At 41.2% G+C, this 115343-nt stretch carries 93 protein-coding genes, 1 tRNA gene and 6 pseudogenes (1 of these 100 cut by a window edge); 45 read left to right on the top strand and 55 right to left on the bottom strand.

Annotated features, from left to right (window positions below):
- On the top strand, nucleotides 1–395 hold the 3' portion of the coding sequence (locus D1367_RS14075; RefSeq protein ID WP_118167005.1) for a tocopherol cyclase family protein. 703 nt of this gene lie to the left of the window's left edge; 395 of the gene's 1098 nt are visible here — the last part of the coding sequence; its start codon lies beyond the left edge, outside the window; it ends in the stop codon at nucleotides 393–395.
- Nucleotides 396–428: 33 nt separating this feature from the next.
- Nucleotides 429–502: transfer RNA gene (locus D1367_RS14070), tRNA-Arg, on the top strand.
- A 52-nt stretch (nucleotides 503–554) separates the two neighbouring features.
- Here the strand turns inward: D1367_RS14070 and D1367_RS14065 are convergent.
- The 3 genes from D1367_RS14065 to D1367_RS14055 form a co-directional block, all read right to left on the bottom strand.
- A complete protein-coding gene (locus tag D1367_RS14065) occupies nucleotides 555–923 on the bottom strand; it encodes a clan AA aspartic protease (RefSeq protein WP_118167004.1) in 369 nt (122 codons plus the stop codon).
- Nucleotides 920–1192 carry a hypothetical protein gene (locus tag D1367_RS14060; protein ID WP_118167003.1) on the bottom strand — a complete coding sequence of 91 codons (273 nt, stop codon included), beginning with the start codon at nucleotides 1190–1192 and terminating at the stop codon, nucleotides 920–922. The genes D1367_RS14065 and D1367_RS14060 overlap by 4 nt, the downstream gene beginning before the upstream one ends.
- 127 nt (nucleotides 1193–1319) lie before the next feature.
- The gene (locus D1367_RS14055; RefSeq protein ID WP_244945006.1) at nucleotides 1320–1979 is read right to left on the bottom strand and encodes a Uma2 family endonuclease; all 660 of its coding nucleotides are present in this window, start codon (nucleotides 1977–1979) and stop codon (nucleotides 1320–1322) included.
- A 364-nt stretch (nucleotides 1980–2343) separates the two neighbouring features.
- Between D1367_RS14055 and D1367_RS14050 the strand changes: the two genes are divergently transcribed.
- Nucleotides 2344–2955 carry a hypothetical protein gene (locus tag D1367_RS14050; protein ID WP_118167001.1) on the top strand — a complete coding sequence of 204 codons (612 nt, stop codon included), beginning with the start codon at nucleotides 2344–2346 and terminating at the stop codon, nucleotides 2953–2955.
- 1 nt (nucleotide 2956) lies between these two features.
- The gene (locus D1367_RS14045) at nucleotides 2957–3979 is read left to right on the top strand and encodes a DUF262 domain-containing protein (protein WP_118167000.1); all 1023 of its coding nucleotides are present in this window, start codon (nucleotides 2957–2959) and stop codon (nucleotides 3977–3979) included.
- 108 nt (nucleotides 3980–4087) lie between these two features.
- Here D1367_RS14045 and D1367_RS14040 read toward each other — a convergent pair whose 3' ends face one another.
- The 3 genes from D1367_RS14040 to D1367_RS30840 all read right to left on the bottom strand — a co-directional run bounded on the left by D1367_RS14040 (nucleotide 4088) and on the right by D1367_RS30840 (nucleotide 11081).
- A complete protein-coding gene (locus D1367_RS14040) occupies nucleotides 4088–9343 on the bottom strand; it encodes a WD40 domain-containing protein (protein WP_118166999.1) in 5256 nt (1751 codons plus the stop codon).
- Nucleotides 9313–10650 carry a P-loop NTPase fold protein gene (locus D1367_RS14035; RefSeq protein WP_118166998.1) on the bottom strand — a complete coding sequence of 446 codons (1338 nt, stop codon included), beginning with the start codon at nucleotides 10648–10650 and terminating at the stop codon, nucleotides 9313–9315. The genes D1367_RS14040 and D1367_RS14035 overlap by 31 nt, the downstream gene beginning before the upstream one ends.
- Nucleotides 10651–10838: 188 nt before the next feature.
- Nucleotides 10839–11081 (bottom strand): hypothetical protein, encoded by a 243-nt coding sequence (locus tag D1367_RS30840; RefSeq protein ID WP_181985180.1) that lies wholly within the window; start codon nucleotides 11079–11081, stop codon nucleotides 10839–10841.
- Between the two features lie 1104 nt (nucleotides 11082–12185).
- On the opposite strand from D1367_RS30840, the gene D1367_RS31785 reads away from it, so the two are divergent.
- On the top strand, nucleotides 12186–12323 hold the full coding sequence (locus D1367_RS31785; protein ID WP_220451036.1) for a hypothetical protein: 138 nt from the start codon (nucleotides 12186–12188) through the stop codon (nucleotides 12321–12323).
- A 93-nt stretch (nucleotides 12324–12416) separates the two neighbouring features.
- Here the strand turns inward: D1367_RS31785 and D1367_RS14030 are convergent, their stop codons facing one another.
- Both D1367_RS14030 and D1367_RS14025 read right to left on the bottom strand, forming a co-directional pair.
- Nucleotides 12417–13274, bottom strand: coding sequence for an SDR family NAD(P)-dependent oxidoreductase (locus tag D1367_RS14030; protein ID WP_118166997.1), 858 nt, complete (start codon nucleotides 13272–13274; stop codon nucleotides 12417–12419).
- Nucleotides 13275–13495: 221 nt separating this feature from the next.
- Entirely contained in the window at nucleotides 13496–13726 is a 231-nt protein-coding gene (locus D1367_RS14025; RefSeq protein ID WP_118166996.1) for a hypothetical protein, read from the bottom strand.
- Nucleotides 13727–14138: 412 nt separating this feature from the next.
- On the opposite strand from D1367_RS14025, the gene tatC reads away from it, so the two are divergent.
- Nucleotides 14139–14933: a twin-arginine translocase subunit TatC gene (gene tatC / locus D1367_RS14020; RefSeq protein ID WP_118166995.1), complete on the top strand. Its 795-nt coding sequence runs from the start codon at nucleotides 14139–14141 to the stop codon at nucleotides 14931–14933.
- 53 nt (nucleotides 14934–14986) lie between these two features.
- Here tatC and D1367_RS14015 read toward each other — a convergent pair whose 3' ends face one another.
- Both D1367_RS14015 and D1367_RS14010 read right to left on the bottom strand, forming a co-directional pair.
- The gene (locus D1367_RS14015) at nucleotides 14987–15775 is read right to left on the bottom strand and encodes a DUF4058 family protein (RefSeq protein ID WP_118166994.1); all 789 of its coding nucleotides are present in this window, start codon (nucleotides 15773–15775) and stop codon (nucleotides 14987–14989) included.
- Nucleotides 15776–15835: 60 nt separating this feature from the next.
- On the bottom strand, nucleotides 15836–16144 hold the full coding sequence (locus D1367_RS14010; RefSeq protein ID WP_118166993.1) for a DUF3067 family protein: 309 nt from the start codon (nucleotides 16142–16144) through the stop codon (nucleotides 15836–15838).
- Nucleotides 16145–16372: 228 nt separating this feature from the next.
- On the opposite strand from D1367_RS14010, the gene petC reads away from it, so the two are divergent.
- From petC to D1367_RS13990, 5 genes are all read left to right on the top strand, one after another.
- Nucleotides 16373–16912, top strand: coding sequence for a cytochrome b6-f complex iron-sulfur subunit (gene petC / locus D1367_RS14005; protein WP_118166992.1), 540 nt, complete (start codon nucleotides 16373–16375; stop codon nucleotides 16910–16912).
- A 113-nt stretch (nucleotides 16913–17025) separates the two neighbouring features.
- Nucleotides 17026–18027, top strand: a complete 1002-nt coding sequence (gene petA / locus D1367_RS14000) for a cytochrome f (protein ID WP_118166991.1) — start codon at nucleotides 17026–17028, stop codon at nucleotides 18025–18027.
- 212 nt (nucleotides 18028–18239) lie between these two features.
- Complete coding sequence (locus D1367_RS32795; protein ID WP_267255676.1) at nucleotides 18240–18362, top strand: hypothetical protein; 123 nt, start codon at nucleotides 18240–18242, stop codon at nucleotides 18360–18362.
- A gap of 46 nt (nucleotides 18363–18408) precedes the next feature.
- Nucleotides 18409–19095, top strand: a complete 687-nt coding sequence (locus D1367_RS13995; RefSeq protein ID WP_118166990.1) for an SAM-dependent methyltransferase — start codon at nucleotides 18409–18411, stop codon at nucleotides 19093–19095.
- A gap of 203 nt (nucleotides 19096–19298) precedes the next feature.
- The gene (locus D1367_RS13990; RefSeq protein WP_118166989.1) at nucleotides 19299–20006 is read left to right on the top strand and encodes a Uma2 family endonuclease; all 708 of its coding nucleotides are present in this window, start codon (nucleotides 19299–19301) and stop codon (nucleotides 20004–20006) included.
- 82 nt (nucleotides 20007–20088) lie between these two features.
- Here D1367_RS13990 and D1367_RS13985 read toward each other — a convergent pair whose 3' ends face one another.
- From D1367_RS13985 to dnaJ, 9 genes and pseudogenes are all read right to left on the bottom strand, one after another.
- A complete protein-coding gene (locus tag D1367_RS13985) occupies nucleotides 20089–20286 on the bottom strand; it encodes a DUF6887 family protein (protein ID WP_109011583.1) in 198 nt (65 codons plus the stop codon).
- Entirely contained in the window at nucleotides 20270–20413 is a 144-nt protein-coding gene (locus D1367_RS30835; protein WP_181985179.1) for a DUF6888 family protein, read from the bottom strand. Before D1367_RS30835 ends, D1367_RS13985 begins: the two co-directional genes overlap by 17 nt.
- Nucleotides 20414–20530: 117 nt before the next feature.
- Nucleotides 20531–22120, bottom strand: coding sequence for a glycoside hydrolase family 57 protein (locus D1367_RS13980; protein ID WP_118166988.1), 1590 nt, complete (start codon nucleotides 22118–22120; stop codon nucleotides 20531–20533).
- Nucleotides 22121–22279: 159 nt separating this feature from the next.
- Nucleotides 22280–22498, bottom strand: coding sequence for a hypothetical protein (locus tag D1367_RS30145; protein WP_147337368.1), 219 nt, complete (start codon nucleotides 22496–22498; stop codon nucleotides 22280–22282).
- Nucleotides 22479–23048, bottom strand: a complete 570-nt coding sequence (locus D1367_RS13975) for a Uma2 family endonuclease (RefSeq protein ID WP_118166987.1) — start codon at nucleotides 23046–23048, stop codon at nucleotides 22479–22481. The genes D1367_RS30145 and D1367_RS13975 overlap by 20 nt, the downstream gene beginning before the upstream one ends.
- A gap of 47 nt (nucleotides 23049–23095) precedes the next feature.
- Nucleotides 23096–23485: pseudogene (locus tag D1367_RS13970) on the bottom strand (Uma2 family endonuclease); the annotation flags it as partial.
- 114 nt (nucleotides 23486–23599) lie between these two features.
- On the bottom strand, nucleotides 23600–24739 hold the full coding sequence (gene rsgA, locus D1367_RS13965; protein WP_118166986.1) for a small ribosomal subunit biogenesis GTPase RsgA: 1140 nt from the start codon (nucleotides 24737–24739) through the stop codon (nucleotides 23600–23602).
- Complete coding sequence (locus D1367_RS13960) at nucleotides 24736–24993, bottom strand: sulfurtransferase TusA family protein (RefSeq protein WP_100900138.1); 258 nt, start codon at nucleotides 24991–24993, stop codon at nucleotides 24736–24738. Before D1367_RS13960 ends, rsgA begins: the two co-directional genes overlap by 4 nt.
- Nucleotides 24993–26120 (bottom strand): molecular chaperone DnaJ, encoded by a 1128-nt coding sequence (gene dnaJ, locus D1367_RS13955; protein WP_118166985.1) that lies wholly within the window; start codon nucleotides 26118–26120, stop codon nucleotides 24993–24995. Before dnaJ ends, D1367_RS13960 begins: the two co-directional genes overlap by 1 nt.
- A 215-nt stretch (nucleotides 26121–26335) precedes the next feature.
- Between dnaJ and D1367_RS30140 the strand changes: the two genes are divergently transcribed.
- Nucleotides 26336–26602 (top strand): hypothetical protein, encoded by a 267-nt coding sequence (locus D1367_RS30140; RefSeq protein WP_147337367.1) that lies wholly within the window; start codon nucleotides 26336–26338, stop codon nucleotides 26600–26602.
- A gap of 322 nt (nucleotides 26603–26924) precedes the next feature.
- Here the strand turns inward: D1367_RS30140 and dnaK are convergent, their stop codons facing one another.
- Together dnaK and grpE are read right to left on the bottom strand one after the other, a co-directional pair.
- Nucleotides 26925–28883, bottom strand: coding sequence for a molecular chaperone DnaK (dnaK, locus tag D1367_RS13950; protein ID WP_118166984.1), 1959 nt, complete (start codon nucleotides 28881–28883; stop codon nucleotides 26925–26927).
- 229 nt (nucleotides 28884–29112) lie between these two features.
- Entirely contained in the window at nucleotides 29113–29862 is a 750-nt protein-coding gene (gene grpE, locus D1367_RS13945; protein WP_118166983.1) for a nucleotide exchange factor GrpE, read from the bottom strand.
- 368 nt (nucleotides 29863–30230) lie between these two features.
- On the opposite strand from grpE, the gene D1367_RS13940 reads away from it, so the two are divergent.
- The 4 genes from D1367_RS13940 (at nucleotide 30231) to D1367_RS13925 (ending at nucleotide 35572) form a co-directional block, all read left to right on the top strand.
- Nucleotides 30231–32234, top strand: coding sequence for a GspE/PulE family protein (locus D1367_RS13940; RefSeq protein ID WP_118166982.1), 2004 nt, complete (start codon nucleotides 30231–30233; stop codon nucleotides 32232–32234).
- A 128-nt stretch (nucleotides 32235–32362) separates the two neighbouring features.
- On the top strand, nucleotides 32363–33490 hold the full coding sequence (locus D1367_RS13935; protein WP_118166981.1) for a type IV pilus twitching motility protein PilT: 1128 nt from the start codon (nucleotides 32363–32365) through the stop codon (nucleotides 33488–33490).
- 115 nt (nucleotides 33491–33605) lie between these two features.
- Nucleotides 33606–34829 carry a type II secretion system F family protein gene (locus D1367_RS13930; protein ID WP_118166980.1) on the top strand — a complete coding sequence of 408 codons (1224 nt, stop codon included), beginning with the start codon at nucleotides 33606–33608 and terminating at the stop codon, nucleotides 34827–34829.
- Between the two features lie 182 nt (nucleotides 34830–35011).
- Nucleotides 35012–35572 carry a hypothetical protein gene (locus tag D1367_RS13925; protein ID WP_118166979.1) on the top strand — a complete coding sequence of 187 codons (561 nt, stop codon included), beginning with the start codon at nucleotides 35012–35014 and terminating at the stop codon, nucleotides 35570–35572.
- A 235-nt stretch (nucleotides 35573–35807) separates the two neighbouring features.
- Here D1367_RS13925 and bioU read toward each other — a convergent pair whose 3' ends face one another.
- On the bottom strand, nucleotides 35808–36830 hold the full coding sequence (gene bioU, locus D1367_RS13920) for a (S)-8-amino-7-oxononanoate synthase BioU (protein ID WP_118166978.1): 1023 nt from the start codon (nucleotides 36828–36830) through the stop codon (nucleotides 35808–35810).
- 524 nt (nucleotides 36831–37354) lie between these two features.
- On the opposite strand from bioU, the gene D1367_RS13915 reads away from it, so the two are divergent.
- The 7 genes from D1367_RS13915 to D1367_RS13885 all read left to right on the top strand — a co-directional run bounded on the left by D1367_RS13915 (nucleotide 37355) and on the right by D1367_RS13885 (nucleotide 40373).
- Nucleotides 37355–37615, top strand: coding sequence for an AbrB/MazE/SpoVT family DNA-binding domain-containing protein (locus D1367_RS13915; RefSeq protein WP_118166977.1), 261 nt, complete (start codon nucleotides 37355–37357; stop codon nucleotides 37613–37615).
- On the top strand, nucleotides 37609–37932 hold the full coding sequence (locus D1367_RS13910) for a type II toxin-antitoxin system PemK/MazF family toxin (protein ID WP_244945005.1): 324 nt from the start codon (nucleotides 37609–37611) through the stop codon (nucleotides 37930–37932). Before D1367_RS13915 ends, D1367_RS13910 begins: the two co-directional genes overlap by 7 nt.
- 230 nt (nucleotides 37933–38162) lie before the next feature.
- A complete protein-coding gene (locus D1367_RS13905; protein ID WP_118166975.1) occupies nucleotides 38163–38387 on the top strand; it encodes a DUF433 domain-containing protein in 225 nt (74 codons plus the stop codon).
- Nucleotides 38371–38697 carry a DUF5615 family PIN-like protein gene (locus D1367_RS13900; protein WP_118166974.1) on the top strand — a complete coding sequence of 109 codons (327 nt, stop codon included), beginning with the start codon at nucleotides 38371–38373 and terminating at the stop codon, nucleotides 38695–38697. The genes D1367_RS13905 and D1367_RS13900 overlap by 17 nt, the downstream gene beginning before the upstream one ends.
- Before the next feature lie 579 nt (nucleotides 38698–39276).
- Complete coding sequence (locus tag D1367_RS13895) at nucleotides 39277–39486, top strand: DUF2997 domain-containing protein (RefSeq protein ID WP_012406943.1); 210 nt, start codon at nucleotides 39277–39279, stop codon at nucleotides 39484–39486.
- A 39-nt stretch (nucleotides 39487–39525) separates the two neighbouring features.
- Nucleotides 39526–39912, top strand: a complete 387-nt coding sequence (locus D1367_RS13890) for a DUF1257 domain-containing protein (protein WP_118166973.1) — start codon at nucleotides 39526–39528, stop codon at nucleotides 39910–39912.
- The gene (locus D1367_RS13885) at nucleotides 39912–40373 is read left to right on the top strand and encodes a ferredoxin (RefSeq protein ID WP_118166972.1); all 462 of its coding nucleotides are present in this window, start codon (nucleotides 39912–39914) and stop codon (nucleotides 40371–40373) included. The genes D1367_RS13890 and D1367_RS13885 overlap by 1 nt, the downstream gene beginning before the upstream one ends.
- A 351-nt stretch (nucleotides 40374–40724) precedes the next feature.
- Here D1367_RS13885 and D1367_RS13880 read toward each other — a convergent pair whose 3' ends face one another.
- From D1367_RS13880 to D1367_RS13860, 5 genes and pseudogenes are all read right to left on the bottom strand, one after another.
- Entirely contained in the window at nucleotides 40725–41009 is a 285-nt protein-coding gene (locus D1367_RS13880) for a YiaA/YiaB family inner membrane protein (RefSeq protein ID WP_094328132.1), read from the bottom strand.
- Nucleotides 41010–41858: 849 nt separating this feature from the next.
- A complete protein-coding gene (locus D1367_RS13875) occupies nucleotides 41859–43448 on the bottom strand; it encodes a DUF4335 domain-containing protein (protein WP_118166971.1) in 1590 nt (529 codons plus the stop codon).
- Nucleotides 43449–43687: 239 nt separating this feature from the next.
- On the bottom strand, nucleotides 43688–44293 hold the full coding sequence (locus D1367_RS13870) for a DUF3038 domain-containing protein (RefSeq protein ID WP_118166970.1): 606 nt from the start codon (nucleotides 44291–44293) through the stop codon (nucleotides 43688–43690).
- 991 nt (nucleotides 44294–45284) lie between these two features.
- Nucleotides 45285–45938 (bottom strand): Uma2 family endonuclease, encoded by a 654-nt coding sequence (locus D1367_RS13865; RefSeq protein WP_118166969.1) that lies wholly within the window; start codon nucleotides 45936–45938, stop codon nucleotides 45285–45287.
- Nucleotides 45939–46630: 692 nt separating this feature from the next.
- Nucleotides 46631–49070: pseudogene (locus tag D1367_RS13860) on the bottom strand (endonuclease MutS2).
- A gap of 522 nt (nucleotides 49071–49592) precedes the next feature.
- Between D1367_RS13860 and D1367_RS13855 the strand changes: the two are divergent.
- A complete protein-coding gene (locus D1367_RS13855) occupies nucleotides 49593–50195 on the top strand; it encodes an OB-fold-containig protein (RefSeq protein ID WP_244945004.1) in 603 nt (200 codons plus the stop codon).
- A 20-nt stretch (nucleotides 50196–50215) separates the two neighbouring features.
- Nucleotides 50216–52165 carry a flotillin family protein gene (locus tag D1367_RS13850; protein WP_118166967.1) on the top strand — a complete coding sequence of 650 codons (1950 nt, stop codon included), beginning with the start codon at nucleotides 50216–50218 and terminating at the stop codon, nucleotides 52163–52165.
- Here D1367_RS13850 and D1367_RS13845 read toward each other — a convergent pair.
- The 3 genes from D1367_RS13845 to D1367_RS13835 all read right to left on the bottom strand — a co-directional run bounded on the left by D1367_RS13845 (nucleotide 52162) and on the right by D1367_RS13835 (nucleotide 54507).
- The gene (locus D1367_RS13845) at nucleotides 52162–52458 is read right to left on the bottom strand and encodes a DUF2288 domain-containing protein (RefSeq protein ID WP_118166966.1); all 297 of its coding nucleotides are present in this window, start codon (nucleotides 52456–52458) and stop codon (nucleotides 52162–52164) included. The two genes, D1367_RS13850 and D1367_RS13845, sit on opposite strands and share 4 nt — an antisense overlap.
- A 215-nt stretch (nucleotides 52459–52673) precedes the next feature.
- Entirely contained in the window at nucleotides 52674–53711 is a 1038-nt protein-coding gene (locus D1367_RS13840) for an AI-2E family transporter (protein ID WP_118166965.1), read from the bottom strand.
- Between the two features lie 157 nt (nucleotides 53712–53868).
- Nucleotides 53869–54507: a lysophospholipid acyltransferase family protein gene (locus D1367_RS13835; RefSeq protein ID WP_118166964.1), complete on the bottom strand. Its 639-nt coding sequence runs from the start codon at nucleotides 54505–54507 to the stop codon at nucleotides 53869–53871.
- Nucleotides 54508–54641: 134 nt separating this feature from the next.
- Between D1367_RS13835 and D1367_RS13830 the strand changes: the two genes are divergently transcribed.
- The 6 genes and pseudogenes from D1367_RS13830 to D1367_RS30830 all read left to right on the top strand — a co-directional run bounded on the left by D1367_RS13830 (nucleotide 54642) and on the right by D1367_RS30830 (nucleotide 74503).
- Entirely contained in the window at nucleotides 54642–60056 is a 5415-nt protein-coding gene (locus D1367_RS13830) for a trifunctional serine/threonine-protein kinase/ATP-binding protein/sensor histidine kinase (RefSeq protein ID WP_118166963.1), read from the top strand.
- A pseudogene (locus D1367_RS33330) lies at nucleotides 60047–60545 on the top strand (sensor histidine kinase); the annotation flags it as partial. The gene D1367_RS13830 and the pseudogene D1367_RS33330, both read left to right, overlap by 10 nt.
- Before the next feature lie 73 nt (nucleotides 60546–60618).
- Nucleotides 60619–66066 carry an ATP-binding sensor histidine kinase gene (locus D1367_RS13820; protein ID WP_118166962.1) on the top strand — a complete coding sequence of 1816 codons (5448 nt, stop codon included), beginning with the start codon at nucleotides 60619–60621 and terminating at the stop codon, nucleotides 66064–66066.
- Nucleotides 66067–66141: 75 nt separating this feature from the next.
- Nucleotides 66142–71961 carry an AAA family ATPase gene (locus D1367_RS13815; RefSeq protein WP_118166961.1) on the top strand — a complete coding sequence of 1940 codons (5820 nt, stop codon included), beginning with the start codon at nucleotides 66142–66144 and terminating at the stop codon, nucleotides 71959–71961.
- Nucleotides 71962–71986: 25 nt separating this feature from the next.
- Nucleotides 71987–74320: a sensor histidine kinase gene (locus D1367_RS13810; RefSeq protein WP_228674890.1), complete on the top strand. Its 2334-nt coding sequence runs from the start codon at nucleotides 71987–71989 to the stop codon at nucleotides 74318–74320.
- 45 nt (nucleotides 74321–74365) lie between these two features.
- Complete coding sequence (locus D1367_RS30830; protein ID WP_181985178.1) at nucleotides 74366–74503, top strand: hypothetical protein; 138 nt, start codon at nucleotides 74366–74368, stop codon at nucleotides 74501–74503.
- 4 nt (nucleotides 74504–74507) lie between these two features.
- On the opposite strand, the gene fabD is transcribed toward D1367_RS30830, so the two are convergent.
- From fabD to D1367_RS13790, 4 genes are all read right to left on the bottom strand, one after another.
- Nucleotides 74508–75389 carry an ACP S-malonyltransferase gene (gene fabD, locus D1367_RS13805; RefSeq protein ID WP_118166960.1) on the bottom strand — a complete coding sequence of 294 codons (882 nt, stop codon included), beginning with the start codon at nucleotides 75387–75389 and terminating at the stop codon, nucleotides 74508–74510.
- Nucleotides 75390–75708: 319 nt separating this feature from the next.
- Nucleotides 75709–76701 (bottom strand): beta-ketoacyl-ACP synthase 3, encoded by a 993-nt coding sequence (locus D1367_RS13800; RefSeq protein ID WP_118166959.1) that lies wholly within the window; start codon nucleotides 76699–76701, stop codon nucleotides 75709–75711.
- 163 nt (nucleotides 76702–76864) lie between these two features.
- Nucleotides 76865–77887 (bottom strand): phosphate acyltransferase PlsX, encoded by a 1023-nt coding sequence (gene plsX / locus D1367_RS13795; RefSeq protein ID WP_118166958.1) that lies wholly within the window; start codon nucleotides 77885–77887, stop codon nucleotides 76865–76867.
- 384 nt (nucleotides 77888–78271) lie between these two features.
- Nucleotides 78272–79747, bottom strand: coding sequence for a leucyl aminopeptidase (locus D1367_RS13790; protein ID WP_118166957.1), 1476 nt, complete (start codon nucleotides 79745–79747; stop codon nucleotides 78272–78274).
- A 51-nt stretch (nucleotides 79748–79798) separates the two neighbouring features.
- On the opposite strand from D1367_RS13790, the gene D1367_RS30825 reads away from it, so the two are divergent.
- The 3 genes and pseudogenes from D1367_RS30825 to D1367_RS13775 all read left to right on the top strand — a co-directional run bounded on the left by D1367_RS30825 (nucleotide 79799) and on the right by D1367_RS13775 (nucleotide 80550).
- Entirely contained in the window at nucleotides 79799–79987 is a 189-nt protein-coding gene (locus D1367_RS30825; RefSeq protein ID WP_152590095.1) for a hypothetical protein, read from the top strand.
- A 153-nt stretch (nucleotides 79988–80140) separates the two neighbouring features.
- A pseudogene (locus D1367_RS13780) lies at nucleotides 80141–80359 on the top strand (type II toxin-antitoxin system RelE/ParE family toxin); the annotation flags it as partial.
- Between the two features lie 5 nt (nucleotides 80360–80364).
- Nucleotides 80365–80550, top strand: a complete 186-nt coding sequence (locus tag D1367_RS13775) for a hypothetical protein (RefSeq protein ID WP_118166954.1) — start codon at nucleotides 80365–80367, stop codon at nucleotides 80548–80550.
- Nucleotides 80551–80688: 138 nt separating this feature from the next.
- On the opposite strand, the pseudogene D1367_RS13770 reads toward D1367_RS13775, so the two are convergent.
- From D1367_RS13770 to D1367_RS13750, 5 genes and pseudogenes are all read right to left on the bottom strand, one after another.
- Nucleotides 80689–81856 (bottom strand): annotated as a pseudogene (locus tag D1367_RS13770) (EcsC family protein).
- Between the two features lie 95 nt (nucleotides 81857–81951).
- Entirely contained in the window at nucleotides 81952–82329 is a 378-nt protein-coding gene (locus D1367_RS13765; protein WP_118166953.1) for a type II toxin-antitoxin system PemK/MazF family toxin, read from the bottom strand.
- Nucleotides 82316–82564, bottom strand: coding sequence for a hypothetical protein (locus tag D1367_RS13760; protein ID WP_118166952.1), 249 nt, complete (start codon nucleotides 82562–82564; stop codon nucleotides 82316–82318). The genes D1367_RS13765 and D1367_RS13760 overlap by 14 nt, the downstream gene beginning before the upstream one ends.
- The gene (locus tag D1367_RS13755) at nucleotides 82527–82823 is read right to left on the bottom strand and encodes a type II toxin-antitoxin system PemK/MazF family toxin (RefSeq protein WP_118166951.1); all 297 of its coding nucleotides are present in this window, start codon (nucleotides 82821–82823) and stop codon (nucleotides 82527–82529) included. Before D1367_RS13755 ends, D1367_RS13760 begins: the two co-directional genes overlap by 38 nt.
- Nucleotides 82820–83056 (bottom strand): hypothetical protein, encoded by a 237-nt coding sequence (locus D1367_RS13750; protein WP_118166950.1) that lies wholly within the window; start codon nucleotides 83054–83056, stop codon nucleotides 82820–82822. The genes D1367_RS13755 and D1367_RS13750 overlap by 4 nt, the downstream gene beginning before the upstream one ends.
- 540 nt (nucleotides 83057–83596) lie before the next feature.
- On the opposite strand from D1367_RS13750, the gene D1367_RS13745 reads away from it, so the two are divergent.
- A complete protein-coding gene (locus D1367_RS13745) occupies nucleotides 83597–85489 on the top strand; it encodes a PhnD/SsuA/transferrin family substrate-binding protein (RefSeq protein WP_118166949.1) in 1893 nt (630 codons plus the stop codon).
- Nucleotides 85490–85587: 98 nt separating this feature from the next.
- Here the strand turns inward: D1367_RS13745 and D1367_RS13740 are convergent, their stop codons facing one another.
- Both D1367_RS13740 and D1367_RS13730 read right to left on the bottom strand, forming a co-directional pair.
- Complete coding sequence (locus D1367_RS13740) at nucleotides 85588–86415, bottom strand: alpha/beta fold hydrolase (RefSeq protein WP_118166948.1); 828 nt, start codon at nucleotides 86413–86415, stop codon at nucleotides 85588–85590.
- Between the two features lie 256 nt (nucleotides 86416–86671).
- Nucleotides 86672–87397 carry a lysophospholipid acyltransferase family protein gene (locus tag D1367_RS13730; protein WP_118166946.1) on the bottom strand — a complete coding sequence of 242 codons (726 nt, stop codon included), beginning with the start codon at nucleotides 87395–87397 and terminating at the stop codon, nucleotides 86672–86674.
- Nucleotides 87398–87765: 368 nt separating this feature from the next.
- Between D1367_RS13730 and metG the strand changes: the two genes are divergently transcribed.
- From metG to menH, 5 genes are all read left to right on the top strand, one after another.
- Nucleotides 87766–89370, top strand: coding sequence for a methionine--tRNA ligase (metG, locus tag D1367_RS13725; RefSeq protein WP_118166945.1), 1605 nt, complete (start codon nucleotides 87766–87768; stop codon nucleotides 89368–89370).
- 166 nt (nucleotides 89371–89536) lie between these two features.
- Nucleotides 89537–90166: a LabA-like NYN domain-containing protein gene (locus D1367_RS13720; protein ID WP_100900104.1), complete on the top strand. Its 630-nt coding sequence runs from the start codon at nucleotides 89537–89539 to the stop codon at nucleotides 90164–90166.
- The gene (gene lptC, locus D1367_RS13715) at nucleotides 90166–91377 is read left to right on the top strand and encodes an LPS export ABC transporter periplasmic protein LptC (protein WP_181985177.1); all 1212 of its coding nucleotides are present in this window, start codon (nucleotides 90166–90168) and stop codon (nucleotides 91375–91377) included. The genes D1367_RS13720 and lptC overlap by 1 nt, the downstream gene beginning before the upstream one ends.
- A gap of 194 nt (nucleotides 91378–91571) precedes the next feature.
- Complete coding sequence (locus D1367_RS13710; protein ID WP_118166944.1) at nucleotides 91572–91973, top strand: metal-sensing transcriptional repressor; 402 nt, start codon at nucleotides 91572–91574, stop codon at nucleotides 91971–91973.
- Between the two features lie 543 nt (nucleotides 91974–92516).
- The gene (gene menH, locus D1367_RS13705) at nucleotides 92517–93335 is read left to right on the top strand and encodes a 2-succinyl-6-hydroxy-2,4-cyclohexadiene-1-carboxylate synthase (protein WP_118166943.1); all 819 of its coding nucleotides are present in this window, start codon (nucleotides 92517–92519) and stop codon (nucleotides 93333–93335) included.
- A 14-nt stretch (nucleotides 93336–93349) separates the two neighbouring features.
- Here the strand turns inward: menH and D1367_RS13700 are convergent, their stop codons facing one another.
- Nucleotides 93350–94009 (bottom strand): glycoside hydrolase family 24 protein, encoded by a 660-nt coding sequence (locus tag D1367_RS13700; protein WP_118166942.1) that lies wholly within the window; start codon nucleotides 94007–94009, stop codon nucleotides 93350–93352.
- Between the two features lie 418 nt (nucleotides 94010–94427).
- On the opposite strand from D1367_RS13700, the gene D1367_RS13695 reads away from it, so the two are divergent.
- Nucleotides 94428–94892 (top strand): DUF29 domain-containing protein, encoded by a 465-nt coding sequence (locus D1367_RS13695; RefSeq protein WP_118166941.1) that lies wholly within the window; start codon nucleotides 94428–94430, stop codon nucleotides 94890–94892.
- Between the two features lie 384 nt (nucleotides 94893–95276).
- Here the strand turns inward: D1367_RS13695 and tnpA are convergent, their stop codons facing one another.
- Complete coding sequence (tnpA, locus tag D1367_RS13690; protein ID WP_118166940.1) at nucleotides 95277–95678, bottom strand: IS200/IS605 family transposase; 402 nt, start codon at nucleotides 95676–95678, stop codon at nucleotides 95277–95279.
- 47 nt (nucleotides 95679–95725) lie between these two features.
- On the opposite strand from tnpA, the gene D1367_RS13685 reads away from it, so the two are divergent.
- Nucleotides 95726–97054 carry an RNA-guided endonuclease InsQ/TnpB family protein gene (locus D1367_RS13685; protein ID WP_228674891.1) on the top strand — a complete coding sequence of 443 codons (1329 nt, stop codon included), beginning with the start codon at nucleotides 95726–95728 and terminating at the stop codon, nucleotides 97052–97054.
- A gap of 326 nt (nucleotides 97055–97380) precedes the next feature.
- On the opposite strand, the gene D1367_RS13675 is transcribed toward D1367_RS13685, so the two are convergent.
- On the bottom strand, nucleotides 97381–98040 hold the full coding sequence (locus tag D1367_RS13675; RefSeq protein ID WP_118166938.1) for an NAD(P)H-binding protein: 660 nt from the start codon (nucleotides 98038–98040) through the stop codon (nucleotides 97381–97383).
- A gap of 178 nt (nucleotides 98041–98218) precedes the next feature.
- Between D1367_RS13675 and D1367_RS13670 the strand changes: the two genes are divergently transcribed.
- The gene (locus tag D1367_RS13670; RefSeq protein WP_118166937.1) at nucleotides 98219–98893 is read left to right on the top strand and encodes a DUF1997 domain-containing protein; all 675 of its coding nucleotides are present in this window, start codon (nucleotides 98219–98221) and stop codon (nucleotides 98891–98893) included.
- Nucleotides 98894–99005: 112 nt separating this feature from the next.
- Here D1367_RS13670 and D1367_RS13665 read toward each other — a convergent pair whose 3' ends face one another.
- The gene (locus D1367_RS13665) at nucleotides 99006–99476 is read right to left on the bottom strand and encodes a DUF4079 domain-containing protein (protein WP_118166936.1); all 471 of its coding nucleotides are present in this window, start codon (nucleotides 99474–99476) and stop codon (nucleotides 99006–99008) included.
- A gap of 267 nt (nucleotides 99477–99743) precedes the next feature.
- Between D1367_RS13665 and D1367_RS13660 the strand changes: the two genes are divergently transcribed.
- Both D1367_RS13660 and D1367_RS13655 read left to right on the top strand, forming a co-directional pair.
- Nucleotides 99744–101027 carry an ankyrin repeat domain-containing protein gene (locus tag D1367_RS13660; protein WP_118166935.1) on the top strand — a complete coding sequence of 428 codons (1284 nt, stop codon included), beginning with the start codon at nucleotides 99744–99746 and terminating at the stop codon, nucleotides 101025–101027.
- A 675-nt stretch (nucleotides 101028–101702) separates the two neighbouring features.
- Nucleotides 101703–102209, top strand: a complete 507-nt coding sequence (locus D1367_RS13655) for an iron-containing redox enzyme family protein (protein WP_244945003.1) — start codon at nucleotides 101703–101705, stop codon at nucleotides 102207–102209.
- A 42-nt stretch (nucleotides 102210–102251) separates the two neighbouring features.
- Here D1367_RS13655 and D1367_RS13650 read toward each other — a convergent pair whose 3' ends face one another.
- From D1367_RS13650 to D1367_RS13595, 10 genes and pseudogenes are all read right to left on the bottom strand, one after another.
- Nucleotides 102252–103643, bottom strand: coding sequence for a PP2C family protein-serine/threonine phosphatase (locus tag D1367_RS13650; protein ID WP_118166933.1), 1392 nt, complete (start codon nucleotides 103641–103643; stop codon nucleotides 102252–102254).
- A 1187-nt stretch (nucleotides 103644–104830) separates the two neighbouring features.
- A complete protein-coding gene (ftsY, locus tag D1367_RS13645; protein WP_118166932.1) occupies nucleotides 104831–106492 on the bottom strand; it encodes a signal recognition particle-docking protein FtsY in 1662 nt (553 codons plus the stop codon).
- 207 nt (nucleotides 106493–106699) lie between these two features.
- The gene (nusB, locus tag D1367_RS13640; RefSeq protein ID WP_118166931.1) at nucleotides 106700–107341 is read right to left on the bottom strand and encodes a transcription antitermination factor NusB; all 642 of its coding nucleotides are present in this window, start codon (nucleotides 107339–107341) and stop codon (nucleotides 106700–106702) included.
- A 203-nt stretch (nucleotides 107342–107544) separates the two neighbouring features.
- Nucleotides 107545–108309, bottom strand: coding sequence for a DUF502 domain-containing protein (locus D1367_RS13635; protein ID WP_118166930.1), 765 nt, complete (start codon nucleotides 108307–108309; stop codon nucleotides 107545–107547).
- Between the two features lie 493 nt (nucleotides 108310–108802).
- Nucleotides 108803–109699 (bottom strand): glycosyltransferase family 2 protein, encoded by an 897-nt coding sequence (locus tag D1367_RS13630; protein ID WP_118166929.1) that lies wholly within the window; start codon nucleotides 109697–109699, stop codon nucleotides 108803–108805.
- A 114-nt stretch (nucleotides 109700–109813) separates the two neighbouring features.
- Entirely contained in the window at nucleotides 109814–110656 is an 843-nt protein-coding gene (gene hpsJ-B, locus D1367_RS13625) for a hormogonium polysaccharide biosynthesis protein HpsJ (protein WP_118166928.1), read from the bottom strand.
- Nucleotides 110657–111087: 431 nt separating this feature from the next.
- Nucleotides 111088–112229: pseudogene (locus D1367_RS33325) on the bottom strand (ISH3 family transposase).
- A gap of 605 nt (nucleotides 112230–112834) precedes the next feature.
- The gene (locus tag D1367_RS13605; protein WP_118166925.1) at nucleotides 112835–113482 is read right to left on the bottom strand and encodes a TIGR04282 family arsenosugar biosynthesis glycosyltransferase; all 648 of its coding nucleotides are present in this window, start codon (nucleotides 113480–113482) and stop codon (nucleotides 112835–112837) included.
- Nucleotides 113483–113542: 60 nt separating this feature from the next.
- On the bottom strand, nucleotides 113543–114073 hold the full coding sequence (locus tag D1367_RS13600) for a type II secretion system protein (protein WP_118166924.1): 531 nt from the start codon (nucleotides 114071–114073) through the stop codon (nucleotides 113543–113545).
- Between the two features lie 17 nt (nucleotides 114074–114090).
- The gene (locus D1367_RS13595) at nucleotides 114091–115143 is read right to left on the bottom strand and encodes a prepilin-type N-terminal cleavage/methylation domain-containing protein (RefSeq protein WP_118166923.1); all 1053 of its coding nucleotides are present in this window, start codon (nucleotides 115141–115143) and stop codon (nucleotides 114091–114093) included.
- Nucleotides 115144–115343 lie beyond the last annotated feature (200 nt).

The following is a 115343-nucleotide window of genomic DNA, read 5'->3' as shown; positions in this document are numbered from 1 at the left end:
TAACTGCTGGCGGTGGACGGCGGGGTGTATTGTGGTGGATGGAATCTGTAGCGATGATTGGGTTGCACTATCAAGGCAAGTTTTATGAATTTGTTCCCTGGAATTCACAAGTAGATTGGGAAATTCAGCCTTGGGGTAGATGGCAAATGAAAGCTACCAACTCTAATTATGAAATTGAATTGACAGGAACTACAGATTTACCTGGTACACCTCTGCGTGCGCCCACAGAGGATGGTTTAAGATACTGTTGCAAAGACACCATGCAAGGAAAGTTAAATTTAGAGTTACGAGAAGTAAGTGAGAGAAAATCTAAAATAATCCTAAAAGCAGAAAGTTTTCTTTGTGGTTTAGAAGTCGGCGGCGGCAGTTGGGATAATTTTTGGCAGTCTCGGTAAAAGTACTGCTATAATTATATATGCTTCAGAGTTGGGGTTGTAGCTCAGTTGGATAGAGCGGACGCCTCCTAAGCGTCAGGTCGTGCGTTCGAGCCGCACCAGTCCCGTAAGCAAAGAAATCCCTAAGACCTTGACTAATAGCAGGTCATAGGGATTTTTTTACATAATATCATCTACCAGCACTGTCCCTCCCTCACAAAAATCGATGCTGAGATGATAATCTTGCAGGAGTGCTGTGCCAATTAGGGGACGACGACCCATCGCTAAAACTGGGATGATGCGTTCTGCGCGATTCCACAAGATAGTGGCTTGATGAACATTGGTTATGATCCGAGAATTGTCCGCAAGATTCGCTTTGATTGGCGCAACGTAAGGTAAATCCAGGTCTGTGACTACCGTAGATGGCAAGGTTAAAAACCCTTCAAATCCTGTATCGACAACACATTCAATTTCTACTTCTGCACGCCCCAAACGACAAATAGTGATACTTATAGTTGCCTGAAGCCCAACAACTGTCCCATGTATCACAGTGCTGTCCTAACCAATGTACCACCGACTGCATAAACAGCATCATAGCCAATTCGCTCTGTCCAAATGATTGCGTTTGGCTGTTTGGTTTGCAGCCGATGACAAGCCACAATTAAATCGTCATCTATTTCGTAATCACCTGTAGTGATATTGATTGCAATGATTTTGCCGATATTTTCTGCTGTTTCGACTTGGGTACGGATACTCTGCTGGTAAAGTTTTTCGCCACGTTGAGCAATTTCTTCGCGGCTGAGGTTGGGATAATCCATAGAAGCAACCTTTTCTGTATCCGATTTCTGATTCCATCTTAAAACAAAATCGATCGCTCCTCCAATTTTAAGAGCGATCGGGCATCAAATGTGGCAAGAAGACGACTAGAAGAAATTTCTTCGCTAATCAGCGACTCATTGCAAAAATCTGTTCAGCTGTTAAGGGAATGTTCAAAAACAATCTAGAATCAATTCGATCCTGTCCTCGAAATACCTTTGGGGGTAAATACTCTCCATCTTCAAGTTGGTAGATTGTAATGGTTGGCTGCTTGGGAGAGCCAATGAACCGAATGCCACCAAAAGCAGCATAGTCTACAATGATGTACTCGAAAACGCCCAAGTCCTCATATTCAGCAAGTTTTGTCAGATAGTCGTCCTTCCAGTTGTTGCTAACGACTTCAATGATTCCGGGTGGTGGAATATATGCAGCAGCAGAACTAGAGCTAGTTTTCATTCTCTGCCATTCAACTCTTGCAAATATGACAATATCTGCTTTCCGGCTTTTTTCTTTTTCTCCTGGTGCTGTTTTGAGCCGAACCTGCTTGGACTGACGCGACACATAAGGCAGGTCATTTTCTTGGCAGTGATTTTCTAAGTAGGCACACAGTCGCTCGATCAAATCCTCATGATTTGCATTTGGTTCTGATAATGGCACGGGAATCCCATCCAATAGCTCAAACTCTCTGCCTGAACCATCGTCCCAGGCAAGAAACTCTTCAAAAGTCAGTGGTTGTGTGACGGTTGCATACATCGCCCTCGCTCCCTTGCTGACGGATACTTCACTCAATGCTACCAAGATGTACAGCTTTGTGTATGAGTCCTGGCTGATTTTCCTGCCGTAATTTTGAAACAACAGCTTGAGGTAGGGTAACAAAAGGCGATGTCTACGACGGGTTACGCCTACGCAATTGGTGAGTGTAGTGTGATCGCCTTTTTGTGAAAATACCTATTTTAATTATCCGATTGTATTCTGTGACTATTAACAGTTTGTAACTTCTGTTGTCTTTTGTTCGGACTAACAAAGCTAAAAAATCAAATCACCATTTATTCAAGTATATACACTTATTGACTTAGTAATTTTTAGCATTTAATATATGTATTTTTAGCTATAAAAACTTGGCTCAAGTTATGTTAATTAAATAAAATACTCTATGTGGCAGACTTTAATAATTGACCAAAGCCATATTAATCAAAAGATTGATATATTCCAAGCAGCATTACGTGATTACTCTCTAACAGAAAAATTAATTGTTCAAAAATATATAATACATGGTACACCTTATGTTTTTAAAGATGATGAAGGTAAATATTTTGACCTCAAACATGAAATCGCTACTTATTTTGAAGAAAGACCAGAATGTGTACTGATGGTTGGTTCAGCTAAATTAGGATTTAGTATAGCTCCAAGTAAATTATGGAATTTGTTCTCTGAAGAATCAGATATAGATATAGCTATTATATCTAGAGAAATTTTTGAAAAATTTTGGTCAGAGTTATATGATTTCGACATAAGTTTAGTATCTAGAACTGATAGAGAAGAACAAAGGTATAAAAAGTTTTTAAAATATTTTTTTAAAGGGTGGCTAAGACCAGATTTATTTCCATTTAAATATTCTCGTACAAATGAGTGGTTTGAGTATTTTAAATCAATCTCTTATAAATATACACCCCAAAAAATAGCAGGGGGTATTTATTATAATTCCGCTCTATTTGAAAAATATCATATGCAGAATATCAAAAAACTGAGACAGGAGGAAGTTTAAAATGAGCAAAAATGGTATTGCAACTAATAAAAAAGTTTTAGATTTATTCAACATGATGAAAACTGGTACTTTAATACTTGCTCCATCTTTTCAAAGAAAGCTTGTATGGAATGATGCACATAAAGAAAAATTTATAGAAACAATTTTATTAAAACTTCCTTTCCCTGAAATATATCTAGCTGATGGTGAAATCGATCTTGATATTCAAACATCAAAAACACTTGTCGTAGATGGTCAACAAAGATTAAGTACAATCTACCAATATGTCACAGCATCACCAGAATTCACTATCAAAAATATCAGTAAGTTTGAAAAATTGTCTACACAAGAAAAAACAGATTTTTTTGATTATACAGTTGTCGTTAGAGATTTAGGAAGAATTCCTGAAAGTGAAATTAGAGAAGTTTTTAAGAGAATAAACTCTGTACAATACGCACTAAATGCAATTGAAATTAGCAATTCATTATACGAAGGAGAGTTCATCACAACTGCTAAAGATATTCTAGAAAATAATGCTCTTTTTACTAGTTTAGAGGTCTTTAGTGAAGGTGAATTTTCTCGTATGAAAGACCTGGAATATGTATTGCTAATTATGTCAACAATAGAAGAAGGTGGTTATTTTACTAGTGATAAAGAGGTAAAGACCTATGTAGAAAAATATAATAATGAATATCCAAATAAAGAGTTGATGTCTAATAATTTTAACGAAGCATCTAAATTAATTATTGAGTCTAATCTCCCTCCAGATAGTTTGTGGATAAAGAAGTCTAGTTTGTTTACTTTAATGGTTGAATTAATAAAAATTAAAAACAAGTATGGTTATTTACCTCAAGAGCAAACTTTAGCTCATGCTTTAAAATCTTTAGAAGAAGAACTACATATAAATAAGAAAGAAGATGTATCTAAAAATATGTTTGCTCAATATTATTATTATACACATCAAGGTACTGCTAGTAGAAAAGGACGTAATGTTCGCGGTCAACTTATAAGTAAAATTTTAGAAGAAAGTATGAATGTGAATTAGCGAATGTTGTAAAGTTCGTTTTTATATAGTAGACATTAAATTGAACTAGTAAACACATTAGTAGAACAAGGCAAAAGTAAAAAGTAAATTTGATAAATAAATACGCTATTATCTACTAGAACACAAGGCGCGATCGCTCTTCATTACCTTCTGATTAGTCTGCAAATAATCATGTAGCAAATTGCAACCCCGTGCCAGCAATTTCTCAAGTTGGATATCTGCCAAGTTCTGGAAAATCACTGTACCATTACCACTACCCGCAGCCAGAGTCTTGCCGTCATTACTAAAACTGACGCTGGTTAACTCTTGCTTATCGCCTTTCAAAGCAATCAGCAACGTCCCTTCTCGGTTCCAAATTCTCACTTTGTCATCACTGCTAGCTGCCAAAGTTTTACCATCGGGGCTAAAACTCACACTGATGAAACTATCACCATCGCCTATAAGATTATTTAGCAGATGACCGTCCCGGCTCCAAATCTTCACCGTGTTATCAATACTAGCTGAAGCGATAAGCCCTTTGGGCATGGCTCCGCTCACCGCTTGACTATCAGGTGTCCAAGCAACCCCATTTACCCGGCGACTATGACCAGTTAAGTTGTATAGCAATTTACCATCTAAATTCCAAATTTTTACTGTTTTGTCATCGCTGGCTGAAGCTAGCAACTTACCATCAGGACTAAAACTTACCCAATTCACCGCATCTTGATGTCCTTGCAAGGTGTTAAGTAGTTTACCGTCTCGACTCCAAAGCTTTACTGTTTTATCTTTACTAGCTGAGGCAATTACTTGACCATTCGGCGACCAAGCTACACCCAAAACGGTATCATTATGACCCGGCAAGGTCTTGAGCAGTTTACCGTCACGACTCCAAAGCTTCACCGTTTTATCTTTACTAGCCGAAGCAATTACTTGACCATCGCGGCTGAAACTAACGCCCCAAACTTCACCTTTATGCCCCGTGAATATACGTATTAGTTTCCCGTCTGGACTGAAAAGTTTTACGGTTTTGTCTCGGCTTGCTGCTGCTAAGGTGCGATCGCCTGGGCTAAAACTGATGCTAGTTATCCAGTCATCATTATCGGCTTTGGGCTTTTGCAATAATACACCGTCCCAATGCCAAAGTTTAATGGTTTTGTCTCGACTTGCAGAAGCCAAGGTGCGATCGTCTGGGCTGAAACTGACGCTATTCACCCAATTATTATGTCCCTTCAGGGTTGCCAGCAACACACCTTCAGAACTCCAAAGTTTGATTGTCTCATCAGTACTTGCAGAAGCGATAAGCCCGTAGGGCATGGCTTTGCTTACCGCTTTCCCATCACGGCTAAAAGTAACGCTGGTAACTCCAGAACTATGCCCCGATAAGGTTCGCAGTAGCTTACCCTCTAAATTCCACAGTTTGATTGTTTGGTCTAAACTAGCAGAAGCGATCGCTTTACCATCGAGCGACCAAGCTACACTCAAGACTGCATCATCATGTCCCTGGAAGGTTTTGAGCAGCTTACCGTCCCGATTCCACAATTTTACCGTCTTGTCAGCACTCCCGGAAGCAATGGTTTGTCCATCAGGCGACCAAGCAACGCTTAAAACTGCACCATTATGTCCCTGCAAAGTTTTGAGCAGTTTACCATCCCGATTCCACAGTTTCACCGTCTTGTCGCTACTCGCCGAAGCAATAATTTGACCATCGGGGCTAAAATTGGCACTATTCACCACACTTTGATGCCCTAATAGAGTAGCAAGCAGTTGACCCTCTCGACTCCAAAGTTTTACCGTCTTATCTTGACTGGCGGAAGCAACGATTTGACTATCTGGGCTGAAACTGACGCTATTAACTACATCTTCATGCCCCGATAACGTTTTAACTAAGCTACCATCGGGATGCCAAAGTTTGATTGTAGTATCCGCACTGGCTGAGGCAATTAAAGAGCGATCGAGGCTAAATGTAACACTATTTACCCCAGATATATGCCCGTCAAAACGGTTATATTCTTTTAACCCTGAAACAGCTTGATATAGTGCCGTCTGTACTTGCTCTTTGGTATTGGAATCTACCCAGACTGTTTGTTGTAATTTTCTCCCGGCTTTTAAACCTTCTTTTAAAGCATCAATACCTTTTTGGGATGCAAATAAGGCTTCACTAGATGCGCTGAGGGTTTTAATTTCGCTATCTACTGCTGTGACGATGGAAACACTTAATCCTAATATGGCAAGAAAAGAAGCAGTAAGGGCAATTTTCAACGAACGATTTAATTGAGCTTCACTGAGCCTTTGTTTCTTTTGACTTTCTGCGAGTTTAGCTGTTAATTCTTTTTCTTTAAGTTCAGCTCGTAATTGCTCAATTTCTAACTGACTCAATTCTTCGCGTTTGTGTAATTCTCGTAATTCTGTTAATAAATCCAAACCCTGTTGGGGATAAGGATCTACTAATTGCGATCGCTGCTCATTTTGGCTAAGTTCGCTCTTAAGTCGTTCAATCTCAGCTTGACTCTGTTCTACTTTGTAGCGCAACTGGTTAAGTTGTACCTGTAAGCTCGATTCTTGTTGTTGCAAATAGCGAATCAAGTCTACTAAATAATCGTGAATCAGTTGATAGCGTTCTGGTACATCAGGAAATAGTACCACTAAACCGGAGCTTACTAAAATTTCTAATACTAACTCTAATTTATTTGCATCTTCTAATTCTGATAGCTGCGCCGCTAATTCAGCACGAGTTTTAAAAGGTCGGTTGTTACTTTCATCTGTTAATAAGTATAAGACGAGTAACGCGGCTCGTTCATTTTCTGGGCCGCAGTCTTTAATCAGTTCCTTAAGATATCGCTCGATGAGTTTATTCGGTCTATATGGCTGATATTCTTCTAAGGTAGTAATTCGCTCATCTTGAATCTGCGCTCCCACAACTTGTAATTCAATGGGGCGGACTTCTCCAAATCCTGTGGATAAATCTTCGATTAAGGCATCAATTAAAGCAGGTTCTAAATTAAACTGCGATCGCTCTGTTAATTTTCGGATAATTGCTTTAGCATATTCTGGCGAAAAATTATTTAACTGATAACGAATATGCTTGTCAAGAATATTATTATTAATCGCTTCTAGTGCTGAAACATTTTTAAAGTCTAATAAACGATGTAAATAATCTTCTCGTAAAGAAAGAATAACTTTAACAAAGGGTATATTCAGACAGTCGCTAATAAATTTATCAAACTCTTGCTTTTGATTGCGATCGCTATAACCAAAGAAAAATTCTTCAAACTGGTCAAAAATTAAAACTGTGATCAGATGGTTATCAGCATTTTGTTTTAGTTGTTGTAAAATTCTGAGGATAGCAATAGGTGTAGCAGAGTAAGGCAATTCCGATTCAAGGGCTGTTTCTGCCATGATGTCAGTATATATCGCAAGGGATGCGTCATTAGACATCGCCTCAGTTAAAGATTTCCCTAATTCCCGTGCCCAATCTGTGTAAACTTGCAGCACCACAGGTACAGCTATTTGATCGCCAATAGCTCGATTTTGCAGGGCTGGAACTAACCCCGCAGTTACAATAGAACTCTTACCCACCCCTGATTGACCGTGAATCACCGTCAATTTTCGATCAGCGCGGCTAATTCTGCCAATTAAGTTATTAATATCACGCTCACGGCCAGAAGCTCCAATTTCTAAAGCAACGCTGCTACTCCCAGAAGGTGACATCAATGCTGGGTTTGTCGCCTGTCTTTGGGGTTGCAAGCGTCCGGCACCAATAAAAGCCCGAAAACCATACTGTTGCTCAACAGAACGCCGTTTCTGGCGAATGTAATAAGCTTCCAGATATCGCCCTTCTTCAAAATAGAGCGATCGCAGTGTCCGCAATAAGCGAATATAACGATGGGCATCGTATTGATGGGCACTGCTTTCTAAGGCTGCTGGTAGTTCTTTTGTCGCCTTGTCTAAGTATTCACGAGCTACTTCTAACTCACCTAAATTTCGCTGCGCTTTCGCTAAAACTAAATAGTAAATTTGCCCCAACAGTAACGGAAATAAGCGGTTATAAGGGTCATTGTGCTTTTGCGCCTCGCCTAATTTCAGCAGTGATACGTGTGCTAATATACTCGCCTGTACCCACCGCGATTGCTGCACAGCCACTTGCGCTAGAAAACCGTAGTCACAAGCTAATTGGATTTGACTACCATAAGTTTGATGCAACTCCAGAGACTTTTGAGCAACCGTCTGCAATTCTTGCCACTCTTGCAGATATTGCAAAACTTCAGCGAGTTGACTAATAAATTCAGCAACTATATCTGGACGCCCACCCACCTGTAAGATAGTCAAGCACTGCTGAAAATAAAATTTAGCTGTATACCAATGACGGCGGTTTTCTGTTTGATTTTGCTCTGCTAAACGGCAATAACATAGCCCAATATAAAACAGCAAAACTCCCTGTCTCAGAAGTAGTGGAGATGGGCGATTAGGAGGCTTAGGCGAAGAAAATACACCCTCATCTCCCCCATCTTCACCAGTATTTTTATTCAATTTTGAATTTTGAATACTTCGGCTACGCTCAGTACAAGTTTTGAATTTTGAATTGATTTCTTCCTCATCCCCTTCCTTCGCCAACTGCTGCCAAACTTGCAAGCTTTGCTGAAAATGGTTTAAAGCTGGATGAATGCGATCGCTAATATAATCATCTAGACCAAAAACAAATTCTAAACTAGCGTGTAATTCTGACTCTAAGGTGATACCACGATTGTGCAACTCTCTAATGGCAAAGTGGAGTTCATAGCTATGTTCCCAAACTTGCTCCACAGTGAAATAATTCTTGGCAACTTGAGGAGGTTGATGTTGTGCAGAATCGCTTGGTAACACCGTCGCAAATAAAGAGTCAGTTTGCTGTTGCAAAAATTGCAGCAATGATTCAGTTGTCATCTCAAACCGAATCGGTGTCGCCGCCCAACTAGCAAAATCTGGCGCTAAACGCACAACCTTTTGCAATACTTCCTCGTTCATCCACACAATCATCGGAAATGGGTGGCGTTTGCGAAATTCATCACGAATATGATTGATAGAGCTAAGTAAATCATCAAGTCCATCTACCGACTCTAAACCCAAAATCATCAACGCCGAGGGCGGATTTTCTTCGGTTAACAGTTGTAAATGAATACTTGTGTAAAGGCTTCTAGCATTATGCGACAGAACTACCTTTTGAATTCGGTGTACTCCTGAAGAGATTTCTTCGAGTTGTTGCAGCATTCGCTCTTGCAAAACTCGATAATTGCAGCACACCAAAACCAGGGAGAATTGACCGTTAGAAAGGGTAATTGCTCTCCCCAAACTTCGCAAAGCACGCTCGTTAGCTGCTCTTATATCTGCTTGTAGGTGTCGTTCAACCATGATTTAAATTTTTCCGTCTCTGCTAAAACTGGGTTGACGGCAAACCAAACTCCCTGATGATCGCGGTATTCAAATACAAATAAACTTCGCAATAAAGCGTGGTATTGTATATCACCTCTAACTCTCTGCTGTTGCACCACCTGAAAGATTAATTCCCACTCATGAGGATCGATGGCGTTGGCTCGGTAATCGCGTTGTCTTTGAATTACCAATTCGACACAATCCCGCTCAAAGGGTGGATCTTGTTCTCGCAGACAATCAAACAGTAACCCTAGTAAGTCGCGTACATGACCACCACTAATCAGGCACAATCGATCTAAGGTTTCCCGACTATCAAACACCTCTGTAATTAAGCCTAACCGATCGCTAGGTAAAATGTCTGGAAAAGCTCTAGCTAGCACCATTTGCTGCATCATTGCTAGCCCTTGGGTGAAAATTTCCCCAGAGCGCAAACGTACAGGTATCATCGGTAACATTTTTGGGGCGACTCCTCCCCCTAAACGATGCTGAAGTTCGGCGCTATCGTTGGAAAAAGTCAGGGCTAAGGGAATAGTGTAAACTACATGACAATTTAGTTTGCGTAACTGTTCACCCCGCTCAATAAATAAGTATTCTGGTAGCGATCGCCCCGATGGTAAAGGTCGAATTGCGACTCTATCCAAGTTATCAACAATCACTACTAGTCCTTTTTTACCCCTGGTTTTCAGTTCCTTAGTGGCACGTTCTAGCAATTCTTGATTAATTGACTGTAAAATATTTGCTGTTCGTGGTTCTAGATAATCTCTTAACCGCCGCCGCAATTGAGGACTTTCTTTAGTTTTAGCTGTAATTTTGGCAATCCCCACAGATAATTCTGCTTCTACCCCAAGGTCAATTGGCGTTTGCAAAAAATCCACAATTTCACCAAACAACTTGGTAAAGTAGGTAGGTTTGAGCCTAATTTTCATTGCTTCTAGGCTTTCACTCACTTGGCCTGCGATCGCCAACAAAATATCAGTCACATCCACATCTGCCATTTCTAAGACATGGGTAGACTCAAAATAAACTACATGAAATTGCTGCACTTCTAATTCAGCTTTGAGGCGCAACAACTCCGTTGATTTGCCACAACCGAGATGTCCTGTAAATAGTTGACAGGTTGGAACATCCGGCGATATTCTAGCGATCGTGCGCTGCAAAGCCTCAATGATTTTACCACCCCGCACCGCAGCAAAATCGATATAGTACCTGCGATCGCTGGCGTTTCCTATGATTAGAGGTCTGCTCGGATTGCAAGCCTGATAAAATCTTTCTAAATCTAGGAGCATAACTAATCAAGTTCACTCAAGAATGGGGATGACAAAATTTACTGGATAAATATATTGATTTTAGGGAATTTATGCCTTATTTTCATCCAACTACTAACTAAACTAGCAGCATTCAGAATAATTGTTCATATACATGTTAGATGTAGCACATGGTAACGCTGATATTTTAGGGAACTCCAAAAAATAAATTATTCCGCTTCAGGTCGTTGACTGTTGACTGTTGACTGTTGACTGTTGACTGTTGACTGTTGACTGTTGACTGTTGACTGTTGACTGTTGACTGTTGACTGTTGACTGTTGACTGTTGACTGTTGACTGTTGACTGTTAACTGTTGACTGAAAACTCGTGAACAGTAGCAATGGAATATTTTTTTAGTTGGAAGTCCCTTAGTTAAAGTAAGCAGAAATACTACTATAAGTACAAATAGCAAAAGTTCCTAATATTAAATAAGCTACTCTTATGAATATTAAAAATATCCAACATAAAAAAAGGTACTGTTAAGTACAGTTTTGTAGCTCTCTTGAACCCGTCATCAGCTTGAGTGATTAAAGAGCTTTTATCACTTTGGCGAGAGAATAATCTACAATCCATGCAAAATAGGACTTTTAGCAAAAGCGTTGGTTAATTACAACTTCAATTTAGAGTTAATTAGCAAAACCTGCATTACTTCTTGTAAATTTTATTGTTCGTTAATAACTTTAATTTCTATTGTCTATTTCAAAAATAAAATTCTTTTTTAGAGCATCGCCAGCTAGGGCTATTTCGTTTTAGACATAAACCGCCCAGAACTAAAGTTCCTGGCTCATAGCCTAAGTCGTCTAAAGACGACTAAAAGCCTTTATGAAGAAGGGGAAGGGGGAAAGGTAAAAACCTCGCCCGAAGTCAAGCGAAAATTTTCCAAATTTTATGGGGAAGGTAAAAACCTCGCCCCTTGTCGGCGACCTGTTCATCCCTTTTCCCTTTACCCTTTAACCTTTTCCCTTTTATTAGTCGTCTTTAGACGACTTGGGCTATTAGCCTCAGAATTTATTCTGAGGCGGGCTAGATGAGAATGAAATAGCCCTACATCGCCAGCTTTCCGCTCAATGATATACCAAAATGAATGCGTGAATTACTTAAATGAGTAAGCAAAAGCTGCTTTTGAGTAAGCAAAAGCTTATTTTGCTTGCGGAAAACACCAAAATGAGTAAGCAAACTGGGGTTTGAATAAGTAAAAGCTTATTTTGCTTGCGGAAAACACCAAAATGAGTAAGCAAACTGGGGTTTGAATAAGTAAAAGCTTATTTTGCTTGCGGAAAACACCAAAATGAGTAAGCAAACTGGGGTTTGAGTAAGTAAAAGCTGCTTTTGAGAAAGTAAAAGCTCATTTTGAGTAAGTTGAATGGCATTTTTACTTAGTTCAATATGAATTTTAGTCTAGGCGATACCTTTCCTACGGAACGCTACGCGAACGGTGAGCTTCTCTACGAGACGCTTTGCGTAGCTTGCTTAGGGACTTCCAAGTAAAAAAATATTCCATTGCTATTGTTCACTGTTGACCGTTGACGGTTCACGAGTTTTCAGTCAACAGTCAACAGTCAACAGTCAACGACTTGAATGTGGAATAATTTATTTTTTGGAGTTCCCTAACGCACTTTTCAGTTTTATTACGGTAGGCTTTGCACAAAACTAGCTTATTCTGGATCTGGAGGGATCTAAAAAATTAGGAGGCTAGACGAGTAGTTTTAAAACACGCCCTAGCCCTAAAATATTGACGATCGCTAATCTACAATCCCATTGAATATAAAATTATCTGGTCATGTAACTTATCAGGCAAAATATGCTTTAACAGCGCTCCGATTTTGGCATCTTGTCCAACAAGATAGCGCGTCTTAGGTTGTTTTGCAGTCAGCGCATGGACAACAGCCTGAGCGACAATATCGGCAGAAATTCCCTTAGATGCGATAATCTGCATTTTCTTGCGGACAATATTCATCGCCTGTCCGTAGAGATTGTGTGCCGTTTGCGGTAGCTCCTGCTGTGCGATTTGAGATTGACTTAGAGACTTTTCCCAGATTGGAGTAGCGATGGAACCAGGTTCGATAATTGAAACCGAGATTCCCCAAGGGCTTAACTCCATCCGCATCACATCAGTGAGTGCAACGAGCGCAAATTTGGAAGCATTGTAAGCTCCCAGGAATGGCGTAGGGCTTCTACCAGCAATGGAACCCATATTGACAATTCGGCCCCGATTTTGGCGTAATAGACCAAGAAATGCTTGTGTGACTGCTAATTGCCCGGTGACATTAACCTGCATCTGGTGTTGAAATTCTGCGATCGCTAATAATTCCAACGGGCCTGGGATAGCAACTCCGGCATTATTCACTAAACCTAAAATCCCCGCACCACCGACTGCATTTGTTACCTGAGCAACCGCAGATGCGATCGATTCAGCGTCAGTAACATCTAAAAAAATCGGAATCAGCCTTTGTGACCCTTTCTGTTTAAGTGTTTGAGCATCAATATCTTGACGCACGCCAGCAAAAACAGAGAAGCCCAACTGGTCTAAAAGCAAAGCACACGCCTGACCAATTCCTGTTGATGCTCCTGTAACCACTACTGTACGTTGATTTCCTGCAACCATTAACTCTCTCCGTATTATGATGAAATTACTGAAATTACGTTAGCGAACGCGAGTGCGTCTCCAAGAGTTGCGGTAGCAAGTCTTCTCCCTTTGCGCAGCGTCTCCAAGAGTTGGGGAGACGCTAATGGCGTTAGCGAGTCAGACGCTCCTGCGTCGCTAACGCTTCGCTATCGAGCGTCATTACGAATTACGAATTACGAATTACGAATTACGCATTAGTATCAATCTCTGCAAGTACCAGCGCGAAGACAATCTTCGGTTTGGTCATCTCTAGCCGATATTTGCCACGGGAATTTGTCTAACTGAGAATTTGTGTTGTAAACAACTAGAGCAGTTATTATGGGAAGCTGGTTTTCGACAATTGACACGTCACTACTATAAGTATTGCCTAGTTGAGCATTGTATAAATAAACAGGTAATGCCAACAGTCCAATGCAAATTGTCCGATTCATAAAACCTCAGCTAAAAATTTCCGCTTAAGCTATGTATAGATACCACCTTGATGAACCGGATTTTCAAAACTGAGTATTATATCTTCATGTTGTGTCAATTTACTCAGCGCTACTAGCCGCAGAGACGTAATTTCTAAATTATCGGTTCCACTCTTTTTTTAGGTTAAACATTGCCTACAAGATGGCTTACTACTAATTTATGCAGATGCAACCCGAAAAAACAGGACAAAAAACCTACAGCACTCAAAAACATATCTTGCTAGCTGCATTCCCCAGATAAAATAATGAAGAGTGCTGAGTCACCGAAATGGTCGATGACCGACAAAAAAAAGATACAAGCCCATAAATAAATTTAGGGGATTGTTAATTTTTAATTTTGAATGAGTGAATTTTGAATTCGGAGCGAAGCGACGTGACGCCTTCACAAGACGTAGATACTGTAAACGTTCTCAACATCGACCCAGAAGAATATGGCAACTCAGACACAAATCCTCTTGATGAGTTGCCAGGTGAAGTTGAAATGTCCCTTTTCGACCACCTAGAAGAGTTGCGGCAGCGCATTTTCTATTCTCTGATTGCCGTAGCGGTGGGTATTATTGGCTGTTTTTTTGCCGTTAAACCCATTGTCCAATTACTTGAAGTTCCCGCACAAGGAGTAAAATTTCTCCAACTTGCACCCGGAGAATATTTCTTTGTCTCCGTTAAAGTTGCAGCCTACACTGGCTTCGTACTTACTAGTCCTTTCATTCTTTACCAGATTATCCAGTTTGTGCTTCCAGGACTGACTCGCCGCGAACGCCGTTTATTGGGGCCTGTGGTTTTGGGTTCGAGTGTACTGTTTGCTGCTGGGTTAGTATTTGCCTATTTACTCCTTATCCCCGCAGCGTTGAAATTTTTCATCAGCTACGGAGCAGATGTAGTTGAACAACTTTGGTCAATTGATAAATATTTTGAATTTGTGCTGCTACTGTTATTCAGCACTGGTTTAGCATTTCAAATTCCGATCATCCAACTGCTGCTCGGTAATTTGAACATTGTCTCCTCTCAACGCATGGTTTCTGGTTGGCGTTACGTAATTATGGGAGCAGTCGTTTTAGGAGCCGTGCTTACACCTTCTACTGACCCCCTGACTCAAAGTCTTTTAGCGGGAGCAGTTTTAGGGCTTTATTTCGGTGGTGTTGGACTGGTTAAACTTACAGGTAAATAACATAGGGAATAGATGACAGGTGACAGGGAATAGGTAAAATTATTAACTAATTACTAATTATTCCTTAACCCTTGTTCGCGTAAGAGGGTATCAGACCATAAAATATCTTCTGGTTTTAGGGGTGGTACTGGTTCTTTATTATAATCAATTGCTAAGTAATATCTGGCACGATTGTATATACCATGCAATAAAGATTGCAAATCTACAATCGGTTCTGTATCTTCTGACTGTAACGGTAATGGAAATACGGGAATCGTTTCTCTGACGCTAAATCCGTATAATTTAGCTTGAGGACGTTTTTCACTTCTGCTAACAATAATTTGATAATCTGTTACAGGCACTTCCCCTAAAATTGACATGGCTTTTCCACTTCTGAGTAAATCAATTTCGACTAAGTGAGAAAGACTAGCTAAAACTTGTTTGCGTTTCAGTTCATAGGCTTTTCTCCCTTCGCCTGGGCGTTTATTTTTAGGAGATAAAACTTCGATAGAAGCTACCACAAAACCTGTAGAAACTTCTCGAATTTCTAAGTAATTTTCCGTAATATGTTCAGGTAACGGTATCATCACCGTGATGCCTTCTGACGTTTCTGTTTGGGTACTAGTTGATGAGTATTGCTGCGGTGATTTGTGTTGAGAAAAAATAGAAACATCAGGTATACCAACTAATACAGAATCTGAGTCATCACTTAAATAAGTACGTTGTTCAATTGCAACTCGATACTGTGGGGGAATATTTTCTTCAATAGTATCTGCTATAGCTGTAATTAATCGATGATGTAATTCTGACCAAAAGACAGGATTTTCTAAATAAGGATTCATTCCGGGAAATGGAGAATTCATAGTTTTACTATCCTGAAATGAGGGATTAGGATGATTGTAAATTAAGGAAGAAAAACTTGATTATAATATCCATTCCGAAGAACGTTCACCCAAATCTAAAGGAATGCTAACAGCTTTGCCGAGGCGGGGGCGATCGCGTGTTTGGTTAATATATGTTTGTACCTGCATTGACCCACCCAAGGCATGAAGATAATTAGCAATGGTGTCAAGATGCTCTTGGTACTCCGCCTCGCTCAATGGAAAAGAAGCTTGCTCCAGATATTTCCACATGACTTGCAAAAATATCTTTCCCTGTGCCCGCCGCAACTGGACATCATAAGAATATCCCCACTTATCAAGCAACATCTGACGTAATTCCTGTCCTGTCATAGCTTTTCTCAATCAGATTTTACATTTAGTTATGATGTTAAGTTCCGTGACTCCAGTATGATAAGGATATAAAGAAATGTAATGCTAACAGAAAAGATGCTTTTTATATCTTGGAACAAAGAAGTATGGCATCGTTGTGAGCGCTAGCATTTCGACTTAGACAAGAGTTCCTCAAGTACAGTACTTTTGTCAAAATGCTTAACAAAATACACAAAGAGCGCGGAGATTATGGCTCAATTTTCTGAATCAGCAGACGTGCCCGATATGGGGCGTCGTCAGTTCATGAATCTGCTCACTTTTGGGACTGTCACTGGAGTGGCTCTGGGTGCATTGTATCCCGTTGTCAACTACTTTATTCCACCCGCAACAGGTGGTGCTGGTGGCGGTGTAACGGCAAAAGACGAGCTAGGTAACGATGTTAGCGTCGCTAAATTTCTCGAAAACCGGAATGCAGGCGATCGCAACCTAGTCCAAGGGCTAAAGGGAGATCCTACCTATATTGTGGTAGACAGCAAAGAAGCGATCAAAGATTATGGCATTAACGCCATTTGCACCCACTTAGGTTGTGTCGTCCCCTGGAACATTGCAGAGAACAAGTTTAAGTGTCCTTGTCATGGTTCTCAGTATGACGAAACTGGTAAGGTTGTTCGGGGCCCAGCACCGTTGTCTTTACCTTTAGCCCATACCAATGTAAAAGACGACAAAATCGTTTTGACCCCTTGGACTGAAACCGACTTCCGCACCGGCGATGCAGCTTGGTGGGCTTAATAATTTTGTCCTTAGTCCTTAGTTATTCGTCCTTTGTTCAGGGCTTAATGACTAATGACTAATGACTAATGACCAATGACTAATGACTAATTCAATCGTTGCCCTTATTAGAGATGAGAAATGTTTTCTTAAAAGCGAGGTTAACTCGCAGCGCTAGAGCGATCGTCAAAACATTGCTCATTGCGATCGCTACTGTGACATTTTACTTCACCAGCGATCTAGCCCTTCCCCAGTCAGCTGCCGCCTATCCCTTTTGGGCACAGCAAACCTATCCCGAAACCCCCCGCGAACCAACCGGGCGGATTGTTTGTGCCAACTGTCACCTAGCAGCCAAGCCCTCAGAAGTGGAAGTTCCCCAATCGGTGCTACCTGACACTGTATTCAAAGCTGTGGTGAAAATTCCCTACGATCTTAGCGCCCAGCAAGTTGGTGCTGATGGTTCTAAGGTTGGCTTGAACGTCGGTGCTGTACTGATGCTACCTGAAGGCTTTAAGATTGCTCCTGAAGATCGTCTTTCTGAAGAACTTAAAGAAGAAGTTGGCGACACTCCCTTCCAATCCTACAGCGAAGACAAAGAAAACGTTATCATCGTCGGCCCCTTACCAGGTGAACAGTATCAGGAAATCGTCTTCCCAGTTCTTTCTCCCAACCCCGCAACCGACAAAAACATCCACTTCGGTAAATATTCAGTTCACTTAGGTGCTAACCGAGGACGCGGACAAGTTTATCCAACTGGCGAAAAGAGCAACAACACTGTTTACAACGCTTCCGCTACTGGCACAATTACCAAGATTGCCAAAGAGGAAGATGGAGACGGTAACGTTAAATATCTAGTAAACATCCAACCTGAATCTGGTGATGTTGTCGTTGATACGATTCCTTTAGGGCCAGACCTACTTGTTTCCGAAGGGCAAGCAGTTAAGGCTGGTGATGCTTTGACCAGCAACCCCAATGTCGGTGGATTCGGTCAAGCAGATGGAGAAATCGTACTTCAAGACGCCTCTAGAGTCCAATGGATGATTGCGTTCATCGCTCTTGTAATGTTGGCTCAAGTTATGCTCGTTCTGAAGAAAAAGCAGGTTGAGAAAGTCCAAGCTGCTGAAATGAATTTCTAAATTCTTTGCTAAATCATTATTTGTAGGACAGGCATCTTGCCTGTCTTTTTTTATGTTAGTTACACGAAACCTAGAAATTTGAGACTTAACTGCTAGTAGACTTTAATCATAAATGCTTTAAAATCACAGTATATGTATTTAGTCAAAAATATTTATATTAGCTTATGGAAGTCGCTAATGTTTATGAAGCTAATGAATATGAAGGCATTATCATGAGCCTTTTTCTTGACTTGCTGATGAAGGATGCTATGCAGAAGTCTTCTAAACTTGTTCCTTATACCCAAGAAATGAGCGATGAAATGGATGATTTACTAGCTGATGTAGTTATAGATTAATGTGTGCATTTACTTGTAATGGTTTGGCAATTTACGTTAATTATCTATGAAGTTAAATGAGGTTGTTCCGTGGGGCAGAACTCTTGAAGAGTATAAGCTGATGTTTGCCTTGTCAGATGCAGACCTGAACATGACAATTCTTGGATGTGGTGATGGACCTGCAAACTTCAATGCTGAAATGACAGAACTCGGACATTCAGTTGTGTCTATTGATCCTGTCTATCAGTTTTCTGCTGAACAAATCAAACAACGAGTTTTAGAAACTTACGAGCTAGTCATCAAGCAGGTTAAACAAAATTCAAACCGCTACATTTGGAAGAACTTTCGTGATGCAGATGAACTTGGTTATGCTCGTCTAGCAGCGATGGAGAAATTTTTGTTGGACTATGAAACTGGTAAAATAGCAGGGCGCTACTTACCGCTATCTCTACCAAATCTAGAACTAGCTAACAATCAATTTGGGTTATGTGTGTGTTCCCATTTGCTCTTTCTTTACTCTGAGCAGCTATCACTCGATTTTCACATCGCATCTATTCATGAACTCCTGAGAATCTCTCCAGAGGTGAGGATTTTTCCCTTGTTGAAACTTGATGGTGAATTATCACCCTATATCGAGTCAGTGATCCAAACGTTTTCCAGTCAGGGATTTGATGTAAAGGTTGAGCCTGTTGCTTACGAATTTCAAAAAGGGGGCAACCAGATGTTGAAGATTATGACCAGGGTTAATCAATGATTCTCGCCGAGTGCTTTCTAACCACGAAAGTGTAGAAATTCCGGCTAATATTTCTCATCAGATGCTCAATGAAAGCGATGTCTACGGCTGGCTACGCCTACGCAATCTGGAATTTCTCGTGATTTGCTAACCTCTCAGTCATAGCGATCGCATTTTGAGCGATAGTATTGAATCTAGCCCTAGTTGAGTTGAGGGATTCGCCCATGACAGTCTCAATAGAGTACATCCCCGTTACTACGATTGAGTACCCAGATGAGGATGGTAAGCCGATGGCCGAAGGTGATTTACAGCGCAAGTGTCTTGTATACGCTACCACTGTGCTGGAAATTTATTTTCAAAATCACCCAGATGTATACGTCGCTGGTAATCTATTTATTTACTACGAAAAAGGTTATCCAGAATCGGTTGTCGCCCCAGATGTATTTGTGGTGTTTGGAGTGGAAAACCGTGACAGACGTTCTTACAAAACCTGGGAAGAAAATAATCAAACCCCAAATTTTGTTCTAGAAATTACCTCAAAAAGCACCCGCAGCAAAGACCAAGGTGCAAAAAAAGGAATTTACGCCTTTTTGGGAGTGCGTGAATATTTCCAATATGACCCCACAGGCGATTATCTCAATCCCCAACTCCAGGGTTTACACTTGGTCGATGGGAATTATTTCCCAGTAGCAGCCAATACCCTACCAGATGGTACAGTGTCCCTACCCAGTGAAGTTTTGGGGCTAGAGTTACGGCTGGAAGCAGGAAAACTGCGTTTTTACAATCCCGCTACGAGTCAAACACTCCTAACTCATGAAGAGGAAGCAGTTGCACGACAAGCCGCAGAAGAGGCTCGACAGCAAACAGAGCAAAAAGCGCAAAGATTAGCTGCTAAACTTCGAGAATTAAATATCGATCCAGATAGCCTTTAGCTAAATCTGGCAGTGTTAATAAAATAATAGGGTGAGTATGATTTACCCACCCTAATTATGCTTACTAAATTAGACAATAATCTCAAAGTTCTCCATTAATCTTACGCCTAATGATTTCCATCTGGGCTTGCATATCAGCTTCTGTCACAGGCATGGGATACTTTGGAGAATTAGGATCGCGTTTGCTCATTAAAAAACGTAGAGCTTCAATATCTTCACGGTTTTCTACGACATAAGCTCTCAACTCTGTAAAACTCATTTGCTCATAATTCGGGTTCATTGACAAACTCCCATTCGCCATTGCGATAAACAATGATTTGCAGTTCATCCGCAGATAAAATATAAATTTCTCCGATTTTGTCGTCAAATCGAAATAAACGGATGTCTTTGTAAAGATTTGACAGCATTTGACAAACCCTTACACAGGCTAAGGCTTGCTCTGTTGTTGGTAAAATAAACGCTCCTCACTACTAATATAGGGTGAGCAATGCCCACCCTACTGCTGTTGATTATTTTTTGTGAAACTATAGGGGACGGTAAACGCGATAGTTGATTTCAGGGAAAATATTATCCATTAACTCGACTTTTTCCAGCCAACCACTGTCAACTTTGCCGACTTTAACATCTTCGTAGAGCTTATTGAACCGCATCAGGTGCGATCGCGTCCGTCTAATTGCATAGGGTACCATTGTTCCCGTCCGCATAATAAATGCCCAGTCAGAAGATTGTGCTAATAATAATTCCCGCGCCGCTTGGTTAAGCGCTTTCCACTGCAATTCATCCTCTGGTTCCAAATGCGAGATTTCAATCATCCGTTCAGCAGCTTTGTGCAAATGCGGATAAACCCACGCGTTCGTTTCATTCAACCAATATTCGTGGAAACCTTTGAAACCCCAACTTGACTGCGAAGGACGACAGACTTGCTGAGTTGGCTGATCTCGCAAATAGTCTGCTAAATGGGTCATTTGATATGTTTTTTGGTCATACCACGACTTACGGAATAGGTAATCGATGAACCAGGGGCCTTCATACCACCAATGTCCAAATAACTCTGCGTCATAAGGCGAAACGATAATTGGCGGACGCTGCATTATACCATAGAGATGCTCAGATTGCTGCTCTCGGTTATACATAAAGTTAGCAGCGTGTTCTGCGGCCTTTTCCCTAGCCCAATAAGGATCGTAAAGTGCCTTATCTGAAAGTCCTAAGCCACGCCCCGTAATTTTGTGATACTTAATACCCGTATTCTTTCTCTGACCATTGGGCATGATGTAGGGCTTGATGTACTCATATTCTGCTTCCCAGCCCAAATCTTTGTAAAATTCTCGATATTCCGCCGCCCCAGGATAGCCCACTTCAGAAGACCATACCTGTTGGGAAGATTCATGATCTCGCCCAAAGACCGCAACACCAGTTTCTGTATAAATTGGCGCATAAGTGCCAAAGCGCGGACGGGGACGGGCGTAAAGAATGCCATGCCCATCAGTAAGAAAGTAGCGTAACCCAGCATCGGCTAGCATCCGATCTAGACCTTCATAGTAGGCGCATTCCGGCAACCAAATGCCTCTGGGTGCTTTTCCAAAGGTTTGCTCATAATGTTCGCAGGCTACCTGAATTTGTGCCCAGACCGCTTCTGGATACATTTTCATCAACGGCAAATAGCCATGAGTAGCGCCGCAAGTAATGATTTCCAGGTTGTTACTGTCTTGGAACTGCTTAAAAGCTGTCACCAAGTCACCTTGATTGCGTTCCCATAGCTGACGCGCTTCTTTAAACTCAGTAATGTAATGTTCGGCTAAATAACGAAGATGCCCGTTATTGACATTATGTTCTGCTTCTAGTTCTATAAGTTCTTCTAGTTGGGTCAAGTGCGCGTCATAGCGTTCTTGCAGCAGAGGATCACGAAGCATCGACACTAGAGGTGGTGTCATACTCATCGTGATTTTAAAGTCGATACCGTCTCGCTTTAAGCCTTCAAATACTTTCAATAATGGAATGTAGGTTTCTGTGATGGCTTCATAGAGCCATTCTTCCTCCAGCACGTAGTCACTTTCCGGGTGACGAACGAAGGGCAGATGTGCGTGAAGTACAAGCGCGACGTAGCCGATAGCCATAGTGATTTTGGGGTGATACTTGTAAGTTGAAGGTCGAGAGGTTTGGCTGAAATTAACAATATTTTAAGACTTTATGGGGATCGGAAGAATAGTTTTCAATTGAGTTAAATATAATGTGTAAAGGCACAACAATGTTATGCCCCCACCCCGTGTTGTTAACTAGTTGTAAAACCTCTGCTTGTTTGCATATTGTATGAGCCTGTAGTTCAGAGAAGGCGGTGTAGGCTCCGTTACCGTGTGAGTGGCTTTAACATTACATCCCACAAAGTGCGCTTGGGAGCAAGCCTCCTGGGTAAATTTCTCAGCTTTGCCAGCGAGAACTGCAACACTGGGTTCGTATTGACGAGCGATCGCCACATTATATAAAAAAACGCTCAACTCGAACGCCGAAACCTGGTAACAGTGGTGATGTGATTTCGTCATCAGCCAGCAAGGTTGCGATCAGTTTTAATTGGGCAGATTCTCTGCGATAAACTTCTAGCTGCTGTAATTGCCAATTTGCAATCCAATATTCTTGGACTCCTGTGGATGAGTATAGTTTCAGCTTGGCTTCTCGATCTCGACGTTCGTTAGTTATCCCAGGAGAAAGCACTTCCACAATCAGTTCTGGCGCTCCTCTTAAATGTCCTTCGTCATCTAGCAATTGTGCTAAACGCTCACGACTAATCCAAACTACATCAGGTATGACATTATCGGCATCTGTAAAAATTATGCCGGGAGTTTGACGGGTTTCCCCTAGCCCACTAGAGCGATCCCAAATTTGTAATTCTAAGGATATATTACCCGCAGTTCCTTGATGTCTCCAATGAGGCGCTCTAGTCACAAAGAGTTCTCCGTCAATAATTTCATAGCGCTTCCATTCATCAGTTGTGAATAATTCTAAGTCTGAGGTTGTCCAACGGACTTGATCGGGTATTGTTTGGTTCATAGCATTATTTTCCCATGCCTAGTTTAGAGATAAAATTCTATTTTTCAGAATATTTGTTTTTTCAAACCTTTATCAACCGAGGCAGTGGAAGCAGATAACATCTCAATAATCACATTGGGGTATTTGCCGTCTTCTTGCCACACAACCCAGCTTTTGCGGTCTTTTTTTTCTGTATTTAAAACCAGAAAGAAATCAGGCCCTCGAAATTCTTCTGACTTTTTCTGATTAGGACTGAAATAAATCGTCAGGTTACCGATAGCATAAAAATCCTGACGATCGCGCCACCACCATTTAATCAGGCGGATGAGTAAATCTATTTGTTCGCGGTGTAAATCAGATTCCAAAGGGGGTTCATCACTATAGATGTCGCCTGGTGGGAAAATTATACTCTCATTGACATCTTTTACACTAGCGGTGGCAGCAAGCGGCTGAGACATACAAGATACTTTTTCTATTTATATCCATGCTACCGTGACCAACCTTTGCATAGAAGCGCGTAGCGCAGCCCGCACTTCGGCCGCGCTCAGTGACCATCGTAGACATCGCACTGCTTATTCCTCATCCCGATATAATTCCTGTAAGTCCTGTAACTGAGTCTTCCGGGAAATTCGGCGATATTTTTTACTTTCTAACTTGGGTTCGTATTGACTCTGCCCTTTGCCTTTGCTTTTGCTTTTTAACTTCATCGTAGATTCAGGATCAGCTTGTTGGTGCAGCTGAGTTTGACGAGCGATCGCATCGGACAAAAATTCTAAATAATGTTCATATCGTTCCCAGTCTCCCCGCACCACACACTCAGGCTCGTCTCGATGCAGACAATCACTAAACCGACAGCTAGCAACTGCTAACCGCTTTCTTGCTTCTGGGAAATAATGGATTAATTCTTCTGGGTTACAATCCATATCAGGCTGATTAAAGCCGGGAGTATCAGCAAGCAAACCACCGCTAGGCAACTCAAATAATTCTATATGGCGAGTGGTATGACGGCCACGAGCCAGTTTGCCAGAAACCTCTCCCACTCGCAGCTCAAGAGAGTCAATCAGCGAATTAATCAGGCTGGATTTACCCACGCCGGAAGGCCCAGCAATTACAGTAATTTTATTACTCAAATATCTGGCTGCTTGGTCGGTATTTATACCATCTTTGACGCTGATAAATATTGGTTCATAGCCCCAACCAAGTAGGCGATCGCTAACTTGCTGCTGTTCTTGCGGTGAAATTAAATCACTTTTATTCAAACATAAAAGCACATCCAAGCCAGTAGACTCAGCCTTAATTAGAAACCGACTTAGTTGATAAGGTTCCAAAGGCGGATCAGCAACGGCAAATACCAATAGGATTTGGTTGACATTGGCGATCGCTGGACGATCTAATTCACTTTGGCGGGGTAAAACATCAGCGATCGCACCCCGCCCCCCAGCCCAATCGGGTTCTTCTACCACAACGCGATCGCCTACCATCACCTGTTGCCCGATTTTCTTCAGGCGTGTTCGGCGAGTACAGAGGAGGAGGAGGGGATGAGGAAGATGAGGAAGATTTTGCTCCCCCATCTCCCTTATCTCCCTTATCTCCCTCATCTCCCCATCCTCTTCATCCAGCTGTACTCGGTAAAAATTAGCTTGTACAGCTACCACCGTACCCAATAACTGACCCAATAACTGTCCAGTTGCGGCAAAATTTTCCCCTGTCATTGGCTAGCAACTGGACGACGTACTAACAGAGAAAAATAACTAGTGCAGTTTGTAATTTGTTCCACCTGATAACCTGCCATTGTCAGACTATCGGGAACCTGCTCAATCGGCTCACCTGGGTCTAGCCAGACTTCTAGTAAACCTCCCAATGGCATTTTCTCCAGACGTAGTTTTGTCCGCACAAAATTAATTGGGCAAGGAGTGCCGCGTAAATCAAGTTGAGCATCAGGAGTTAAAAGAGAAGAGGGCTTCATTACTTAAATAAATTTCCCAAGAATCCTTCTAGACCGCCTTTACCAGTGCGATCTCCCTTAATTTTAGCCAGCTTCTCCAACAATTCCCTCTCCTCAGGGGTGACCTTGGTGGGAATATCAATTAATACTGTCAGCATGTGATCCCCTCGACTAACGGGATTACCCAAACGGGGTACGCCACGATTTTCCAACTTCATCACCGTATTCGGCTGGGTTCCAGCTGGAATAATCAGTTCTACAGGCCCATCTACCGTATCTACCTCTAACCGACAACCTAAAATCGCTTGCAGATAGCTAAGTTTGATTTCCGAGAGAATATTAATGCCATCCCGTTGGAATTCCTCGTCCTCATTTACGAACAAGTAAACGTACAAATCCCCAGGAGGGCCACTGCGCTGACCGGCATCTCCTTCACTAGAAATCCGCAAGCGTGTGCCATTATCCACCCCTGCGGGAATGGTAATTTTGAGTTTCTTTGTGACTTGATTTGCGCCTTTACCATCACAGGCATCACACTTATCTTCAATTACCATCCCTGTCCCATTACAGGTGGGACAAGTCGAAACTTGGGTGAAACTGCCAAAAGGTGTTCTGGTAACACGGCGGACTTGACCAGATCCGCTACAAGTAGAACAAGTCCGGGGGCGGGTTCCAGGTTTAGCACCAGAACCGCTACAGACTTCACAATTTTCTAGATGGGAAATGCGAATTTCTTTTTCTCCGCCAAATACCGCTTCCCGAAAGTCTAACTTCAGGTCTAACCGTAGGTCATCACCCCTAGCAGGCCCACTGCGCCGTCTTTGTTGCGTGGGATTACCCATACCGCCAGCAAAGCCACTAAAAATGCTTTCAAAGATATCGGCAAAACCACCCATATCGCCGACATCTTGGAAACCTGAGCCAGCACCTGACACACCCTCTGGGCCAAAGCGATCGTAACGAGCGCGGGTTTCTGGCTCTGAGAGTACCTCATAAGCGCGGTTAATTTCTTTAAAGCGATCCTCCGCCCCCGGCTCTTTGTTCACATCTGGGTGATACTTCCGGGCTAAACGGCGATAGGCTTGTTTGATTTCTTCTTTGTCGGTGTCACGAGAGACACCCAGGATTTCATAATAGTCGCGGGCCATATAACAAAGGTAAAAGTTAGAAGTAAGAAAGCAGAAGGTGAACCTGCGCGGTCTTGGGGGTTTCCCCCATCAGCGACTGGTGAACCCGAAGGGCAGTAGAACGTCACGGTCACTTGCTACCCTACGGAAAAGTGTTTTGCCTACAGATGAAGCAGCAACACAGTATTTTTTAGAGAGCGGCTTGCCGGAGGTCAGGCAGAAGATAAAATTAATTTTTGTTAATAACTGATTTTACCCTTTACCCTTTACAAAAATCACCGACAAATCTTGAGCAACAGGTGCTTTCCTCGTGGGAGACGACAAAAGCGATAGAAGTTAGCAGCAGGGGAAGCCTATGCTCAGACTTCTCACTGCCGAGTCGGCTGTCTCTTTTACAATTGTGCTACGTAGGAGAGGAAAACCCCGCCCATCAACCAGAGGGGCTACCCGCACCATTAGGTGTGGAAAACCACCCTTATGCAATGGAAGTGCATCTGAACTGACACTGCCTAGCCCAGAGTGATTTGCTTCTACAATCTAGCAAACTGCTGGGGTCTTGTGAAACTTCGCTAAATTTATAATCTAAATATATAGATATATTAAAGGGACTTCCAAGTAAAAAAATATTCCATTGCTATTGTTCACTGTTGACCGTTGACGGTTCACGAGTTTTCAATAAAAATCTGCAACTTAGGGGGTGGGAAAGAGGCAGGGGAGCAAGGGGCAGGGGGCAAGGGAGAGAATAAAGAATTACCTTTTTATTACTCTTTCCCTCCCCTCTGCTCCCAGCTAAGAGTCCCTCTGCCTCTTGCCAATGCCCAACCCCTAATCTATCGCCTCATAATCAACCTGGGCAGTACTTTCTTCGTCAAAATCAAAGTTGAATTGTGGTATTAGTGTGCCATTCATTGGTGAGTCTACTTCTGGGGTAGCGAGATTAGTTGAGGTTTCCTCAATCTCATCACTTTGGCTGTTAGCTCGATTGTAAACATCAGCACCAATTGCAAACAAGGTTTGTTGGAAGTCGTCTAAGCGCTGCTTAAATTCCACAGTGGAGATGCTGGAGTCAATCATTGCAGCTTGGAGTTGTGAAACTTTTTCACTGGCCAAGGTTTTCATCTGGTCGCCGATAAAATTGCTATTATCCTTGATGGTGGATTCGTAACTGAACAACAGATTATCTGCTTGGTTTTTGAGTTCAACCAGTTCTTTACGTCTTCTATCTTCGTCGGAAAACAGTTCGGCCTCTTGGCGCATCCGTTCGACTTCGTTGGTACTCAAACCACCTGTATTGGTAATCCTGATACTTTGTTCTCTACCTGTACCTTTGTCTTGGGCAGAAACCTTCAGGATGCCGTTGACATCGATTTCAAAGGATACTTCAATTTGCGGCACACCACGGGGCGATGGGGGAATTCCTGTTAGCAGAAACTTGCCGAGACTCTTGTTATCTCGTGACATTGCCCGTTCACCTTGGAGGATGTGAATTTCTACTGAGGTTTGCCCATCAACTGCTGTGGAAAAAATTTGTGACTTACTAGTGGGAATTGTGGTGTTACGTTCAATAATTTTGGTGAACACTTCACCCAAGGTTTCAATTCCCAAGGACAGAGGAGTGACATCCAATAGTAAGAGATTATCAACTTCACCACCCAACACCCCTGCTTGGATAGCTGCTCCTAATGCTACGGCTTCGTCAGGGTTGATAGAGCGATCGGGAGCTTTGCCATCGAAAAACTTAATTAGCGCGTTTTGGACTGCGGGAATACGGGTAGAACCACCTACCAAGATAATCCGATCTATGGCTTGTGGTTTGAGATCCGCATCTTTGAGCGCTTGGATCATTGGTTCGATAGTACCTTCAATTAAATTAAGTCCCAGTTCTTCAAATTTAGAGCGGCTGAGTTCCATCTCCAGATGCTTTGGCCCGGTGTCATCAGCTGTGATAAAGGGCAAGTTGATGGAGGTATTTGTCATGCTGGAGAGTTCAATTTTTGCTTTTTCCGCTGCTTCCCGCAGGCGTTGCAGTGCCATCTTATCTTGGGCAAGGTCGATTTTCTCTTGTTGCTGAAAGCGTTCCATCATCCAAAGCACGATCGCATTATCAAAGTCGTCTCCCCCCAAGTGGTTGTTACCACAAGTCGCCTTAACTTCAAAAACGCCATCCCCAAGTTGCAGAATCGATACGTCAAAGGTACCGCCTCCCAAGTCAAATACTAAAATTAGCTGCTCTTGGTCTTGCTTGTCCAATCCAAAAGCTAAAGCCGCAGCTGTTGGTTCATTGATGATTCGCAGGACTTCTAGTCCTGCAATTGTGCCAGCATCTTTAGTTGCTTGTCTTTGGGTATCTGTAAAATATGCCGGTACCGTGATCACTGCCTGAGTGACTTCCTCACCCAAGAAGTTTTCTGCATCCTGCTTGAGCTTTTGCAGGATCATGGCGGATAGTTCTTGTGGCGTGTAATTTTTTGAGCGAATTTGGACATCAACCGTATCGTCTCGACCCTTGACACAGTTGTAGGGGACGCGATCGCGTTCTGTTTCAGTGTCTTCCCAACGCCGCCCGATAAATCGTTTAATACTGTAAATTGTGTTTTCGGCATTGGTTACGGCTTGGCGCTTTGCCAATTGACCAATCAAGCGATCGCCACTCTTCCCAAATCCCACAATACTTGGAGTAGTTCGTCCACCTTCAGAATTGGAGATCACCAGTGGTTGACCGCCCTCCAAAACTGCGACGCAACTGTTAGTAGTGCCTAAGTCGATCCCAATAACTTTTCCCATAACTATCAGTATTTTTACCGAGTTTTTTCTGCTGTAATATGTCGCGGACTAAATTTTTTTGCTCCGAACCAAGGCTAGCGGATAACGTCTGTGAAACCCTTATTACTGGTAGCAAAAGAGAAGTTGAAACACAGAGAGTTATCCAAAGCCTTGCTCAAATTTTAGGTACGCGATGCTCGTCTTTGCTAGAACCCAGGCACTTTCGGTCAGCGAGGCGAGCGACTACAGCTTAACTGAAGGCTTGACTCGACTGATCTTCTGGTGCAGCAGGGGTATCTTCTTTGGGAGCAGCTACTTTGACCATTGCATGGCGTAGCACGCGATCGCCCAAGTAATATCCGCGCACTAACTCTTCTAACACTGTTCCTTCAGGATGTTCATCCGTAGGTTCGCGCATTACTGCTTCATGCAGGTTCGGATCAAATTCTTGACCTTCAGGACGCATTGGTGATACACCCAAGCGTTTTAGGCTATCTACTAATTGTTTGTAAACGCCTTGATAACTTTTGTGCATGGTCATTTCGCCATCAGATTGCGGTTTGAGGTGCGATCGGGCCCGCTCAAAATTATCGACTACTGGCAGCAATTCCAAAATCGTGTTCCGCTTCATCAGCGTCTCTAACTCTTCTTTTTCTTTGCTAGTACGTTTCCGGTAATTCTCAAAATCAGCGGCAATCCGCATATATTGAGTACTACGCTCTTCTAATTGCGTTTTGAGAGACTCGATTTGTTGAGTCAGTTCTGCCAAAGCTGCTGTTTCCACTCCAGTTTTCTCACTTGCAGCGACGCTATTTTCTGGATTGAGATTAGCCGTATCCCCCGATACATTAGTTTGGGCTGTCACTTGCTCTGTCACCTCGCTACCAGGTTCATTGAAATTAATTTGGGCTGGGGAGTCACTCTTCATTGCTTGCTTTACCTCTGTTGGTTCACCCAATTGCTGGCTTGTATTGTTTATCTGTTTATTTTCATCCATCATTGTCTACTCATTCCAGATGCTTTTTATGGCAGTGGATCTCCACAGCTTGCAACCGTCGTCATTTACGGCTTGCCACTGAGGCTGATTTTGTTGCCGACAAGTTTCTGAAAATGATGTAACCGTCCTTTTATTGTGACAAATGGTGAACACCTTAGCGCAGACGCCACTAAGGCGGGAACCCGAACGAGTAATTTGCAATAGTAGCGCTGAATGTGACTCGCCCCTCATCTTATTTGAAAATATCTTTAATTTTTAATTTTTAATTCGCAGCAAAGCGACGCGACTCAAGACTTTTTTGCTAAATGAGAATTCTATCTCGCAGTAGGGGAATACTTTAAGCAGAGGTTTCCCTACTCATTTGCTCATTTATGAACTCGTCACCACAACGGCGCAGTACCGCTCTAACTACCAGAACAGAGTTTTCGCCCTTTGGCAACAAGCTAGTGCAATCTGGCTATGTCAATACCGAACAGATGAGGCAGGCACTAATTGAAAGCCGCAAATCTGGCAGACCCTTAACGGAAGTACTAGAGGCAATCACTGGGCAACAACTATCACCTGAGTTGCTCAGGCAATACAAAAAACAGCAGCTATTTGAACTAAAAATACTATACGGTGTTGAATTCCTTGATCCGGAAGTCAACTCCTTTGGCAACACGGAGATGGCGAACCTGATTGAAACCCTCATCCCGGTGGATATTTGCCGTCGCCATCGTTTAGTACCACTATCGAAACACGAAGACCAAACCCCGCCCTCAGTTTTAGTGGCGATGGTGGCTCCAGATAATCTAGAGGCTTCTGATGACCTAAATCGCATCTTGCGCCCCCAAGGCTTGGCCTTGCAGCGCATGGTGATTACCCAGGAAGACTACCAACAGCTAATCAACCAATATTTGGATGAAATGGCTGTTAAGCAAAAGCACCTGGAACGAGAAAACTCTACAGATATTAGTCAGGATTTAGAAAATCTCGGAAATCTCGATATTGAGGATGCTCCTGAAGAAATGGAGGCTGATCTAGGAGCAGCCATGAAGGGTGCAGAGGATGCCCCAGTTATCAACCTAGTCAACAGAATCCTGGCTAAAGCCTTGCATGAGGGCGTTTCTGACATTCATATCGAACCGCAAGAAGAAAACTTACGCATTCGTTTTCGGAAAGATGGCGTACTGCGTGAAGCTTTCCCCTCAATGCCGAAAAAAATCATTCCGGCGGTGACAGCTCGATTTAAAATCATCTCCAATCTCGACATTGCCGAACGTCGTCTACCACAAGATGGACGCATCCGGCGGCTGTTTGAGGGACGTAAGGTGGATTTTCGTGTGAATACCTTGCCCAGTCGCTACGGGGAAAAGGTGGTGCTGCGGATTTTGGATAACTCCTCTACCCAACTGGGATTAGATAAGTTAATTACCGATCCAGAGACTTTGAATATTGTCAAGGATATGGTCAGCCGTCCCTTTGGTCTAATTTTGGTAACTGGGCCAACTGGTTCTGGAAAAACAACTTCGCTGTATTCTGCATTATCAGAAAAGAATGATCCCGGAATTAATATTAGTACTGTGGAAGACCCCATTGAGTACAGTCTTCCAGGGATTACTCAAGTACAGGTGATTCGAGAAAAAGGGCTGGATTTTGCTACCGCTTTGCGGGCTTTCTTGCGGCAAGATCCAGATGTGCTGCTGGTGGGTGAAACGCGGGATAAGGAAACGGCAAAAACAGCAATTGAAGCTGCGTTAACTGGTCACTTGGTATTAACTACCTTACATACCAATGATGCCCCAGGTGCGATCGCTCGTTTGGGAGAAATGGGGATTGAGCCTTTCATGGTTTCTAGTTCCCTAATTGGCGTTTTAGCTCAACGTTTGGTGCGGCGTGTATGTTCTGAATGTCGGATTGCCTACACTCCCACAACGGAGGAATTGGCTCGTTATGGTCTATCAGCTTCCTCGGATGTCGCAGTTAGCTTCTATAAGGCTAACACCTTGACATTAGATGCGATCGCAGAAGCTAAAACCAAAAATCAGCTTTGCTCAAAATGTAATGGGGTCGGCTACAAAGGGCGTTGTGGTGTTTATGAAGTCATGCGAGTCACCGAAAACCTGCAAACTCTCATCAACGAAGATGCACCCACAGAACGCATCAAGGAAGTGGCAATAGAAGAGGGCATGAAAACCTTGCTGGCTTACAGTTTGGACTTAGTGCGCGAAGGTTCCACCACTTTAGAAGAAGTAGAACGAGTCACGTTTACTGATACCGGTTTGGAAGCCGAGTTAAAAGCCAAACGCAAGACTGGTCTTACCTGCCGGACTTGCGAGGCCACATTGAAACCAGAATGGCTCGATTGTCCCTACTGTATGACATCTCGGTTTTAAGGCTAGTCATTGATCATTAGTCATTAGTCATTGGTCATTAGTCATTAGTCGATGCTTAATAACTTTAAACAAATGACAAATGACAACTGACAAAGGACAAATAATAAACATTAAAAGGAAGCAGAACTATGGAAATGATGATTGAAGACCTGATGGAGCAGTTGATTGAATTGGGTGGCTCGGATATGCATTTATCCGCAGGTTTGCCTCCCTACTTCCGCATCAGTGGCAAACTCACCCCCATCGGTGAGCATGTATTGACAGCCGATCAATGTCAAAGGCTGATTTTTAGTATGCTCAACAACACCCAGCGTAAAACCTTAGAGCAGAACTGGGAATTGGATTGTTCTTATGGTGTTAAGGGTTTGGCTCGCTTCCGGGTCAATGTCTATAAAGAACGTGGTTCTTATGCTGCTTGCTTACGGGCATTAAGTTCTAAGATTCCTAACTTTGAAAAATTAGGTTTGCCAGATATCGTGCGGGAAATGACAGATAAGCCCAGAGGGCTAATTCTGGTGACAGGCCCTACAGGTTCGGGTAAGACAACTACCCTAGCGGCAATGATTGACTTGATTAACCGCACCAAGGCAGAACATATTTTAACAGTGGAAGATCCAATTGAATTTGTCTACGAACCAATTAAAAGCTTGGTTCACCAACGACAACTGGGTGAAGATACTAAGAGTTTTGCTAATGCTTTGAAAGCAGCTTTGCGGGAAGATCCAGATATTGTTCTGGTGGGGGAAATGCGCGATTTAGAAACGATTTCTTTGGCGATTTCGGCAGCAGAAACAGGACACTTGGTATTTGGTACTCTCCACACTAGTTCTGCTGCACAGACAGTTGACCGGATTATCGACGTTTTCCCCCATGAAAGACAAACTCAAGTGCGGGTGCAGTTATCTAACTCATTAGTAGCGGTATTTAGCCAAACTTTGGTATCCAAGAAAAACCCTAAACCCGGTGAATATGGTCGGGTGATGGCTCAAGAAATTCTGATTGTCACTCCTGCTATTTCCAACTTAATTCGAGAAGGCAAAACATCTCAAATTTACTCGGCTATTCAAACTGGCGGCAAATTGGGAATGCAAACTCTGGAGAAGGTTTTAGCCGATTTTTACAAGGCCGGAACGATTTCCTTTGAAGCGGCAATGTCTAAGACTTCTAAGCCAGATGAAATCCAACGTCTCATCGGTACTTCTGTACCACCGCAGGCAGCAGGTGGGAAATCTGGTGCGGCTGCCAAAGCACATTAAAGGAACTGGGGGGAAAGGGAGATGAGGGAGATGAGGAAGTTGCAGTAAGTCTTTCCCTTGTGCCCAATGCCCAATTCCCAATGCCCAATAAATAACAACTATTTTGAATTGATTTATGCCAACCTACGTTGCCCGTGTTCGAGATTCTCAAGGAAAATCCCGAACAGAAAAAATTACTGCCGAATCCTTGGTGCAAGCTCGTACTAATCTTAGAGATCAAGGTTTTGTAGTCCAAGAACTCAAACAATTTCAAGGATTTCAGCCAGATGTTGCCTTCAAAAATTTCCAGAATTCCTTAGTTAAGGTTTCTGTGAAAGACAAAGCCGTTTTTTCGCGTCAATTTGCCGTATTGATGAATGCGGGAGTTGCGATCGTTAGAAGCCTGGGCGTACTTTCTGAACAATGTAGTAATACTAAACTGAAACAAGCCCTTGTGGAAATTAGTACCGATGTTCAAAGCGGAATGAATCTTTCAGAGGCAATGCGTAAGCATCCTGACTGTTTTGATGGACTATACGTGAGTATGATTCAAGCTGGCGAAGTTGGTGGTGTTCTAGACGAAGTATTAAATCGTTTAGCTAGGTTGTTAGAAGATGTTGCCCGGTTACAAAACCAAATTAAATCAGCATTGTCTTATCCAACTGTTGTGGGTTTTATCGCAGTTGCTATCTTTCTCGGTATGACTATTTTTCTAATTCCGATTTTTGCCAAGATTTTTGAAGAAATTGGAATCACATTACCACCTTTAACGCAATTCTTGATGGATACTAGTAAATTTTTGAGAAGTCCGGGCGCTTTCGTCCTTCTCGGTGGTCTTATCGGACTTAAATTTGCTTTTACACAATACGGTAAAACTCCTGTCGGTCGCTTAACAATTGATCGTTTTTCTCTCAAGATGCCTTTGTTTGGTGACTTAATTCAAAAATCTGCGGTTGCCCGGTTTAGCCGAACTTTTGGTTCTTTGACTCGTTCAGGTGTACCAATTTTAACTTGCTTGGAAATTGTCCGAGATACATCAGGAAACGTAGTGATTGCCAATGCGATAGACGCAGCCCGTATAGAGATTCAACAAGGAGGTATGATTAGCATTGCTTTACAAAAAGATAGCGTTTTTCCAGCTATGGCAATTCAGATGATTAGTATTGGAGAAGAAACTGGAGAATTAGATGGAATGTTGATGAAGGTTGCCGATTTCTATGAAGATGAAGTTGAGCAAGCAGTAAAAGCAATGACTAGTATTTTGGAACCAGTTATGATTGTATTTGTAGGGGGGATGGTTGGAACCATTTTGCTAGCAATGTATTTACCCATGTTTAAGGTATTTGAAAAGATGGGATAAAGGATTAAAAGTTAGGAGTTAGGAGTTAGGAGTTAGGAGTTAGGAATTAAAAATTTTAACTCCTAACTTTTAACTCTTAAATGATTAATTTTATTCTTAACAGACGCAATTAATCGCGTCTCTACTCCTCACTTGTACAGACGCGATTAATCGCGTCTCTACTCCTCACTATTTAATAAACTATGACTGTGCAAAAATCTCACTATGAAGCAAGTTTGGCAGAGTACAGCAATCATTTAGCTGCGATCGCCTTACTAAAGCAATATCGGCCATACTTGGAGATGATTCCTAGCCTCCGCCGTCCAGATGAAAGTGTCATCACTATCCCCTTGCCAATTGTCCGTCTTCGCAATACTGCTACAACAGCCCCGCAAACGATTTGCTTACCTTGTGATGTGGCAATTTTGATGTGCGATCCTGAGTGGAAAATCAAAACTGGAGCAGAAATTCTAATATTTATTCATCGTGCTGATGAAGACTTTTCTGATTTGTTAGGACGTTGGCGACAAACTCAAGTTTGGCTAGACAATGATTATGAGTGGTTGATGCCTCTGCGTCACAGTCATATTTTGAGTGAAGGAGCTAATACTATATATCCTCTATTTGTCGTTTTTAGTGAGACTTTAGAACGCATCCAACGAGGACTTATAGGGGCGGAACTTCCATTTATTATACAAACACCAGATTTACTACTTGAGGAGAATTCTAGAGGTATTTTCTCTCCAGAACTTCCATCAGCTTAGAAAAGTTAGGAATTAATAGTGAGGACTTTAGAGTTTAAAATCGCAAGTTCGGAGGCTCTAAATATGCTCCAAATTTGCGATTTTATATTTTTAATACCAACTCAATTAATGATTGCAACACATCCTTGGGTAAAGACGCGATGAATCGCGTCTCTACAAATGGTCTATTTGTCGCATTCTTTTTTCAAATTGGTATAACTCCTAATTCCTGTAGAGAGGCGATTAATCGCGTCTATTACCTAACAAACTGCGGCATAATTTCGGCAGCAGTGAATATTCCATAAATGCCGCGTTGGTGCAATTGTCTACCAGCTTTGAGATAGCCAAAGGCAGGGCCGCAGACATTGGCTGCCATGCTGGTTTCATCTCCCAGAGTAAAGGTATGGGTGGAAATCTTTCCTTCAAAGGTGCGCCCTGTTACCTTAACGTTGGTGCTGAGGGGCTTTTTAGGATTGCGAGTATCTACTACACCACCAACAGTAACGCGATCGCGCCCCACTATTCCCGCTACCTCTAGCATCACATCATCAGCGTGTTCCATATTCGTCAAGGTAAGCACGCCATTAGTTTTATCTAGTAGTGCTTCTACTTCTGCGTCTGTCATCGCCCTGGCAGTTTCCACTGTGTAACCAGGGATATGACCAATATCTTCTCGAACAGTGGCGCGGTAAGCTTCCCAGTTAGCAATTCCCACCCCGAAGGTAATTTCGACTTGATGAATTTCCGCGTAGCTTTGGGCAGCTAATGCGGCGGCGGCGGTTAACAATCCGGGTGTAGCACCACAGCCTGTCATGTAGGTAATCCCGGCTGCAAGCAGTTCTTCTTTCATCGCTAGTAGTTGTTCTACAGCAGTGGTGCGCTTAATCGCATCCACTAGCACCCCACGCCAACCAGATTTAATAAACTCTTTGGCAACAGAGGGGATAAAATCATTTGGGAGGTTGGGTAAAGCCAGAAAATACCCATCCACAGGTTGAGCTATTTCGATTACATCCTGAATACTTTGATTTGTTAACGTACCAACTGGCTCTAAATGACCTACCGAACCTTGGGACTGGTAGGTTGCAATGCATTGTTGAGTATTTAAACCTTCAGCAGCGTAAGCGTAACCTTTTTGATCTGCTGCGGCGACTAAAATCATTTCCTGTTTAGCAGCAAGTAGCTTGGCGGCGGCTTGTCCGAGTCCGCCGAAACCTAGTACTCCTATGCGTATCGCTGGCGAAATATTTAGAGAATTTTTGACTTTTTCGGAATTCATAGTCAATTGGTTAAGTTGAATCAAAAGCCTTTAGCATTCGCCATTTCAGCTTCCGGCTTGTAACTGGTGGCTGATGGCTGATAGCTCAAAGCTATAGAGGTTAATTATGATTCATTATCCTGGGTTCTTTAGCTGACTGATGTTTTTTTTTCTGTAAGCTACTTGTACAGGATCAAAAATTAATTTTCATCAACAAGCTGTAAAACCCTATTTAGGGACTTCCAAGTAAAAAAATATTCCATTGCTATTGTTCACTGTTGACCGTTGACCGTTGACGGTTCACGAGTTTTCAGTCAACAGTCAACAGTCAACGACTTGAATGTGGAATAATTTATTTTTTGGAGTTCCCTTAAACCATCAGCAACATAAGCGTAGCCTTTTTGATCTTCTGCTGCGACTAACTTGAAAACGCTTACATTAACCGCCGTAGGCATCGCATTAAAAATTATTGAAAAATTGAGCGCTTGTTGACAAAATCCTTCTTAGTAATCACAATGTAATTACAATTAAGGAAAATTATCCTTATGGGAACAGCAATTAGAACCCGTATTGTTAAAATCGGGAACTCTCAAGGTATCCGCATTCCTAAACTTCTACTGGAACAAAGTGGTATTGGTGAAGAGGTGGAAATTGAAATTCAAGATTGTCACCTAATTATCCGTGCTGCCTCTCAATCGCGTAAGGGGTGGGAGGAAGCATTTGCAACAATGGCGAAGCAACACGACGATGCACTGCTCGATGATGCCGTAACTACAGAGTGGGAGCATCGAGAGTGGGAGTGGTAGTGAATCGATTTGATGTGTTTTTGGTTAATCTCGACCCGACGATGGGTAGTGAGATTCAAAAGACAAGACCCTGTGTAGTAATTTCACCAGATGAGATGAACAAATATATTACCACGGTCATTGTTGCTCCGATGACAACTAAGGGACAGTCTTATCCGACTCGTGTTGCTTGTCAGTTTCAGGGCAATGATGGGCAAATTGTTCTGGATCAAATTCGTACAGTTGATAAAACTCGACTAGTCAAAAAGCTAGGTCAGATTGACTCTGATGAACAAAAAGCAGTTTTAGATACCTTGGCTGAAATGTTTGCTGAATAGTCTAGCTAACATTCGCATACACCGGATGGTTATGAGATTCTAAGCGCAATAGTTAGTTCTCTCAAGCAAAGTTTCTGTGATGAGCGCGATCGCCTATTGTAGTACCCACGATGGTTTAATAAATATAGAGTAGAGTGCAATATCTACAATGATGATCTGCCTACGCTTACAGTAGTAATTCCGAGTTAGGATTATAGCGAAATATTGACAAATAAATGTCTAGAGTTGTTATGGTACCAACATCGCGTATTGTTCATAGTGACCCCGATATATTAGGGGGAACTACTGTCTTTGTTGGAACTCGCGTACCAATTAAGACCTTGCTTGATTATTTAGAAGCAGGTGATTCGTTAAATGAGTTTTTAGATCATTTTCCCAGTGTTAGCCGTGAGCAAGCGATCGCAGCACTGGAATTAGCAAAAGAAATGCTGACTGCTTATGCGAATTCTGCTTGATGAATGTGTTCCCCGTCCTCTCAAACGTGAACTCAAAGATTACGAAATACGCACAGTTGTCGAGATGGGATGGTCAGGGAAAAAGAATGGTGAACTTTTACAACTGATGAAACAACAAAGTTTCACCATTCTACTTACTACAGATCAGAATTTGCGATACCAGCAAAACTTAGAACAAGCAGGAGTTGCGGTTATTGTGCTAATTGCATCCAAAAATCGTCTTCCTGATTTAATGCCGCTTATACCAGAAGCACGAAAAGTTCTAAATGCCATCGTTCCAGGTGAGGTCATGGAAATAAGACTTTTCTAAATTGGCTACGCCTAAGCATATTTCACCTAATGTTGCTTTGCTCCAATAAAACCCAAAATTTGCTGATATTTAAAGGTTAAAGGTTTTTTATACTATGGCGATCGCACTTTAAAAATTCGTTTACACCCTATCCCAGGTCAATTTACTTCTGCCTATTCTCCACAATATTGCTGTAGGCTGACACCGCGCTACATACAATCTACCTGGAAAACCTTAAGAGAATAAGGTAAATCTAATGGTAATGATAAAGTTTTTCAAGAAAATTTATATTTTTGTAAATAGTTTTGGTGGCTATATTACCTCTAATGCTTATATTTAGGACTTTTGCAGCTTACTTGGCGAGCTTCAGTAGTTACCTTGACTAATCGATGAGGTTAAGAGAGACTAACTAAAGACTGATGTGACTACTTATAAAATTAATAATTTTTGTAAAGATTCTGAGATATATATATTGAGAGATGGAACATTATTTAACAAATGGTAAGTTTGTATCTAAGTAAAAATGTTCCTACGGCTATATTTGTAGCCTTCTGCTAAGGCAGTAGAATTTAAGCGTACTTATCGTGGTTGGCCAAGAGCATGGAGACATTAGAGTTCATAATCTATCCAGACGGTCGGGTACAAGAAAAAGTCACTGGCATTGTGGGTGCTTCTTGCGCTGAGGTTACAGCAGCAATAGAGGCCCAGCTGGGGCAAGTACTTAATCATGAGCCAACCTCAGAATATTTCGCCGCCAAGGTGCAGCAATCTAATGTGGCGAATACACACACCACTTACAGCGATTGGTAAGTTTTCACAGTAGTTTAGTGTTATTAATTCACAACCACCATGTCACACTTTAGCCAAATTAAGACTCAAATCCGTAACCTTGATTCTTTGAAAGATGCTCTGACTGAATTGGGCATAGACTGGAAACCCGGGCCACGGGAAGTGCGTGGCTATCGCGGTCAAACCCATCCTGCGGAAGTTAGTATTGAGCAGGAAAATGGCTATGACATCGGTTTTAGATGGAATGGCAAAGAATATGAATTGGTGGCTGACTTGCAATATTGGCAGCAAAACCAGTCTGTGGACGGATTCTTACGCCAGGTAACCCAGCGCTATGCTTATCAAACAGTTGTGAAAGAAACCGCTCGTGTTGGTTTTCAAGTCTCTGAACAACAAAAAAATGAAGATGGTTCAATTCGCCTGGTAGTACAGCGCTGGAGTGCGTAATGGCTGATTTTCTGCCGTCGCCGGAAGAACAAGAAGACAATCGTTCGGGTTTGGAACCAGAATTAGGGGGTTTTTTACGGGATGACCCAGAACGTTCTGGTTTAGAACCGGAATTAGGTGGTTTGCTGCGCCAAAATGGTGTTTATGTTGACGAAATTACCTGTATTGGTTGCAAGCATTGCGCTCATGTTGCACGTAACACCTTTTACATTGAACCAGATTACGGGCGATCGCGCGTGGTTCGGCAAGATGGGGATGCTGAGGAAATTATTCAAGAAGCAATTGACACTTGTCCAGTTGATTGCATTCATTGGGTTGATTACACTGAACTGACAAAATTAGAACAAGAACGCAAATATCAGGTAATTCCTGTAGTCGGTTATCCGGTGGAACATGCAGTTGCTGCTAGCGAACGTCGGCGTAAAAAGCAAAAGTTAAAAACCAAAAAATCCCGTTATTAAGATAAAAACGTTAAATCAATATAATAAAGGACTGGTATATCCAGTCCTTTTGCTTTTCGTCATACCATTTTGAATTTTAGATACTTCGACTTACCTCGGCTTCTCTGCGAGACGCTACGCGAACGCTCGGCACAAGTCGCTCAGTACAAGTTTTAGATTTTGGATTGGAAACCGCTTACTATATTAGGACTAGCCCTTTCAAGGTGACTGGTAAAATCTCTTTTTTTCTCTCTGTGTTCTCTGCGTCTCTGCGGTTCAAAAGTAATTTTTGATATTCCTAAAAGTGATTTTTGTTTAAGTCCCATTAATCCAAAATTGGCAATCCAAAATCCAAAATTGTTATGGCTGCCTTCATTTAAAATTTAGAGGATCGTGTTGTGAAAGCAATTTTTCTACTTTTGCCTCGTCTAACCTAGCGGTTAATCTTCTATTTTCATGCAAGTCTCTAGTAGTTTTAGCCAAAGTAAAAGTTGAGCCAACAGAGAAAGCCATACCCATACCCATAAAGCCTTTCACCCAGCCATTTACAGGTAAGTTTACAATGCCGAAGGTGGTCATAGAAATAGAAATCACAAAAGCTGCCCAAGTTTGAATAACCCAAGCTGGACTGTCTTTTTGAGTACCAATTGTTTGCATATTTCTTACCTTTAATATGAGTTATTTATACCAATTCGTAATTAAGAAAAGTCAGATTTCATCTGGGTTTCCAGACTTGTATCTATAGTTTTATTTTGGAGAATTGGTGTTAACAGTAATTGTATTGAGTAGTGGGTTTACTGGTATCAATAGTAAGACCAGTTTGGTAACTGGACTCTAGAAAGTAAGCTCAAGAGCAACTTAATTAAGTAGAAACTGGCACAAGGTTTGTACCAGTTTTACAAGTGGCATTAAACTTAAATCTTGCAGCATTCTCGATAAACCAAGTAGTACAGGAGGCGCGGAAATAAACATACTACTTCAAATGGCGCAAGAAGCTCGGAATACAATTATGCGTGACTTTTGACTTTTCCCTTGTGGTACTAGCCCGCCTCAGACTTAAGTCTGAGGCTAATAGCCAAAGTCCACTCAAGTGGACTGAAACCTTTTACTAGTAGTCTAAAGACTACTTTAGCTATAAGCCAATACGGTTCAGTTAAGGAGAATTGTAGGTTGGGTTGAGGAACGAAACCCAACATTTACAGTGGTTTGTTGGGTAACACTAAAGTTCAACTCAACCTACGCAGTTTATGGTTTTTGACGCTAACTGAACCGTATTGAGCTATAAGCCAATACGGTTCAGTTAAGGATTTTTGGTACTAATTTTAGACCTGTAGAGACGCGAAATTTCGCGTCTTTACCAAGGTTTTTGGGCTTAACTGAACTGTATTGAGCTATAAGCAAGAGTAAATCAAACTAGATTAAGTAATATAAAAAACTCCACGCCACTTGCGGGATGGAGTTTTTAGTCATTAGTCATTAGTACCAATGACTAACAGATTAATTTACTTATTCATCTGGAAAAGTCTGTACCTTGCCATCAGGAGTAAGAACAACTCGAATTTTGACATTTTGTCCGCGTTTATTGGCGGAAACAAAAGGTTTTCCAACTTCAGGCATTCCAGCGCTATCAACAAAGTCTCTTGCTGACTTATTGAGAGGAATAATTCGTTCAATTGTGCCGTCAACACTGACAATCAAACTGTACTCTAATGTTTGTCCTAGTCCAGTAGGTGGTTGCCAACGCTTTGTTAAGTATTCTCTAGCTTCTGCTACTTGAGGTGTATCAAATAATGTCCCTGTAGCCACTTGTGTAGATTTGGGGCTTTGGCGTTCGTTCCCTAATTGATCGATAAAGGGATTATTATCCGCAGTTCTAGAGGAGGAAAGTTGTGAAGCAGGTTTCTCTCCTGGAGAAGGTGGCTGTAGGGAATTGATTCTTTCCTCTAACTGTTGTGAGGTTAGTGGGGAGGGTTGAGTAGGAGTATTGCCACTATTGGGTATAGTCCCAAGAGACGGGGGGACGACTGGTGAGATATTAGTTGGTAAGCTGCTTGTGTTAGAAGATAGCCTGGGTGGCAAATCCCGCAGCTTCGGGAGAGTAGTAGGTTGGGTACTTGACCCTGTAGGGTTCTGTGCAAGATTTGGTAATATGGCAATTTCCTGACCTGGGATTTTGCTAGATGATGCGATCGCTCCATTCGTAGAAAGGGTTGAAGTCTTGCCCTGAGGTATTGTCAGTGCATTTGGTGGCGGTGTAGAAAAACTAGAACTAGGGGCTGTTAGAGGTGCTTGGGGTAAAGTGGATGTGGAAAGTGGAGGGGTGGAACCTAGCAAATTATCTGATGGAGCGGTTAGGCCAGGTTGAGGCGTGGGAAAGTTTAGTGAGGGTGAAGTTTCTAAAGCAGTCTTTAGGGCTGCTGGATCTGCTGTTTTGGCTGTCTGCTGCTGCTTTTCCCTAAGGTTGTTAGCATATTGCCAAGTAACTGGTAATAAACCTACACCTAATACTAATACTGCGGCAACAGGTGCCCAAGCAGGGAACCTCAGAGTCGAAGGGCTGTTGAGAGTTGGGAGTGCCATGACATCAGTTGAATATTCATCTAAAGCACTGGCCAAATCGAATAGTTGCAGCAGACTGAGTTTAATTACGGGGCCCGATGAGTGGTTGGCGAGAGAACCGAGAAATAAGTTGTGAGTTAAATGGCTGCTTGGTTCTAAGCGGATATTTGCCCCAGGAATCTGGGTAGTAAAGGAATTTAATGTTTTTGTAGAGGACTTTAATTCCGGCTCACCTAATACTGTGCTTGACTCCTGGGTATCCGAGAAGCTAACGCAAAAGTTTTCTGGAGACTGTTGGAGGAATTGCTGTACATAGCTTGTGACTGCATCACATAAAGCTTCGAGTTGATCGCGATCGCCCCGAATTGGAACTCTGTTTTCTTCTGGTAGCCGGGGATCATCAAAACGAAGCTCAAAGCTTAGGTGTTTGAGGACAGTTTTCCCCATCCAACGCGATAGAGGTGAGCTTTGCGCGAATATTTCTAGCGTGCAAGTCGGCGGTGTGTAGCAACGAATGACAGAATTTGATAGAGGCATGGCAGGAACTGCGAAGAAGACTATTTGGGATTTTGCAAAAAAGTTAAGCTAGTTGCTTGCAAAGAAAAGTTGGAAAGGCGGATTCCTCCACTCAGAACTTTGTCAGGTTCCTTCTGTTATGCAAAGAGGAAGCAGTGCTGATAGTGCATCGCCCAAGAAGCTCACGACCATCAAAACGGAATCCTTATCTAGCAAACTTTCATGAGCGAATTTTGGTTGAGGAATTTCAAATCTAAAATTTAAAATTTTGTTGAACGGTCTAAAAGTGCTAGCCAAAGACGGCGATGCCCACCAGGAGCACTGTAAAAAAGTAACTCTACAAGCAGTTTTAAGGCCAGGTTGGTAAGTAAATCCGTTGAGATTTGCTCGTCCTCTTCCATCCGCTCTTGGTAAGTGTTGCAAAAAGCATCAATATAATCTCCAAGTAAAGCAGCCTGGTGAGGTTCCCGGTTATTTTCTGCCATTTGTTCTAACAGACCGACAGCGCGGCGAATCAATTCCTGGTGCTGTTTGGCTAGGTAGCAGATGATCAGAACAAGCGATCGCGCTTCTTCGATATCTAGCTTTTTTCGCCCTCCTTGACCTTTGCGTAGGGGATTTGATTGGCGCAGTCGCCATAAAGCTACGCGGTCTGGCACTCTTGACTCTAAATTCAGATCAGTTGCCGCCGAAAGCATAGCCTCTGAACCAATGCCAGTTAAGGTTTCTAGCGCCAGCAGCACCAAGTCTAATTGGGTTTTGATATTGTCCCATTGAACTGTGTTTGGGGCTGGAAGCTTGATTAAATCCTCCCACTGGGAATTCGGAGTGGCTGAGTTGGCGGCCGAGTGCATAACTTTTAGCATAGGTGATCAAGCTGATAGAGGATGTTGCTGTTACCCATTTTGAAACCAGACTCTTAAGAATCAAGCTTGGTTTCCCATAGGTATGAGCCAGAGACTTCAGGTAGATTTTTTATGTGGTAAGCAGCAGGTATCTTTGTCCTACTCTAGATGAAAATTTATTTTCGACAAAGTAGAAAAGTATCAATTCTAGTTAAGGTTTACCTGACTTTCGCTGTAAGTTCCGTACAAGAGTATAAATAAACAATGTTTTGAATGCTAACCGCTAATTATCGCTAAGTAATTATGTAGAATACCTCCTAATTTATTTGCGGTTTTAAATTTTGAAATTTTTTGATGTTTATTACTTGGTCTTTATGTATACATAATTACTATACAAATTTTTTGTCTGTTTAATAAAGGCGCTTCTTGTTGCTTTTCATGATCCCACCCCAGTTTCGCTTGTGTGTAGCCTGTTATTTCAGGACAGGTTAGGCAACATCAGGACGATTGATGTCTCTATCCAATTGATGACAAACTTAAAAATTTGATAAAGTCAGCATTTGAAGATGTTGGGCGATTTATTTATTCCAACTTAGTTGGTACTATAGCTCTAACCGCGAACCACGCACATATCAGAACTCATTTATCAACTTGATGGGCAGAGGTAATAGTTTAGACATTTACCAAAACCCATTATTCAGTATGGGTTACAGATAATTTACTGGTAAGAATAGTAACGCAATATAACAAAATGGATTTACCGCACCCTCTACTTCTGTTCCCGAACATCAGGGCGCGGGTGGAATTTTACTGGCTATAGGTGTAGCTTTCATATTGAACAAAAAGCAATTATAGGACTTACGCAAGAGTTACGGAATAACGAACCACAGAGGCGCAGAGTACACGGAGAAGTCAGAGTTTGAGAGATATTTTGCGTAAGTCCTAAATTAATTAAACTTCATCTATACCACTATCCACAACCTTTTGGAGTAGCTAATTCTAACAATTTGAACTAAATCGGGCTACTCATTTTCTGCCTTATCCACGCACGAAATCCTTTCATTGTCGTATTTCTGCCATTGGTTTTACTTAGTACCAAATATTCGGGAATTACTTGCTGAATTGGTAAATTAGGGAAAATAGAACTGGTATTTGATTCTAGATATTTACCATTGAACAGCACGTTTATTTCCAGTTTTCTTCCATTCCATCGCCACAGTTCCGGTACTCTCAAATCTTGATAATTATTGAAACGAGTGCGGGAGGTAATATCAATTTCAATAGCCAAATCTGGAGGCGGGTCAGTTTCTAAATTGATCCTATCTTTGCCCCTAACTCTAGCTTCATTTTGGATATAAAAACAATCATCGGGTTCTACCCCAGCATCCATACTTTCCTTATCAAAAGTTGTAGAACCTAAACTCCAAAATTCCAAATCGAGTTCTTCTAATAAAACTTTTACCAAGTCCCCAATAATAACTTTAGCTACTTCATGCTCTGGTAATGGAGCCATTATTTCCAGCATCCCTTGACTGTAACCTATCCGAGAACTGCGATTGTCTCCTAATTCTGCTAAAATGCGTTTGTATGCCGACCATGAGACATTTTTAATCAACAACTGATGACCGGCTCTAACAATTAGTTGATTGAGTTCAAGTAATACCATTTTGGATTTTGAATTTTAGATTTTGGATTGGAAATCGCTTGGTGTATCTGGGTTTTCTCTGTCCATTTGTGGTAATCATTTTTAAAATTGGCATAACATATAGCCAGGGCTATTTCATTCTCATCTAGCCCGCCTCAGAATAAATTCTGAGAGGATGTTTGAAAAGGGTCGGCTTGAGCCTCAAGTGCGACTCAGGGGTGGGATCTCAAATCCCAAAACTCCTATTCTCTCGTAGCAGTTTCTCGGTAGCCAGGGTAGTGAAACACACGCTGAAGGACTTTTCAAACATCCTCTGAGGCTAATAGCAAAAGTCGTCTAAAGACGACTAACAAAGGCTTTTAGTCGTCTTTAGACGACTTGGGCTTAAAGCCAAAGAACTTTAGTTCTGGGCGGTTTATGTCTAGAACGAAATAGCCCTGACATATAGCAATCCGATTTGATTTCTGAACTTCTTTATGTAGGTAAGGAGTAGGGAATCAGACTTTTCGAGTTGTAACGAGTTTTTTCAAAAATCAAATAGGAGTCCTATAAGTAGTCGGACAAAAATATTTACAGTCATTGCGAGCGTTCGCGTTAGCGTCTCGAAGAGAAGCGAAGCAATCCCAGCCCTTGCGATTGCTTCATTCCGCTTCGCTCCATTCGCAATGACATTGTGTAATTAATTCTGTCTGACTACTTACCATTCCTGCTCTTTATTTTATGTGAGCAACGGTAACACCGGTGCCGCCATCTGCTTGTTCTGCTGGTTCGTAATTGTTAACTCTGGGATGCTGTTGCAAAAAGGCGTGGACTCCTTGTCGCAGTTTGCCAGTACCATACCCGTGAATAATCCAAACTGGGCCTGTAGCTTCCGAGATGGCTTTATCTAAAATGTATTCGGCATCAGCTACCCGTTTACCACGCAAATCGATGGTATTTTGGGAAGTCCGAATTTCTGGGACAGTTTGCGGTGGCGGGGTTACTGCTGCTGGGGCTGGTTTGGGTTTGACGATCGCTTCGGGTTTTTGACCATCTAGAGATTCTACGTCTTGCAACTTCACGTTCATCTTCATTAGCCCAAACCGAACGCTTAACTCGCCATCTTCATCAGGGGCGGTGATCACATCTGCTATCTGTCCCAATTTGGGAATGCGGACGCGAATCGCCTACTTTGGGCATAAATCCAGCTTTTGGTTTTGCTGGCGTTGCTGGCTGATAAAGTTGGCCAATTTGATTCAAAGCATTGGTTGCTTGCTGCGCCTCTTGGGCTGTAGGCGTACCTTTCTGCAAGCGGCGAATTACTTGGGCAATTTCACCTTTTGCTTGAGCGATCGCTTGTTGGACTGCTATTTCCTGTGAAGCCCGCAAACTGCTTTCTCTCTCTTCCAAACTTGCGGCTTTTGCGGATACTTCTTTGTATAAACGTTCCGCTTGCTGTAACAAACTTTGGGCTTCGGCTGCTTTGGTTTCTTGACGGCGGCGTTGCGCTTCTAAGCCAGCAATTACCTGGTTAACTTCATCTGTGGCCTCTCCCACTTGAGTTTTTGCCTGTTGTACCACTTCTGGGTTCAATCCTAAGCGGAGGGCAATAGTTAAGGCGTTAGAACGTCCGGGGATGCCCCACAGCAGACGGTAAGTAGGCGAGAGAGTACTTTCGTCAAATTCTACAGAGGCATTTTCAAAGCGATCGTCTTCGTATTTCAGGGCTTTCAGTTCCCCGAAGTGAGTAGTGGCGATCGTTAGTTGGGCATGGTTGGCTAAATATTGCAACAAGGCGATCGCTAAGGCGCTACCTTCAACTGGATCGGTTCCTGCGCCGACTTCATCGAGTAAAACGAGTGATTGGGGATTGGCCATTAGGGATTGGGGATTAGGAACTTCCTGTTCCTCAGTCCCCAGTCCCAAGTCCCCAGTACCTAATGCTTCTAAAATCCGACTAATGCGGCGGATATGTCCAGAGAATGTAGATAAACTTTGCTGTAAAGATTGTTCATCGCCAATATCTGCCAACACTTTATCAAACCAAGGTATTTCTACTGGTTCGCGGGCGGGGACAAATAAACCCACTTTGGCCATTAATGCTGCTAACCCTAGAGTTTTTAAGGTTACAGTTTTACCGCCAGTATTTGGCCCGGTAATTGTCACTACCCGAATTTGCGGACTTATCAGTAAATCTACAGGTACTACTGGTTGCCCTTGTTCGTGCTGTTGCTGCCACACTAACAGAGGATGTCGCAAATTCCGCAAGGTAATGATTTCTCTGTCTTCACGCTGGATAAATCGCGGAGGATTTGCTCCTAGCCAGTAACTATACCGCGATCTAGCCGTTGCCAAATCTAAAGTGGTAGCGATCGCTAACAATCTCTCTAAATCTGGTTTGACTGCGGCTACAAGTTCTGTCAAAGCACGGCGAACGGCTTCTTCTTCTGCTTGCTCTCTTCTAATTATCTGCCGCAGTTGGTTGCCCAAAGGCACTACTGAATTCGGTTCCACGTATAGGGTGGCACCGCTAGTAGAGGTATCGTGGACAATACCGGGGATGGCATCTTTTTGGGGTGCTTTTACGGGAATGACAAAGCGATCGCCCCGTTGCGTAATTAGCTGTTCTTGAACTGCTCCAGATTTTGCTTGTAAGATATTTTGCAGCTTTTGAGTAATTTGGCTGCGTACTCGCCGTAAATCTGTGCGAATTTCTCCCAGTTTTTGACTCGCGCGGTCAGTTACCTGGGCCCGTTCATCAATACATCGGTGAATTTCTTGCTCTAGTTCTGGATAAGTCCGCAAATCGGCAACCAAATCAGTCAATATCGGCAAATCTTCCTGGTTGTCAATGACACGGCGCAAATTTCTAGCACCAGAGAGGGTAGTAGCGATCGCTAACAGTTCATCCCCTGCCAAAACTCCACTACGTTCTGCCCGTTCTAAGGAATCACCAATATCTTGAATTCCCTCAAATGACAGTCCCGTGGTCAGGCGAGTTTCCAGTTGGTAGACTTCTTTGGTTTGCTCTAACAACTGTTCGCTTTGGATCTGAGAATCAGGTATTTTCAGATGACGCGCAGCTGTCGCCCCCAGCTTAGTTGCCGCAAAGGTGGCAAGGTGCTGGCAGAGGCGGTGCCATTCTAATAGTTCTAAGGTTTCAGATTGGATCAAGGTTTCAACATCTAATCTGAAATTATCGTAACAATTCTAGCTCCTAGATGGCTAAATCTTAAAGGAGAAAGTTTTGCTTTAGTCAATAGTCGAGAGGTATATTCGCCCTCTGTTACCTCCACATCTTGTAAAATTGTGTATTTTATGCTATATGTAATGCGGTCTTAGTCTAAAATTAAACATTTTTGTTAACTTCATATAACTATGTAATGCGGCTATATTGTAAAAAAATATAATTTTTTCGGTAATCAAATAATTTTTGATTTACTTAATTTCGTGAATCATTAATTAATAATTATATTTTATTTGAAATAAAAATTATAGATATTCTTATAAACAAATACTCATAGGATAAAATATGTATTTTTTTGTATTAAAAATTGTAGTATTAGCATAGATTTAAATAGACTTAGATGCTATAAAATTACCAGCACATATAATTTACGAAATATTATGTTGTTCAGCCCAGTCAACTTGCCCTATTGGATATTTATAGGAATGGGAGTCTTTCTATTCTTATTTATGATAATTTCTGGCGGGGGAGGAGAAGATATTGATACAGACGTTGATGCCGACGTTGATGCAGATACCAATAACGAATTGAGTTTTGGACAATTCCTGGGATGGGCAGGTATTGGTAAAGCTCCACTTATATTGTTACTGGCAACAGATTTAAGTCTCTGGGGCGTTTTTGGCTGGATGTTGAATGTTTGGTTTGGTAGCATTATTAATAGTAAAGTTAACAGTTTATTCGGGGTTACAATATTATTTTCTTCGATGATAATCAGCTTATTGATGGGAGGATTAATAGCGCAGCCGATTGGCAAAATTTTTGCTGAGTTTGGTGAAGATGCAAGTAGCGATCGCTTGATAGGTTGCGTTGGTATTGTTACGTCTGCTTACATTCCTATCGGCAATCAAGGCAGAATTGGACAAGTAGATGTACTAGATACAAAGCGCAATCTATTAACAGTTAGTGCTGTGATACCAGACTGGGCAACTATTGCTCCACAACGAGGAGAAAAAGTTTTAGTCATTGAACATAAAGCACAAATTTACTTAGTTATTGCCAAAGATAGTCCTGATCAAGAACAATGGTTAGCTAACTCATCTCAGATAAATTAAACTTAGTGAAAGGAAAAAATATGCTTTTTTGGTTAACTTTTATCCAGTCTTTACCGAGTGCTACAATAGCTGAAGCTCCGCAAATTAATTTGCAACCACAACAAAAGCAAACAATATTAATTTCCCAAACCCTTCCAGTCAGAATCCAACCAACTGTTGCCCAAATTAACGGGGGATTAGTATTTCCTGGAGTTATTGCTGCTTTAGTTTTACTACTCCTATTTAGCTTATTTGCTTATACACGGGTTTATGTAGTGACACCCAACAACGAAGCTTTCGTGAGAACTGGGGGTCTTTTTATCAAAAAGAAATCGGTAATTCTCTATGGCGGTTGTATTGTTCTACCGGGATTTCATCAGCTAACTCGCGTACCTCTGCGAGAAATTTCTATTGATGTTGAACGCACTGCTAAACTTGCTGTTCGCACTAAAGATTATTTACGAGCAGATATTCGAGTCACCTTTTATGTATGTATTAATGCCTCCGAAGATGATGTTTTAACAGCAGCTGCTAGACTATCTCAAAATGGCAGTAAAATTACTCCTGAAGATATTAAAAATGCTTTAGAAAAACGAGCAGATGATGCAATTAGAGCGGCAGCTAAAACTAAGGATTTAGCGGAAATAGATTCTGATAAATTAGGGTTTGCTCAGGAGGTGTTGAACTTAGTTGGTACCGATTTGAAAAAAGTGGGATTAACTCTAAATAACATTGCTATCTCAGAAATATTAGAAAGTGTTACCTACGATCCAGATAACTTCTTTGATGCTCAAGGTGTGCGTTTGCGAACAGAAATTATTCAGCGCTCAATTCAACAAAAGCGGGAAGTTGAGTTAGCAGCACAAGTGACTATTGAGCAAAAAGAACTGGATGCCCAAAAGCGATCGCTACAAATTGCCCAAGAGCAAGAAAGCGCTAAATTGGAGCAAAAATTCCAAGTAGAAGCACAAAAAGCACAGAAAGAGCGCGAAATTCAAGAATCCAAAGATAGAGAGGCTGCAACAGTACGCCGTAGCAAAATTTTGCAAGAAAAATCAATTGAAGAAGAAGAAATTCGCAAAAAATTATCGGTGCAGCAAAGCCAAATTGAAGCTGATATTTCCCTAGAAGAACGCAATAAACAGCTAAAGGTAGCACAAGCACTGCAAAAACAAGAATCTGAGCTTGCAGAGATTGTACGTGAACAAAGTGTAGAATCTGGAAAATTACAAGCACAAGTGCATATAGCTGAGTCAGAACGAGTGGCCAAGCTAGCTCAAGAAGATGTAGCGATCGCTATTGCTAACAAAAAGCGTGAAAGCTTTGTGGCACAAGCACAACAAGCCAAAGCTGAGGAATCAGTTAAGACAGCAGGTGAGGTTGAAAAAGCCGAACGTAACAAACGCCTATCGGTAATTGCTGCGGAACGAGAAGCCGAAGAACGGAGTATTAGCGATCGCAACGTTGTGGAAATCGATGCTTTCCGCCGCCGCCGCCAAGCAGAAATCGCCCAACAAGCAGCAGAATTAGAGGCTGAAGCAATTCGCACTCTAGCAGCAGCTAATCGTGATAAAGTTTTAGCAGAAGCAGAAGGTATTCAAGCAAAAATTGCCGCCGAGAATTCCATTAGTAACGCTAACCTCACTGCCAAAATTATTACTTCCATTTGGCCAGAACTAGCCGATAAACTACCAGAAATTGTCACCGCTTTAGCACCACAACCAGGAGTTTTAGGAGATACTCGGATCTATTCATTTCCTGGTGCAAACGGTAGTAGTGGCAGTCAAGACATTAACAAATTACTATTATCTACCAGTGGACTTTCTTTAATCAACACCTTACTTGACGAAGGCAAACTAGGCGAATTAATTAGTCAAATCAGCCAGTTAGTACGTGGCAATAACCAAGTAATAACTGACACAAAAAGCCATCTTTCCTTAGAAACTCTCACAACACCAACTCTGATCGAAAATGCTACAGAAACTGATTAAGTAGCGACTATTTCTTGCGCTAGAACGTAAGGCTGAACGATGAGAGTATTAAATCGTTTAGTGCGATCGCCATTCCATTCTCCCACCTGTACTATCGTGGGTTTGGCAATCAATTGTTTATCAATCCACTGTTCTACTGATGGGATGTTATCACTGGCGATCGCTACTCCAACATCCACCAAATTTAGCTCAAGTGCCACCAAAATTACTGCATCTCGTTGTACATGAGGAATTAGCCACTCCCACTCTGCCTCATCCAAAATTTCTGTTAATTCCGCTCTTAAATCCGACATTATTCCTTAATTTGTATTGACTAAGAAACTATTTTACATTAATTACTACAGACGCGATGAATCGCAGACGCCATGAATCACAGACGCGATGAATCGCAGACGCGATGAATCGCAGACGCGATGAATCGCGTCTCTACTTGCAACTCTTGTACAGACGCGATTTATCGCGTCTCTCTATCTCTCTATCTCTCTACTTCCAACGATTCATCGCGTCTCTAAACTTCAGACTTCATTTCATCAATTTCAAATAAAGATACGATGACTCCAGCAATGGGAATAGATATAAAAACTCCTAGTAATCCTGCTACTTTAGCGCCTACTAACAAAGCAAAAAACACCACTACAGGATTAAGATTCAGCGCACCTTGCATAATTCGGGGCGCAATCAAGTTGTCTTGTATCTGCTGGAGGATAATACAAGCTATCAATACTTTCAATGCTAACCAAACACCTTGAGACAACACAAATAAAGTAATTGTGCTTACTCCTAATGTTGCTCCTATGCCAGGAATGATATCAAGAATTCCAACTATTATTGACAATATTAAAGCAAAAGGTACTTGTAATATTAAGAAAACCACGAAAGTCGTACTTGTGAGAAATGCACTTAATAATAACTGACCTCTAAAAAATCCTAAAAATGACTTTCTGATTATAATTGTAAATCTATTGCGGCGATGTTTGGGTACAATTTTTAAAATAAAATTCCACAGCTTGTCTCCATCTAATAGCATGAAGAAAGCCACAACTGCAATTAATACAAAAGTCACGAAGTTCGTCATAAATCCTTGTAGAATAGCTAAACTAGTCACAAGACTTGATACAGCTTGGTTCCGCAGTTGTTCTTCAATAAAACTTAAATCTATCTGTAAATTACGGCCTCGCAAAAATCCTTCTAGTCTCTCTAATAAAGGTACTAAAGAATTTAAAAACGCAGTGATACTATCAATTAATTGTTGTCCTTGAGATAAAACCGTTAAGCCGACGGTAATGATCAGACCGCCTATAATCACAATACTAAGTAAGAAAACGACACCAACAGCTACACCGTGGGGTAAAAAACGCCGCAGCCATTGTACAGGATAACTGAGTAAAAAAGCCAAAATTGCAGCAAATGTGAAAACAACAATGACCGCTTCAAAGTAAGCTAAAAGCTGTACAATTGCCCAGCCAGAAGCAATTAAAAGTAAAAAGCGGACTAACGCCAGATTATTTAATCGATCCCAAAAATTTTTGGCTTCAAAGCCGCTCATATATATGTTGTTTAGAGAGAAACTTATGGTAAATTTGCCTAGTAGTTGCATTTAAGCATAAAGTTAGACTTCATTGCTAGAGCGCATTGACCTTAAAGATACAGAGGCTAAGGCGCGATCGCTACCTCCCTAAAGCATATATCTGAAGTTGTCTAACTTATCTTCCTAAATCATGCATCTCGTTTATTACTTTGGTACACTTTTGTGTTAAAGCTTCCAATTCTTCTTTATTAGTAGAACTGGGAGCATCAATCAAGTTACCAATTCTCACGGTGATGGGAACTGCGCGGGGTAGGGACGATCCTTTTTGTAAAATCTTCTCAGTACCCCAGACACTTACGGGTAATATTGGGGCTTTTGCTTTCGCCGCTAGCAGCAGTGCGCCTCTCTTTGGGTCTGTGATTCTACCATCTGGGGTGCGAGTACCTTGCAAGAAAACACCGACAGCCCAACCTTTATCGAGATATTCTAGGGCGGAACGGATGGCATTGCGATCGGCACTTCCTCGACTCACCGGGTAAGCACCGTATAATTTAATCACTTGTGCCAAAATTGGGATTTTAAATAACTCTTCCTTAGCCATGTACGCCACTGGACGACGTACACAATTGGAGACAATGGGCGGGTCAAAGTAGCTAGCGTGATTACTTACTATCAGTAGCGGCCCTGATTGGGGGACATTTTCCGTACCATAAATCTGGCCCCGAAAGTAAGTATGAAGCATGGGGCTGACGACTGACCATTTAAAGGCGTGGTAAAGTGCCAGACTGATAAACGGTTCGCGGTTTCTGTCCACAGAAGATAATTCAAATCAGACTGAATTTAGCATACGCGATCGCAACACCCAGAGCAAATGCTAAAAACCTGTAAAGATGAATTGCTTCAATCATCTGGGAATACTAAATCCAGAAAATATTAGGATTTAGCAGTATGAATACCACTACAGTCAGTATTCCCGGATATCGCATCAGTGAAGAACTTTACAATGGTTTCAGAACGTTGGTGTATCGGGGGTATCGAGAGACTGATGAATTACCAGTGGTGATTAAACTCCTGAAAAATCCTTATCCGAGTTTCAGTGAACTCTTATGCTTTCGCAATCAGTACACCATAGCTAAAAATCTTAACTCACCTTTAATCATCCAAACTTATAGCCTGGAACAATATCAAAATGGCTATGTGTTAGTAATGGAAGATTTTGGCGGGATTTCTCTTAAAGATTATTTCACCTCGGTAGAGACGCGATATATCGCGTGTTTACAAGAGTTTTTAGAAATAGCGATCGCACTATGTAATACCTTAGATATACTCTACCACTCGCGGATTATTCATAAAGATATTAAACCTGCCAATATTTTAATTAATCCAGAAACTAAACAAGTTAAATTAATTGACTTTAGTATTGCATCTTTACTGCCACGAGAAACTCAAACCTTAATTAGCCCCAATGTGTTAAAAGGAACTCTCCCTTATATTTCCCCAGAACAAACTGGACGAATGAATCGAGGGATTGACTACCGCACAGATTTTTATTCTTTGGGTATAACTTTTTATGAATTCCTGACTGGGAAATTACCATTTCAGTCAGAGGATGCTATGGAGTTGGTACATTGTCATATTGCAAAAACAGCGCCTTTAATAGATGAAATTAATTCAGCAATTCCATCTGTATTTTCAGAAATTGTTAGCAAACTAATGGCGAAAAATCCTGAAGATCGGTATCAGAGCGCTTTAGGATTGAAGTATGATTTAGAAAAGTGCTTGGTTCAACTGAAGGAAACAGGTACAATTGAGAGTTTCCTAATTGCACAACAAGATGTTTGCGATCGCTTTATTATCCCCGATAAACTCTATGGCAGAGAAACCGAAGTAGAAACCCTGTTGCAAGCATTTGAAAGAGTTAGCCTTGGGACAACCGAAATGATGCTAGTTGCTGGCTTTTCGGGGATTGGGAAAACTGCGGTTATCAACGAAGTTCATAAACCGATTGTTAGGCAACGTGGTTGTTTTATCAAAGGCAAATATGACCAATTTAATCGCAATATTCCCTTTAGTGCATTTGTGCAAGCTTTTCGAGATTTAATGGGGCAACTATTGAGTGAAACTGATACTAATTTACGGCTATGGCAGGAGAAAATTATCACAGCTTTGGGTGAAAATGCCCAAGTTATTATTGAGGTTATCCCAGAACTAGAACGAATTATTGGTTGCCAACCCCCGGCTGTAGAACTATCTGGAATGGCGGCTCAAAATCGCTTCAATCTGCTGTTCCAGAAATTTATTCAAGTTTTCACGACACTAGAACATCCCTTAGTGATATTTTTGGATGACTTGCAGTGGGCAGATTTGGCATCACTGAAACTGATGCAGCTACTCATAGATGAATCCCAGAGTGGCTACTTGTTGCTGCTTGGGGCATACCGAGATAATGAGGTCTTCCCGGCACATCCTTTAATGTTGACATTAGATGAGATAGCCAATGCAGGAGCCGTTGTTAACAACATTATACTCAATCCCCTGTGTCCAGTAAGTGTGAATCAGTTGTTAGCAGATACCCTCAATTGTCAACTAGAAATAGCACAGCCATTAACGCAATTAGTATATCAAAAAACCAAAGGAAATCCCTTTTTTACCACTCAGTTTCTTAAGGCACTGCATCAGGATAATAATTATATTCAATTCAATTTTCAAAGCGGGTATTGGCAATGTAATATTGCCCAAATCAAGCAATTGGCGCTGACAGATGATGTGGTAGAGTTTATGGCACAACAGTTGCAGAAACTAACACCAGCAACTCAAGAGGTTTTAAAACTGGCGGCTTGTATTGGTAATCAGTTTGATTTGCATACCTTGGCGATTGTTTATCAACAATCCCAAACCGAAACCGCCGCCGCATTATGGAAAGTATTACAGGAAGGTTTCGTTATACCACAAAGTGAAGTTTATAAGTTTTATATAGACCGAGAAAATCGAGATAGTAATCAGGAAATCGCTCACGCTGTAGGATATAAATTTTTGCACGATCGCGTCCAACAAGCCGCTTATTCACTGATTCCTGAAGATCGCAAACAGATAACCCATGTCAAAATTGGCCGCCTGCTGTGGCAAAATACCCCGAAAGCTGAATTAGAAGATCGGATATTTGCGATCGCTAATCAGCTAAATATCGGGCTTGAACATTTCCATCAACCTACAGAACGCCATGAACTCGCACAGTTAAATCTCATGGCTGGGAAAAAAGCAAAAGCCTCAACTGCATACAGTTCAGCAATTGCTTATCTTAAAATAGGCATCCAATTGCTACCATTCAACCCTTGGGAATCTGACTACAATCTGACTTTAAGTTTGTATAACGAAGCAACCGAAGCTAGTTATCTGTGTGGCGAAATTGATGCAATGGAAGATTTCGCCCAGGAAATTTTACAACACGCAAAAGCGATCGCTGATACAGCCAAAGTATACGAAGTAAAAATTGAAGCTTATACAGTCCAAGGAAAATTATTAGCAGCGATCGATACAGCCATGCAATTTTTGCAGCCGATTGGCATTGAGTTTCCCAAAGAACCAACAGATGAAGATTTTATTCTCGCTTTACAAGAGACTCAAGCTACCTTGAGTGGCAAAACAATTGCTGAATTAGTTGAGTTGCCAGAGATGCAGAATCCCGAATTACGTGCAGCCTTGCGTGTCTTAGTCAAAGTAACTACTCCCGCTTATCTAGCAAAACCTAAACTCCATCGCTTGGTGGTACTGAAAAAAGTTACTCTTTCTGTAATCTACGGAAATACTTCCGCCTCTGCCTTGGCTTACTCAGGTTATGGATTGATGCTTTGTGGTCAACCAAACAGTATTCCAGTAGGTCATGAATTGGGTAATTTAGCCTTGCAATTGCTGTCTAAGTTTCAAGATCAGGAATATGAAGCACTAGTCCTTGTGGTTGTTAATCATTTTATCGCCCACTGGCAACAGCCTGCAACAGCAACCCTCAAGCCATTACTACAAGCCTATACCAGTGGTTTAAATAGTGGGGATTTGGCCTATGCTGGTTACGCTGCCTACATGTATTGCTTGCAGGCTTACATCGCCGGTCAAGAATTAACCAAATTAGCTAATGAATTAGCGATTTATGGGACAGCAATAGAAAAACTCAACCAAAAAACCGCACTTAACTATAACAATATTTATCACCAAGTAGTTTTGAATTTAATCGAGTCAAAAACTACTCCTTGGGAATTAGTTGGCACAGCCTACGATGAGAAATCCATGCTGGCGTTACATGAGCAAACTAATGATGGCACTGGTTTATGGCATTTATTTGTCAACAAATTGATGCTTTGTTATCTGTTTCAAGAACTAGATTTGGCAGTGGAATATGCCATCAAAGCTAAACAATATTCCGGTTCAGGATATGCGATGGTGAACACTCCAGTGCAGAACCTTTATGATTCACTGTTGCAACTGGCTTTATTTCCTACGTCGTCACCCGCAGAACAACAGAGTATTTTACAGCAAGTAGCAGAAAATCAGGACACCATGCAACAATGGGCAAATTATGCACCCATGAATCATCAACATCGATTTGAGTTGGTGGAGGCAGAAAAGTGTCGGATACTAGCACAAAAAACCGCAGCAATTGAATTTTACGATCGCGCCATTGCTGGAGCAAAAGAAAATGGCTACATCCAAGAAGCAGCACTTAGCAATGAACTGGCTGCCAAATTCTACCTTGATTGGGGCAAAGAAAAAATTGCCCAGGTCTATATGCAAGAAGCTTACTACTGCTATGCCCGTTGGGGAGCCAAAAGCAAAGTAGAAGACTTAGAACAACGTTATCCAGAACTTCTGCGGGTAATTCTGCAACAAAAAAACCTTAAACTAAACCTGCAAGAAACACTGAGTAAGAGTGTAATATCTAGTGCCTCTATTCACTCTTCAACCCATATCTCCAGTTCCTCCAACAGCAATTCGGTGCTGGACTTTGGATCTGTCTTTAAAGCCTCTCAAGCAATCTCTACCGCAATTCAGTTAGATCAGCTAATCCAGAAGCTAACTCAGATTATTCTCGAAAATGCTGGTGCTGATCGGTGTGCGTTAATTCTCTTTCAGAATGGCTTATGGCAAGTGCGAGCGATCGCCACCTTAGAAGGTACTATATTGCAAACAGCACCTTTAGATAATCATCCTGGTATTCCAATCAAACTAATTCAGTATGTGAAAAACACTCTCGAAACAGTTTTGATTGATGATCTCAAAACCCATCTGCCTAATGTGATTGGGGAATATATGCGCCAGCATCAACCCAAAAGTACGCTGTGTATGCCAATTCGGAATCAGGGGCAGTTACTGGGAATTTTGTATTTAGAAAATCAGGGAACAATTGGTGCATTTGTAGGCGATCGCTTAGATATACTAGAATTATTAACTAGCCAAGCGGCGATTTCTCTAGAAAACGCTCTACTCTACAACACCCTAGAGCAAAAAGTAGACCAGCGCACCCAAGAACTTCATCACAAAAATCAGCAATTATCCTCTACTCTCCAAGAATTACAACAAACCCAAGCTCAATTGATTCATGCTGAAAAAATGTCTAGTTTAGGGCAAATGGTAGCTGGAATTGCCCATGAAATTAATAACCCAATTAGCTTTATTTACGGGAATATTACATATTTAAAAGAGCATTTTGAAGATTTGCTAGAGGGTATTAATCTCTATCAACAGCAATATCTACAACCTACTACCGAAATTCAAGCTTATCTCAATGAAAAAGATTTAGATTACGCGATCAAAGACGTACCAAATCTGCTGAATTCTATGCAACAAGGTAGTGAACGTATTCAAAATATTGTCTTATCTCTGCGGAATTTTGCCCGACTTGATGAAGCAGATATCAAAGCCGTAAATATTCATGAGGGTATTGAGAATACGCTGTTAATTTTGCAACACCGACTTAGCAAAATTGAAATTATCAAAGACTATGCTGAACTTCCGCTAGTGAGTTGTCACGCCAAACAAATCAATCAGGTAATCATGAATATCTTGAATAATGCCATTGATGCCTTAAATGAAGTCCAAAAAACAAGTACCATTACAATTCGTACAGCACTAAGCAATTCTCTAACTAAGAGTGTGAGCATTCGCATTGCCGATAATGGTATTGGAATTTCTGAAGAAATCCAAAAACGAGTATTTGACCCCTTCTTTACCACAAAAGCTGTCGGTAAAGGAACGGGATTAGGATTAGCTGTAGCCTACTCCATTATGTCAACTCATGGCGGACAAATTAATTTCGTTTCTAAATTAGGACAGGGGACGGAATTTGAGATTATCCTACCTGTCGGAGGATGAAGAACGAACAACGTCTAGAAATTGAAGTGATAACTGATTATGGGAATTTGCCCCAAATTCAATGTTTTGCTGGGCAATTAAATCAGGTATTTATGAATATTCTGGCAAATGCTATTGATGCGTTAGATAAATCAAATATGGGACGCAGTTTTAAGAAAATTAAGTCCAATCCCAACCGAATTACCATTAAAACTTCCTTAGAAAATGAAGGCGTGAAAATTGCGTTGGCGAAGCCCGCCGTACCCTTCGGGAAGCAAGCTACGCGTAGCGTCTCGCAGAGAAGGCATCGCTGATAATGGCAAAGGAATGAATGAGACAGTAAAACATCAGGTCTTTGACCACTTATTTACTACAAAGATTGTAGGTAAAGGTACGGGCTTAGGATTAGCGATCGCTCGGCAAATCGTTGAAGAAACCCACGCTGGCAAATTGAGTTGTAACTCTGTTATGGGTGAGGGTACACAATTTGTAATTGAAATTCCGCGATAATTTTGACCTCTTTTTGCTAAAAGCTTCAGGCATGTGGGAATACTAAATCTGGAAGTATTAAAGATTTAGCAATATGCTTAACACTATTGTCAGTATTCCTGGATATCGCATCGGTGAAGAACTCTACAACGGTTCAAGAACTCTAGTTTATCGGGGGTATCGAGAGGCTGACTCATTGCCTGTAGTGATTAAATTCCTGAAAAATCCTTATCCAAGCTTTAGCGAACTGGTGCAATTTCGCAATCAGTACACCATTGCCAAAAATCTTAACTCACCTCTAATCATCGAAACCTATAGCCTCGAACCCTACCAAAATGGCTATGCGTTGGTAATGGAAGATTTTGGCGGGATTTCTCTTAAAGATTATTTCACCTCTGACCAGACGCAATATATCGCGTCTCTACAAGAGTTTTTACCAATTGCGATCGCACTGTGCAATACCTTAGATATACTCTACCGCGAGCGGATTATTCATAAAGATATCAAACCCGCCAATATTTTAATTAATCCACAAACCAAACAAGTTAAATTAATTGACTTTAGTATCGCATCTTTACTACCACGAGAAACTCAAACGCTCATCAGTCCCAATGTGTTAGAAGGGACACTCGCTTATATTTCCCCAGAACAAACAGGCAGAATGAATCGGGGGATTGACTATCGCTCTGATTTTTATTCTTTAGGTATTACTTTTTATGAATTACTAACTGGTGAATTACCCTTTAAATCAAATGATTTGATGGAGTTAGTCCATTGTCATATTGCTAAACAACCAGACAAATTCAAAATTGAAAATTCCCAATTAAAAAACCCAGAACTAATTCCCCAAGTTCTTTGTGACATTGTGATCAAATTGATGGCAAAAAATGCCGAAGACCGCTATCAAAGTGCATTAGGGCTGAAATTTGATTTAGAAAATTGTTTACGTCAACTAAAAGAAACTGGCAAAATTGAGAGTTTTGCAATTGCTCAACGGGATGTGTGCGATCGCTTTATTATCCCTGATAAACTATATGGAAGAGAGACAGAAGTAGAAACCCTACTGCAAGCATTTGAAAGAGTTAGCTTGGGTGCAACTGAAATGATGCTGGTAGCTGGTTTTTCTGGAATTGGAAAAACGGCGGTTGTTAACGAAGTTCATAAACCGATTGTGCGCCAACGCGGTTATTTTATCAAAGGCAAGTTTGACCAATTTCAACGGAATATTCCTTTCAGTGCCTTTGTGCAAGCATTCCGAAATTTAATTGGGCAATTATTAACAGAAAGTGATATTCAAATTCAGCTATGGAAAAGCAAAATATTAGAAGCTTTAGATGACAATGGACAGGTAATTATTGAAGTAATTCCCGAATTAGAAAGAATTATTGGCAAGCAAACACTAGTAATAGAATTATCAGGAACCGCATCCCAAAATAGATTTAATTTATTATTTCAAAAATTCACTCAAGTCTTTACTACTGCTGAACATCCATTAGTGATGTTTTTAGATGATTTGCAATGGGCAGATTCGGCATCGCTGAAGTTAATGGAGCTATTAATGGCTGACACAGGTCATCTTTTATTAATTGGTGCCTATCGTGATAACGAAGTCATGCCAGCACACCCGTTAATGTTGACTTTGAATGATATCCAAAAAACAGCAGCCACGATTAATACGATTACTTTAACACCACTGAGTCAAGAGCAGGTAAATCAATTAGTTGCTGATACACTTAAATGCTCAGAAAAATTGGCATGGCCTCTTTCTGGCTTGGTATATCAGAAAACTCAAGGTAATCCGTTTTTTGCTACACAGTTCCTCAAAGCATTACATCAAGATGGATTAATTGAATTTAACTTGGACTCAGCATGTTGGCAATGCGATATTACGCAAATAAATCAGCGATCGCTCACAAATGATATAGTTGAATTTATGGCATTGCAATTACAAAAGTTGCCAAAATCAACTCAAAGTGTTTTAAAATTAGCTGCGTGTATCGGGAATCAGTTTGATTTAGAAACATTAGCGATTGTTTCTAAACAATCAAAAATAGAAACGGCTGTTTGTTTGTGGAATGCCTTACAGGAGGGTTTGATTTTACCTCAAAGTGAGGTTTATAAGTTTTTTGTTGGGTTAGAAAATCAAGCTTTCACTAAAGAAAATTCGGAAATTATTGGATATAAATTTCTGCACGATCGCGTCCAACAAGCAGCTTATTCTTTAATACCAGAAGCTGAAAAACAAAAGACACATTTGATGATTGGTCAATTGTTATTGCAAGGGTTATCTCAGCAAGAGCAACAAGAACGAATTTTTGACCTAGTAAACCAACTGAATCTAGGACTTGGTGCGATCGCTGAAGATTCCTCCCTTTCCAACATCGCCATTGATCAGCAGAAAAAACAACTGGCTTGCTTAAACCTGCAAGCAGGACAAAAGGCCAAACTTTCGGCAGCTTATCAAGCATCCCAGAGTTATTGTACTACTGGGATTGATTTATTACCTGCAACCGCTTGGCAGACTGACTATGAACTAACGTACAGTTTGCACCGCGATTGCTCAGAAGCAGCTTATCTATGTGGTAATTTTGACAGAGCCGAAGTCCTTTATGGGGAAGCACTCAGCCATGCTCAAACACCCCTAGACAAAGCGGTGATTTATCGTGTGCAGATGACTCAATATCAGCTTCAGGGACGCAATGCAGAAGCGATCGCTATGCAACGCCAGAGTTTACAACTACTCGACTGGGAACTACCAAAAGAACAAGAGTTGATTCAAAAAAGTCTGGACGAAGAAATTGCCATAGTTAACAGATTTTTAGAGCAACAGACTATTGAATCCATTCTCAATCTTCCCAAAATGTCAGATGCCGGTATTGCAGAAATGTTGCGAATTTTACAAATTCTCTTCTATGCTGCATGGCTTGATGGTCAACCTACTTTAGGATTACTTGTACTTGCCAAGATGACTACTTTATCTTTGCAGTATGGTAACAGCGATATGTCTCCCTTTAGCTATGCCGGCTATGCCTTAATTGCCAATGCCATCCTCAAAGACTTGGGAACAGGTTATCAGTTTGGACAAATGGCGGTGCAGCTTTGCGAACAGTTTGATAATGCAGATGTTCGGGGAATGACTAATTTTATCTTTGCTGCTGATGTGCATAGCTGGAGTCATCCAATTAGAGAAGCAGATACATACTATGACAACGCTTACAAGTATGGCATGGAAGCAGGGAATTGGTTGACTGTTGGCTTTATGATGATGCAAAGTGGTTCAGATCGCCTCACTTATGGTAAAAATCTGGATGAACTATATGCGATCGCTCAAGGCCATGCAGATTTTCTCCGTCACATCAAAAGTTTAGAGAATTTAGATGCTTTAATAGTCGGAGTTATTCAACCAATTCGCAATCTTCTTGGTTTAACAAAAACCCCCTTTAGCTTTGATGACGATAGCTTCACTGAAGCTGAGTTTTTACAAAAATATGGCAATACTCCTTATCATCTGGCTTGGTTATATTCTGTCAAAATTCGTCATGCTTATTTATTTGACCACAAAGCCGCATACTCAGATTTAATTCCCCAACTGAGCATAATTGAAAACACGATTTCTAGTCATGCTAAAGTCCCTTCTAGCGTATTTTATGTAGCATTAATGCATCTATCTCTAGCTGAAATTGCTAGCGACGAGCAAGAGCGTCAGTTCCATTGGCAAGCGCTGATTCCCTTAGAGGAACGCTTAAACAATTGGGCAATAGCCTGTCCAGAAAATATTCTCCACAAGTGTCTGCTAATACAAGCAGAAAAAGCACGGCTAAAGGGACAAAAAGCAGAGGCAATCGATTTTTATGAACAAGCCATTGCTCAAGCTAAACATCAAGGTTACGGCTATGAAGAAGCCCTCGCTAATGAACTTGCAGCTAAATTTTACCTCAAATGGGGCAAAGAAAAAGCCGCCGGAGATTATATATATGAAGCCTACTATTGCTATAGCCGTTGGGGCGCAAAAGCCAAAACCTTGGACTTAGAAAAACGCTATCCCCAACTTCTCAAATCCATTCTGCAAGAGGAACAAATCAAGCTCAATCCCTTAGAAACTATTAGCTCTCGCAACGCTTCCTCATTTACTTGCACGAATAGCACTGGTACTACCAATATTTCCCAAGTTCTGGATTTTACCTCTGTCCTCAAAGCAGCTCAAGCTATCTCCGGTTCTTTAGAATTAGATCAACTAATTGTTAGCCTCACCCGCATTATCCTAGAAAACTCCGGCGCTAAAAAATGCGTACTGGTACTTCCCCAAGAGGAGGACAATTGGCAAGTTAGAGCAATTACCTTTATCGAGCATGAGGAAATACAAACTATCCTAGATTCACAATCACTAGACAATTGTCAAGATATTCCCGTAAAAATTATCAATTATGTCAAAAATACTCAACAAACAATTGTTATAGACAATTGTAAAACAGATATTCCTGGGATAATTGGCAAATATATGTTGGAATATCAACCTCAGAGTGTGTTGTGTGCCCCAATTATTAATCAAGGGGTTATGGTAGGGATTCTCTACCTAGAAAATAGCTTAACTCAAGGGGTTTTTACTAGCGATCGCCTCAGTGTAATTAACCTTCTTTCATCTCAAGCAGCAATATCTCTAGTGAATGCTCGACTCTATCAACAAGCAGGAATTGCATTACAAGATTTACAACAAGCACAATTACAAGTTGTCCAAAGTGAGAAAATGTCGGCACTGGGTAATCTTGTTGCAGGGGTAGCTCATGAAATGAATAATCCTTTGGGCTTTATTTCTGCCAGTCTCCAACAAGCTAAACCCACTATTGCAGATATTGTTGAACACTTAAAGCTATATCAAGAAAGTCTACCCAATCCCAGCGATAAAATCAAAGACCATGCTGAAGATATTGACTTGGATTATAGTTTATCAGACTTACCCAAAATAATTGATTCTATGACAATGGCGTGCGATCGCCTCCGCAACATCAGCACCAGTCTTCGTACTTTCTCTCGTGCTGATAAAGATTACAAAGTACCGTTTAATATCCACGAAGGTATAGATAGCACGATTTTAATTCTCAAACATCGTCTGAAAGCTAATGAAGAACGTCCAGAAATTGAAGTAGTCACTGATTACGGTAATTTTCCCCAGATTGAATGTTTTCCTGGGCAATTAAATCAGGTATTTATGAATATTCTGGCAAATGCCATTGATGCGCTAGATGAATCGAATACGGGACGCAGTTTTAAAGAAATTAAGTCCAATCCCAACCGAATTACAATTAAAACCTCCTTAGAAAATGAAGGCGTGAAAATTGCGATCGCAGATAATGGCAAGGGGATAGGTGAATCAGTGAAAGAAAATATTTTTGACCACTTATTTACTACAAAAGGTGTAGGTAAAGGTACGGGATTAGGATTAGCGATCGCTCGTCAAATCGTTGAAGAGACGCACGGTGGCAAATTGAGTTGTAATTCTGTTCTAGGTGAGGGTACAGAATTTATTATTGAAATTCCGGTGTAAAATTTTCCTCTTGTTTATAAACAACTTCATAGATTCTGGGAACACTAAATCTGTAAGTATTAAAGATTTAGCAGTATGGATAGCACTCTTGTCAGTATTCCCGGATATCGCATCAGTGAAGAACTATACAATGGTTCCAGAACCATAGTTTATCGCGGTTATCGAGATGACTCTTTACCTGTGGTGATTAAACTGCTCAAAAATCCTTATCCCAGTTTTAGCGAATTGGTGCAGTTTCGCAATCAATACACCATTGCCAAAAATCTTAACTCACCTCTAATCATCCAAACTTATAGCCTGGAACCTTATCAAAATGGCTATGCGTTGGTGATGGAAGACTTTGGGGGGATTTCTCTGAAAGAATGGGGAACAGGGGAAAACCTCCGAAATATTACGGAGTTTTTACAGATAGCGATCGCACTGTCCAACGCCTTACATATACTATACCGCTCGCGCATTATTCATAAAGATATTAAACCCGCCAATATTCTAATTAATCCCGAAACCAAACAAATTAAATTAATTGACTTTAGTATTGCATCCCTACTACCACGGGAAACTCAAACACTGATGAATCCTAATGTGTTGGAAGGGACACTAGGTTATATTTCTCCTGAACAAACAGGAAGAATGAATCGAGGAATTGACTACCGGGCTGACTTTTATTCTTTAGGTGTGACTTTTTACGAATTATTGACAGGAGAATTACCGTTTCAATCAAACGATCCGATGGAATTGGTACATTGTCATTTAGCAAAGCTTCCACCAAATATGAATAAACCTCACCCTATTGGTAAGGAGAGGGTGCTTGATGCGGGTGAGGAATATTTTCCTATTCCTCAAGTTCTCTGTGACATCGTGATGAAATTGATGGCGAAAAATGCCCAAGATCGCTATCAAAGCGCATTGGGACTGAAATTTGATTTAGAAAATTGTTTATCTCAACTCCAAGAAACTGGTGAAATTAAGAGTTTTTTAATTGCACAACGAGATGTGTGCGATCGCTTCATTATTCCTGATAAACTCTATGGCAGAGAAACAGAAGTAGAAACCCTACTCCAAGCATTTGAGCGAGTTAGTCTTGGTGCAACTGAAATGATGCTGGTAGCTGGTTTTTCTGGTATTGGTAAAACCGCCGTCATTAATGAAGTTCATAAACCGATTGTTAGACAACGCGGTTATTTTATCAAAGGTAAATTTGATCAATTTCAACGGAATATTCCCTTAAGTGCATTGGTGCAAGCATTTCGAGATTTCATGGAGCAACTATTAACAGAAAGTGATAGCCAAATCCAGCAATGGAAAAGCAAAATATTAGCGGCTGTGGGTGAAAATGGACAAGTAATTATTGAAGTCATCCCGGAATTAGAAAGAATTATTGGTCAACAACCATCGCCTCCAGAATTATCAGGAAATGCAGCACAAATTAGATTTAATTTAATATTCCAAGAGTTTACCCAAGTCTTTACCACTGCCGAACATCCATTAGTAATGTTTTTAGATGATTTACAATGGGCAGATTCAGCATCGCTGAAGTTAATACAGTTATTAATGGCTGATACAGGACATCTTTTATTAATTGGTGCATATCGTGATAACGAAGTCGAAAAAGCACATCCGTTAATGTTGACTTTGAGTGAAATTGAAAAAACACTCGTCACGATTAATACAATCACATTAGCACCACTAAGTCAAAAACAAGTGAATCAGTTAATTGCTGACACACTTAAATGTTCTGAGGATTTAGCGTTTCCTCTTTCGCTACTTGTATCTCAAAAAACTCAAGGTAATCCATTTTTTGCTACACAGTTTATCAAAGCATTACATCAAGATGGGCTGATTCAATTTAACTTTGAGTCAGGCTTTTGGGAATGTGACATTGCACAAGTTACGACTCAAGCGGTTATAGATGATGTTGTTGCCTTTATGGCATTTCAACTACAAAGACTACCACAATCAACTCAAAACATCTTGCAGTTAGCTGCTTGTATTGGCAATCAATTTGATTTATCAACTTTGGCAATTGTTTCAGAATCATCGGAAATTGAAACCGCCTCTGATTTGTGGAAAGCTTTGGAAGAAGGGTTACTTTTAACTACTGGTGATGTTTATAAATTCTTTCAACACAGTGAACAGGATTCTGATTCAAAGCCTTTTAATTTTAATGTACAAGTCCCCACCTATAAATTTTTACACGATCGCGTTCAACAAGCTGCTTATTCTTTAATTCCAGAAGCTCAGAAGCAGACTACTCACTTAAAACTAGGTCAGCTACTGTTAAATAATATTTCTCAAAGCGAACAAGAAGAGAAAATATTTCAAATTGTTAGTCAATTGAACCTGGGGTTAGAGTTAATTACTCAACAGACACAACGAGATCAACTCGCTCAGTTAAATCTGTTAGCTGGACGGAAAGCTATAACTGCCACTGCCTACACTGCTGCGATTGAATATCTAACGCTAGGAATGGAACTGCTAACAGCAGATAGCTGGCAAAGTCAGTACGCTCTCACCCTAGCGCTGTATGAAAATGCAGCAAAAGCAGAATACTTAAATACTAACTTTGAAGAGGCTATCAAACTTACAGACCTGATATTACAGCAAACTACGCAGATGTTGGATAGAGTTAAAGCTTATGAACTTAAAGTCCAGATTTATATTGCCCAAGATCAGCAAGTTAAAGCCATTGAAACAGGGTTAAAAGCACTGGAGCAGTTAAACATTTCGTTGAGTTCACCTGATGTAGAACCGGAGAATCGTTTAGCTCAACTACCAAGTTTAACAAACTTAGCTAATATTCCAGAAATGACCAATCTGGAATCTCTGGCTGCACTGCGGTTGCTGATTAGCATTACACCTCCTGTTCATCATGTCAAACCGGATATGTTTCCGTCAGTAGCACTAACAAAGCTCCATCTTTGTCTTGAACAGGGACATTCATCTTTGGCTGCTTTTGCCTATGGAAGTTATAGTGTATTTCTTTGTGCTGTAATCGGAGATGTCGATACCGCTTATTACTCAAGTCAGATAGCTTTAAAGCTACTAGAACAATACCAAAGTAAAGAAATAAGTTCAAAAATTTATATGCTTTTTGGTGTTTTTATCTGTGCTTACAAAGAGCATGGTCGAAATACACTCACAGCTATACGAGAAAGTATCCAGTGTGGGCTAGAAGTTGGAGATATTGAACACGCTAGCTATTCAATGATGGCTGAATGTACGCATTTATTCTTAATTGGAGAAACTCTAGATGCTGTTGAAGAAAGGCAAACCAAATATATTAATCTACTTTTAAAACTTAAACAAAAACATTGTGTTGATTATGCCCAGGTTTGGAGGCAAGTCACCTTAAATCTACTCGGTCGATCCTCTCACCAATATTACCTGACTGGTGTTGATTTTGATGAAACAGAAATGCTGTCGCATCTTCACAACACTCACAATCATCAGTCACTATTTGCCATCTATCTTGCCAAAATAGCTATCCTTTATACCTTTGATCAGTATGAACAGGCTGCAACCAATGCAGAAAAAGCCACCGAATATATGGATGGAGCTTTTGGTCTACTCTTAGTTGTGGGACATAACTTTTACTACTCTTTGTGCTTACTTGCAAAGTATTCTAGCTGCGATCGCCAACAGGATCAGCAAGAATTTTGGCTAAATCAGGTAGTTAGCAACCAAAAACTCATGCATTATTGGGCTGGCTATGCTCCTGTTAATTTTCAGCACAAGTATGACTTAGTTGAGGCAGAAATAGCGCGGGTAATGGGAGACAAGCTCAAAGCGATGGAATATTACGATCGCGCCATAACTCTTGCCAAAGCCAACGGCTACATCCAAGAAGAAGCACTTAGCAACGAATTAGCAGCCAAATTCTATCTCGGCTGGGATAAAGAAAAAGTCGCCCAAGCATATATGCAAGAAGCATACTACTGCTACGCTCGTTGGGGCGCAAAAGCCAAAGTGGAGGATTTAGAAAAACGCTATCCCCAACTACTCCAATCCATTCTGCAACAGCAACGAATCAACTTCAAACACGACGAAACTATTAGCTTTCGTGGCACTTCTTCTTCCACTCGCACTTCTAGCACTGGCAGCACCAGTATTTCTGATGCACTAGATTTTACTTCAGTTCTCAAAGCGGCTCAAGCTATCTCCAGTTCTCTAGAATTAGATCAACTTGTTGCCAGCCTCACCCGCATTATCCTCGAAAACTCCGGCGCGAAAAAAGCTGCACTAATTCTTCCCTATGAAGATACTTGGCAAGTTAGGGCAATTACCTTAAATTCCCAGATTCATATCCAAACCATTCTTGAACCACAATCACTAGACAATTGTCAAGATATTCCCGTAAATATTATCAATTACGTCAAAAATACCAAGCAAACAGTTGTTATAGACAATTGCACAACACATATTATTGGGTTAATTGGGGAATATATGCACTCCTCACAACCCCAGAGTGTATTATGTACTCCGATTATTAATCAAGGGCGTTTAGTGGGGATTCTTTATTTAGAAAATCGACTGACGCAAGGGGTATTTACGAGCGATCGCCTTTCTATTATAAATTTTCTCTGCACTCAAGCTGCCATTTCTTTGGAAAATGCCCAATTATATAATCATCTCCAGGAGCGCGGAAAGTTCTTAAATAGTATTTACGAAGGTGTTGGCTGTCTCATTTTTGTGGTCGATATTCGGGATAATGGTAGATTTGAGTACACAGGATGGAGTAAATCGTGCGAATTAGCGCTTGCTATACCTGCTTCCCAAGTGCTGGGTAAAACTCCGCAAGAAGTAATGGCTCCAGGTGAAGGTGCAGCAGTCGAGCAAAAGTATCTGGATTGTTTTCAAAGCGGAATAGCCCTCACCCATGAAGAATGTCTAACATTTAATGAGCAGAAAATTTGGTGGTTAACCACACTCAGTCCATTAAAAGATGAGACGGGCAAAGTTTATCGCGTAGTTGGGACAACTATTAATATTAGCGATCGCAAACAAGCTGAAGAAGCGGTAACAGAAAAATCTCAAGCACTCGGAACAGCGTTAGGAGATTTACAACAAGCGCAATTAAAAATTGTTCAGAGTGAAAAAATGTCAGCATTGGGTAATTTAGTTGCTGGGGTAGCCCATGAAATGAATAATCCTTTAGGCTTTATTGCTGCTAGCCTCAAACAAGCTAAACCCACGATTGCTGATATTGTTAAACACTTAAAACTATATCAAACAAATCTCTCAAATCCCAATGATGAAATCAAAGTACATGCCGAAGAGATTGATTTAGATTATACCTTAGAAGACTTACCAAAAATTATTGATTCAATGGTGATGGCGTGCGATCGCCTCAAAAATATCAGCACTAGTTTAAGAACTTTTTCTCGTGCTGATAAAGATTATAAAGTACCGTTTAATATCCACGAAGGTATCGACAGTACAATTTTAATTCTCAAACATCGCCTCAAAGAAAACGAACAACGTCCAGCAATTGAAGTGATAACTTATTATGCAAACTTGCCCAAAATTGAATGCTTCTCTGGGCAATTGAATCAGGTATTTATGAATATTTTGGCAAATGCTATTGATGCGCTGGATGAATCAAATGTAGGAAGGAGTTTTGAGGAAATTAAGTCCAATGCCAACCGAATTACAATTAAAACCTCTTTGGTAAATGAAGGCGTAAAAATTGCTATTGCTGATAATGGCAAAGGGATGAATGAAGAAGTCAAACAAAAGATTTTTGACTACTTGTTTACTACAAAAGGTGTGGGAAAAGGGACAGGATTGGGGTTAGCGATCGCTCGTCAAATCGTTGTAGAAAAACATGGAGGAGCGATCGAGGTAGATTCTAGACCAGGTGAAGGTACTGAATTTGTGATCTACTTACCAATCTAATATATACCTACGTCTGCATATCGACATGAATTTTCTGGAAATCTTCAGTCTAAATACTTATTTCAGCCATTCCATGCTTACCCAATTTAGACAAATCCTTAACAAACAGTGGCCTTTGAAGTCTGTCCATGTTGTTAAGAATCGCCCCACCTCACTTACCCAGAAAACATTAATTAATATGGCACTGCGAGTAATGGGGGTAGTACTCGTGTCTGCTGGGGTGAGCTATATCCATGTCATGTCTCGTTTGGAAACCCAGACCCAAACGCAGCTAGAAAAGTACATCAGCGCACGGGGAGAGCGAGAAAGCAGCATCTTTAAACTTGCACAGGATAACCTCGCTTTGCTTGGCGATCGGCTTTTGCTGGAATTCAAACAACCCACTAATATTGATTTCCAGGCTGAATTTGAGCGGCAGTATTTTTCCTGGAACGATGGTACCCGACGCAATTTTCCTCAAAATCGACAGATCAAAGACTTTGATTCGACTCGATATGCGGGATCATTCATTGGTCGAAATGTGCAAATTACTGAAGAACTACAGCAACGCCTGTTCAGGGCTAACACACTAATTAGTGCCTACGGATCTGCTTGGTCTAATCGGTTTGTCGATACCTATTTTATTACACCAGAAAATGTATCGGTTTGCTACTGGAAAGGGGTGCCGTTCGCGTTGCAGTCACCGTCCGATCTCTATCATCCAAAAGAGGAATATTTCTATATTGCCGATCCTCAACATAACCCGTCTCGATCGCCGAAATGGACAGGTGTTTATCTTGATCCAAGTGTTAAGCTCTGGATGGTTTCAGCAATTGTACCTATCTATGAGGGCGATCGCTTCCTGGGTATTGTGGGACATGATGTGGTCTTAACCCAACTGATGGAGCATACGATCCAGGATCAATTACCGGGCACTTACAATCTAATTTTTCGCTCAGACGGTCGTTTAATTGCCCACCCCCACCGGACTGCGGAAATTCAGCAAGCTCAGGGTCAACTCAAAATCAATGCAATTAACGATCCCCATCTCAACCGTATTTTTCAGCTAGTGACAACCGCTAAACCCAAAACCCACATCCTTGAAAATAGCCAAGATCGTGAATACTTAGCAGTGACTCGCTTACAAGGCCCAGACTGGTATTTTGTCACAGTCTATCCGAAATCACTGCTATCGGGGGCAGCATGGGATACGGCTCAATTTATCTTAATATCTGGTGCAGTAGCGCTGCTGGTTGAAGTGTTGTTGCTCTTGTCGGTGCTGCAACAAGAAATCGCTAAACCCCTCCAGAAATTAACCGCCGCTAGTAACCAACTTGCTAACGGTGATTTTGCGATCGATCTCGATACTACGCGACAGGATGAACTGGGAGGACTTGCTAGTTCTTTTAACAGTATGGCAAGTCAGTTAAAGACTTCTTTCATCGAACTTGAACAGGTAAATAATGCGTTAGAGCTAAGGGTTGAGGAGCGGACAACAACATTACAAAAGACACTTGAAGAACTACGTCGGACTCAAGCCCAGATGATCCAGAGTGAAAAAATGTCAGCCTTGGGGCAACTGGTGGCAGGTGTGGCACATGAGATCAATAATCCTGTTAGCTTTATTCACGGCAACCTCACCTATGTACAAAATTATGCTCAAGATTTATTAGAATTTATTCAGCTTTATCAGTATCACTATCCCAATCCAGTCGCTGAAATTCAAGCTGAGGCTAAAAAATTGGATCTGGAATTTATTCGAGATGATCTGCCCAAAATGCTGTCTTCGATGGAAGTTGGCACCAATCGCATTTGTGAAATTGTGTTATCACTTCGCAATTTCTCCCGTTTAGATGAAGCTGAATTTAAGGCGGTTGATATTCATCAGGGCATTGATAGTGCGTTATTAATTTTGCAACATCGTTTGAAAGCTCAACCGCAGCGTCCAGTAATAGAAGTGGTAAAAAACTATGGTAACTTGCCTCCGGTGATCTGTTACCCCGGCCAACTCAATCAGGTATTTATGAATATTCTGTCTAATGCGATTGATGCGTTAGAAGATGCAAATCAGCAGCGCCCACCTACAGAAATTGCTTCACATCCCAACACAATTTGGATTCAGACTCAGTTAGTATCTGAAAAGCAAATTATGATTGCGATCGCAGATAATGGTATTGGAGTTCCAGACACAATTATAAAAAGATTATTTGACCCCTTTTTCACAACTAAAAATGTGGGTAAAGGATCTGGATTAGGTTTATCTATCAGCTATCAAATTGTGACTGAACTGCATCAAGGTAAACTTGATTGTAATTCCACACAAGGATTGGGCACAGAATTTGTCGTAACCCTACCGATAAAAGCTAACTTAATAAGCTGATGCGCGTCTAAACTATATAAACACGATGTCGTTAACTGTTGACTGTTGACTGTTGAAGGCTTTTCAGTCATCAGTCATCAGTCATCAGTTATCAGTCATCAGTCATCAGTCATCACTCATCACTCATCACTCATCACTCATCAGTCATCACTCATCAGTCATCACTCATCACTCATCGCATAAAGAATTAATCAGGCAAATCAGCAGCACTCTGGATATTTTTTAATATTAAGTCAGGGCTACTACGTTTAATTAAACCAGTTAGCACTTTACCAGGGCCAATTTCTATTACTTGCTGAATGCCGTTGGCTGGTAATTGCAGACAAATTTCTCGCCATCTTACAGAACCAGTCATTTGTTTATTCAGACGCTGCTTTAAAATCTCGGCATCAATAGACGCAATTGGTTCTACATTAGACAACACTGGCACAGTAGCTGGCTGAAATTCCACAGATTCTAGAATATCTTGAAATTCCGCAGCTGCTGGTGCTATTAAATGTGAATGAAATGCTCCAGAAACTTTTAAAGGAATAGCCCGCTTTGCTTTAACTTGAGTCATTACCGCTTGTACAGCTTCAGTCGTGCCTGAAATTACCACCTGGGCCGAACTATTATCATTTGCTATTACCACATCAGGCATTTGAGCAATGACTTTTTCTAACTGTTCGCAATCAAAGTTCATCAAAGCCGCCATCATCCCACCGACGGCACTATCCATGAGTTCTGCACGGCGCTTTACTAGATATAAACCAACCGACCACTCAAAGACACCCGCTATATAAAGGGCAGTATATTCTCCCAAACTGTGACCAGCAACTAAATCTGGCTTGTGTCCTCGTTCCCGAAGCAGGTCAGCAAGAATGCTTTCAACAACATAAAGACTTGGCTGAGTGTATAGCGTCTGTGATAACTTTTCTTCTTCCTTTTTACAGGTTTCGGTTATAGACCAGCCCAAAATCTCCTCAGCTTGGGCAAGCTTATCTTTAGCCGATGGTATATCTAATAAATCCATTCCCATTCCCAGCGCTTGGGAACCTTGTCCGGGAAACACCCATGCAGTTTTTGTCATTTGTCAATAGTCAGAAAAGTGAAAAGTTAGGAGTTAGGAGTGAGGAGTTAGGAGTTAGAAGTGAGGAGTGAGGAGTTACAAGTTATGAGTGAGGAGTGAGGAGTGAGGAGTGAGGAGTGAGGAGTGAGGAGTTAGGAGTGAGGAGTTACAAGTTATGAGGGAGGAGTGAGGAGTAAGAAATAAAAACTCTTAACTCTTAACTCTTAACTCCTAACTCCTAACTCTTAACTCCTAACTCCTAACTCTTAACTCCTAACTCCTAACTCTTAACTCCTAACTCCTAACTCCTAACTCCTAACTCCTAACTCCTAACTCTTCTTCACCTTCCCCATTGGAAAATTGCCGCACCCCAGGTAAGACCGGCACCAAAGCCGGATGCAGCAATAATGTCATTGGGTTTTATTTTACCTTCCCGCACTGCTTCATCTAAAGCTAAGGGAATGGAAGCTGCGGAGGTATTGCCGTACTGGGCGAGATTACTTATAACTTTATGTTCTGGGACATTCAAGCGTTGGGCAACAGCATCAATAATTCGCTGATTGGCTTGGTGCAATAGCAGCCAATCTATTTTGTCAACACTGAGATTGGCTTGAAATAAGGCTTTATCAATGATTTCCGGCACTTTCTGCACAGCAAAGCGGTAGACTTCTTTGCCGTTCATAGTAATCGGTTGGTAAGTGCCTTTAGTGATATTTACATTGGGGAGGAGTTCTTGGGAAGTGCTTGCATAAGCAAGGTTGAGGTGATGGTTTTGAGTACCATCACTTTTAAGGGCAAATCCTAATAAGCGATCGCTTTTGTCAGCTTGTAATACTACAGCCCCTGCACCATCACCAAACAATACACAAGTGCGCCGATCTTCCCAATCTACCCACCGAGACAGGATATCTGCCCCTATCAACAATACATTTTTATATACACCTGTTCTAATGTATTGGGCTGCTGTAACCAGACCAAACACGAAGCCAGAGCAGGCTGCTGTTAAGTCAAAGGCTACTGCGTTAGTGGCTCCCAATTGCGCCTGTACTTGACAAGCACTACCAAACAAATCATCAGGGGTGGAAGTCGCTAGCAGAATTAAATCTAGGTCTTCTGGTTTAATTCCCGAAGCTGCGATCGCATTACGGCTGGCGGCAGTAGCTAGCACACTCAAGGACTCAGATGGCAGCGCTAATCGCCGTTGACGAATTCCGGTTCTCGTGGCAATCCACTCATCTGATGTTTCAACTACTTCACTCAATGTCTGATTGTGTAGGGAAGTTGCAGGTACTGCCGAGCCACTTCCGGTAATTGCTACGCCTAAGTTTTGCACTCCTAATCTCCCAAGCTATCAGCTTTTTGTCCTTTGTCTTTTGTCTTTTGTCCTTTGTCTTTTGTCCTTTGTCATTTGTCCTTTGCCAGTTGTCCAAAGTCCAATTGCAAATGACTAATGACTAATGACCAATGACTAATGACTAATGACCAATGACTAATGACTAACCGCTCTCGCGCTCTAGGATATATTGGGACTGAATTCGTTGTATCACCTGGTTGTCAACAGCTTCTTTTGCCATGCGAATTGCATTAAAAATTGAAGGAGCTTGTGAGCTACCGTGACCGATAAAACAGACACCTGCCACGCCTAACAGCAAAGCGCCGCCGTGTTCTGCGTGATCCATTCGCTGCTTAATCCGCTTCAGATTGGGTTTTAAGAGTGCTGAACCGATTTGGCCGTGTAATCCTTGGGGTAATTCTTCCCGCAGAATTTGCAGAATTACTTCTCCGACTGCTTCGGCAAATTTTAATAATACATTGCCCACAAAACCGTCACAGACAATCACATCAAAGCGACCGGAAAGCACATCACGTCCTTCGGCATTGCCAATAAAATTAATTTGAGAATTTTCGCGGAGCATTTGGTGGGCGCGGACGGCTGCATCATTGCCCTTAGACTCTTCTTCACCGATATTCAACAAACCCACCTTAGGTTCATTTGTACCTAAGACATATTGACTGTAAGCCGATCCCATGACGGCAAACTGCTCTAAAAACTTCGGACGGCAATCTACATTTGCGCCGACATCAAGTACTAACACTGGCTTACCAGCAATAATTGTGGGAAAAACAGTCCCTATGGCTGGGCGGTCAATTCCCGGCAATCGTCCTAAGCGCAGCAAAGCAGATGCCATAGCTGCCCCAGAGTGGCCAGCAGAAAATACGGCATCTGCTTTTTGCTGCTTGACTAAATCCATCGCCACATTGATAGAAGCCTTGCGTTTGCGTCTAACTGCATTTAAAGGCTCCTCATCCATAGCGATCGCTTCCTGTGCAGTCACGATCTCCACCTGCCCTAAATTCGTTTTTGGCGGCAAGGCAGCTTCTATTTGTTGAGGATCACCAACTAGTAATATATCTACACCCAATTCTTCCCTTGCTCGCAATGCGCCAGCAACGATTTCACCGGGTGCGTGATCCCCCCCCATTGCGTCAATTGCGATCCTTACGCGAGTCGATCCCATTGCTGACAGTTTCTAGAAACCTTACAAATTTTACCAGATGGCAAAGCCCGAAAAAGCTTAACTTTCTGACCGCCAAATTATTTCTGTTACTATTGCAACAATTTTTGCTGGCAAGCTCAAGATAGCACGAATTTGGGCATTGGGCATGGAGAAGAGGCAGAGGGTCTCTTAGCTGGGAGCAGAGGGGAAAGAGGTAATTTTTTATAAGAAAAGTGAAGGTTTAAAACCTCGCCCGCAAGTGGCGCGAAACAGTCGTTGTATCCCAAGGTAGGTAGAAACCCCACCCCTAGTGTCGGGCTTGATTCAATTGCGAATTGCGAATTGCGAATTGCGAATTGGTTTCATTCTCCCCCCTGCTCCCTGCTCCCTTGCCTCCTCTACTCCCTACTCCCCTTCTACCCAATTAACTAGCGTCCGAACGCCGTAGCCGGTTGCCCCTGCGCCGTTGTAGCCATTTTCTTTATCTGCCCACACAGGCCCAGCAATATCTATGTGCGCCCAAGGGGTTTCTTTGACAAATTCCTTGAGGAAAAGGGCAGCAGTAATGGCACCACCTGGACGCGGGCCAGTATTTTTCATGTCCGCAATCCCAGACTTTAGCCCTTCAAAATATTTTTCTTCCATTGGCATCCGCCAAATCTTTTCTCCTGAAGTTTGGGCAGCTTTTTCGATCTGGGAAGCTACACCATCGTCGGGAGTGTATAAGCCAGCAATATCATCACCCAAGGCAACGACGTTAGCACCGGTGAGGGTGGCTAAATCCACGATCGCATCTAATCCCAATTTGTCGGCATACACCAAGGCATCTGCTAGGGTTAAACGCCCTTCAGCATCGGTGTTGTTAACTTCGATTGTTTTGCCGTTTGATGCTGTAAGAATGTCTCCAGGGTGCATGGCGCGACCGCTAATCATGTTTTCAGCCACCGCCGAGATGAAGTGAACCTCAACATCTGGCTTAATTTGAGCAATTGCTTTTGCCGCGCCCAAGATAGCAGCTGCACCGCCCATATCCATTTTCATGGTTTCGATGCCGCTACCTGCACCTTTAATGTTGAGTCCACCGGAATCGAAGGTTACACCTTTACCAATAATTGCTAATTTCCTTTTGGGTGTACCTTCTGGCTTGTAAGTCAGGTGAATAAATTTAGGTGGCAACTCGGAAGCTTGCGCTACTCCCAAAAAAGCACCCATACCCAACTTTTCACAGTCTTCTCTTTCCAGAATTTTTACTTGTAAACCGTAGTCTTTAGCGATCGCTTGAGCAGTTTCTGCCATAGTAATTGGTGTTACTGCGTTAGCTGGTGCTGCTACTAACTCCCGTGCCAAGTTTACCCCTGACACTATTTGATTGGCGCGGGTGATGGCTGCTTCTTGTCCACCAAATCCTAGTAAATCTACGGTTTCTATTTGTGAACCTTTATCTTCCGGTTCTGATTTAAAGCGAATATCTTGGTAAAGGGCTAATTCTACACCTTCTGCGATCGCTTGGGCACTTGCGGCTGGATCGTTATTCCACAATGGGAAACTAAATCCCAGAATTTTGCTTTTTTGCTTTTTTGCCACTCTGGCTACGGCAGCAGCAGCGCGTCGCAAAGTGTCGAGTTTTAGTGCATCTGGTTTACCTAAGCCTACCAAAATCAATTTCCGTACTGGGCTACCAGGATTCACACGAGTGAAGATGGTACTGTTGGCTTTACCTTTAAATTCTTCTTCAGCAATTAGTTCTTTTAATACCCCGGAAAACTTTTGATCTAAAGTTGCCAATTCTCCAGTTAACTCTACTGCATCTTCAAATAATCCAATTGCCAAACTATCGCCTGCCCACTCTAGCAAAGGCTTATCACTAGGTTGAATTGTCATGTTGGGATTTTGTGTAAATATTCCTTCTTGTACCAGTATTGCTCAAAATTCTTGTTTCAGGCTGAGGGGAGTGGGGATGGCAAAGATGAGGCAGCAGGGGCCAGCAGCTATAATGTTAGCGCTGAGAGTGTCATACCAATTCTCTATGAAGTCGCACAGAAGAAAACAAACGTCAACTCCATACCAGACAAGGGAATTATTCTAAGTAAGTCGGCGCAAATAATCATCACTGGTTTGTAGTTGCGGTTTAGCGCTAAAGCGCAACTACGAGCCAAATACAGATATTTTACTTTTCGTTACATAGTTTGGTTTTTTCTCGCCGACCTACTTATGCAGGCTCACATAGATTTGGTGTCAATCGATAATACGCTTGAAAATGTATGAAGTTTTAACCTCAAAGGGTCGAACTACGGAAACATGAAAGAGCTACGATTCTCAGCTTTTGGTGGTGTTTGGCGTGTGGCGTTTGCTTTTGACCCATTGAGGCAAGCCATTTTATTGGTAGCAGGTGACAAATCTGGCGTTAGCCAAAAACTTTTTTATAAACACTTAATTCAAAAGGCTGATGCACGGTACAAGAGCCATCTTAAAAAACTAAAAGAAGAAGGGTAAGAAGAATGGGCAAAAGCCTAAGAGAAAAAATTAAAGAACAGCCAATAGAAAACCAAATAAAAATTGAAAGCCGCGCTCAGGAATTAATAGCTCAGGAATTAACTAGACAAAAACTTAGATTAGATAAAAGGAAAAGGTTTAAAAAAAGAGAGGTAGTTATATTTGGAAAAAAATTAATGATAGAACATTAACTTAGTAAAACACTAGAAAAGCCTGCCAAGCCGTTGGAGTTTGGCAGGCTTTAAAGTTATTAAAAATGGCTAGTTTTGTGTCTGATACTAGTGAACTGCGCTCATAACTCCACTTTTTTACCTCCTCTGTCTAATGCCTTATGCCCCAATTGCGTTTTTGTCAATATCAAATTTGCTAGCGATCGCACTAATTATTTCTTGCTCAACTGGTGTAGTCTTATTGTCAAGCTGGGCAATTTTTTCACACTGAGCTAGCAAGGGTATGGCAAAATCACGATTTAGCTGATTGAGCAGTATATCTAAAGGCTTAGGCGATTTGATATTTTGGGCAATTGCATCCAAGGAGTTAGGAGTGAGGTTTAGAGTTTGTAATTCTGGCAAAATTTCTTTCCAAGTCTTTTCTGGATGACTAGCAAGGATCATGTGAACTAAAATTTGATCCATGACGGCTTGTTGAGCGATTCGCAGTTTCTAGATATTTTTCACTCTCTGCTTTTAATGTTGCTAGTGTCTGTGGCGATGAGAGCGAAGTTGATTCATCTAGCTTGGCTTCGTAAAATCGACAAGCACTATACCCTAATGAATAAATCATCGTCGCATTGGAACTAGCTCCTATTACCGCACCCGCCAAGGGTATATTTCGCAGCAAGCCTAATCCCGCAGCTTTCAATAGACGGCCTCCACCCAAGCCTAGACCAAAAATTGCCAAAATTTCACCTTTACGCGCAGGATCTTTTAAATCTAGCCCGTAGACAGATGCAATTTGATAAAGCATTTCTGACTGTATTTTGGTTGTGGCTGTTAAATCAATTGCCAACAATGCAACTGCTATTCCTGGTAAAACACTTGTTGCTAATCCAACTGTGCCTGCTTGAGTTGCTTTTTCTACCATGATTCGGTGAGCAATTTGGCTAGCTGATTCATTTGGATACTGTTGCTTGAGCTTCTTTACCGCAACTTCTGCTTTTTCCAAATCAACAGCGTCAGTAGTACCAATTAGCCAATTTAAATTTAATACTCCAGATAGTTTTCTAATTAGCCAATTTTCACTCAGGCGATTCACAACTTGACCGCTAGTTTGAGTTGTTTGCTCAATAAACTTGTGTGTTTCTTTCGCTGTTGCTTCTCCCACAACTACTGCTGTGTCTAAAACTGCTTTGCCAGTCTCAGCAACAGTTTTAATAAAATACTCTACTATAGATGGTTCATTCTCTACTGATGATTGAGCCTGTATTTTTACTTCTGAAGTTTCTCTGGGTGAATTAACTGATTTATTCACCTGTATTTCTTGGGGTTTGTCTGTCATTGCTTGACACCATCCTGTAAAGCCTCTCTCTTTAAAGTTGTAGCGAAATATTAGCGGCTCTACATCCCTCTAGAAAGGTAAATATTAGTTTAAAATTAACTATTTTGTTGTCTGAATAACTGTGTTAATCCATCAAGAATAGGAACATATTGTTCAGGGGTGAGTGTTCCTAAATACGCCAAAACTCGATTTATATCTAATCCCCGCGCTTGATCTAGTAAGACAATGGAAGGCAGAGGCAAACCACCCGCACCAGCTAACAAACGCGGGTATAAGCTGGGATTATTGAACACCCAAGAACCACTCTGGGTAGTTAAAGGTGCAATCATTAGCATTGGATAGCGGACTTCTCCCCAAGGTATACCGACTACTACAGCAGGTCGAGTTCCTTGTTGTTCTCGTCCTCTAGGAGTACTAGTAGGCAAACTTACTATAATTACGTCGCCACACTCAAGCAAATCAGGTTGGCGCATTCTTGCCACCAACAACTTTTAGCCCAACTCCAGGGATATATTCTACTGGCTTGCCTTTTGGCTGCCCTTGGGAACCCCAATCATAAGAGTCTTCTTGAAGCAAATTTCCTTCGCCTTGATTAATTTCCTCATTTAATAATTGCCGCAGTTGATGTTTTTCTTCTAAAGGAAGGTTGGCAATCGCATCTAGGAGTGATTCAAAAGGAATTTGCAGTTTGACTGTTGTTTTGGTCATAGTCTGTTTTGAGTTTTTTAACAAAACAAATTAAACTATTATAGCACGGCATCAATCCACCTTCACCACTTGGAATTAATAAACAGGTTGGCAAAGACACACGACGTAAATTTGTTGTTAAAGGAATGGTGATGACAGTGGTGGAAAATTCGGCGACGATATCATCTTGAAAGATAATAACTGGTCTTGTTCCTGCTTGTTCAGAACCCTTGGTAGGGTCTAAATTGGCTAGCCATACTTCACCTCGTTGAACCCTCATTTCAAATCTTCTTGTGTAAGAAGTTCTGCATATTCATCTAATCCTGCTTCAGCCAGTTGACGATCTTCCTCGGCAAATTCACTGTAAAGAGCAGCCATTTGATTTTTATCTATTTGCCAGCTAATATTTTTGCTGCGAAATTTTAGGAAGGCAATAAAATCACTAACTTGTTTGAGTTGTTCTTCATTCAATTTATCTAATTCTAGGCTGAGGAACTCCTTGAGAGCAACCATTTGAGAGTCTCCAAAAATATGTGGTTAAGCTTTTTAAGGACACAAATATTATTTGAAGGTAACGAGATATTAGATGTCCTTTACCTATCTTCTCACCTAACAAGGCAAAAGTTAAAATATTGCGTGGCTCAAGTCCAATACACTCTTAGTTAGCACATCCCAAGTGTTGAGGTCTTTCCGTGCGATCGCACTTCAGTTATGGGAGAAGCTGAGGCGATAGCTGTTTCCCAATTTTGACTCGCTTAAATTCAAATTTTACATCACTTAAAAAATTCCCTGAATTAAAGCAAAATAAGTTTAGGGAACTCCAAAAAATAAATTATTCCACATTAAAGTCGTTGACTGTTGACTGTTGACTGTTGACTGAAAACTCGTGAACCGTCAACGGTCAACGGTGAACAATAGCAATGGAATATTTTTTTACTTGGAAGTCCCTTATTCTAAAAACACTATTTAAGTATATTAACTGATTAAAGCCGTGATTTTACATTGTTAGCATGTAATAAATAATATAGTATAGGCTATTTAAACTAGAAGGTTATGAAAGTACTTTTACCAGAGGGAGTTGAACTTCAAGGTTTTGAGAGAGAATTAAAAACAACTCTAGAGCAAGCACAACTTGCCGGTTATGCCCTTATGGGTTTTTCTTTTAGAGAGGCTCTGAGTTCAAACTTTCACGAAATTGATGCTTTGGTGGTTATGGAGCCAGGAGTATTTGTATGTTTGGAGGCAAAAGGATATAGAGGGAAGTGGACAGGAAGCGCCAACGAAGCATGGTTTTCTGATAATACAAAAATTGAAGCTGTTGGCGGCAATCCATATAGACAAGTTGAACGGTATAGTCTAGTTATTAAAGATAAACTTCGGTCTTGTATATTTCAGGATATTCCTTTCTGGGTTAATTATTTTGTTGTTGCCCCCGATCAAACACAATTTGAAATAGAAGATGCAGTTATTAATAGCTTTCAACCTGGAAAATCAGTGCATATTTGTCATGTATCCAGAATAAAACAGATTTTAGGCAGTATTAGAACTAGGGAAAATATTGCTGCAAAATTCAACGAAGTTGGCATTAAAAAAATTATTAGCGAACTCACAGGAATCTCACTAGAAAAAATCGAACTACTTATAAATGTTCAGCCGCCTGACCACACTACAGTAAAAACTCTAGTAGAACCTCCAAAACCAAAACCTGTTGTCACCACTCTAGAACCTCCAAAACCTGTTGAACCCCCCAAAAAACCACCTCATAACAAATATATTCATTTTTCTAAAATCCTTTTTTCCTTTGTAGTACTAGGAGTAGGAATATTTGCTGTTTGGTACTATTTTAATTTAAGACCATGCGAAACTACTACTGAAACAAGAGAAAATGGTATTTGTTATAAAGATATTACTAAAAAACCTCTTGTTATAGGCATTATCACTTCACCTAAGCAGTATTCAGAATTTAAAACATACTTAAAAAAACAACTCGGTTATCAAGCCAGAGATGTAGTAGTTGAAGGTAACTCTGAAATTACATATAAAGAAGCTCAAAATAATATTTCTAAAAACAAATGGGATATCGTATTTGCCAACTCACCCATGAATGGAATGCGAGCTAAAGATAATAGCTATAAATGGTTAGCTCGAATGTATCCTAAATATCCACTTACTTTTCAATCAGCCTTATTTGTTAGGTCTGATAGTCTAATTAAGTCAATTGAAGATATTAAGTCTACAACAACTATCGCGCTTGGAGATTACAATTCAGCTTCGAGCTTCTATATGCCTACCTATGATTTATATGGAAAATCTACGACTGTAACGGCAGGACATAGAAGTAGTAAAATTCGAGAGCTAGTAGCTAATAAACAAGCAGATATAGGAGCAGTTGTATACAGTACAATCAAGGATGATCCACAATTTAGAGTAATTCAAATTAGTAGAGAAATTCCAGGCACAGGAGTTTACTTATCTCCAAAATTGAGTCCTACTGTTCAAAAGCAGATTCAAAACATTTTAGAAAATGCGCCTAAAAAAATTAAGGAGCAGGCAAACTACGATACAGGAAAAGAGCCAGACTACAAAGAATTTAGAACGATTGCATTAAGAGCAGATCAAGTTTTGTCTTGCGCTAATTTTAGTAGAAATCCCGTACAATTTTTTTGTAATGCAACATCTCAAGGGATTCTAGGACGGGTGGCTGGTTTCACCAATCAGGGCAATGGAATGATTCGATTACGATTGGAACGAGAAAATCATAAAATCTGTCAAGTCTTTGTTTCTTCACAAACGCTGAACAAAATTATGGATGGTAGCTCACCAGAAATTGTTAATAGAAAACAAGTCAAGATTATTGGAGTAGAGCCAATAGAACTAGAAAACGACATTTGTGAACTAACAATTGAAAACCCTACTCAGCTAGTAGTGTTACAACCTGGAGCTTAATGTTAAGGCCAGCACTTTACCGAATTAAACATCTAATTGGAAGGGCAACAGGTCATTATGAATATAGAGTCGGAAAACCTCTTAGATCGCCCTTCACCCTATCCTCTCACCTCTAACCCCGTACCTATATCAGTATTACTTTCTAAAAAGTCGTTATCCTTAAGAATTTCATAGAGATTAATATCTTCCTCTAGTAAGCAAGCGTGTCCACAATGGGGCAATACCACAATTTTGGTATTTGGTAAGATATTCCCTATCCGCTTCACTTCAGTTACAGAAGGTAAAAGGCGATCGCTACCACCAGCAATCAGCAAAACTGGTTGAGTTAAGCGACCTAACTGCTTGTTATCAATATCAAATTCTCGCAGTAAAGACAACCGCCAAAGAACGGTTTCTGACGGAACAGAACGCATAGTTTTTAGCAGTTCATGGCGATCGCTCCGAGAAATGCGTGGCAAAGATGCTAGAAACGGCAACAATCCCAGTGCGCCAACATCATACAACTCTGATGGCACTAAGTAAGTAAGTTGAGATGCCCAATGTAACCAAGGGCGAAGACGAAAGGACGAAGCTGGGTTAATTAAGATAATTCGCTTAAATAAATGCGGTGTTTGGATCGCTACTTTCATTGCCAAGCAACCACCAAAGGACTCACCACACAGGTAAACTGGCCTCTGAGGGCTTTTTTCTAATTCGGCGTAAATTAAGTCCAATACACTTTTCGCTAGCACATCCCAAGTGTTAAGGTCTTTGCGTGGGATCGCCAAACAACGGACATCAAAGCCTGTTTCTAATCCAACCGTTTGCGATCGCAATAGTTGACCAGTTCCATCCATTCCTGGCAAATATACCAACAAGGGATACTCTGGCTTTACTCGTTTAGGAGTCAGGAAACAAGGGTTTAGCTCAACTTCTCTTATAGTCATTGGTCATTGGTCATTAGTCAATGGTCATTAGTCAATGGTATTAGGACTTACGCGAAAACTCTCTCAAACTCTTATGACTTTGTGTCCTTTGCGTCCTTTGTGGTTCGTTTTTTGATAATTTTGCGTAAGTCGTGGGTATAAAACTTTTGGATTGCTAATTGTTGCTGTTAAGAGCTTCGGTAGTTTTGAGCAAAAATAAAAAAGGTTTAGAAACAAGCTACTAAAAGTCGTAAAGACAATCCAAAATCGAATGCCTCTAATAACAACCTTGACGCAGTAAATTGCTAATTTCACTATGACAGTGTTCTGTCAGTTCAGCCACAACAGTTCTGGCTTGTTTACCATGATATTTTTGATGATGTTGGGGCGTAATCCAATAAGGGCGACCGATTAACACTGCAACCCGACGATAAAATACCAGAGGATGCCAACCAGCTTGATTAAATAAAGGTTCTGAAGGGTCAAATAGACTCAAAAGCCTTAAGGGGAAGCCATTCGTATTTACTTCTTCTAAGGAGGCGATCGCGATCGGCAAAATTGCTAAATCCTGCACATCAGCCCGCAATGCCAAATGGGCAAATCCGCGCTGAAATTCACCCATTTGGTTTGGCACAGTAAATTTCACCATTGGTTGAGTTCCTTCTGGAAAGACTCCCACCATCTGCTTGGACTGCAATAACACCTGTGATTGCGAAAAAAAGCTTTGCAGACGGTTTTGAGTTTCCTCCAAAGGAAAACACCCCAATTGTCCGGTGACAATCTCCCGCATTACTGGCACTTGTCCCATGTAGTGATGGCAAGCAAAGCGAATCGGACTCGATAACGCCGCCATTAAAATTAGTGCATCCATAAAGCTGCGGTGATTGCTGACTACCAAAACGCTGGCATCTTGGGGAATGCGATCCTGGTAATAACAAAACATTTGGGTTGAAAGCGCCGCCACCAAAGCGCGAGAAATCTCTAGGGGGCTATTTCGACTCATACCTAATCAATATATTTTTCCGGTAAATATGGCAGTTTATCTTAAATTAATTTTTACATTTCTTTACTACTGCCATGACCGTCTTAAGATAGAAATATCTAATCCACAAAACCAGATAGATTTTCCGGATTCTGGATTATGTATTTTTGATCACAATAATTTCTAATATAAAGTATTCAAAAAAATTATGATAATGATTCGCTGTTGTAGGCAAAAATGAGTTGAATTCATGCATATTACAAAACAATTTTTGATCTGAAAAATTTGCTACTATGAAGGGATTATTGGAAAAAATAGAAATAATATTGTATAATTACTTGGTTTTTCCGATAAAAGTAAAACGTTTTATAAGTTAATTTTTATTTTGTATGAATCTAGTGAATAAAACAAAAAAAACATTTGCACTAACAACACCGCTATATTATGTAAACGATGTGCCCCATATAGGCAGTGCTTATACGACGATCGCAGCAGATGTAGTAGCGCGATTTCATAGGCTATTGGGGCATCAGGTATTACTAATTACAGGTACAGATGAACATGGGCAAAAAATTCAGCGATCGGCAGAAACTTTAGGCAAAGCACCACAAGAGTTTTGCGATGAAATTGTCCCTAGCTTCGTTAATTTGTGGCAAATACTGGATATTCAATACGATCGCTTTAGTCGGACTACCGCACCTCGTCATGAAGCGATCGTCAAAGAATTCTTCGATCGAGTCTGGAAATCTGGTGATATCTACCAGGGACAACAAAAAGGCTGGTACTGCGTATCCTGCGAAGAATTCAAAGAAGAACGGGATCTGCTAGAAGGACACCGTTGCGCGATTCATACTAACAAAGAAGTCGAGTGGCGAGACGAGCAAAACTATTTTTTCCGCTTATCTAAATATCAAACTAAGCTGACAGAATTTTATCAATTTAAACCCGATTTTATTCAACCAGAAAGTCGGCGTAACGAAGTCCTCAGCTTTGTCAATCAAGGACTGCAAGACTTCTCCATTTCGCGGGTAAATCTAGATTGGGGTTTTCCCGTACCAGTTGATCCCAAGCAAACCCTTTATGTGTGGTTTGATGCGCTGCTAGCTTATGTCACAGCATTACTAGAACCAGATGCAGAACCGACTTTAGCAAATGCTTTAGAAACATGGTGGCCAATCAACCTGCACCTAATTGGTAAGGATATTCTGCGCTTCCATGCAGTTTACTGGCCAGCAATGCTGTTGTCGGCTAACTTACCCTTGCCAGAACGAGTATTTGGGCATGGCTTTTTGACTAAAGATGGTCAAAAGATGGGCAAAAGTCTGGGTAATACCCTTGATCCTATAGCGTTAGTTCAGCGTTATGGTAGTGATGCCGTTCGTTATTACTTCCTTAAGGAAATCGAATTTGGCAAGGATGGAGATTTTAATGAAGTAAGGTTCATTAATGTTCTGAATGCAGATTTGGCAAATGATTTAGGTAATTTGCTCAATCGCACCTTGAACATGGTGAAGAAATACTGCGCCCAGAATAATGTACCTTCAATCGGCAATGAAGGAATTTCTGACGAAAATCCTTTGAAAGCAATTGGTTTACGTCTAGGGGAACAGGTAAAACAAGCATACCAGGATCTAGCTTTCAGTGAAGCCTGCAAGGCAATCCTTTCACTGGCGCAAGCCAGTAATAAGTTTATTGATGAACAAGCTCCTTGGTCATTATATAAACAGGGACAGCAGGAGTCGGTGGAAAAAGTTCTGTACGCAGTTCTAGAATCGGTTAGACTAGCAGCTTATCTGCTTTCCCCAATTATTCCGAACATCAGTAGCGATATTTATCAGCAACTGGGCTTTGGAATAAACTTTAACGATCAAATACAAAGTTCAATTACCGCTCCTTTTGCCACCCATGCGACATGGGGGATACTATCTAGTAAACAACAGTTGGGTACAGCCCAACCGATTTTTAAGCGAATAGAACCCCCGAAGAACGATTAATCCTTATCAAAGTCTGATTTTGTTCAATTTCTTATTTTCTCAAAAAATTTATCGGGGCTGAACTTAAATTAGTCCCGGAACATTATCATAAGCCGCTGTGACTAGCATCTAAAAGTTGGTAATTTGTATCAAAAATAACAGGGATAATAATTGAGGTATCACAATGATGTTGAATAATTTTGAAACCGATTCAATCTTTACGCCAGAACAGGTTTTGGAGAATCGGGGTAGGGTGGCCATATTTATTGATGGCTCAAATCTATTTTACGCTGCACTGCAACTAGGGATTGAAATCGATTACACGAAGTTGCTGTGCCGATTAACTGGAGGTTCTAGACTACTACGGTCTTTTTTCTACACTGGTGTAGACCGGACAAACGAGAAGCAACAGGGGTTTCTGCTGTGGATGCGTCGCAATGGCTATCGAGTCATTGCTAAGGATCTAGTTCAGCTACCAGATGGCTCTAAAAAAGCTAACCTAGATGTAGAAATAGCAGTCGATATGATGGCACTAGTAGATTCTTATGATACCGCAGTTTTAGTTAGCGGTGATGGGGATTTGGCTTATGCGGTAAATTCAGTCAGCTATCGCGGCGTGCGGGTAGAAGTGGTGAGCTTGCGTTCGATGACCAGCGACAGCTTAATTAATGTAAGCGATCGCTACATCGATTTAGAAGCCATCAAAGAAGATATTCAAAAAACCCCTCGCCAAAGCTATCCATACCGCCCGTTATCTGGTATCGGTTTTTTGGAAGACACCAGAACTAGTGATGGACATCTAGAAATCCAAGAATAATGGCGTATCAATTTCATCAAAGGGGGAGACAGGGCGAGAGAAAAATTAAAAATTTCTCCTCTACTCCTCCCTTTCTTCTTTTACCTTTAATTTTTTTCTTGATATTTGGTTTAGTCAGCTGTGGGGGTAAATCTCCCACAGCTTCTCAACAAGATACTGCGGCTTCATCTAACCAAGATAGCAATTTGACTTTCTTTGATGTCACCTTAGAACAAGCAGATGAAGTAGGACGACCGATTTGGAAAGTCAGGGCGAAACAAGCAAAATACACCAAAGAAAAACAAATTGGTCAAGCTGAAAGTCCTTATGGTGAACTATATCAAGATGGCAAAGTAGTTTATCAAATCAAGGCTGATGTCGCAGATATTGAACAAGATGGAAAGCAGTTATTTCTGAAAGGTAGAATATTTGCTACAGATCCCAGTAATGGCATTGTATTGCAAGGTAATGAATTAGAATGGCGACCCAAAGAAGATTTGTTGATTGTCCGCAACCAGATTAACGGTAGTCATAAACAACTACAAGCTGTGGCGCAGGAAGCACGAGTTAAAACCCGCGAACAGCGCATGGAATTTTCTGGAGGGGTAATAGCAAATTCCATTGATCCCCAGTTACAAGTAAGAACCGAGCATTTAATTTGGAATATTAAAGAAGAAAAACTGATTGGCGATCGCCCTTTACAAATAGACCGTTACAAAGATAATAAAATTAGCGATCGCGGCAAAGGAAATTCTGCCGAAGTCAACTTAAAAACGAAAATTGCCACTATTCAAAAAAATGCTCAATTAGATTTACTAGACCCACCAGTGCAAATAACTAGTAACTCTATGACTTGGAATATGAACGCAGAAACTGTTACTACAAATTCCCCAGTGAGGATGTTCCAGCGTGCCGAAAATCTTACCGTCACCGCCAATCAAGGTGAAATGAAAATACCGCAAAAAACGGTTTATTTAACAGGTAACGTCAACGCCATTGGTCAGCGTCGCCAGTCTTTGAAATCTAATACATTAACTTGGTATTTAGACAATAAGTTAGTTGAAGCTCAGGGAAATGTAGTTTATCGACAAGTTGACCCACCGTTAAATTTTACAGGTGAAACAGCCGTTGGTAATCTGCAAACAGAAAATATTGTTGTTAAAGGCGGCACTTCTAGCGGTAGGGTAGTAACAGAAATCATTCCCCAAGAAAGAGCCAATCGTCAGCAGTAGAGTTAGGGCAGTGGGGTAGTGAGGGAAATGAGGGAGAAATCAATTCAAAATTCAAAATTCAAAATTCAAAATTCAAAATTCAAAAACTTCTGCCTTCTACCTCCTCTTTCCCAATGCCCAATGCCCAATGCCCAATGCCCGATTCCCCACAAGCACTAGGCTAGGATCTTAGTAATACAAGTCTTCTGATAACCATGAATGGATCAAACCGATTAGACAAGGAATCCTTGCCAATACCCCAACAAGCAGAACATTCCCACCATCACGATACAGACCACGAGCATACAGATCATACTCATGAGGCTGGAGAGTCTGCTCATCCTCACGTCCATAGCGAAGAGTCATTACGGCGAATTGCCAATCGATTATCGCGGATAGAAGGACATGTTCGTGGTATTAAAACAATGGTGCAGCAAAATAGCCCTTGTCCTGATGTTCTGCTGCAAATTGCCGCAGTGCGAGGCGCATTAGATAAGGTAGCGCGAATTGTTTTGGATGAACATTTAACTGAGTGTATTGCTAGAGCTGCACAAGAGGGTAATATTGACGTTGAAATTAAACAGTTAAAAGCTGCTTTAGATAGATTTTTACCTTAATAATTAGAAAAATAATGTAAAATACATTTGCAAAATTGGTGATGCACTAACAGCGATACATCAAAATTCAATAGTGCATCGTGATATTAACACAACATCATGTTGCGAACTAGTAGACAACCTATTTTTATAGACTTTTCCTCCTTTTACCTCGTTCCCATTCAGATGCGGTACAACATTATATCGCAAGGTGTAAGGGCACGGCACTGCCGTGCCCCTACGGGTGTGGTGTACCTCACGTAAACGAGAACCGCTATATACCAATACAGTTAAGATAAGATCAAAACACTTGTAGAGACGGCGATTTATCGCGTCTCAAAAACCTAAAATTTTTGCCAGTAGCCCTTAACCTAAGAGGATGTTTGAAAAGTCCTTCAGCGTGTGTTTCACTACCCTGGCTACCGAGAAACTGCTACGAGAGAATAGGAGTTTTGGGATTTGAGATCCCACCCCTGAGTCGCACTTGAGGCTCAAGCCGACCCTTTTCAAACATCCTCTAAGCGTATTGCGCTATATACAGCAACGATGGTTTTTAGCTAAACTATGAGCAGAAAAAATTATCAATTTTCCTATTCTTTAATTGGCAACCCAGACAAACCACCGATTCTTTTTCTGCACGGCTTCATGGGTAACATAGATGAATTTGATGAAGCCATAAAATTACTATCTGATGAATTTTATTATTTAACACTTGACCTTCCTGGACATGGCAAAACTCAAGTTTTGGGTGGGGACGAGTACTACACAATGGCAAACACTGCTCATGCTTTAATCAATTTACTGGATGAGTTAAAAATGGCTAAATGCTTTTTAATTGGTTATTCAATGGGTGGGAGATTGGCTTTATACCTCACCTTGCATTTTCCCGAACGTTTTCATAAAGTTTTACTAGAGTCAGCTTCCCCAGGTTTGCCAACAGAAGCAGAACGATTAGAACGCATTAAAATGGATACGCAAATAGGCAGAAAATTAACAAGAAGCATTGAAAAAAGTGATTTGAAAGCTTTTTTATCAAATTGGTACAATCAACCGATTTTTGGTTATATAAAAAATCATCCAGAATACGATCGCATGATAAAAAGTCGGTTGCAGAATAATCCACACGAATTAGATAAATCATTGCGCTTCATGGGAACTGGATGCCAACCTTCTTTGTGGCAAAAGTTACAAGAGAATAATATTCCTCTACTCTTACTAGTGGGTGAATATGATAAAAAGTTTATATCTATTAATAACCAAATGGATCAAATATGTGAATTTGCTCAACTAAAAATAATTAGTAATGCTGGACATAATATTCACCTTGAAAATACCTTTGCATTTGTGGAAAACATCAAAGATTTTTTCTATGCAGCAAGTTAAAAATTAGGATAACCTCACTGCTTCCTTGGCAACTTCTTTACTGCCTTGCTAGAAGGAGTTGGCGATGGTGTCATCGGGGCTGTTGGTTGATTAGCTGCGGCCAATTCCTCTTGCAACATTTTCTGATAAACTTTAGGCAGAGAGCTACTAACAGAATTAGTTTCTATACCATATCCTAGACTTGTCCAGGTGGGAGAGAGCCGCCGCAAAACATCATTTAACTTTCCCTGACGCAACAGTTGAGAAATATCAGTTCCCCAAACTTTAGAATCATTTAACCAACGGTAAACTACTACATCTTGATATTCTGCTTCAAAACTATAAGCAGTCCAAAACATCATCTGCATTGGATTTGGATGATAACGGGGGGCTAAACGATACCAAGTAATGTTGATAATTTGATACCTGCCAGCAGCAGTAGAACAATTACCTGTGTTGGGGCCTGTGACAATTGTGACGCATATCTCAGGATGTCGGCTAAGGTCGTTGACTTGTTGCCCACCATACAACAGCGAATAGGGACGATTACCACTCGCCTCACTTGCCGAGATGGTTCGCATTAAAGCGCGGATATAGGGGTCGCCCTGTTTCATCACTAGAGGCGGCTGTTGAACTGCAAAGATGGGATCAGAAGGCGATCGCAAGTCTCCAATATACCATTGCAACAAATACACAAAGCCGAGAAGCGCGGCTATTGGCCCAATAAGTTTTTCAACACCTTTGAATTCAAAGCCTTTCAGAATCCGACTCCTTCAAATTTGTTCTCTTTGCTAACAAAAATCATTGACGAACTTATTCCATTAAAGTTCACACCTAATTGTTAGTTATCATTCCCGACTTTGCTCATTTCTTTAAGAATTAGGAAAAATGAGCATAAAGAGATACTCCCAACAATCTCGACTAAGTATAAACTCAATCGCTTCTTGTAGCATCCTACTTTCGGTAAGAAATCGCTACCTCACTTAAATTGTGCTATTTTCGAGTTGTACTTCTAAAACTGGTTCATTGCTAAACCCCTGCATTTTTAGTGTCGGATAGTCCGATCGCTAACCTATGTTATAATTAAATGATTAATTTTCTAAGTAATTAACTATGACAACAGAAATATTAAAATCTGTTGAACCTACCCTTTACGAAGAAGACTATTATTTGTGGGTAGAAACAACATTTAAACAATTAGAAAATAAAGATATTGAAAATCTGGACTGGCAACATTTAGCAGAAGAAATTGAAGCTTTGGGAATTGAACAAAGACGAAAAGTAGAAAGTTACTTGAAACAATTATTAATTCATCTTTTGCTTTATCGTTATTGGGAAACTCAAAAACAAGATTGTCAACGAGGCTGGCAAATAGAAATAACTAATTTTCGTGATGAACTAGAATTTTATTTTCGTTCCAAAACACTTTATAACTATTCTATTAACTGCTTAGATGCAGTTTATATTAAAGCCAGAAGACAAGCAATTCAAAAAACAGCTTTACAGCCGGGAATTTTTCCAGAAAAATGCCCTTTTACTCCTGAAGAAATTTTCAATAATGAGTACTTTCCAGAGTAAAAGTGATTTTATATCGCTTTTTGTGAAGACGAAAGTAATCAGAGAGCGATCGCTCGTCTAAGTAAGTCGGTGTGAATAATTCAAACTATGTGTTTTCTAATGTAAAATTATTGTAATTCAGTTCCTAGTAAGTACTTCAGTCCTTCTTTTAGGACTAAAGTCCTTACTACAAACGTGCAAATTATTTCCGCCGTTCTACTTATCGTTAATCAGTGTAGGGGTAAAGCGCATTGCGCTTTACCCTTTTGGCTGTGGGATGGAGCGAACATTGATTGACGCGCTCATTCTGGTAAAGTTCACAAAAAACTCTCCGAACGGCACGGAAGCCACTTGGCAACAGATGCGTGGAGGAAGTGCCAACGGCGAATTAATTCGCCGTGAATATTATCCGTGATGTGGATCTTCAATATACCTCTTAATTACATCTGCTGAAACTTGCCCCGCAGTAGAGTAAAAATAGCTGTTAGTCCATAGGCTAGGCAATTTCAATAATTGTGGAAACTCTTTACGCAATATATAAGATGAGCGTCCTTTAAAGGCTTTTACTATCTGGTTAATAGCAATATCTGGTTGATGTTCTACAAATAAATGTACATGATCAGGAGCGACTTCTAACGCTAAAACATCCCAGTCTTTTTCCAGGGCTAGCTCATTAATTATTTGTCGAAGGCGTTTAGCTATCTCTCCGGTCAAAACCTTTTTTCTGCGCTTAGGAATCCATACTAAATGAACTACTGCATTCCCCTTTGAGTGATTACCATTTCTGTACTCCAAAGTAGTTTTCATGTCGTTTATTCTGACCTATTGACAAATATAGCTTAACTCAGCTATAGTTGATAGGTCAAGACAAACGACAAAGGATTAATTTAAAGGTGTACGGATGTCAGCAAGTTTTAATTAACCAAGACTTGGATTTAAAAGCCTTGCTTGAATTTGTTTGCATAGAAGCGAATAGCTTAATAAACTGTGGAATTTATTACAGTCGTCAACTTTATTTCAAAACTGGCAAGTTACCAAGTAAAGCTGATTTGCACAAAGAGATAGGAACTCTTCAAAAGAACAAACATTATCAAGCTTTGTATTCAGATACAGCACAACAGATATTAACAGGCGTTGCTGAATCTTTTAAGTCTTTTGTTGGGTTATTGAAAGGCATAAAAAACGGTACAGTAGCTCAAAAGCCAAAATTGCCAAATTATAGAACATCTGGTGGTTTAGCAGTTGCTACTTTTACTGGACGATCCATAAAACTAAAAAATGGGATGCTGAGATTTCCTTTAGGAAGTTTGGTAAAAACTTGGTTTGGTGTTGATTCTTTTTATCTACCAATGCCGTCAAATTTAGATTTCAAGGATATCAGGGAGGTTAGAATACTACCAAGAAACAGATGCTTTTATGCTGAGTTTGTCTATAAAACAAACACAACAATTATTGAACTTGATAAGTCTAAAGTACTTGGAATTGACCACGGTATCGATAACTGGTTGACTTGTGTATCGAATACTGGAACATCCTTTATCGTTGATGGATTACATCTCAAAAGCATTAATCAGTGGTACAACAAATCAGTTGCTAACATAAAAGAAGGAAAACCACAGGGTTTTTGGTCAAACCGACTTGCGGCAATTACAGAAAAACGTAATCGGACAATGCGAGATGCTGTTAATAAAGCTGCAAGAATCGTAATCAACCATTGCATAGACAATAAAATCGGTACTGTTGTCTTTGGATGGAATGAGGGGCAAAAAGACGGTGCTGATATGGGTAAAAAGAACAATCAAAAGTTTGTTCAAATACCAACAGCTAAACTCAAAAGACGCATAGCTCAATTATGCGAACAATACGGTATTGTTTTTGTTGAAACAGAAGAGAGTTATACCTCCAAGAGTTCGTTCATCGATAATGATTTTCTGCCTAAATTTGGTGAAAAACCCGAAGGGTGGAAAAGCAGCGGTCTTCGGATTACTAGAGGTCAATTTCAAACCTCAACTGGAATCAAAATAAATGCGGACTGCCACGGTGCGGTTAACATAATCAAGAAAGTAGCTGCGATATTTAAGTTTGACTTAAGTAGAGTAAGTAGAGGTTGTTTAAGTCAGCCTAAGAAAGTTCGATTATGGACTCTTCAGAAATCCCCGTCGCTTCAGCGCGGGGAAGCTTAATCCAATAGAAACCGACTGTTCGTAGGGGCACAGCATTGCTTATTAGTGTCAACTTAACGTGAAAGCCAGCCTAGAACCAGCTTTTAGATATTGTCTCGTTGTCTCGTTCCCAGCCTCTGGCTGGGAATGCCGTCCTAGAGGCTCCGCCTCCCTTGCTGGCGGCAGAGCCGCCAAGAGCAGCATTTCCAGCCTAGAGGCTGTAAACGAGGTTTTAAGAGGATTTGCGCTTAAGTTGACACCTATGAGCATTGCTGTGCCCAAAGCGCGTTTTTTATCCAAGCAAGACACGCTATAAGAGTTTTAACCCCTAACTCCCCACTGGTTGATTACGCGACGTTAGCAAATAATTCCCCAAAAGTTTTGGAAGTAGCTTCCGGTTTGGCAACAATCTCGACAATTTTATTGCGTGCATCTGCTTCAAACAACGCCTCAACAGCAACTTGGGCGACTTTTTGCCTGGGTATACTACCGTCAAACAGTGTATCAGCACTCTGCATCACGATCGCATCGGAGTTATCTTCATTCTTCAACCCACCAGGCCGCACAATCGTATAGGTAAGACCACTTTTCTGGATGTACTCTTCAGCTTGTTTTTTCCACACTAAAATCAGCCAAAACAAGTTCAGTGGATGGAATAACTGGGAAGTACATAAAGAAGAAACTAAGACAAAATGCTCAATTCCCTTTGCCTTAGCAGCTTCTACTAAATTTTTAGTCCCTTCAAAATCTACTTTATAGGGGCCAGTGGGGTCAAAACTAGGTTTTGCACCAGTTGCAACTAACAGAACTGTGCTATCTCCCAACGCAGCAGTTAAACTTTCTGGTTGTAATACGTCGCCTACAACTAATTCGGCTTCAGGAGAGAGAATACCCCTAGCTTTCTCTATATCCCGCACCAAAGCGCGGACGGGAATATTCCGCGCTATCAACTCTTGCACAATCCGGCGACCTGTTTCACCCGTTGCCCCTGCTACAAATGCTTTCATGAGAAATGCTATCCTGGGAAACTATTGTGTGCTTGTTCAGTTCTTTATTTTAGTAATTCTATGGACTTGATGGTAGATTAATGAGGTTTCGGTAAAAATGGGATATTAGTGTGAAATGACCCAGGAATGTGGGGAATTATTAATATAGACGAACGCTAAAATATACATTAATGCATTTATGCTTTCAAAAAAAAGCGAATATAAATCCTGGGAAATAACAGAAGCAGTTTTACCTGTAGCTTCCAGCCAAGAAGCAGCCCAGGACACATTAACACAAGCAAATGTAGCGCCGGTCACAAAATTTTCCGGTCGTTATCAAGATTTTATGGAAATGCCTGCCCCAGCAGAGAAGGTTGCCCAGTATCTTAATAATCACGCCTCATGGTTTTCGCGTTGCGCTGAACCCATGAAGGTGCAATTACTTGGGGAAAATGGCTACGCTTTAGTAATTGGTCGTTTTGGTGCTTTTGGTTATGATGTAGAACCTAAAATTGGTTTGGAATTGTTGCCTCCAGACGAGGGTATTTACCGCATCCGTACAATCCCTATCCCTGACTACCAACCGCCTGGTTATGACGTAGACTATCGGGCATCTCTACAGTTAATAGAAAACCATACTTCCACTAGCATTGGTGAAATTACCAGAGTTGAATGGGAATTGGATTTAATAGTTGATTTGCACTTTCCCAGGTTTATTCAGCGATTACCCAAGTCTATAATTCAATCTACAGGCGATCGCTTACTTAACCAAATTGTCCGCCAAGTCTCCCGCCGCTTAACTCGCAAAGTTCAAGAAGATTTTCATAAATCTTTAGAAATACCCTTTCCTGGGAATTCCAAACAAAAGCGCTGAGTCAACAATCCTTTGTCATTTCTCATCTACTAATGACAAATGACAAAGCGCAAAGTCTGATCGCCGGAAGCCGGCGCTCAGAACTTTGTAAGAGAGGACAAATCACAAAGGACTATGCTTTAGTAAGAATTCTTTGGACAATTTGCACACCAGTGACAGCCTGCCAAGCAAAAAGCCCTAAAAGGGTAAAATTCACCAGAATGTGAGTTGCCCGTGCCCAATTTGCCCCTTTTTGCATATAAGGCGACAAAGCAGCAGAGAATGCAATCATACCCGTCATACCCAGTCCTGCCAGCAGGTGAGGCGCGACAAATAACTTGCCATTATTGATGTAAGTGACACCCATCCCTCCAATTGCACCTACCACCATCAAAGCTAGGAGTATAGACCCGATTTGGTAGTGTCTGACGTTATATTTACCTTTAATCAGTTCTTTCTTTTCTTCCCCCTGAGCATTTCTGGTACGCTGTACTTGCAGCCCTAAGTAGGCAGCATAAATTGAAAGTACTAATAGCGCCCACATCAGCACCGGATGAAAGAAGTTCAGCCAATATTTTATCGACGCAGAAAGTTCCAGACTCATCGTGTTCTCGCCCAATTATTAAATCTTCATAAAAATTAGCATAATTCTATTTTCTGTGCTTAAAGTTGCACAAATAAAAAGAGGCTAAGAAAGAGAAGAATTTTCATCAACCCAATAGCTAGAATGTTTGCCAAGACTGCTTCTATTGAATTTTAATTTAGAATGAGTGAATTTTGAATTGCATAAACCTCTTGCCAAAGTGGATAAACAATCTCAGACTAAATTTTGAGGGTAGACGAACAAAACCCCCTGTGTGGGATCTCATCCATGACTGAAAACAACGATACTTTGCTGCTACAAGCAGCTAAAAACGGGGATATTAAGCATCTGTGTGCGCTACTGGCTGCTGGTGCGAGGGTGGACCTGTGCGATCGCCTTGGCACGACAGCGTTAATGTTTGCTTCTAATTTAGGCTACACCGAAATTGTGCGATCGCTGCTAGATGCTGGAGCAAATATCAACTTGCCCAGAAAACTCTATGGTTTGACGGCTTTAATGTTGGCAGCTAGTGCCAAACAGCTTGACATTTTGCAGCTTCTACTATCCAAAGGTGCTGATGTCAATGCCACTAATGAAGATGGCAGCACAGCTTTAATGGCAGCTGTAGTTAAAGGTCATGTCGATGTAGTACAAGTCTTATTGGCTGCTGGTGCAAAGGTGGATATCGCAGATAAAGATGATGATACTGCGTTGAAACTCGCCATTAAGCAGGGACAAATAGAAGTTTTACAAGCAATTCTCCAAACTGGTGTCGATGTCAATATCCGAGATGAGGAAGGTGAGACACTCTTAACATTAGCAGCAGATTTAGGACATCTGGAGGTTGTGGAAGCACTGCTAGCAGCCGGGGCTGATGTGAATGTGAGAAACGCCGATGGTGGAACAGCCCTATCGGCAGCAGTAGCAGCTGGACACAGTGCGATCGCAGCAGCTTTACTAGATCGAGGTGCCCAAATTAATCTCCAAGACCAAGATGGTGAAACAGCCCTACACCTTGCCGTTGTGGAAGGCTACATTGATGTCGTGCAAGTGTTGCTTAACAGGGGTGCAAATGTCCAAATTAGGAACCACCTGGGTGATACGCCACTGCTTGTAGCAGCGTTGCAGGGACACAGCCATATCGTCGAAGCATTGCTGCGTTCCGGGGCAGATATTACTGACAAAAACCTCGGTGAAGTAGCTTTGACGCTGGCTGCATCACAGGGACACAGCGAAACAGTGAAAGTGCTGCTAGAGTATGGTGCTGATATCAACACTCCGGGCGATGATGGTAAAACTGCTTTAATTAAGGCAACCGAACGCAAGCACACAGAGATAATACATTTGTTGCTGGCAAAGGGGGCAGATGTGAATTTTCAAGACTCAGCGAAGGCAACAGCATTGATGTGGGCTGCCTCAGTAGGTTACGGCGAAATTGTGCAGTTATTACTTCAAGCTGGGGCAGATGTGAATTTGAAAAACCGGGGTGGTTATACTGCTTTAATGATTGCAGAATTTAATGGTTATAAAAATGTGGTGCGGAGTCTGCAAAAAGCTGGGGCGCAAGAATAGTCATTTGAATACTTAAATACCAGGGAGATTTAAAAAACCAAGTCCGGGCGTAAGAAACAAAGAAAGCAAAACTCCGTCGTAGCTGTTGTGAACTTGCTACGGCGGAGAAAGTAAAAATTAAAACGCTAAGAGGGAGCAGGCCAAACGCTTGCGTCACAAGGATAGAAAGAAAGCAAACATGAAGAAGTAAATTTACCTTTTACTTTTTACCTTGTACATTTTACCTAGTTTCCCCCTTGGCGTTTCCTACTGTGCTAGATGTGCAAAATATATAGTTTTTACTTGAACGGAAAAGTATTCTAAGGATCATTTTTTATGTATTATAGCGTTTCCCAGGCAACTGAGGTACAACCAAATCTTGCTCACCAAGGTTAATAGCTTTAAAAACGTACCTCACTAGGTCGGGAACCACTATATCTTAAAGGGTAAATACAAAAAATTTAGCCAAAAAGGTTAATGTGCGACCATTTAGGCGATCGCTACAGAAATTCCAAGAAAAAATAAAAAACTCCATCCCGCAAGTGGCGTGGAGTTTTTGGGCATGGGAAAGAGTCACCAAGGCCCTATACACCAAGTCGCCGGGCGGCTATCCCTCTCTACCCACCAGGGGATGGAGTTTCCCGCCGACTTTCAATCCTAATTTCCAAAGCGGACTATGGTGATTTTAAAAGTTTAATGGCTCAAATTATGGCTGAGGAATTAGGAAATGGTCGGTTTAAAAAGACTCATCTACAACTCTGGGATAATTTTCTCACCAGTATTGGAATAGAACCCCAAATTTTTTCAGATTCTCTTCATCCAGAAAATTTTAATTTGCTAGCAGAACTAAAACAGCTAACCTTAAACAAGCCAATAGGTTACGTCATTGGGCTGTGTGGCATGGGTGGCGAGTGTTTGTGTCAGATTTATTTAACTGCTATGTATAAATACATAACTCTCAATCCTTATATTCAGAGCAATAAAGAAACTATAGATTGGGAATTTTGGAATATTCATATTGGTGAAGAAGATATCCGTCACCGTGTCATGGTGAAGAATGCCATCAATGAAATTATCCAAGCTGAACCGAGTCATTTACCAGATTTAGCTGCTGGTTATCAAAAAGCTAAATCAAATTGGGATGAATTCTGGGGAAATAACTACAAATTGGCTGAGAGGGTGAAATTAACAGCAGTGCAATAAATAATCTAAAACCCAATCAGCAAAACAGCTTTCCTTTTCTGTCTATAAAATTTGCATAACGACTAGTGTCATATCATCAGTGTTTTGCTTATCAGCACCAATGAATTGCTCAACTTGGTCAAATAGGTAATCGACAATTTCCTCTGGGCCATTGCAGTACTTGCAAGCCGTATTGAAGCCAGCGACAAAGTTATCTTCATCGAAGCGATCGCCACTAGCAGCTGCGGCATCGGTCAAGCCATCTGTATAGTAAATAATTGTATCTCCAGGCTCTAACTGTGCCTGGGCATCTTCATATTGGCTGTTAGCATCCAAACCGATTAGCATCCCTAGAGTATCTAAACGGCTGACAGTTTTCGTGGCTGCGTGCCACCACAAAGGAGGATTATGTGCCGCATTGCTATAAGACAAAATTCGGCTGTGGGGATTATATTCTGAATAAAATAGCGTTACAAAGCGGTGGGAATTTTCCAAATCCGCATACATAACTCTATTTAAGTTTTGTAGAATTCTGGCAGGAGAATTACCATGTAGCACTTCTCCCCGTAACATTCCCCGCATCATCGTCATAATCAGCCCAGCAGGGACACCTTTGCCCATAACATCTCCAATAACTAAACCCCAGCGACTAGTTTCCGTGCTATCTTTGGTCTTGGGCTGAATCTTATTGTGATTGGTAGCAATAAAGTCGTAGTAGTCTCCGCCGACACGATTGGCAGGTTTACAGCGTGCCGCTAGGACTGCACCAGGGATTGTGGGACATTGACGTGGCAGAAGTCGCCGTTGAATTTCTGCGCCAATTTCTAGCTCTTGATCTAGGCGTTCTTTTTTTCTTAGTTCTACAGCTAGTTCATCGTTTTCGATCGCAACGGCTGTTTGGTCTGCTACTAACCTAACTAATTTTTGCCTCGTTTCTGTCCAACTATATTCTGGATCGCGGCTCAAAACATAGAGCCATCCCCGTTCTGTATGCTTCACCAGAATCGCCGTACCAAAGATTTGCACATCTGGCCCCAAATAGCGATGCATCTGGTCATCCAAAATCCCCGTGGCATTTGCTAGAGGGGCAGCATTGGGTAGAAGTGTGATTTGACTGCTGGCTATTTCTAGCGCTTTGCGGATATTTTTTCGCTGGCCACTATCTTGCCAATGTAACTGCTCTAATCTTACTTGACCATTAGGTTTGTAGAGAAACAGGGCGCTGCCGTCTGCATCTGTCACTCTTGTTGCCATCAGTGGGATCAGTTCCAAAAACTGATTCAAATTATTGAAACTTCTCAGAGCAAATCCTAAAGAACTTAGCAAATCTTGAATTTTGTTCTGTTCCCGGTGCAACCTTGCTACGAGTTCTTTGAGTGCTACGACTGGTGTGACATCTGTCGCGGCACTACTATTGTTGTCAGTGGGTTGAGAGGGCAGTTGAGACACAGGCACAGGTACTATTGCACTTTATATTGGCAGATTTTAGATTACTTATAAATCTTTTGGCTTTGGCATTGCTAAACCATATTTAGATAAGACTTGTCACTTTAGCAAGAGTATAAAGACGTAACAAGCAACTTTTATCAGTATTTTATTTGCTTATTGTATTTTTGATGGAAAATTTGTAATTTAAAATCATGTATTTTTAGCCAAAAACCAATCCGTAAGAATTACTAGATTCAGTCATAGTTAAGAAAGCTTTTCATTTTTTCATAACTTAATTACCAAAGCATATCTCTAAAGTCATAAAAATACTTTATCAAAAGAATAATTTATAACGCTTTCATAGTAACTGTTTGGGTAGAGGTAACTAAGAAACTGGAAGTTTTTTGAGTGAAAACCTAGATTTATTACAGAAAATATTTGTAGATACTTTCGCAAGTAGGATCTGAGAATACACCTGGGAGTGTTGAATTAGCTCACTTACACCAATTCGCTTTTTGAGTCCACAGTGGACGATTTTCCGAAGTTCTGATGGTCGGAAGCTGTCCTTTTCTTAATGTCGGCCCTGGGCAAACGGATGATGCTCGTACTGCCAATACGGTTCGGTTAGCTTGTTTACCCTGCGAAGATCCCCCGAACCCCCCGATAAATTGGGGGGCTAATTTCCTCTTTTACTCCCTTAAAAAGGGGGTCGCCACAGGCGGTGGGATCTTATCCGAACCGTATTGCTCGTATTCCTACTCTTAAGTAACTTAGGTGCAGTGTGGAGTTTTGCCAACTCGCTAACGCAGTTCTTTCGATCTAAGAATACAAGTTGCCATAGCCAACACCAATAACCTGCAAAGGCAAACCCCCCACAGTGCTGGACTTTGTGCTGGCTCCCCAACGCACTGCTCACCGCTCAGACTGCTGTCCATCTTGCAATAAGTTGTATTTGTGGGGGTGAGCGTCTCGCTTGCCCTTTAAATTGCTGCAAGATGGAAACTTCGGGGGTTTTGTGTGTTGCGTCTAAATGCCCATTCAGAGCATGAAAAAAGGCATTAGCTTGAAATTTTAGCAAAAGTTATCCATTTATTGTGACAAACTTATGATTTATAGCACTTGATCTGTTTCTAATGAGTTCAAGTGATAATACCAGATAGTCATCCCTAAATTTATCAGTTGTCAAGAAAAATATTTAACTCCAAATTTTTCAATTAGCCGCTCAAGAGAGCTTCGACAAATTCATAGCTAGAAAAGGGGCGCAGGTCTTCAATTCCTTCGCCAGCACCAATAAAGCGAATGGGTAAACCTAGCTGTTGTACAACGGCAAGGGCAACGCCGCCTTTGGCTGTACCATCGAGCTTAGTTAAGACAACGCCACTTAATTGGGCAGCTTGGGAGAAAACTTCGGCTTGCCGTAGTCCATTTTGTCCTAAAGTGGCATCTAGAACCAAAAGAGATTCTACTTTGGCATTTGGGGCTTTTTTGTCGATAATTCGCCGAATTTTGCTAAGTTCGTCCATTAAATTTTTCTTGTTTTGCAGTCGCCCAGCTGTATCAACCAGAAGTAATTCGGTTTGACGCGCTTGAGCGGCTGCGATCGCATCAAATACAACTGCTGCCGGATCTGTATTTTTTCCCGGATTGGAAATTACCTCCACACCGCTTCTACTACCCCAAACCTTCACCTGTTCTACGGCGGCGGCGCGGAAGGTGTCTGCTGCCCCAATCAGGCATTTATAACCAGATTTTTGTCCCAGGTGGGCAATTTTGCCGATGGTGGTGGTTTTACCGGCACCATTCACCCCAGTGATTAACCAGATATTCAAGGTTTCTTTTTCTGGGGTAAAGGTAGTTTTCTGGGATGCTTTGCTTGGCGCATCCAGCATATCCCGGAGAATTTTTTTCAAGTAAGCGATCGCTTCTTCAGGTGCAGTAACTTCTTCTCGAAGTTTTGTCTGTAGGGCATTGATAATAAAGTCTGTCGCTTCTACACCCACATCAGCTTGCAGGAGCAATGCCTCAATTTCTGTCACAGCAGCTTGATTTAGCGGCCCTTGACCAACGATCGCCTTCAGTTGGTTAAGAATGCTACGACGAGTTTTATCTAACCCTTGCCGGAGCTTTTTCAGCCAGGTAATTTCTTCAATAGAAACGTCTTCTGGACTTCTACCTTGAGCTGCTAAAACTTTTGCCGACCAGACAAACCCATCATCAAATACCAGTCCGGGAATTTCTTCTCCTGTCTCTGAAGTTGCAGCTACTGGCTGTACTACCTCTGGTTCTGGAACTTCAATGGCCGTGGCCATTAGTTGTTCCAGCTTGGCTTGCCGTTCTGCCGCCGCCCGTTCTAAGAAGGATAGTGCTGTTGGCTGTGTTGCCTCTGGCGTAGCTACTGGTTCGGTGGGCGTTGGTTCAGCTTCATTTATTGTGAGTTCTGGGCTTGTGACATCTTGATCAGCAATTGCTGCTACTGAGGAATCTTCTGTACTTTCTTCCTCAGTAGCAGCTTGGATAACTTCTGGCTGTGCTGTTTCTACCTTTGTACTAACAGGTTCCTCAATTGCTTCTGGTTCGGTAATTTCCGCAATTGCCGTTTCTGCGGGTTCAGGTTGTGCTGATGCTACTGAGGCATCTGCTGAATTAGCCGGGGTTTCTACTACCTCGGCTTGTTGTTTTTGCTGAATATTTTTGTAAGCAGCTTTAGCAAACGCTAACAAGTCTGTCGTTGTGTCTGGAGCAGTTTCAGTAGTTGGTCTTGACGTTTCGGCTGGCTCTGGCTGAGGTTCTTGTGCAGGAGGAGTTTCTTCCTGTTTATTATCAGAGGGAGTGTCAGAGGAATCGTTATATTTACGACGGAACCAATTAAAAACCATTGCAGCAGTATTGGTTATATGAGTTTAATAGTTATAAGTTTTGAGTTTAATTTAACTTAGGGCATTGGGCATCGGGCACTTGTACTGAGCGTTCGCGTAGCGTCTCGTAGAGAAGTCGAAGTATTGGGCATTGGTCAATAATCAATAGTTCTTTTTCCCCTGCTCCCTCATCTCCCTCATCCCTCTCACTTTGGCAAGTCAAAAAGGCTATGCTGTTTTTTTCTGCTCAGTGACTCGGCGCAAAACACCGTTAATAAACCGATGACCATCGTCTCCACTGTAGCGTTTGGCTAGTTCCACAGCTTCGTTGATGGCGATACTGTCTGGAACTCCTAAAAACTTCATTTCAGCCACAGCGATTTGCAAGATATCGCGGTCTATTTGGGCGAGGCGAGTTACTTGCCAATCTACTAAGGCAGTAGAAAGGAGTTCATCTATAATCTGTCGATTTTCGTTGACGGTAATCACAAGCTCTTTAGCGTAATTCCGTACTCCCTTGTCCTGATTAGCTAACTGAATTAATACTGGAAAATCAACTGCCGTACCCAACTGATTGATTGCTGTCTGGGTGCAGGCGATCGCTTCTTGCAGCATTGTTCTGGCACTATTGAGATCGGAGGCCCGAGTTTGGCTACTTAAGAGGCGATCGTTACTGCGTTGCAGTTCACCTGCGGCATTATCGAGGGTATCTTGCACTTCTGAGGTCAAAGTGCGTACTGCTCCTAGCAGCAATTTGGATACTAGTTGATCGTCTTCCAACTTATCTAATTTTTTTGGGTTGACTGGCAATTGGCTAAGGCTTAAAAGCGCCAATTCACGAGCAATTTGCTGGGGTTTCCGAGGTTGCATAAAACTGAGGGGTGATTAGGTGATAACAGATTAACTAGACGGGGCAAACTTGCAATCATATCAAATTTGGTACAGTCAAACAACAAAATTACGCTAAGAAGGTACTGGATACTGGGTACTAGGAAAGAAATTATTTTAAGATTTGCTTAGGGTATGAATCCACATACTCATCTTCACCCAGTCCCCAATCCCTAGTCCCCAATTTAACTTTCTTCAACAGGAATAACCTGCTGCTTGATTTCGTTGTGTTTCACTTCCAGTGTGGACTCTTTGGGTAAAACCAAGGGCGTATTGGGGGCGACAATGCCACCTGATACAACTATTTTAAAGGCGTCTTCAATGGACATGGAGAGGTTTACCACCTCATCTTCAGGAACTACTGCGTACCATCCGGTAGTCGGATTGGGCGTAGTGGGTATAAAAACACTTAGCACAGGGCGAGGCATCTGGGCTTGGATATCACTACTGATTGCACCAGTAACAAAAGCGATCGCCCAAATTCCTCGGCGGGGATACTCTACCAAAATTACCCGGCGAAACTTGCCATTAGAATCTTTTAGTATTGTTTCTAAAAGCTGCTTGAGGGTTTTGTATACCTGTCCTGCTAAAGGAATTGCCTGTAATAATCGTTCGCCAAAATCTAACAACCACCGCCCAGCAATATTGCGAGCCATCAAGCCCATCAATAAAATACTTAGTAGCGGTACAGCGGAACCTACCAATAAATTAAGTAAATTTACTAGAACTGGGTTTAACCCATCAAAGGGATTCAGTTGTTTGGGAATTTGGGTGAGGAAGTTGATTACCCAAGTAGCAATGGTAATCGTTAGCCAGATAGTAGTTGCTAGGGGAATTACTACCAACAAACCAGCGATCAGGTCGTTTTTTAAGTCCTGTTTTAGGCGATCGATTACCAAGCCCCGATTCTCCTGTTTTAAGCTAGAGGAACTTTTGTTATTGGTATTCATACCAGCAGATTCGTCAAATTCCGAAGACTTTAACTTTAGGCAGTTTTTACCGCAAGTAACTGTCTAAAACGTTAGCAAATTGGCTGCTGACACAAAAACACGTACTTGTTGCTGGAAATCAGCTATTTTCCTACAAGCATACACATAGACATTAACCAATCTGATACCGACTAGTTATTTTCAAAGGATGTTACTTTTATTTGTAAGACTTGTAAACGATTGTTGCAAGTCCTTATGTATTACTAATCTACCGCGCTCAATCAAAAGCTGCTCATGATTGTGAAAGTACGAGCGGGTAAACAGAGGAATTGTTTTATCTGGTCAGTTGAGCAGGAGAGGCTTTTATGAAAATGTTCCGTTAAAAATATTAATTTATGATTATAAAAGTTTTTGTTTAAATGTAAGACCGACTATTATAGCACAGATGTGCTACTATACTTCTGAATTTTGCGATCGCCCACGACGGACAAGTAGGCGATCGCTACTTCAAAATTTACGCCACATCAGCCTGTGTCGTTTCAGAATTCTGTTGTGTAATCTCCTGTGTCAGAATTGCTGTTGCCTCTAAATTAGGTTTTGGTAAATACTTCATTTCCCAGACTTTGAGCAAAATCAGATATTCGTAGAATGCCTGCAATGTACACCAAGCAATTCCGGCGCGTCCATCTAAACAGCCGCCTAAGATAAAATACATATATACAAAGCGTAGCAACGGTCTGGCGGGTAAACGCAAAGACAAATCTTTCAAGGCGCGGCGTTTTTCGACTTCCGATTTGCCAAAGAATAAATCTTGCCAGTTGACCTTTCCCTGTTCTAGTTGATATAGCGTTTCTTGAGCTTCGTCTGTAGAATAACGGTTATGCTTGTCAATCCATCGGCTCAAACCTTTGCTACAAGTGTAATGTGGGTATGTCTCTTTTAAAAAGCTAGTTGCACCCTCACAAACTTCCCGTTCAGTATGACCATAATCTGTAAACCATACCTTACCGTGGCAAAAGAGGCGCATTTGGTAACGGGGATACTGTGTGCTGTAGCGAATCCAACGATTCATGAACATGACACGTTCAGCCACGTAGTAACCGATGTAGTCAACACTCTGACTTGCCTTTTCGCATTCAGCGAACAGTTCTGGTGTCATCCGCTCGTCAGCTTCGAGAATGTAAACCCATTCGTGCTTCGGCGGGATAGACTCTAACATCCAGGTGCGTTGGCGGCCGTGGCTTTCAAAAGCGTGTTGGATGACGCGGATGGGATAGCGCCTGGCGATTTCCACAGTGCGATCGCTACTGCATGAATCCACAACAATGATGTCATCCGATAGCATCGCCGATTCGATACAAGCAGCAATATCTAACTCTTCGTTATATGTCAGTATGTAAATTGAGAACATTACCCAAGTTTTATAGCGATTTTACTAAGTGATAATTGCCTTTTTATTGTTACTAGATATTAGGCGTATGGCAGTACAAGCCGTCAAACGTCCTACTGCCATACCGATAATGGATTAGCGTGCAGTAGCTCTAGGTTTACCACCTTGTACAGCACCCCTACCTCTTAGGCCTGTCCAGCCGATGATAATGTAACCAATGGACAACAGTAAACTGCTAATCCCAATCCGCAGTCCAGACTTCCAAGCAGTATCTTTAGCTTGTTTATCTGCTTCGTCTCTGCGCTGGCGAACTTGGCTCAGTTGTTGAGTTCGCAGCGTCTGAATATCTGTTTGTTGTTCGATAGCTTTTTCAAGTGCTTGGGGATCTGTTTTAGCCTTCTTCAATAACTCTTTGATATTTGCGGGAATTTGAGAGCTTTCAAGTGCTTGCTTATATCTCTGGTCATCTTTGAGGATTTCACTAAACTGAGCTTTGGTTTGGTTTCGCAGTTGTTCGAGTTGAGCTTTTCCTTGATCAGTAGTCAGTTGTGCTTGCAATTGCGAGAACCGAGCGTTTAGTTGATTTTCTGCCTGATCTGCTTCTTGGGCGATGCGGTTAACTGTTTGAGCCTTCGCTTGATTGACGTTATTGAGATGCAGGGGAAAAATCAGCAAGAACATCAACCCTAAAATACTTGAGAGGATCACGGCGGGAAATCTTAAATCGATCCCTTGGGGGCGATCGCTTGCTGCATCAGCAGTATCAATCCAATAGGCAGCAAACAGCAGACCCAAACCGACTAGAGGCACAATTCCACGATCAACTACCGCTGTTGCCAAGTTGATTTGCCATACCCGATCAGTCGGTTGAAAAGGTAACAATAGAATCAAAAAGTCAACAAAAAAGGACAAAATGCAAATTATTCCAACTACCTTAAGTGTGAGGGCAGTACTCACGGAAGTAAAACGGTTGACCATAGTTTTTTGAACTGGCGGTGAATACGAGTGATTTTCATATTTCAAGCTACTTGAATATTGTGCCTATGACCGTGACTATTGTATAGAAACACAAAGCAGATTCAATATTGGTAAAGGCTATCTGCCTCTTGGTTTTCAACTAGGCCAGAGTAACATTTGTTATGTACAGTAGTCATCTCAGAGATGACTAAATATAAATATAGCCAAAAATCTTTAGTCTACTTCAGTAGACTTTAGCTAAAAGCCAAAGGAATTTATTCCCAGGCGGGTGAGGAACCCAACAGTTAAGCTACTTTCAGTAGACCTAAAAGTTCTGCGATCGCTAAAAAATAGTAGTGTATGATACCGTTTTCTTAGGGAATATAAAAAAGCTGACTGCTCTGGATAATAAATAAGTAAAACTTATTAAATATCTCGGAAATCAACCAAAATCACCCAGATGGTAAACAAACTTCGCTCTTTACTCCATAGTTGCGGTCTACTACTTGACGTAAAAACTCAAGCATCTGTTTGAGGGTAAATAAATGAGAAAAAACTTGTCGTCTGCTTCTTTTTAAACGGCTAAGATAATGCCATACGAGGTAAATCCAAATATTAATAATTAAAAATGATAAAGCTACAAATAGAAGTCTAATGGTAGGATTTTTAATAGTAGTTTTAATGCGACATTGATTTTTCATCCGATAGCTACTTTCAATTCCGAAACGAAGACGGTAGTCATCATGTATTGAATGTAATGACAGCTTAACTTTATAAACGGCGTAAATAAAAAACTCCCGCCCAAGCGAAAAGTCTTTTACCATTTTTATATGTACAAACTATCCACACATTAAAAGTAACTGAGCCATATTTATCGCTGTTTAAAGTATAACTAGTCTTGTAACTACGCCGCCCTCTAATTAATTGTCTAGTTCCGCCATGTTTGCCTCGAATAATAACTGGCATTTCAAAAGGAATATCCAAAGCTTGTAACCATCTAATCACTGGTACACAGAAGAACTCCCGGTCTAAATACAATCTTTCGACTTGAAGATTTAAAGGCTCAATCAGTGCTAAAAGGTAAGTGATAATTGCCACTAAAGTATTTTGTTGTTGAATAGCTTTAATAGCTAAGGTGACTCGTTTATTCTTCTTAATTACATAGACAGTAGCGTAGGCATAAAAAGAACAAGTGCCACTTTTCGCTTGACTTCTGTAAATATATGGTGCAACTAAAGAGTGTCGGTTCACCATAATAAGGAATTAAGTTAAAGTCAATGGCTATTTTTTGTTTTCCCTGTCGAATTCCATCTGGCAAGCGACTTTGTAGTGCTGTATTTAAGTCTAATTCCAGAGATTTTAGGTCTGAATATTTCTCTAAATGGTAACGTATGTCATTACTTGTAGGAACATTTTTTAAGACTTTGCTAGTATTTTCAATACTATCTTTTTGGGTGGCTGCTCGAATTAGAATTTCAAAGATATTTTGTTGTTCACACTTGCCTTGAGTCTGAATTGGAATATTTTCAGTTAAACAGTTCACTACTTCGTTCAAAGTTTTACTATCAGTTAGAACTGGGGTGGTTGCAGTCATAGCCAAACTAATTAATCCTAATCGTCAAAAATTTTGCTTCTTCACCCCAATACTTTACAAAAATTCCAAGACCAGCACCAGAAGATTGTTCTGGTGCGAGAGCTACCCTTACCTTAGTCTTCAAAATATTAGTTTTGCTTATATAATATCTCTCAACAAATCTTCCAAAATTTGTATCAAAAAGTACAGTTTTTTAGGCAATAATCAGATTCGCAAGTATCCATCACAGAGCGATCGCAAAAGTTTTCGGTCTACTGACTTTTAGCTTAAGTTGACACCTGTGACAAATGTATCCCCCTAATGGCCTGTCCCATTAATTTTGCGGGGTTGCAGAGACGCGAAATTTCGCGTCTTTACAGGGTTTTGGTAACAAACTAATCAATCAGAATTAATGAGACAGACCACTAGTGGCTTTTGCATCCACTTTTGCATCCATATAAAAATCGCTATAAGTAGTCAGACAGAATTAATTACACAATGTCATTGCGAATGGAGCGAAGCGGAATGAAGCAATCGCAAGGGCTGGGATTGCTTCGCTTCTCTACGAGACGCTGCGCGAACGCTCGCAATGACTGTAAATATTTTTGTCCGACTACTTATTTCCCTTATTTTTCCATCTCCCTTGCAAGGGCTTGTTCCCAAATCGGCAGATCCTCCGGTCGGTCAACATCAGCTAAAGGCGACAAGTTCACATAAGATAAATTAAGTTTCTGAGCAATGTCCACGGTTTTCTGGAATACTTGAGCAGTTCCCCACTCGATGTTAACGAATAACTCCGGGATGGGTTGCCGTAAGCCAATTAAGTAATATCCACCATCGATCGCAGGGCCAAGTACCATATCAAAGGAGTGTAACTTCTCAAAGGCTGTCTCTAGAATCTGGGCATTAACTCCAGGACAATCTGTACCGATGATAATTACTTTTGTGGCATCAGATTGAAAAGCCTCGAAAAGCGATCGCGCCATCCGCGAACCTAAATCCCCTTCACCTTGAGACTGGTAAACCAAATCTAACCCCAGCCAGTCTTGCATAAGTTGCGAATCGCCACCTGCAAATCTCACTTCCACAGATATGGCAATGGCTTTTTGCAATTCTTGAACGTGAAATATTGTATGTTCAGTCATTTCCCGTTGAAGATTGGCAGCACCAACAGTTCCCAAGGCAGGTATCAGTCTGGTTTTAGTCTTCCCTGGTTCTGGATAGCGAGTAAAAATAATCAAGTGCTGTTTTGAGATTGCTGGTAAGTTCAGCACACAATACCTTATTTGAATAAACTAATAATATTTTAATTTAAATAGAGTTATTCAGATTGATTAGTTACATCCACTATCCTTATCAGTCCGCATTGCGCCTAATATAGTTGAAACGATGACGCACCTTTTAGTACCACTACTATTTCGAGGCGTGAAGATAATTCTACCCAGTTCTCCAACTCCATTTACAGAACCATCATACTTAAACTGTACACGATAGTAGTTAGTAGGGTTTTGAGTAAAAGTGGAAGTAAATGTAATTGCTTTAGAGTCATCTGTAATCAAAGATTTTCCATTCGTGCTTTGACATTCATTTGAAGAAATTACAGGTTGTATTGAAGCTAAAACTTGATTGCCATCATCCCAAAAACAAGCTTGCCACTTTACTCTTTCGCGTTTGGCATTAGCTTGGGCATCACGTAATATTGTTAATGCTGTCTTTTGTGCGGTATTTACCCTTTGGCGATTAAGAAATCCCAGCCAACTAGGAACAGCGATCGCAGATAGCACACCAATCATGAGAATAACTACGAGTAGTTCAATTAAAGTGAAACCACCTTCTGATTGCTCTGATATAAATTGTTTTTTCATCTTTACTTATAATTCAGCTATGATTCTGGAATTTTATTAATAACGCCACGTATCAGTACTTGAGTTTGTAAAACTGGACGATAAGTATCACTTGTTACTCCAGTTTTCCCATTAGCATTACCCCTGAGATAGATCACTACATCTTGATTGACTCCACTGGCAACTGCTGTTGATCCTGAAGGTGGCACAGCAGTCCTAACACAGGCAAAAAAGCTATTACTTGTAGTGTTACTACGGATATAACCAGTGTCGCATCCAGGAATAGTACCAGTATTTGTTGCATCAGGAGCATCAACAAAATCTACTAAAACATTAACGCCGCTTCCTGATGGTAGAGATGCTTGCAGATTAGTACCATCACTAGATTTTATTGGCCACATTTGAAAGGAAGTACTATCTGTTTCGGATGGGTCTACATATCCTGTAGATTGAACCAGATCACTACTGGTGATACTGCTATATTTATCTAGCTCATACCTGATAATCCGAGATTTTCCTCGCCAAGTGATATCAGAAGTAGTTGATTGTAAATAAACAACTAATGTATAAGTCCGACGCTTAACTAAAAGGTCTTGACAATCTTCTTTTTTTGTTACGTTCGTTATACCACTGCAAGTACCCAAAGTATTCAAGCTACTCGATCCAGTGTCATCAATTACTTCCGGTTTCCAAAAAGCCAGAACAGGTTTTTGAGTAGTAGTAATTAATGATGTTGGTAAGTAGTTTTGCAGCCCTGGACAATAATTAGCACTAGCTGTAGCAGTTGTGGTTGCGGCAGTACCTTGAACTGTAGTTGACATACAATTGTTGTCATAAACATACACCGCCTCACGTAATTCTGCTGCCATATAGTTTAATGCCCCCTGCATTTCCTGTTGGGTTTCATTGCGGGCATTTTCCCGGCTGTCAACTTGCAAGATATCTACAACCAGTGACAACAAAGCCAAAATAATTATAGAAGCAATTAAGAGTCCTATCAAAAGTTCTATAAGGGTAAAGCCTGCTGTTTGGTTTTTTTTAGAATAGACCCAGAACAAATTCACTAGCAATTTCAAATGTCTTTTCGTCATAGATTTTCAGCCTGATAAAAATAACAAATATGACATTAACAGGACTTACGCAAACAATAGCCGAAACCCTGATTCTCAGGTAGGGGCAATTGATGAATTGCCCCTACAGCGTGTAGTTTTGCGTAAGTCCTAATTAAGTAGATCAACCTTAAAAAATATAAAACAGACGTAGCCCGCTACCCGCTTCGGGAGGAAGGGAG

The organism is Nostoc sphaeroides, from assembly GCF_003443655.1.
GTDB lineage: Bacteria > Cyanobacteriota > Cyanobacteriia > Cyanobacteriales > Nostocaceae > Nostoc > Nostoc sphaeroides.
The sequence above is the reverse complement of the archived record's forward strand: the minus strand, read 5'-3'. Positions and strand labels throughout refer to the sequence as shown.

What these genes read in the sequence shown, in the direction of transcription:
- D1367_RS13915 (WP_118166977.1), top strand. Translation starts at nt 37,355, where the DNA reads ATGGGAACAGCAATTAGAACCCGTATTGTTAAAATCGGGAACTCTCAA.
- hpsJ-B (WP_118166928.1), bottom strand. Translation starts at nt 110,656, where the DNA reads ATGGTCAACCGTTTTACTTCCGTGAGTACTGCCCTCACACTTAAGGTA.
- D1367_RS13975 (WP_118166987.1), bottom strand. Translation starts at nt 23,048, where the DNA reads ATGAACCAAACAATACCCGATCAAGTCCGTTGGACAACCTCAGACTTA.
- D1367_RS13885 (WP_118166972.1), top strand. Translation starts at nt 39,912, where the DNA reads ATGGCTGATTTTCTGCCGTCGCCGGAAGAACAAGAAGACAATCGTTCG.
- D1367_RS13755 (WP_118166951.1), bottom strand. Translation starts at nt 82,823, where the DNA reads ATGAGGGTTCAACGAGGTGAAGTATGGCTAGCCAATTTAGACCCTACC.
- D1367_RS13810 (WP_228674890.1), top strand. Translation starts at nt 71,987, where the DNA reads ATGAATTTTCTGGAAATCTTCAGTCTAAATACTTATTTCAGCCATTCC.
- metG (WP_118166945.1), top strand. Translation starts at nt 87,766, where the DNA reads ATGAATCTAGTGAATAAAACAAAAAAAACATTTGCACTAACAACACCG.
- D1367_RS13880 (WP_094328132.1), bottom strand. Translation starts at nt 41,009, where the DNA reads ATGCAAACAATTGGTACTCAAAAAGACAGTCCAGCTTGGGTTATTCAA.
- D1367_RS14060 (WP_118167003.1), bottom strand. Translation starts at nt 1,192, where the DNA reads ATGGATTATCCCAACCTCAGCCGCGAAGAAATTGCTCAACGTGGCGAA.
- D1367_RS13905 (WP_118166975.1), top strand. Translation starts at nt 38,163, where the DNA reads ATGGTACCAACATCGCGTATTGTTCATAGTGACCCCGATATATTAGGG.
- D1367_RS13890 (WP_118166973.1), top strand. Translation starts at nt 39,526, where the DNA reads ATGTCACACTTTAGCCAAATTAAGACTCAAATCCGTAACCTTGATTCT.
- nusB (WP_118166931.1), bottom strand. Translation starts at nt 107,341, where the DNA reads ATGCAACCTCGGAAACCCCAGCAAATTGCTCGTGAATTGGCGCTTTTA.
- petC (WP_118166992.1), top strand. Translation starts at nt 16,373, where the DNA reads ATGGCTCAATTTTCTGAATCAGCAGACGTGCCCGATATGGGGCGTCGT.
- D1367_RS13875 (WP_118166971.1), bottom strand. Translation starts at nt 43,448, where the DNA reads ATGCCTCTATCAAATTCTGTCATTCGTTGCTACACACCGCCGACTTGC.
- D1367_RS13740 (WP_118166948.1), bottom strand. Translation starts at nt 86,415, where the DNA reads ATGACTATAAGAGAAGTTGAGCTAAACCCTTGTTTCCTGACTCCTAAA.
- D1367_RS13865 (WP_118166969.1), bottom strand. Translation starts at nt 45,938, where the DNA reads ATGGTATTACTTGAACTCAATCAACTAATTGTTAGAGCCGGTCATCAG.
- rsgA (WP_118166986.1), bottom strand. Translation starts at nt 24,739, where the DNA reads ATGACAGGGGAAAATTTTGCCGCAACTGGACAGTTATTGGGTCAGTTA.
- D1367_RS13930 (WP_118166980.1), top strand. Translation starts at nt 33,606, where the DNA reads ATGCCAACCTACGTTGCCCGTGTTCGAGATTCTCAAGGAAAATCCCGA.
- D1367_RS14050 (WP_118167001.1), top strand. Translation starts at nt 2,344, where the DNA reads ATGTGGCAGACTTTAATAATTGACCAAAGCCATATTAATCAAAAGATT.
- D1367_RS13960 (WP_100900138.1), bottom strand. Translation starts at nt 24,993, where the DNA reads ATGAAGCCCTCTTCTCTTTTAACTCCTGATGCTCAACTTGATTTACGC.
- grpE (WP_118166983.1), bottom strand. Translation starts at nt 29,862, where the DNA reads ATGATGGATGAAAATAAACAGATAAACAATACAAGCCAGCAATTGGGT.
- fabD (WP_118166960.1), bottom strand. Translation starts at nt 75,389, where the DNA reads ATGACAAAAACTGCATGGGTGTTTCCCGGACAAGGTTCCCAAGCGCTG.
- dnaK (WP_118166984.1), bottom strand. Translation starts at nt 28,883, where the DNA reads ATGGGAAAAGTTATTGGGATCGACTTAGGCACTACTAACAGTTGCGTC.
- D1367_RS13710 (WP_118166944.1), top strand. Translation starts at nt 91,572, where the DNA reads ATGAATGGATCAAACCGATTAGACAAGGAATCCTTGCCAATACCCCAA.
- D1367_RS13815 (WP_118166961.1), top strand. Translation starts at nt 66,142, where the DNA reads ATGGATAGCACTCTTGTCAGTATTCCCGGATATCGCATCAGTGAAGAA.
- D1367_RS13940 (WP_118166982.1), top strand. Translation starts at nt 30,231, where the DNA reads ATGAACTCGTCACCACAACGGCGCAGTACCGCTCTAACTACCAGAACA.
- D1367_RS13750 (WP_118166950.1), bottom strand. Translation starts at nt 83,056, where the DNA reads ATGGTTGCTCTCAAGGAGTTCCTCAGCCTAGAATTAGATAAATTGAAT.
- tnpA (WP_118166940.1), bottom strand. Translation starts at nt 95,678, where the DNA reads ATGAAAACTACTTTGGAGTACAGAAATGGTAATCACTCAAAGGGGAAT.
- bioU (WP_118166978.1), bottom strand. Translation starts at nt 36,830, where the DNA reads ATGAATTCCGAAAAAGTCAAAAATTCTCTAAATATTTCGCCAGCGATA.
- D1367_RS13820 (WP_118166962.1), top strand. Translation starts at nt 60,619, where the DNA reads ATGCTTAACACTATTGTCAGTATTCCTGGATATCGCATCGGTGAAGAA.
- D1367_RS13600 (WP_118166924.1), bottom strand. Translation starts at nt 114,073, where the DNA reads ATGAAAAAACAATTTATATCAGAGCAATCAGAAGGTGGTTTCACTTTA.
- D1367_RS14015 (WP_118166994.1), bottom strand. Translation starts at nt 15,775, where the DNA reads ATGAATTCTCCATTTCCCGGAATGAATCCTTATTTAGAAAATCCTGTC.
- D1367_RS13900 (WP_118166974.1), top strand. Translation starts at nt 38,371, where the DNA reads ATGCGAATTCTGCTTGATGAATGTGTTCCCCGTCCTCTCAAACGTGAA.
- D1367_RS13840 (WP_118166965.1), bottom strand. Translation starts at nt 53,711, where the DNA reads ATGAGCGGCTTTGAAGCCAAAAATTTTTGGGATCGATTAAATAATCTG.
- D1367_RS13730 (WP_118166946.1), bottom strand. Translation starts at nt 87,397, where the DNA reads ATGAGTCGAAATAGCCCCCTAGAGATTTCTCGCGCTTTGGTGGCGGCG.
- D1367_RS13895 (WP_012406943.1), top strand. Translation starts at nt 39,277, where the DNA reads ATGGAGACATTAGAGTTCATAATCTATCCAGACGGTCGGGTACAAGAA.
- D1367_RS14025 (WP_118166996.1), bottom strand. Translation starts at nt 13,726, where the DNA reads ATGAATCGGACAATTTGCATTGGACTGTTGGCATTACCTGTTTATTTA.
- D1367_RS13925 (WP_118166979.1), top strand. Translation starts at nt 35,012, where the DNA reads ATGACTGTGCAAAAATCTCACTATGAAGCAAGTTTGGCAGAGTACAGC.
- D1367_RS13765 (WP_118166953.1), bottom strand. Translation starts at nt 82,329, where the DNA reads ATGCGCCAACCTGATTTGCTTGAGTGTGGCGACGTAATTATAGTAAGT.
- D1367_RS13845 (WP_118166966.1), bottom strand. Translation starts at nt 52,458, where the DNA reads ATGTCGGATTTAAGAGCGGAATTAACAGAAATTTTGGATGAGGCAGAG.
- D1367_RS13850 (WP_118166967.1), top strand. Translation starts at nt 50,216, where the DNA reads ATGCTTTTTTGGTTAACTTTTATCCAGTCTTTACCGAGTGCTACAATA.
- D1367_RS14045 (WP_118167000.1), top strand. Translation starts at nt 2,957, where the DNA reads ATGAGCAAAAATGGTATTGCAACTAATAAAAAAGTTTTAGATTTATTC.
- D1367_RS13695 (WP_118166941.1), top strand. Translation starts at nt 94,428, where the DNA reads ATGACAACAGAAATATTAAAATCTGTTGAACCTACCCTTTACGAAGAA.
- D1367_RS13675 (WP_118166938.1), bottom strand. Translation starts at nt 98,040, where the DNA reads ATGAAAGCATTTGTAGCAGGGGCAACGGGTGAAACAGGTCGCCGGATT.
- D1367_RS13720 (WP_100900104.1), top strand. Translation starts at nt 89,537, where the DNA reads ATGTTGAATAATTTTGAAACCGATTCAATCTTTACGCCAGAACAGGTT.
- D1367_RS32795 (WP_267255676.1), top strand. Translation starts at nt 18,240, where the DNA reads ATGAGCCTTTTTCTTGACTTGCTGATGAAGGATGCTATGCAGAAGTCT.
- D1367_RS13745 (WP_118166949.1), top strand. Translation starts at nt 83,597, where the DNA reads ATGAAAGTACTTTTACCAGAGGGAGTTGAACTTCAAGGTTTTGAGAGA.
- D1367_RS14010 (WP_118166993.1), bottom strand. Translation starts at nt 16,144, where the DNA reads ATGACAGGACAGGAATTACGTCAGATGTTGCTTGATAAGTGGGGATAT.
- D1367_RS14040 (WP_118166999.1), bottom strand. Translation starts at nt 9,343, where the DNA reads ATGGTTGAACGACACCTACAAGCAGATATAAGAGCAGCTAACGAGCGT.
- D1367_RS13830 (WP_118166963.1), top strand. Translation starts at nt 54,642, where the DNA reads ATGAATACCACTACAGTCAGTATTCCCGGATATCGCATCAGTGAAGAA.
- D1367_RS13980 (WP_118166988.1), bottom strand. Translation starts at nt 22,120, where the DNA reads ATGGCTATCGGCTACGTCGCGCTTGTACTTCACGCACATCTGCCCTTC.
- D1367_RS13985 (WP_109011583.1), bottom strand. Translation starts at nt 20,286, where the DNA reads ATGAACCCGAATTATGAGCAAATGAGTTTTACAGAGTTGAGAGCTTAT.
- D1367_RS13595 (WP_118166923.1), bottom strand. Translation starts at nt 115,143, where the DNA reads ATGACGAAAAGACATTTGAAATTGCTAGTGAATTTGTTCTGGGTCTAT.
- D1367_RS13870 (WP_118166970.1), bottom strand. Translation starts at nt 44,293, where the DNA reads ATGCTAAAAGTTATGCACTCGGCCGCCAACTCAGCCACTCCGAATTCC.
- D1367_RS13775 (WP_118166954.1), top strand. Translation starts at nt 80,365, where the DNA reads ATGGGCAAAAGCCTAAGAGAAAAAATTAAAGAACAGCCAATAGAAAAC.
- D1367_RS13660 (WP_118166935.1), top strand. Translation starts at nt 99,744, where the DNA reads ATGACTGAAAACAACGATACTTTGCTGCTACAAGCAGCTAAAAACGGG.
- D1367_RS13670 (WP_118166937.1), top strand. Translation starts at nt 98,219, where the DNA reads ATGCTTTCAAAAAAAAGCGAATATAAATCCTGGGAAATAACAGAAGCA.
- D1367_RS13995 (WP_118166990.1), top strand. Translation starts at nt 18,409, where the DNA reads ATGAAGTTAAATGAGGTTGTTCCGTGGGGCAGAACTCTTGAAGAGTAT.
- D1367_RS13855 (WP_244945004.1), top strand. Translation starts at nt 49,593, where the DNA reads ATGATAATTTCTGGCGGGGGAGGAGAAGATATTGATACAGACGTTGAT.
- D1367_RS13760 (WP_118166952.1), bottom strand. Translation starts at nt 82,564, where the DNA reads ATGACCAAAACAACAGTCAAACTGCAAATTCCTTTTGAATCACTCCTA.
- lptC (WP_181985177.1), top strand. Translation starts at nt 90,166, where the DNA reads ATGGCGTATCAATTTCATCAAAGGGGGAGACAGGGCGAGAGAAAAATT.
- ftsY (WP_118166932.1), bottom strand. Translation starts at nt 106,492, where the DNA reads ATGGTTTTTAATTGGTTCCGTCGTAAATATAACGATTCCTCTGACACT.
- menH (WP_118166943.1), top strand. Translation starts at nt 92,517, where the DNA reads ATGAGCAGAAAAAATTATCAATTTTCCTATTCTTTAATTGGCAACCCA.
- petA (WP_118166991.1), top strand. Translation starts at nt 17,026, where the DNA reads ATGAGAAATGTTTTCTTAAAAGCGAGGTTAACTCGCAGCGCTAGAGCG.
- D1367_RS13990 (WP_118166989.1), top strand. Translation starts at nt 19,299, where the DNA reads ATGACAGTCTCAATAGAGTACATCCCCGTTACTACGATTGAGTACCCA.
- plsX (WP_118166958.1), bottom strand. Translation starts at nt 77,887, where the DNA reads ATGGGATCGACTCGCGTAAGGATCGCAATTGACGCAATGGGGGGGGAT.
- D1367_RS14030 (WP_118166997.1), bottom strand. Translation starts at nt 13,274, where the DNA reads ATGGTTGCAGGAAATCAACGTACAGTAGTGGTTACAGGAGCATCAACA.
- D1367_RS30835 (WP_181985179.1), bottom strand. Translation starts at nt 20,413, where the DNA reads ATGCTGTCAAATCTTTACAAAGACATCCGTTTATTTCGATTTGACGAC.
- D1367_RS13790 (WP_118166957.1), bottom strand. Translation starts at nt 79,747, where the DNA reads ATGACAATTCAACCTAGTGATAAGCCTTTGCTAGAGTGGGCAGGCGAT.
- D1367_RS13635 (WP_118166930.1), bottom strand. Translation starts at nt 108,309, where the DNA reads ATGAATACCAATAACAAAAGTTCCTCTAGCTTAAAACAGGAGAATCGG.
- D1367_RS13655 (WP_244945003.1), top strand. Translation starts at nt 101,703, where the DNA reads ATGGCTCAAATTATGGCTGAGGAATTAGGAAATGGTCGGTTTAAAAAG.
- D1367_RS13630 (WP_118166929.1), bottom strand. Translation starts at nt 109,699, where the DNA reads ATGTTCTCAATTTACATACTGACATATAACGAAGAGTTAGATATTGCT.
- D1367_RS13935 (WP_118166981.1), top strand. Translation starts at nt 32,363, where the DNA reads ATGGAAATGATGATTGAAGACCTGATGGAGCAGTTGATTGAATTGGGT.
- D1367_RS13665 (WP_118166936.1), bottom strand. Translation starts at nt 99,476, where the DNA reads ATGAGTCTGGAACTTTCTGCGTCGATAAAATATTGGCTGAACTTCTTT.
- dnaJ (WP_118166985.1), bottom strand. Translation starts at nt 26,120, where the DNA reads ATGGCCCGCGACTATTATGAAATCCTGGGTGTCTCTCGTGACACCGAC.
- D1367_RS14035 (WP_118166998.1), bottom strand. Translation starts at nt 10,650, where the DNA reads ATGCTCCTAGATTTAGAAAGATTTTATCAGGCTTGCAATCCGAGCAGA.